At 48.4% G+C, this 115,343-nt stretch carries 87 protein-coding genes, 1 tRNA gene and 1 CRISPR repeat array (2 of these 89 running past the window's edge); of the genes, 42 read left to right on the top strand and 46 right to left on the bottom strand.

Going from position 1 to position 115,343, the window contains the following annotated elements:
• Nucleotides 1-950: the 3' portion of a deoxyribodipyrimidine photo-lyase gene (locus M4J38_RS01855; RefSeq protein WP_251757821.1), read on the top strand. The gene continues 364 nt to the left of window position 1, outside the view; 950 of the gene's 1,314 nt are visible here — the last part of the coding sequence; the start codon falls outside the window, past its left edge; it ends in the stop codon at nucleotides 948-950.
• 4 nt (nucleotides 951-954) lie between these two features.
• Here the strand turns inward: M4J38_RS01855 and M4J38_RS01850 are convergent, their stop codons facing one another.
• Both M4J38_RS01850 and mqnB read right to left on the bottom strand, forming a co-directional pair.
• Complete coding sequence (locus tag M4J38_RS01850; RefSeq protein WP_251757820.1) at nucleotides 955-1,746, bottom strand: 1,4-dihydroxy-6-naphthoate synthase; 792 nt, start codon at nucleotides 1,744-1,746, stop codon at nucleotides 955-957.
• Nucleotides 1,731-2,390: a futalosine hydrolase gene (gene mqnB / locus M4J38_RS01845; RefSeq protein ID WP_251757819.1), complete on the bottom strand. Its 660-nt coding sequence runs from the start codon at nucleotides 2,388-2,390 to the stop codon at nucleotides 1,731-1,733. Before mqnB ends, M4J38_RS01850 begins: the two co-directional genes overlap by 16 nt.
• Before the next feature lie 72 nt (nucleotides 2,391-2,462).
• Between mqnB and M4J38_RS01840 the strand changes: the two genes are divergently transcribed.
• The 4 genes from M4J38_RS01840 (at nucleotide 2,463) to fabD (ending at nucleotide 4,975) form a co-directional block, all read left to right on the top strand.
• Complete coding sequence (locus M4J38_RS01840) at nucleotides 2,463-2,873, top strand: 6-carboxytetrahydropterin synthase (RefSeq protein ID WP_251757818.1); 411 nt, start codon at nucleotides 2,463-2,465, stop codon at nucleotides 2,871-2,873.
• 127 nt (nucleotides 2,874-3,000) lie between these two features.
• Nucleotides 3,001-3,420 (top strand): 6-carboxytetrahydropterin synthase, encoded by a 420-nt coding sequence (locus M4J38_RS01835; protein WP_251757817.1) that lies wholly within the window; start codon nucleotides 3,001-3,003, stop codon nucleotides 3,418-3,420.
• A gap of 20 nt (nucleotides 3,421-3,440) precedes the next feature.
• On the top strand, nucleotides 3,441-4,037 hold the full coding sequence (gene folE, locus M4J38_RS01830) for a GTP cyclohydrolase I FolE (protein ID WP_251757816.1): 597 nt from the start codon (nucleotides 3,441-3,443) through the stop codon (nucleotides 4,035-4,037).
• A gap of 44 nt (nucleotides 4,038-4,081) precedes the next feature.
• A complete protein-coding gene (gene fabD / locus M4J38_RS01825) occupies nucleotides 4,082-4,975 on the top strand; it encodes an ACP S-malonyltransferase (RefSeq protein WP_251757815.1) in 894 nt (297 codons plus the stop codon).
• Here the strand turns inward: fabD and M4J38_RS01820 are convergent.
• From M4J38_RS01820 to M4J38_RS01810, 3 genes are read right to left on the bottom strand one after another with little or no spacing between them, the layout of a single operon-like run.
• On the bottom strand, nucleotides 4,972-5,421 hold the full coding sequence (locus M4J38_RS01820) for a GNAT family N-acetyltransferase (RefSeq protein WP_251757814.1): 450 nt from the start codon (nucleotides 5,419-5,421) through the stop codon (nucleotides 4,972-4,974). The genes fabD and M4J38_RS01820 overlap by 4 nt on opposite strands.
• A gap of 2 nt (nucleotides 5,422-5,423) precedes the next feature.
• Nucleotides 5,424-6,644, bottom strand: a complete 1,221-nt coding sequence (locus M4J38_RS01815; protein ID WP_251757813.1) for a PLP-dependent aspartate aminotransferase family protein — start codon at nucleotides 6,642-6,644, stop codon at nucleotides 5,424-5,426.
• Between the two features lie 34 nt (nucleotides 6,645-6,678).
• Complete coding sequence (locus M4J38_RS01810) at nucleotides 6,679-7,674, bottom strand: beta-ketoacyl-ACP synthase III (RefSeq protein WP_251757812.1); 996 nt, start codon at nucleotides 7,672-7,674, stop codon at nucleotides 6,679-6,681.
• Between the two features lie 64 nt (nucleotides 7,675-7,738).
• Here M4J38_RS01810 and ruvA point away from each other — a divergent pair, with 64 nt between their 5' ends.
• Nucleotides 7,739-8,326 carry a Holliday junction branch migration protein RuvA gene (ruvA, locus tag M4J38_RS01805; RefSeq protein ID WP_251757811.1) on the top strand — a complete coding sequence of 196 codons (588 nt, stop codon included), beginning with the start codon at nucleotides 7,739-7,741 and terminating at the stop codon, nucleotides 8,324-8,326.
• A gap of 109 nt (nucleotides 8,327-8,435) precedes the next feature.
• Nucleotides 8,436-15,521, top strand: a complete 7,086-nt coding sequence (sprA, locus tag M4J38_RS01800; protein WP_251757810.1) for a cell surface protein SprA — start codon at nucleotides 8,436-8,438, stop codon at nucleotides 15,519-15,521.
• Between the two features lie 8 nt (nucleotides 15,522-15,529).
• On the opposite strand, the gene M4J38_RS01795 is transcribed toward sprA, so the two are convergent.
• The 10 genes from M4J38_RS01795 to M4J38_RS01750 form a co-directional block, all read right to left on the bottom strand.
• Nucleotides 15,530-16,288, bottom strand: a complete 759-nt coding sequence (locus tag M4J38_RS01795) for an SDR family NAD(P)-dependent oxidoreductase (protein ID WP_251757809.1) — start codon at nucleotides 16,286-16,288, stop codon at nucleotides 15,530-15,532.
• A gap of 25 nt (nucleotides 16,289-16,313) precedes the next feature.
• Nucleotides 16,314-18,908, bottom strand: coding sequence for a gliding motility-associated C-terminal domain-containing protein (locus M4J38_RS19780; protein ID WP_251757808.1), 2,595 nt, complete (start codon nucleotides 18,906-18,908; stop codon nucleotides 16,314-16,316).
• A gap of 92 nt (nucleotides 18,909-19,000) precedes the next feature.
• Nucleotides 19,001-21,652, bottom strand: a complete 2,652-nt coding sequence (locus tag M4J38_RS01785) for a PKD domain-containing protein (protein WP_251757807.1) — start codon at nucleotides 21,650-21,652, stop codon at nucleotides 19,001-19,003.
• Nucleotides 21,653-21,666: 14 nt separating this feature from the next.
• The gene (locus tag M4J38_RS01780) at nucleotides 21,667-22,479 is read right to left on the bottom strand and encodes an alpha/beta fold hydrolase (RefSeq protein ID WP_251757806.1); all 813 of its coding nucleotides are present in this window, start codon (nucleotides 22,477-22,479) and stop codon (nucleotides 21,667-21,669) included.
• 5 nt (nucleotides 22,480-22,484) lie between these two features.
• Nucleotides 22,485-24,068, bottom strand: coding sequence for an apolipoprotein N-acyltransferase (lnt, locus tag M4J38_RS01775; RefSeq protein ID WP_251757805.1), 1,584 nt, complete (start codon nucleotides 24,066-24,068; stop codon nucleotides 22,485-22,487).
• A gap of 118 nt (nucleotides 24,069-24,186) precedes the next feature.
• The gene (guaB, locus tag M4J38_RS01770) at nucleotides 24,187-25,683 is read right to left on the bottom strand and encodes an IMP dehydrogenase (RefSeq protein WP_251757804.1); all 1,497 of its coding nucleotides are present in this window, start codon (nucleotides 25,681-25,683) and stop codon (nucleotides 24,187-24,189) included.
• 44 nt (nucleotides 25,684-25,727) lie between these two features.
• Nucleotides 25,728-26,837, bottom strand: a complete 1,110-nt coding sequence (gene dprA / locus M4J38_RS01765) for a DNA-processing protein DprA (protein ID WP_251757803.1) — start codon at nucleotides 26,835-26,837, stop codon at nucleotides 25,728-25,730.
• A gap of 90 nt (nucleotides 26,838-26,927) precedes the next feature.
• Nucleotides 26,928-28,850: an OmpA family protein gene (locus M4J38_RS01760; protein WP_251757802.1), complete on the bottom strand. Its 1,923-nt coding sequence runs from the start codon at nucleotides 28,848-28,850 to the stop codon at nucleotides 26,928-26,930.
• Nucleotides 28,851-28,963: 113 nt separating this feature from the next.
• On the bottom strand, nucleotides 28,964-29,584 hold the full coding sequence (locus M4J38_RS01755) for a 7-carboxy-7-deazaguanine synthase QueE (RefSeq protein WP_251757801.1): 621 nt from the start codon (nucleotides 29,582-29,584) through the stop codon (nucleotides 28,964-28,966).
• A gap of 2 nt (nucleotides 29,585-29,586) precedes the next feature.
• Nucleotides 29,587-30,480 (bottom strand): bifunctional 5,10-methylenetetrahydrofolate dehydrogenase/5,10-methenyltetrahydrofolate cyclohydrolase, encoded by an 894-nt coding sequence (locus M4J38_RS01750; protein ID WP_251757800.1) that lies wholly within the window; start codon nucleotides 30,478-30,480, stop codon nucleotides 29,587-29,589.
• Nucleotides 30,481-30,647: 167 nt separating this feature from the next.
• Here M4J38_RS01750 and M4J38_RS01745 point away from each other — a divergent pair, with 167 nt between their 5' ends.
• From M4J38_RS01745 to M4J38_RS01735, 3 genes are read left to right on the top strand one after another with little or no spacing between them, the layout of a single operon-like run.
• The gene (locus M4J38_RS01745; protein ID WP_251757799.1) at nucleotides 30,648-31,451 is read left to right on the top strand and encodes a hypothetical protein; all 804 of its coding nucleotides are present in this window, start codon (nucleotides 30,648-30,650) and stop codon (nucleotides 31,449-31,451) included.
• Entirely contained in the window at nucleotides 31,448-33,475 is a 2,028-nt protein-coding gene (locus M4J38_RS01740) for a helix-hairpin-helix domain-containing protein (RefSeq protein WP_251757798.1), read from the top strand. The genes M4J38_RS01745 and M4J38_RS01740 overlap by 4 nt, the downstream gene beginning before the upstream one ends.
• A 3-nt stretch (nucleotides 33,476-33,478) precedes the next feature.
• Complete coding sequence (locus M4J38_RS01735; RefSeq protein WP_374662827.1) at nucleotides 33,479-33,838, top strand: DUF3467 domain-containing protein; 360 nt, start codon at nucleotides 33,479-33,481, stop codon at nucleotides 33,836-33,838.
• A 344-nt stretch (nucleotides 33,839-34,182) separates the two neighbouring features.
• On the opposite strand, the gene radC is transcribed toward M4J38_RS01735, so the two are convergent.
• Entirely contained in the window at nucleotides 34,183-34,965 is a 783-nt protein-coding gene (gene radC, locus M4J38_RS01730; protein ID WP_251757796.1) for a DNA repair protein RadC, read from the bottom strand.
• Between the two features lie 125 nt (nucleotides 34,966-35,090).
• Here radC and M4J38_RS01725 point away from each other — a divergent pair, with 125 nt between their 5' ends.
• From M4J38_RS01725 to M4J38_RS01690, 8 genes are all read left to right on the top strand, one after another.
• A complete protein-coding gene (locus tag M4J38_RS01725) occupies nucleotides 35,091-35,318 on the top strand; it encodes a hypothetical protein (RefSeq protein WP_251757795.1) in 228 nt (75 codons plus the stop codon).
• Nucleotides 35,319-35,498: 180 nt separating this feature from the next.
• The gene (locus M4J38_RS01720) at nucleotides 35,499-36,449 is read left to right on the top strand and encodes a ribose-phosphate pyrophosphokinase (RefSeq protein WP_251757794.1); all 951 of its coding nucleotides are present in this window, start codon (nucleotides 35,499-35,501) and stop codon (nucleotides 36,447-36,449) included.
• Nucleotides 36,450-36,473: 24 nt separating this feature from the next.
• Nucleotides 36,474-37,052 (top strand): 50S ribosomal protein L25, encoded by a 579-nt coding sequence (locus tag M4J38_RS01715; protein WP_251757793.1) that lies wholly within the window; start codon nucleotides 36,474-36,476, stop codon nucleotides 37,050-37,052.
• A 57-nt stretch (nucleotides 37,053-37,109) separates the two neighbouring features.
• Complete coding sequence (gene pth / locus M4J38_RS01710; protein WP_251757792.1) at nucleotides 37,110-37,688, top strand: aminoacyl-tRNA hydrolase; 579 nt, start codon at nucleotides 37,110-37,112, stop codon at nucleotides 37,686-37,688.
• 147 nt (nucleotides 37,689-37,835) lie between these two features.
• Nucleotides 37,836-38,447 carry a fumarylacetoacetate hydrolase family protein gene (locus tag M4J38_RS01705; RefSeq protein ID WP_251757791.1) on the top strand — a complete coding sequence of 204 codons (612 nt, stop codon included), beginning with the start codon at nucleotides 37,836-37,838 and terminating at the stop codon, nucleotides 38,445-38,447.
• Between the two features lie 83 nt (nucleotides 38,448-38,530).
• A complete protein-coding gene (locus M4J38_RS01700; RefSeq protein WP_251757790.1) occupies nucleotides 38,531-40,576 on the top strand; it encodes a thiamine pyrophosphate-dependent enzyme in 2,046 nt (681 codons plus the stop codon).
• Nucleotides 40,577-40,736: 160 nt separating this feature from the next.
• The gene (locus M4J38_RS01695; protein WP_251757789.1) at nucleotides 40,737-41,402 is read left to right on the top strand and encodes an HTH domain-containing protein; all 666 of its coding nucleotides are present in this window, start codon (nucleotides 40,737-40,739) and stop codon (nucleotides 41,400-41,402) included.
• Between the two features lie 36 nt (nucleotides 41,403-41,438).
• The gene (locus M4J38_RS01690; RefSeq protein ID WP_251757788.1) at nucleotides 41,439-41,612 is read left to right on the top strand and encodes a DUF6728 family protein; all 174 of its coding nucleotides are present in this window, start codon (nucleotides 41,439-41,441) and stop codon (nucleotides 41,610-41,612) included.
• Here the strand turns inward: M4J38_RS01690 and lpxB are convergent.
• From lpxB to surE, 3 genes are read right to left on the bottom strand one after another with little or no spacing between them, the layout of a single operon-like run.
• A complete protein-coding gene (gene lpxB, locus M4J38_RS01685; RefSeq protein ID WP_251757787.1) occupies nucleotides 41,605-42,714 on the bottom strand; it encodes a lipid-A-disaccharide synthase in 1,110 nt (369 codons plus the stop codon). The two genes, M4J38_RS01690 and lpxB, sit on opposite strands and share 8 nt — an antisense overlap.
• Nucleotides 42,715-42,755: 41 nt before the next feature.
• Nucleotides 42,756-43,064, bottom strand: coding sequence for a hypothetical protein (locus tag M4J38_RS01680; RefSeq protein WP_251757786.1), 309 nt, complete (start codon nucleotides 43,062-43,064; stop codon nucleotides 42,756-42,758).
• Nucleotides 43,055-43,849 carry a 5'/3'-nucleotidase SurE gene (gene surE / locus M4J38_RS01675; RefSeq protein ID WP_251757785.1) on the bottom strand — a complete coding sequence of 265 codons (795 nt, stop codon included), beginning with the start codon at nucleotides 43,847-43,849 and terminating at the stop codon, nucleotides 43,055-43,057. The genes M4J38_RS01680 and surE overlap by 10 nt, the downstream gene beginning before the upstream one ends.
• 91 nt (nucleotides 43,850-43,940) lie before the next feature.
• On the opposite strand from surE, the gene M4J38_RS01670 reads away from it, so the two are divergent.
• Entirely contained in the window at nucleotides 43,941-44,690 is a 750-nt protein-coding gene (locus M4J38_RS01670; protein ID WP_251757784.1) for a LexA family transcriptional regulator, read from the top strand.
• 9 nt (nucleotides 44,691-44,699) lie between these two features.
• Here M4J38_RS01670 and M4J38_RS01665 read toward each other — a convergent pair whose 3' ends face one another.
• From M4J38_RS01665 to guaA, 7 genes are all read right to left on the bottom strand, one after another.
• Nucleotides 44,700-45,620 carry a histone deacetylase gene (locus M4J38_RS01665; RefSeq protein ID WP_251757783.1) on the bottom strand — a complete coding sequence of 307 codons (921 nt, stop codon included), beginning with the start codon at nucleotides 45,618-45,620 and terminating at the stop codon, nucleotides 44,700-44,702.
• 5 nt (nucleotides 45,621-45,625) lie between these two features.
• A complete protein-coding gene (gene pdeM, locus M4J38_RS01660; RefSeq protein WP_251757782.1) occupies nucleotides 45,626-46,282 on the bottom strand; it encodes a ligase-associated DNA damage response endonuclease PdeM in 657 nt (218 codons plus the stop codon).
• A gap of 19 nt (nucleotides 46,283-46,301) precedes the next feature.
• The gene (locus M4J38_RS01655; protein WP_251757781.1) at nucleotides 46,302-48,773 is read right to left on the bottom strand and encodes a ligase-associated DNA damage response DEXH box helicase; all 2,472 of its coding nucleotides are present in this window, start codon (nucleotides 48,771-48,773) and stop codon (nucleotides 46,302-46,304) included.
• A 184-nt stretch (nucleotides 48,774-48,957) separates the two neighbouring features.
• Nucleotides 48,958-50,553, bottom strand: coding sequence for an ATP-dependent DNA ligase (locus M4J38_RS01650; RefSeq protein ID WP_251757780.1), 1,596 nt, complete (start codon nucleotides 50,551-50,553; stop codon nucleotides 48,958-48,960).
• 3 nt (nucleotides 50,554-50,556) lie between these two features.
• Nucleotides 50,557-51,564, bottom strand: a complete 1,008-nt coding sequence (locus tag M4J38_RS01645) for a ligase-associated DNA damage response exonuclease (RefSeq protein WP_251757779.1) — start codon at nucleotides 51,562-51,564, stop codon at nucleotides 50,557-50,559.
• 48 nt (nucleotides 51,565-51,612) lie between these two features.
• On the bottom strand, nucleotides 51,613-52,770 hold the full coding sequence (locus tag M4J38_RS01640) for an ABC transporter substrate-binding protein (protein ID WP_251757778.1): 1,158 nt from the start codon (nucleotides 52,768-52,770) through the stop codon (nucleotides 51,613-51,615).
• Between the two features lie 26 nt (nucleotides 52,771-52,796).
• The gene (gene guaA, locus M4J38_RS01635) at nucleotides 52,797-54,332 is read right to left on the bottom strand and encodes a glutamine-hydrolyzing GMP synthase (RefSeq protein ID WP_251757777.1); all 1,536 of its coding nucleotides are present in this window, start codon (nucleotides 54,330-54,332) and stop codon (nucleotides 52,797-52,799) included.
• A gap of 164 nt (nucleotides 54,333-54,496) precedes the next feature.
• Here guaA and M4J38_RS01630 point away from each other — a divergent pair, with 164 nt between their 5' ends.
• The 12 genes from M4J38_RS01630 (at nucleotide 54,497) to M4J38_RS01575 (ending at nucleotide 70,337) form a co-directional block, all read left to right on the top strand.
• Nucleotides 54,497-55,216 carry a head GIN domain-containing protein gene (locus M4J38_RS01630; RefSeq protein WP_251757776.1) on the top strand — a complete coding sequence of 240 codons (720 nt, stop codon included), beginning with the start codon at nucleotides 54,497-54,499 and terminating at the stop codon, nucleotides 55,214-55,216.
• A 115-nt stretch (nucleotides 55,217-55,331) separates the two neighbouring features.
• Nucleotides 55,332-56,306: a tartrate-resistant acid phosphatase type 5 family protein gene (locus tag M4J38_RS01625; protein WP_251757775.1), complete on the top strand. Its 975-nt coding sequence runs from the start codon at nucleotides 55,332-55,334 to the stop codon at nucleotides 56,304-56,306.
• Nucleotides 56,307-56,524: 218 nt separating this feature from the next.
• Nucleotides 56,525-57,352, top strand: coding sequence for a S1 RNA-binding domain-containing protein (locus M4J38_RS01620; protein WP_251757774.1), 828 nt, complete (start codon nucleotides 56,525-56,527; stop codon nucleotides 57,350-57,352).
• Nucleotides 57,353-57,367: 15 nt separating this feature from the next.
• Nucleotides 57,368-58,363, top strand: a complete 996-nt coding sequence (gene mgrA, locus M4J38_RS01615; protein WP_251757773.1) for an L-glyceraldehyde 3-phosphate reductase — start codon at nucleotides 57,368-57,370, stop codon at nucleotides 58,361-58,363.
• A gap of 425 nt (nucleotides 58,364-58,788) precedes the next feature.
• Nucleotides 58,789-59,397: an RNA polymerase sigma factor gene (locus M4J38_RS01610; protein WP_251757772.1), complete on the top strand. Its 609-nt coding sequence runs from the start codon at nucleotides 58,789-58,791 to the stop codon at nucleotides 59,395-59,397.
• Between the two features lie 77 nt (nucleotides 59,398-59,474).
• The gene (locus M4J38_RS01605) at nucleotides 59,475-60,716 is read left to right on the top strand and encodes a FecR family protein (RefSeq protein WP_251757771.1); all 1,242 of its coding nucleotides are present in this window, start codon (nucleotides 59,475-59,477) and stop codon (nucleotides 60,714-60,716) included.
• Nucleotides 60,717-60,971: 255 nt separating this feature from the next.
• Nucleotides 60,972-64,313, top strand: a complete 3,342-nt coding sequence (locus M4J38_RS01600; RefSeq protein ID WP_251757770.1) for a SusC/RagA family TonB-linked outer membrane protein — start codon at nucleotides 60,972-60,974, stop codon at nucleotides 64,311-64,313.
• A 24-nt stretch (nucleotides 64,314-64,337) separates the two neighbouring features.
• Nucleotides 64,338-65,825 (top strand): RagB/SusD family nutrient uptake outer membrane protein, encoded by a 1,488-nt coding sequence (locus M4J38_RS01595; RefSeq protein ID WP_251757769.1) that lies wholly within the window; start codon nucleotides 64,338-64,340, stop codon nucleotides 65,823-65,825.
• Nucleotides 65,826-65,850: 25 nt separating this feature from the next.
• Nucleotides 65,851-66,669: a DUF4843 domain-containing protein gene (locus tag M4J38_RS01590; protein ID WP_251757768.1), complete on the top strand. Its 819-nt coding sequence runs from the start codon at nucleotides 65,851-65,853 to the stop codon at nucleotides 66,667-66,669.
• A gap of 18 nt (nucleotides 66,670-66,687) precedes the next feature.
• The gene (locus M4J38_RS01585; protein ID WP_251757767.1) at nucleotides 66,688-68,145 is read left to right on the top strand and encodes a PKD-like family lipoprotein; all 1,458 of its coding nucleotides are present in this window, start codon (nucleotides 66,688-66,690) and stop codon (nucleotides 68,143-68,145) included.
• A 57-nt stretch (nucleotides 68,146-68,202) separates the two neighbouring features.
• A complete protein-coding gene (locus tag M4J38_RS01580) occupies nucleotides 68,203-69,342 on the top strand; it encodes a TlpA disulfide reductase family protein (protein ID WP_251757766.1) in 1,140 nt (379 codons plus the stop codon).
• Between the two features lie 413 nt (nucleotides 69,343-69,755).
• Nucleotides 69,756-70,337: a nitroreductase gene (locus M4J38_RS01575; RefSeq protein ID WP_251757765.1), complete on the top strand. Its 582-nt coding sequence runs from the start codon at nucleotides 69,756-69,758 to the stop codon at nucleotides 70,335-70,337.
• A gap of 156 nt (nucleotides 70,338-70,493) precedes the next feature.
• On the opposite strand, the gene M4J38_RS01570 is transcribed toward M4J38_RS01575, so the two are convergent.
• From M4J38_RS01570 to M4J38_RS01555, 4 genes are read right to left on the bottom strand one after another with little or no spacing between them, the layout of a single operon-like run.
• Complete coding sequence (locus M4J38_RS01570) at nucleotides 70,494-73,667, bottom strand: efflux RND transporter permease subunit (protein WP_251757764.1); 3,174 nt, start codon at nucleotides 73,665-73,667, stop codon at nucleotides 70,494-70,496.
• Between the two features lie 33 nt (nucleotides 73,668-73,700).
• A complete protein-coding gene (locus M4J38_RS01565; protein ID WP_251757763.1) occupies nucleotides 73,701-74,768 on the bottom strand; it encodes an efflux RND transporter periplasmic adaptor subunit in 1,068 nt (355 codons plus the stop codon).
• A 6-nt stretch (nucleotides 74,769-74,774) separates the two neighbouring features.
• Complete coding sequence (locus M4J38_RS01560) at nucleotides 74,775-76,139, bottom strand: TolC family protein (RefSeq protein ID WP_251757762.1); 1,365 nt, start codon at nucleotides 76,137-76,139, stop codon at nucleotides 74,775-74,777.
• Nucleotides 76,140-76,180: 41 nt separating this feature from the next.
• Nucleotides 76,181-76,810 carry a TetR/AcrR family transcriptional regulator gene (locus M4J38_RS01555; protein WP_251757761.1) on the bottom strand — a complete coding sequence of 210 codons (630 nt, stop codon included), beginning with the start codon at nucleotides 76,808-76,810 and terminating at the stop codon, nucleotides 76,181-76,183.
• Nucleotides 76,811-77,090: 280 nt separating this feature from the next.
• Between M4J38_RS01555 and M4J38_RS01550 the strand changes: the two genes are divergently transcribed.
• Nucleotides 77,091-77,690, top strand: coding sequence for a TetR/AcrR family transcriptional regulator (locus tag M4J38_RS01550; protein ID WP_251757760.1), 600 nt, complete (start codon nucleotides 77,091-77,093; stop codon nucleotides 77,688-77,690).
• A gap of 343 nt (nucleotides 77,691-78,033) precedes the next feature.
• On the opposite strand, the gene M4J38_RS01545 is transcribed toward M4J38_RS01550, so the two are convergent.
• The 3 genes from M4J38_RS01545 to M4J38_RS01535 form a co-directional block, all read right to left on the bottom strand.
• Nucleotides 78,034-81,066 carry a DUF2723 domain-containing protein gene (locus M4J38_RS01545; protein ID WP_251757759.1) on the bottom strand — a complete coding sequence of 1,011 codons (3,033 nt, stop codon included), beginning with the start codon at nucleotides 81,064-81,066 and terminating at the stop codon, nucleotides 78,034-78,036.
• A 213-nt stretch (nucleotides 81,067-81,279) separates the two neighbouring features.
• Nucleotides 81,280-82,104 (bottom strand): S-adenosyl-l-methionine hydroxide adenosyltransferase family protein, encoded by an 825-nt coding sequence (locus M4J38_RS01540; RefSeq protein WP_251757758.1) that lies wholly within the window; start codon nucleotides 82,102-82,104, stop codon nucleotides 81,280-81,282.
• Between the two features lie 18 nt (nucleotides 82,105-82,122).
• Nucleotides 82,123-82,935 (bottom strand): SDR family oxidoreductase, encoded by an 813-nt coding sequence (locus tag M4J38_RS01535; RefSeq protein ID WP_251757757.1) that lies wholly within the window; start codon nucleotides 82,933-82,935, stop codon nucleotides 82,123-82,125.
• Nucleotides 82,936-83,098: 163 nt separating this feature from the next.
• Here M4J38_RS01535 and M4J38_RS01530 point away from each other — a divergent pair.
• Nucleotides 83,099-83,174, top strand: a tRNA-Lys gene (locus M4J38_RS01530).
• Nucleotides 83,175-83,556: 382 nt separating this feature from the next.
• Here M4J38_RS01530 and M4J38_RS01525 read toward each other — a convergent pair.
• The gene (locus M4J38_RS01525; RefSeq protein WP_251757756.1) at nucleotides 83,557-84,408 is read right to left on the bottom strand and encodes a LysR substrate-binding domain-containing protein; all 852 of its coding nucleotides are present in this window, start codon (nucleotides 84,406-84,408) and stop codon (nucleotides 83,557-83,559) included.
• A gap of 95 nt (nucleotides 84,409-84,503) precedes the next feature.
• On the opposite strand from M4J38_RS01525, the gene M4J38_RS01520 reads away from it, so the two are divergent.
• The 6 genes from M4J38_RS01520 to M4J38_RS01495 all read left to right on the top strand — a co-directional run bounded on the left by M4J38_RS01520 (nucleotide 84,504) and on the right by M4J38_RS01495 (nucleotide 91,078).
• A complete protein-coding gene (locus tag M4J38_RS01520; RefSeq protein WP_251757755.1) occupies nucleotides 84,504-85,847 on the top strand; it encodes a proton-conducting transporter membrane subunit in 1,344 nt (447 codons plus the stop codon).
• A 17-nt stretch (nucleotides 85,848-85,864) separates the two neighbouring features.
• On the top strand, nucleotides 85,865-88,087 hold the full coding sequence (locus M4J38_RS01515; protein ID WP_251757754.1) for a DUF2309 domain-containing protein: 2,223 nt from the start codon (nucleotides 85,865-85,867) through the stop codon (nucleotides 88,085-88,087).
• A gap of 108 nt (nucleotides 88,088-88,195) precedes the next feature.
• Entirely contained in the window at nucleotides 88,196-88,513 is a 318-nt protein-coding gene (locus M4J38_RS01510; protein WP_251757753.1) for a hypothetical protein, read from the top strand.
• 260 nt (nucleotides 88,514-88,773) lie between these two features.
• On the top strand, nucleotides 88,774-89,340 hold the full coding sequence (locus M4J38_RS01505) for a Crp/Fnr family transcriptional regulator (protein ID WP_251757752.1): 567 nt from the start codon (nucleotides 88,774-88,776) through the stop codon (nucleotides 89,338-89,340).
• Nucleotides 89,341-89,414: 74 nt separating this feature from the next.
• Entirely contained in the window at nucleotides 89,415-90,155 is a 741-nt protein-coding gene (locus M4J38_RS01500) for an SDR family NAD(P)-dependent oxidoreductase (protein WP_251757751.1), read from the top strand.
• A gap of 308 nt (nucleotides 90,156-90,463) precedes the next feature.
• Nucleotides 90,464-91,078, top strand: coding sequence for a bifunctional 2-polyprenyl-6-hydroxyphenol methylase/3-demethylubiquinol 3-O-methyltransferase UbiG (locus tag M4J38_RS01495; RefSeq protein ID WP_251757750.1), 615 nt, complete (start codon nucleotides 90,464-90,466; stop codon nucleotides 91,076-91,078).
• Between the two features lie 31 nt (nucleotides 91,079-91,109).
• Here M4J38_RS01495 and dinB read toward each other — a convergent pair whose 3' ends face one another.
• Both dinB and M4J38_RS01485 read right to left on the bottom strand, forming a co-directional pair.
• Nucleotides 91,110-92,264, bottom strand: a complete 1,155-nt coding sequence (dinB, locus tag M4J38_RS01490; RefSeq protein WP_251757749.1) for a DNA polymerase IV — start codon at nucleotides 92,262-92,264, stop codon at nucleotides 91,110-91,112.
• A 9-nt stretch (nucleotides 92,265-92,273) separates the two neighbouring features.
• On the bottom strand, nucleotides 92,274-95,234 hold the full coding sequence (locus M4J38_RS01485; protein ID WP_251757748.1) for a DNA polymerase III subunit alpha: 2,961 nt from the start codon (nucleotides 95,232-95,234) through the stop codon (nucleotides 92,274-92,276).
• Between the two features lie 128 nt (nucleotides 95,235-95,362).
• Here M4J38_RS01485 and M4J38_RS01480 point away from each other — a divergent pair, with 128 nt between their 5' ends.
• A complete protein-coding gene (locus M4J38_RS01480; RefSeq protein ID WP_251757747.1) occupies nucleotides 95,363-95,572 on the top strand; it encodes a hypothetical protein in 210 nt (69 codons plus the stop codon).
• 71 nt (nucleotides 95,573-95,643) lie between these two features.
• The gene (locus M4J38_RS01475; protein ID WP_251757746.1) at nucleotides 95,644-96,216 is read left to right on the top strand and encodes a DUF4136 domain-containing protein; all 573 of its coding nucleotides are present in this window, start codon (nucleotides 95,644-95,646) and stop codon (nucleotides 96,214-96,216) included.
• An 81-nt stretch (nucleotides 96,217-96,297) separates the two neighbouring features.
• On the opposite strand, the gene M4J38_RS01470 is transcribed toward M4J38_RS01475, so the two are convergent.
• The 7 genes from M4J38_RS01470 to cas9 all read right to left on the bottom strand — a co-directional run bounded on the left by M4J38_RS01470 (nucleotide 96,298) and on the right by cas9 (nucleotide 109,011).
• Entirely contained in the window at nucleotides 96,298-97,197 is a 900-nt protein-coding gene (locus M4J38_RS01470) for an energy transducer TonB (RefSeq protein WP_251757745.1), read from the bottom strand.
• A 91-nt stretch (nucleotides 97,198-97,288) separates the two neighbouring features.
• Nucleotides 97,289-98,398: a calcium:proton antiporter gene (locus M4J38_RS01465; RefSeq protein ID WP_251757744.1), complete on the bottom strand. Its 1,110-nt coding sequence runs from the start codon at nucleotides 98,396-98,398 to the stop codon at nucleotides 97,289-97,291.
• 67 nt (nucleotides 98,399-98,465) lie between these two features.
• A CRISPR array of direct repeats spans nucleotides 98,466-101,284; the repeat unit is 47 nt; unit sequence GTTGTGATTTGCTTTCAAATTATTATGTACATTAGTTCTTCGACAAC.
• Nucleotides 101,285-101,377: 93 nt separating this feature from the next.
• Nucleotides 101,378-101,683 carry a CRISPR-associated endonuclease Cas2 gene (gene cas2, locus M4J38_RS01460; RefSeq protein WP_251757743.1) on the bottom strand — a complete coding sequence of 102 codons (306 nt, stop codon included), beginning with the start codon at nucleotides 101,681-101,683 and terminating at the stop codon, nucleotides 101,378-101,380.
• A 32-nt stretch (nucleotides 101,684-101,715) separates the two neighbouring features.
• Nucleotides 101,716-102,612 (bottom strand): type II CRISPR-associated endonuclease Cas1, encoded by an 897-nt coding sequence (cas1, locus tag M4J38_RS01455; protein WP_251757742.1) that lies wholly within the window; start codon nucleotides 102,610-102,612, stop codon nucleotides 101,716-101,718.
• 34 nt (nucleotides 102,613-102,646) lie between these two features.
• Nucleotides 102,647-103,735, bottom strand: a complete 1,089-nt coding sequence (locus tag M4J38_RS01450; RefSeq protein ID WP_251757741.1) for a type I restriction endonuclease — start codon at nucleotides 103,733-103,735, stop codon at nucleotides 102,647-102,649.
• Nucleotides 103,736-103,767: 32 nt separating this feature from the next.
• Nucleotides 103,768-104,454, bottom strand: a complete 687-nt coding sequence (nfi, locus tag M4J38_RS01445) for a deoxyribonuclease V (protein WP_251757740.1) — start codon at nucleotides 104,452-104,454, stop codon at nucleotides 103,768-103,770.
• A gap of 279 nt (nucleotides 104,455-104,733) precedes the next feature.
• Nucleotides 104,734-109,011, bottom strand: coding sequence for a type II CRISPR RNA-guided endonuclease Cas9 (gene cas9, locus M4J38_RS01440; RefSeq protein WP_251757739.1), 4,278 nt, complete (start codon nucleotides 109,009-109,011; stop codon nucleotides 104,734-104,736).
• 413 nt (nucleotides 109,012-109,424) lie between these two features.
• On the opposite strand from cas9, the gene M4J38_RS01435 reads away from it, so the two are divergent.
• Nucleotides 109,425-109,973: a dihydrofolate reductase family protein gene (locus M4J38_RS01435; RefSeq protein ID WP_251757738.1), complete on the top strand. Its 549-nt coding sequence runs from the start codon at nucleotides 109,425-109,427 to the stop codon at nucleotides 109,971-109,973.
• On the opposite strand, the gene M4J38_RS01430 is transcribed toward M4J38_RS01435, so the two are convergent.
• The 3 genes from M4J38_RS01430 to M4J38_RS01420 all read right to left on the bottom strand — a co-directional run.
• Nucleotides 109,949-112,201: a helix-turn-helix domain-containing protein gene (locus M4J38_RS01430; RefSeq protein WP_251757737.1), complete on the bottom strand. Its 2,253-nt coding sequence runs from the start codon at nucleotides 112,199-112,201 to the stop codon at nucleotides 109,949-109,951. The genes M4J38_RS01435 and M4J38_RS01430 overlap by 25 nt on opposite strands.
• 128 nt (nucleotides 112,202-112,329) lie before the next feature.
• The gene (locus tag M4J38_RS01425; protein WP_251757736.1) at nucleotides 112,330-114,522 is read right to left on the bottom strand and encodes a glutamine synthetase III; all 2,193 of its coding nucleotides are present in this window, start codon (nucleotides 114,520-114,522) and stop codon (nucleotides 112,330-112,332) included.
• A gap of 173 nt (nucleotides 114,523-114,695) precedes the next feature.
• Nucleotides 114,696-115,343, bottom strand: partial view of a glycosyltransferase gene (locus tag M4J38_RS01420; protein WP_251757735.1) — the 3' portion only. Its footprint extends 252 nt past the window's final position; the window shows 648 of its 900 coding nt (coding positions 253-900); the start codon falls outside the window, past its right edge; it ends in the stop codon at nucleotides 114,696-114,698.

Raw genomic sequence — 115,343 nt, 5'->3', positions numbered from 1 at the left:
TAAATAAGAAGGGTATTAAGTTTAACTCGTTCAAAGACCAGGTGATCGCTGAAAAGGAGGACGTGTTGAAAGACGATGGAAAGCCCTACACCGTATTCACACCCTACAGTAAAAAATGGAAATCGGTTGTCACGGAAGAATGGATGGAAGAAAAGCATACAAAGGCGTTGTTTAAAAACTTTTTCAGGCAGTCCCCTCAACCCATTCCTTCTCTGAAATCGATGGGCTTTGAAGCAACGGAAAAGAATTTTCCTTCAAAAAGTCTTTCAACGGAGCTGCTCAAAAAATACGGAGAGCAACGTGATTTCCCCGGTATCCATGGAACTTCCAGGTTAGGGGTACACTTGCGCTTCGGAACAATAAGCATCCGGGCCCTCGCCAGAAAAGCGGCGGAGCACAGTGAAGTTTACCTGAACGAACTCATCTGGCGCGACTTCTACCACATGATACTCTGGCATTTCCCCCATGTTGGTCGCGGATTGGCTTTCAGAAAAGAATATGATGCCATAAAGTGGCGCAATGATGAAAAGGAATTTGCCGCCTGGACGGAAGGGCGAACAGGCTACCCGATCGTGGATGCTGGTATGCGGGAACTGAATGAAACCGGGTACATGCACAACCGCGTGCGGATGATCGTCGCGAGTTTTCTGACCAAACATTTGCTGATAGACTGGCGTTGGGGCGAAGCGTATTTCGCGGAGAAACTCCTTGATTTCGACCTGGCGGCCAACAATGGCGGCTGGCAATGGGCCGCCGGAAGTGGTTGCGACGCTGCGCCTTATTTCAGGGTATTCAATCCTACCTTGCAAACCCAGAAATTTGATAAGGAGCTGAAGTATGTGCGGAAATGGGTGCCAGAGTTGGATGAACTTTCTTATCCCGCACCAATTGTGAACCATGAAATGGCAAGGAAACGTTGTTTGGAAGTGTATGCGAAAGCGCTGAAATGAAGCCTCACCTCATCGTTCTTCCCATGATCTCAATCGCCCGGTTACCTTCCGTTCCAAGGTCTTCCGTAAAATTATTCACGTACAATTCAATGTGTTGCCGCATCACTTTTTCCTCCATTTCCTGCGCATGCTCTTTCACGTATGGCGATAAGGTTGGATATGATTTCCAGGAGAGCGCCAGGCTTTCCCGGATCATTTTATTGAGCGCTGCATGTATTTCAGGTCCTAAACCTGTCCGGGCTACGATTCCACCCAAAGGAATGGGGGCGCCGGTTTGTTCTTCCCAGTGTGCGCCCAGGTCCATCACCAGGTGCAGTCCTTTTTCCTGGTAGGTGAACCGGTTTTCATGAATGATCACGCCCAACGGGAACGCGCCGGACAGCACTTTTTGTTCAATCTCGGAGAATACCACCGGCGTTTTCTTTTCAGCATAGGGGAACGCGAACCGGAGCAGCATGTGTGCCGTGGTGTGCCATCCGGGAATGGCGATGTCCATTGAAGCGATGCGCTCCTCAATATTGGGGATATGTTCGCGGCTGATGAGCAGGGGGCCTACGCCTTTGCCCAACGCGCTGCCGGCTTGTAACAACGTGTATTCATTTTTTACCGAGAACCAGGCGTTGTAGCTGAGTTTGGTAATATCCAGTTTGCCTTGCAATGCCCATTCATTCAGGGTTTGTACATCTTCGAGCACGGGTTTGAATTGGAATGGGCCCGTATCGATCCCGCCATTGATGAGCGCGTCGAAGATAAAAGTGTCGTTGGGGCAGGGACTGAAGCCTATCGTGAGTTCCATTGCTGAAGTATATTTTCGAGTAAATTGGGAAGCTGGTGGTTGAGCAGGGTAATGGCTTCTTTGAGTTGCCAGTTTTCTTTGTCGCGTTCGCCTACCATATTGGAAATGGTACGCAACTGGATAAAAGGTATACCTGCGGAGAGCGCCGCGAAATGCAATGCTGCTCCCTCCATGGATTCGGTGACGGCCCCGTATTTTTCCCGGAACCAGGCTGTTTTTTCACTGTCTGTACTGATCTCGTTCACCGTAATGCCCTTCACGATGGGGATGTTGTCGGGGAAAGGGCCTTTGTTTTCAAGCCATCCGTTGCGGTAGGGGAAAGCATCGGGCTGAAGTCCCATGTCGGTGAGGTGCCGGTATCCGATGGACTCCTTCACACAGGTGTCGGCCACCAGGTCGTGTGAAACGGCCACCAGGGTGCCCGGCGGATATTGGTCGGAGAAGCTGCCGGCAACGCCGGCCTGTACCAGGAAATCGGGCCTGTTCCGTTCAATTTCCCTTGTAATGCAATGGGTAGCGGCCATAATACCTACCCCCGAAACGAGGGTGGAAATACGGAACTTGCCACGACGGGAAAGATCGGCTATTTTTTCGCCGGAAGCATTGATTTCGAATGAAGTAGAGGCGATCAAACATACATTCATCCTGCTAAGTTCGTTAAATCAACGCAATACATTCACCGGAAATATTACCTTTGCAAAAATTTCGGGAAGGCTATGGTGTATTTGACCCGTGTAGAACATTTTAACGCTGCGCACAAACTTTATAATCCCAGGTGGTCGCCTGAGCAGAATGAAGCTGTGTTCGGCAAATGCGCCAATGCCAACTGGCACGGGCACAACTATGAATTGTACGTTACTTTTAAAGGCGAACCAGACCCTGATACCGGTTTTTTATATGACGTGAAGAAACTGAGCGAACTCATCCGCATCCATGTGATCGAACACCTCGATCACCGGAACCTGAACATGGATGTGCCGTTCATGAAAGATAAGATGTGTTCCACGGAAAACCTGGCCATCGCTATCTGGAACCAGTTGGAAGGACAATTGCCAGCAGGTGTGCAATTGCATTGCATCAAACTTTACGAGACACCCAGGATTTACGTGGAATATTTCGGCCGTTAAACTTTTCGGTCGGAATATTTAAACAAAATCCTACTGATCCTGTTATATTCTCACTTTACCGGTAGCTTGAACGGCAAACTTCCGTTGCAGCGCCGGCTAATGCCGGATTTACGGCTTAAATTCAATTATGGGACATAAAACAGCAGTCTTCAGGAAAGAACATTTTAACGCGGCGCACCGGCTTCATGTGGAAGATTGGTCCGCGGAAAAGAATGCTGAACTGTTTGGCAAATGCAACCTGCCGCACTACCACGGTCACAATTATGAACTGGTGGTGAAAGTAGTGGGTTATCCCGATCCTGTTTCCGGTTATCTCATCGATATGAAAGTATTGTCGGAGCTGGTGCAGCGGGAAGTGCTGGAACATTTCGACCACAAGAACCTCAACCTGGACGTGCCTTTTTTCAAAAACATCAATCCCACCGCGGAAAACATCGCCGTGGTGATCTTTAACCTGCTCCGGCCGCATATTCCCGGAGAGATAGACCTGCAGATACGGTTATACGAAACCGAAAGAAACTTTGTAGAATACCCCGCCAACATATAAATCAACAGAAAACAATTCCGATGGCATACAAAAAAACTGAGCAGTACGATGAAACGGTTACTGCCGGCCTTATGGAAAACTATACCAGCGCGCTTTCCTTACTGGGAGAGGACCCCGACAGGGAAGGTCTTTTAAAGACCCCGGAACGCATGGCCAAAGCAATGCAGTTCCTGACCCAGGGCTACCAGATGAACGCGTACGATATTCTGAACTCCGCCAAGTTCAACGAAGAAGTGAACGAGATGGTAATTGTGAAGGATATTGAACTGTACAGCATGTGCGAGCACCACATGTTGCCTTTTTTCGGTAAAGCGCATATTGCGTATATCCCTAACGGATATATTACAGGGTTGAGCAAACTCGCCCGTGTTGTAGACGTATATGCCCGCCGTTTGCAGGTGCAGGAAAGGCTCACCAACCAGATACTTGATGCCATCAGGGATACCCTTCAACCCCTGGGCGTAGCCGTGGTGATTGAAGCGTCGCATCTTTGCATGATGATGCGCGGCGTACAGAAACAAAACTCCGTTACCACCACTTCCGCTTTCTGGGGCGAATTCGAGAAGAATGAAACCAGGAGTGAGTTCATCCGGCTGATTGGGTCGAAGCTGCATTAGGGTATTCAATAATTGCCTAATTTCGCTGCCCTAATACCTAGTAGATGAACAAACACGCCTATATTTTTCCCGGCCAGGGAGCACAGTTTCCTGGAATGGGAAAAGAATTGTATGAAACGAACCCGCTTGCCAGGGATATCTTTGAGAAAGCCAACGAGATTCTTCGCTTCCGGATTTCCGACATCATGTTCAACGGAAGCGCAGAAGAACTGAAGCAGACGAATGTTACGCAACCCGCTGTTTTCATCCATTCTGTAGCAGCTTACAATTCTCTTACAGATCCGAAGCCGGATATGGTGGCTGGACATTCTTTGGGAGAATTTTCAGCGCTGGTGGCCAACAAAACGCTTTTATTTGAAGACGCGCTCAAACTTGTATCCATCAGAGCCTCTGCTATGCAACAGGCATGTGAACTGACCCCTTCTTCCATGGCCGCTGTATTGGGGATGGAGGACGATAAAGTTGAGATGATCTGCGCAAAAGTGCAGGAAGAGTCCGGCGAAATTGTTGTGCCGGCCAACTATAACTGTCCCGGGCAATTGGTGATCAGTGGTACGATGAAAGGGGTGGAACTGGCGTTGGTGGCTTTGAAAGAAGCAGGCGCACGTAAATCACTGCTGCTGCATGTGAGCGGCGCATTCCATTCTCCATTGATGCAACCAGCCTGGAACGAACTTTCCGGCGCAATTGAGCATACAAAGTTTTCAACACCGATATGTCCTGTTTATCAGAACGTGGTTGCCGCTCCGGTGATGGACCCCAACGAGATTAAAGTAAACCTTGAAAATCAGTTGACCGGGGCCGTTAGGTGGACGCAAAGCGTGGAAGCCATGCTGAAAGATGGCGCGGTTGAATTTACCGAAAGTGGTCCTGGCCGCGTATTACAGGGACTGGTGCACAAAATCAACAAAGACGTTAAAGTAAACAGCGTACACTAGAAAGAGATGGCGCAGTTCACCCACTCGCCATCCAGCTTCGCCCCATATTTTTGATAGAATCGTATGGCAGGTTCGTTCCATTCCAATACCTGCCATACCATTCCACTCAATCCTTTTTCTTTGCCGTCGGCAATCAGGACGTCGAACAACATTTTACCCAACCCTCTTCCGCGCATTTTTTCAGTAACCAACAGGTCTTCGAGGTACAAACGCTGTCCTTTCCAGGTGCTGAACCGGATATAATAGAGCGCAAAGCCTTCCACCTTACCGCCTACTTCGGCTACCCATGCCCACCATACGGGGTTGGGGCCAAACCCGCTTTCTACGAAATGTTCCGGTGAAACAGTTACTTCTTCCGGAGCTTTTTCGTACACCGCGAGTTCATGCACCAGTTCAAGGATGCGGGTACAATCTTCGCGCTGCGCGCGCCTGATGATTACGGACATATTTATTGGAGCGCGTTTGCTATATCGTTGAGAATATCCTCTATGTTTTCAATGCCCACACTCATGCGGATCAGCCCGTCGGTAATGCCGGAAGCGATCCTTAATTCACGCGGAACACCGTAATGTGTCATACTTGCCGGATGGCTCACGAGCGTATCCGTAGTACCCAGCGATACTGCTTTCGTACAGAAGCTGAGTTGGTTGATGAACTTCATGCCACCTTCTAATCCATCTTTCAGTTCGAAACTGAGCATGGGGCCGGGATGACGCATCTGGCGGGAAGCCAGCGCATGGTCAGGGTGATGGGCAAGCCCGGTATAATTTACTTTCGCGATCGCGGGATGTTTATCCAGGAATTCCGCTACGGCCATCGCATTGCTGCAATGCCGGTCCATTCTCAGCTCCAGGGTTTTGATCCCGTTGATCAGCAGGTACGCGTCGAAGGGGTTGGCGTTGCCGCCCAGCAGCCTGTACCATTTGAGTACAGTGGTATTCATCGCCTGGATGTCTTTTCCCACCAATACGCCACCGATGGCCGTACCATGACCGTTCAGGTATTTGGTGGTGGAATGGAAAACATAATCAGCGCCCATCTTAAAAGGCTGTTGCAGATAGGGCGTAGCGAAAGTATTGTCAACCGAAACTTTCACCTGGAAACGTTGCGCCACGGTGCAGATCATTTCAATATCCACGCATTGGAGTGTGGGGTTGGCCGGTGTTTCCAGGTGTATCCAACGGATGTTGGGATCGTTCTTCAGCAATTGTTCCAGTTCATCCGCATTGTCGAGGCGATGCAATAATGTTTCTATACCCATCGGTGGTAACACGCGGTGCAGTAATTCGTGCGTGCCGCCGTAGAGGGAGAAATGAGACAACACTTTATCCCCGGCTTTCAGGTTGGCGAGGAACATGGTGGTCATGGCGGCCTGCCCGCTGGCGTGCAGCAGGGCTTTCAGCTGGATGCGGTCCCCATCTTTATCGGCTATTCCGAATCCCTCCAGAGCACATATCTTTTCTTCCGCTTCGGTAAAGTTTGGATTACCCCAGCGGGTGTAGATGTACCCTGGTTCTTTTCCTTCAAAGCGCAGCATGCCCTGTTCCGCGGAGTCGAACGTAAAAGTGGACGACGCATAAATAGGTGTCAGGTGCGCATTATTGGGATCGGGCTGGTGACCGGCATGGATGGCGGTGGAGCCGAACCCTGAAAGCTGTTGTTTGCTCATGTTCTTATTTGATGATTGAAGGGAAGGCTTATTATTAGTAAGCCCATTTAACCCAGATGGCGCCCCAGGTGAATCCGCCGCCGAAGGCCGCGAGCACCAGGTTATCGCCTTTCTTTAATTGTGATTCCCATTCCCAAAGGCACAGTGGTATGGTGGCCGCTGTCGTGTTGCCGAAGCGTTGGATGTTCAGCATGACCTTATCGTGGGAAAGTCCGATCCTGTCGGCGGTGGCATCGATGATCCTTTTGTTGGCCTGGTGCGGTACCAGCCAGGCGATGTCGTCACCGGTGAGGTTATTGCGTTCCAGGAGTTCATAGCTTACATCGGCCATTCCTTTCACGGCGGCTTTGAAAACAGGCTGACCTTCCTGGTAAGCGTAGTGCATTTTTTTATCCACGGTTTCATGGGAGGCGGGGTTGAGGGATCCACCCGCTTTCATGTGCAGGTGGGGGGCGCCGCCACCGTCGCTGCGCAGAATACTGTCTATGATGCCCGATTCCGGGTCGGTGGAAGGTTCCAGTAACACGGCACCGGCACCGTCTCCGAAAATAATGCAGGTGGCACGATCAGTGTAGTCGATGATGGAACTCATTTTATCAGCGCCCACTACTACAACTTTTTTATACCGTCCGCTTTCGATCAGCGCGGCCCCTACTGAAAGGGAGTAGAGGAACCCACTGCACGCGGCGGCCAGGTCGAATCCCCAGGCGTTCACCGCGCCCAATTTGTGGCAGGCGAGGTTGGCGGTGGAAGGGAAAACCATATCGGGTGTAACTGTCCCCACGATCAGACAGTCAATTTCAGAGGGTTCAATTCCTCTTTTGCGGCACAGTTCCTGCACGGCCGGCACCACCATGTCGGAGGTAGCCTTTCCTTCTCCCTTCAGTATTCTTCTTTCCTCCACACCCGTCCGGGTGCGGATCCATTCATCTGTGGTGTCTACCATCTTCTCCAGGTCGGCGTTCGTAAGTCTGTCTTCCGGAACATAGCCTCCCACCGCTGTAATGGCGGCAGTGATCTTATTCGTCATGAAACGTGGTTTAAGTTTTTTTCAAGAATGGGTGTAAAATTAAGGGAAATCCTATTTTCGCAGTATGATCGCCTTTCTGAAAGGAAAATTTACGGTAAAAACGCCTGCCATTGCGCTGATGGATGTGCACGGCGTAGGATACGAAGTCCACATCAGCCTTCCAACCTATTCCTATATCCAGGATAAGGAGGAAGGTATGCTCCATACCTGGCTCCAGGTCAGGGAAGATGCACATGTATTGTACGGCTTCTATTCCCTCGAAGAAAAACAACTTTTCCTTCACCTCATCAGTGTTTCAGGCGTGGGCGCCGCCACCGCCCGGGTAATGCTCTCTTCGCAGAAGCCGGAAGATATTGTGGCCGCCATTACCCAGAGTAACGTGAAGTGGCTGGAACAGATCAAGGGGATCGGGAAGAAGACCGCGGAGCGGATCATCGTCGAGCTGAAAGACAAACTTGGAAAACACAACACAACTGTTACTAATATTTCATTGCCGGCAGGCAATAGTTTGGAACAGGATGCGTTAAATGCGTTAATCGCGCTGGGCATTGCCCGCGCTACTGCCGAACAGGCCATTAAAAAGGTGCTGAAAGCAGACAATGGAACCGAAAACCTTGAAACCATCATCAAAAAATCCCTGCAAGCTATTTGAACCATTTCTACCCGTTAACACAAAACTAGTTTTGACCAGACGCGCTTTTCAAATACTAACAGCAACTTTGTTGGTTGCCGCAGGGTGGATTTTGTTTCAGCACAGGGCCGTGGCCGCACCACTTAAAGCATTCCAACAACAGGATACCGCCAAAACTGCTGCAGATACGTTGAAGTATCCCCTCCGCGACCGGAGAGGCGATGCTATGACCAATCCGCAACGGAAAGGCTTCGATTTCAGAGATCCCTCCAATATTGAAAGAACGGTAGAATACGACCCCAAAACCAACCAGTATTATATTGTAGAAAAGATCGGGACCCGGTATTACAGGAATCCCATTGCCCTCAGCTTCGATGAATTCCTCCAGTTGAAAGGCAGGATGGATGAAGAAAACTATTTCCGCCAGCGGGCCGCCACGCTTTCCGACCTGAACCGGAAACTGGATAAACCCCAGTTGCAGATGCACGAGAGTTTCTTCAACCGGCTCTTCGGCAATGGCAAGGTGGATATCCGTCCGCAAGGGTATGTAGACATTATGGCCGGCTACCAGGGACAGAACATCAAGAATCCCACGCTGCCCGAACGCGCCCGTAGAAACGGCGGCTTCGATTTTGACCTCAACGCCAACCTCAATGTGATCGGTAACATCGGCGACAAACTTAAACTGCCCATCAGTTACAATACCCAGTCCACTTTCGATTTCGAGAACCAACTGAAACTCGATTACGTGGGCCGCGATGATGAGATCGTGAAACGCTTCGAAGCGGGGAACGTGAACTTCTCTTCCAAAGGAACGCTTATTCCAGGCGCCCAATCCCTGTTCGGGGTGAAAACCCAGATGCAGTTCGGTAAACTTTTTGTGACCGGCGTACTCGCCAACCAGCGCTCGCAACGCAGTTCGCAAACCACGCAGGGCGGAGCCGCCACACAAACTTTCGAGATTAAAGCAGACGAATACGAAGAGAACCGCCACTTCCTGCTAGGTCAGTACTTCAGGAACAACTATAACACCGCCATGAGCAACCTGCCCGTGGTGAACTCTCAGGTGCAGATCCTCCGTATGGAAGTATGGGTCACCAACAGGAACGGCGCTACCACCGACACCCGTGATGTGGTGGGCCTGATGGATATTGGTGAAGCCGACCCTTTTAACGCGAACATCAATTCGCTGACTGCTAATCCATTGCCCGACAACAATGCCAACGATCTTTACAGTAGGCTGGTGCAGGATCCTTCCTCCCGCAGCCCGGCCCTCGTACAAAGTAGGTTGAATGCTTTCGGATTAAGACCCGTGGAAGATTTTGAAAAAACCTTCGCCCGGAAACTCCGCCCCGACGAATATTATTACAATCCGCAAATAGGCTTTATTTCACTGATTCAGCAACTCCGGGAAGATGAAGTGCTCGCGGTGGCTTACCAATACCAATACAATGGCCGTGTAATCACGGTAGGGGAGTTCTCTCAGGATGTGCCACCGGATACCACCAGCACCTTACCCGGAACCTCCAAAGTGTTGTTCCTGAAATTGCTGAAAGCCACCTCCCAACGAACTTATCTTCCGCTCTGGGACCTGATGATGAAGAACGTGTACGCCGTTGGCGCTTACAACCTGCAGCGGGAAGATTTTAAACTGAATATTCTTTACCAGGAACCAAGTTTAGGTGAAAAACGTTTTCTTCCCGAAGGTGATCTCGCCGGTGTGCCCCTGCTTACCGTGCTGAACCTGGACCGGCTCAACAACCAGAACGATCCCCAACCCGATGGGGTGTTCGATTATATTGAAGGGTTTACAGTCGTCACGCAACAAAGCCGCGTGATCTTCCCCCTGCTGGAACCTTTTGGTCGCGACCTGGATTCCATCGCTTTCCGGAACAGTCCGCAGGAACTGAAAGATAAGTATGTCTATTATCCATTGTACGATACCATCAAGTCTATCGCCTCCACGTATGCGAACCTGAACCGTTATGTGATGCGGGGAACGGCAAAAAGCAGCGGAGGAGATGGCTCCGAGATCAGCCTGAACGCGTATAACGTGCCGCCGGGTTCCGTTACGATCACCGCAGGCGGACAATTGCTCGTAGAGAATGTGGACTATGTGATCGACTACAGTCTTGGGACGGTGAAGATTCTCAACCAGAGCATCATCAATTCCAATGTGCCGGTTGACGTGCAGTTCGAGAACAACGCCAGTTTCGGTTTGCAGCAACGGAACTATATGGGATTGCGGCTGGATTACCTGTTCAGCGAAAAATTCACGTTAGGCGCCACGATGGTGCGTTTGGGCGAAAGACCTTTCTTCACCAAAATGCAGATCGGCGAAGACCCTATTAAGAATACCATGTATGGGGTAGACTTCAACTACAAATCTGAAATACCCCGGCTTACCCGCTGGCTGGATAAACTTCCTTTTTACAGCACCAACGCACCTTCCAGCATCAATGCCTACGGAGAGGCCGCTTACCTGAAACCGGGTCACCCCGCGCAGATCGGGAAAGGAGATGCCGGTCTTGTTTATATCGATGATTTTGAAGGAACCCGCAACAGCATCGACCTTCGTTTCCCGCTCATAGGCTGGACCCTCGCTTCCACACCACAAGGCAATCCGCTGTTCCCGGAAGGGGAACTGAGTAATAACCTGGCCAACGGCCAGAACCGTGCCCGCATCGCCTGGTACAATATCGAACCTACTTTGCAGGACCGGCGGGCCATCAACAACCCGTTGCGGGATAATGTGAATGAACTTTCCAAGCCGGAAACCCGTTCGGTAAACAGCCAGGAGATATTCCCCCAGCGAACGCCTGACCTGGGACAGAACCAGTTGGTGACCTTCGATATGGCTTATTACCCCATGGATAAAGGCCCGTATAACTTTGATACCCGACCCGGAAGTCTGGGGCCCGATGGACGCCTTTCCAACCCCCGCGACCGCTGGGGTGGGATCATGCGCGGCCTTGACCAGATCGACTTCGAAACCGGGAACGTGGAATTCATCGAATTCTGGGTACAGGATCCCTATCTCCTTAAACCCGGAGCCTCAGGCGGAAAGCTTTTCTTCAACCTCGGAAATATTTCAGAAGATATTCTACGCGATTCCCGTCGCCAGTTCGAAAATGGACTGAATACGCCCAACATTCCTTCTCCTTCCGATACTTCCACCGTTTGGGGAAAAGTGCCGGCCAACCCGATCCAGGTAACGAACGCGTTCAGCAATGATCCCGCAGACAGGGAATTTCAGGATGTGGGACTGGATGGATTGACCGATGAGGAAGAACGCGTGAAATTCTCCGCCTACCTCGATGCCCTCCGGAGTATTTACGGTCAAAATTCAAGCGTTTACATAGAAGCTTTCAATGACCCGGCCAACGATAACTTCGTCAACTACCGGAACGATATTTACGACAAAAGCAATACGGGTATCCTTGGCCGTTATAGCCGCATCAATAGTCCACAGGGAAACTCACCCATCGCTTCCAGCGGCGACCAGCTTACCACCGCGTTTACGTTGTATCCTGACCAGGAAGACCTGAACAGGGACAATACATTAAACGAACTGGAAGAATATTTTGAATACGGTGTGGACATCCAGCCCAACATGCCCGTGGGTTCCAACTTCATTACCGATAAGCGCCAGGTAAGCGTACGCTTGCAGAATGGCACCACGAGGAATGAAACCTGGTACCAGTTCCGTATTCCCATCGCGGAATACCAGAACAAAGTGGGCAATATCCCCGACTTTAAATCCATCCGTTTTGTAAGGATGTACCTCACCGGTTTTGAAGATACTGTAGTGCTCCGTTTCGCGAAACTGGACCTCGTGCGCAACCAGTGGCGGAAGTTCGCCTACCAGCTGGATACCGCCGGGCGATACATCGACATCGATCCCAATTCCACCACCACACTCAATACACTGGCCGTAAACATTGAAGAGAACGACCGCCGTTCTCCCGTACCGTACCGCATACCGCCCGGCATCGAAAGGATGCAGCAACTCAGTAACAATAACGTGAACCTGTTGCAGAACGAACAGGCCCTGAGTTTACAGATCTGCAACCTGCAGGAAGGCGAAGCGCGTGGCGTTTTCAAAACCATGAATATGGACTTCCGCCAGTATGGAAGGTTGTCTATGTTCACACATGCGGAATCCGTGATCGGACAGTTCCCTGTGGGAGATGGTAAACTGAACGCTGTGATCAGGATCGGAACGGATTTCGTTTCCAACTACTATGAGATCAAAATTCCGTTGGTGATCACACAACCCGGGCAGAGCCTGGATTCACTCGTATGGCCTTCGGCGAATAACCTCGATTTCGATTTGAGCCTGCTCACCAGTCTGAAAGTGGAACGAAATAATGTCGGCAACTCGCTTCAATACTATCGCCGTGTCATCAACGGGAAGAGTTATGCCATTTACGGGAACCCGAACCTGGGCGAAGTGCGCGGTATATTCTTAGGGATCGAAAACCCGGATGATAATGGTACCGCACTTTGTACCGAAGCCTGGTTCAACGAACTGCGCCTTTCGGCCATCGATGAAAAAGGCGGTTACGCCGCTTTGGGCAGGGTAGACATTACGCTGGCCGATCTGGGTACCGTTACCGTTTCCGGGAACGTAAAAAGTCGTGGATTCGGCACATTGGAACAACGCGCCAATGAAAGATCGAGAGAGGACTATTCACAGTTTGATATCGCCACCAATCTTGAGTTGGGCAAATTGCTTCCGCAAAAAGTAGGTGTGTCTATTCCAGTGTATGCGGGCGTTACGCGAACCGTTAGTACGCCGGAATACGATCCTTACGATCTGGATATTACATTTAAAGAAAAGCTCAACAACGCCGCCGCGGCTGATAAGGATTCCATCCGCGATGACGCGATCACGCAAACCACCATTAAGACCGTGAACTTCACGAATGTGAAGAAGCTGAATACTTCCGGAAAGCCTTTGAAGATCTATAGTATCGAGAACCTTGATTTCTCCTATTCTTATACCAAAACGGAAAGCAGCAGTCCGCTCATTCAGAACGATGAGCTCACCCGCCACCGCGGTGGTGTGGGGTATAACTATACGGCGCAACCGAAATACTGGGAGCCTTTCAAAAAGCTGATCCGGTCGCGATCGCCGTGGTTTAACCTGCTGAAAGATTTTAACCTGAATCCCGCACCGTCGCTGCTGGGCTTCCGGGCCGATGTGAACCGCCAGTTCGGTGCGATACGTCCGAGAAATGTTGGCGGCGGCAACTACCAGATTCCGGAGACCTACGATAAATACTTTGTGTTCGACCGCATCTACAACCTGCGCTGGGATATCTCGCGTGCGCTGAATCTTGATTTCTCAGCCACCAACAACGCCCGGATCGACGAACCGGTTGGAAGGATCAATACCAAAGAAAAACAGGATTCCGTAAGAAAGAACTTCCTGAAAGGCGGCAGGAATACGTTGTACCGCCAGAGTGCAAAAGTGGCCTACACGTTGCCTACCAGCAAATTGCCCATTCTGGACTGGACCTCCGTGAAAGTGGGTTACGCCGCGGGCTACAACTGGATCGGCGCCTCAAGGCTGGCGATCGCCCTTGGCAATACCATTGAAAACAGCCAGCAGCGGAACATTACAGGTGAATTTGATTTCACCATGCTGTACAGCAAATCGAAGTTTCTGCGCGCCCTGGAAGGTGAACGCGTGAAACAGGATAAAAAAGCGGGCGATAAAAAAGACAGTACAGCGAATAAGAATACCCGCCGCGATCCCAATCCTCCGGTTGAAATGAGTGGCTTTGTACGCGGTATCGGAAAAGTGCTCACTTCCCTGAAAAGGGTAAGCGTTACCTACGATGAAACGTACAACACCAGGTTACCGGGTTATACCGACAGTACCGAGTTCCTCGGTCAGAACTGGGCCACCATGTCGCCCGGATTCGACTTCATATTCGGAAGGCAACCCGATACTTCCTATATAAATGATTTCGCCCGCAAAGGAAGACTGACCCGTGATCCGAATTTCAACCTGCTGATCCAACAGAGTTTCACGCAGCAATTGAATGTGATCGCACAACTGCAGCCCGTTCGTGACCTTACCATCGACCTGAACCTGAACAAGCAGTTCAATAAGTCATATTCTGAATTGTACAAGGATACCACCGGCTCCAGCGGGTTCTCCCGGTTGAGTCCATATACGGCAGGCGGTTTCAGCATCAGCTATATTTCTTACCAGACATTGTTCACGCCTTTCAAGGTGAATGAAATTTCTGAAACCTTCCGCCAGTTTGAAGCGAACAGGTTAGTCCTCTCTCAGCGACTGGGTGCGAAGAATGGTTACAGTGGCGGACAGGGTGCTGACGGATATTATGAAGGCTATGGGAAATACGCGCAGGATGTACTGATCCCAGCCTTCCTGGCAGCGTATACCAATAAAGATCCGAACAGTGTTGAACTGATAGAGCAATCGAATCCGAACATCAAATCGAACCCTTTCAAAAATATACTGCCCAAGCCGAACTGGACCATTACCTACAATGGACTGTCACGGATAAAGGCGCTGGAAAAAACATTCACCAACGTAACCTTGAAACATGCGTACAACAGCACGCTGAGCATGAACAGTTATACATCAGCGTTACTGTACACGGATCCGCTCGGACTGGGCATGCCCGGCTTTATCGATTCCGTTTCCGGCAACTTCGTACCGTATTTCCTGGTGCCCAACGTGACCATCAGCGAAAGGTTTGAGCCGTTTATTGATGTGGACCTTCAGTTTACTAATCAACTGACTACCCGTTTTGAATACCGCAAAAGCAGAACGCTGAGCCTGAGTTTGATTGATTACCAACTGAGTGAGAATCGTACCACAGAATACACGATTGGCGCGGGCTGGCGCAAAAGAGGTTTCCCGCTTCCGTTCCGCGTGAAACTCCCGGGGCAGAAAGAAGCATCTAAAAAACTGGACAACGATATCAATTTCAGGCTTGACCTCAGCTGGCGCGATGATGCCACCGCGAACAGCAGGCTCGACCTGAACAGCGCGCTTCCTACTTCCGGGCAACGGATCGTTACCATTTCACCATCCATCGATTATGTATTGAACAATCGGGTGAACGTGAAGTTGTTCTTCGATCAGCGGCGCGTGGAACCGAAAGTGTCCACTTCGGCACCCATCACCACAACACGTGCGGGATTACAGGTGCGGGTATCGCTGGCCCAATAGGCCGCGGGTTACTTTTTAAAAGTATGTACTGAATTGGCCTGGGCCGTTGGCGTAACCACCAGGTCGTTGATGCACACATGCGGGGGGAGCGACGTGGTATAGAAAACAATATCGGCGATGTCTTCTCCGCGCAGCGGTTCATACCCTTTGTATACGGCATCGGCCATCGCCTGATCGCCTTTGAATCGGACGAGGGAAAACTCCGTTTCCGCTGCTCCCGGATGAATGGCCGTAACCTTGATGCCATGCTCCAGGAGATCGATGCGCATTCCTTTGGAGATAGCGTCCACCGCATGTTTGGTGGCGCAGTACACATTTCCTTTCTCGTAAACTTCTTTCCCGGCGATGGAACCGATGTTGATGATGTGCCCGGTATTTCCCGCGATCATCAGTGGAATCACGGCCTTGGAGGTATAAAGCAGTCCTTTCAGGTTGGTATCTATCATCGCTTCCCAGTCGTCAAGTGAGGCATCTTCAAAATGGTCCCTTCCGGCAGCCAGTCCTGCGTTGTTGACCAGTACATCAATTTTTTTCCAGGCATCGGGAAGTGTTTCGATGGCGGAAAAACCGGCCGCTTTATCCCGGATGTCATAGCACAATGCCAGTGTTTCCGCCTTGTATTTTTGTTTCAGTTCGGCGCAAAGTTCCTCCAGTCTTTCTTTCCTTCTTCCGATAACAATCAGTTTCCAGCCGTTGGCGGCGAATTTATGGGCGATGGCTTTTCCGAAACCGGCGGTGGCTCCGGTTACAAGTATGGTTTGCTGCATAGTTCAATCTTTCGCCAATAATACGTCATCTTACCAAAACTACCGTTCCCTTCCTGAGCATGGGATTGCCCATATAGTCCGTTCCGGCGGCCATCCAAACGAATCCTTCGGCTGATTGCGGTTTGCCGTTCACCGTTCCGTCCCATCCTTTTGTAGGATCGCTGGTGCCGAACACCTGTTGCCCCCAGCGGTTATAGATACGGAAATAATCGAACTTCATGATGCCCACGGGAATAGCTTTTAAAACATCGTTGTGTCCATCGGCATTAGGCGTGAATGCATTGGGAACGAAGATGTCCGGGCCGGTCTTAAATACTTTCACGTTCAACGTGTCATAAGCGTAACATCCAAAGGGCGTGATCACTTTCAGGGAATAAGAAGCGTCTTCCGTAAGCAGGGCGAGGGGCCGCTGGGAGAAAGGATCGTTTAACCCAATGGGAGGCGTCCATTCATACAGTTCGCCGCCGGAAGCGTTCAACTGAAGGGGCTGATTGGTGACCACCAGCGTATCGTTCCCGGCAAAGGCCATTACCTCTGGCATCACATTCACAATGGTCGTATCCCGGAATGGTTTGGGGCAACCTACAGTGTCCGTAACCGTTAGTACATATGCTGTGGTGACTTTAGGACTTGCCACCGGGTTCATGCTTCGGGTATTCGATAGCGTTGGTAAAGGTGACCAGTTGAAGAATGCGCCTGTGTAGGAGCCGATCAGGATGGCGGAAGAATCCAGGCAGATGGTGTGATCGGGACCTGCATTGGCTTCGGGGTAGGGGATCACGTTCACGTTTACGGAACTGGTGGCAGCACATTTTCCGATGGTGCCTTCAACGGTAAAGGTGGTGGACACAGTTGGTGCTACTTTAGGATTTTTCAAGCGGTTGTTGTTCAGCAAACCTTCCGGTGTCCAGGTAAAACCAAGCGCGTCACCGGATGGGCGTAATGTGATGCTGTCCGTCTGGCAGATAGTCGTATCCCTTCCCGCATCAATCGTAACGAAGGAGCGGGTATCCACGAATACAGAATCAATATTTTCACAACCAGGAACGGTGACCAGGTTCACATAATATTTTGTAGGCACATCAGGACTTACGAGCGGGGAGGGACCGGTAGTTGAACTGATCATGTAGTTCGGGCTCCAGGTGAAAGTGCCGATGCCGCTTGCGTTCAGCTGTAAGGTATCTATGGTGCAAATGAGCGTATCGTTGGTGAGTTGTATTGGCGGCTTCAGCAAAACGTTCACGTTACTCGAAATGGTGTCCCTGCATCCTTTACTGGTGCCTACAATCATGGTTACCAATCGTGTGCCTACGCTGCCATAGGTGTAGGTTGGATTCCGAGTATTGCTGGTGTCTGCCAGAGTACTTATATCTCCGAAATCCCAATGCCTGTAGTTCACGGTGCCGTACCTTGCCGTGGTGGTATCTTCAAAACTGATGGGAACGGTGGCGCAGGATTCAAAGAAGCGGAAACCCGGACGAAAACCCGGATACACCCGAACGGTAGCAGTGGTAACATCGGAGCAATCCTGTCCGGGGTTGGTGGTAAGGGTGATCGTATACGTTCCCGTATCGGGGAAAGTGAAAGTGGGATTCATTTCGTTGGAAACATCCGTGTTGGTGCCGGGCACGCCAAAATCCCATTGCTGCGCATTGATAAGGGGGCTATTGTTCCTGTTACTCGGACTGAAAGTAAAAGATTCGCACAGCTGGTATTCCGGGTAGAGCACGGCATCAGTGGTAAGACAACCGGCCACGGCCACCTGGATATCTTTTCTATTCACATTGATCAGTCTGCCATTGCGGTATTCCGAGGCGCAAACGGTAAGCACATAAATACCGGCATAAGGTGCTGTACCACTCACCAGGCCTGTATTCGGATTGATGCTTACTGTTAAACCCATTGGTGATCCGCCACTGTATCCGGGAGAGTATGGCACACTGTTGTAGGGAGGAGCATCTGGCGTTGTGGGAGAAGGAGAGTTCATGCTTCCGCCCATATATGCCTCACACAATTCATAGGTCACCACATCACCCTGATCCGGATCGGCCGCGCCGAAATCATATTCAAAATAAGAGTTTGCACAGATCAGCACATCATCTTTTCCCGTAAAACGAGCGCTGTTGTTGGCAGGTGCGGTGGGTTCGCTTAAAGAGCCAGGTATCGTGGCGAGATAGGTAACCCCCATGCTGGATGAATTCAGCACATTCTCAATGCCACCTACCCGACAGCAACGCTGGAAAGAAATGGTATAGCCGGCGGTGGAGGCGGGAAGGTTTATTTCTGCTACATAGTAGCCTACTTCATAACACAATTGCGGTGGATTACTGATACAGGGGCTGATGGAACCAAGTGTAACCTGTTCTACGGTTGAGCGATTAACCGATTCTGTTCTCACCAGGCTATTGGTGCCATTGGAGAATACGCCAAACTGCACGGTAAGGTCCAACTGAGCGCCTGAAGAATAGCAGTCTCTGTAAAGTTTGAGTGTTACCCTGTAGTTGTGTCCGTTTCCGGATGATCCGAGGTATTCATAAAACATTTCACCTCCGGTGATATGGCGGGACATCACAGGGTAGCCGGCAGCAAAAAGAAGCACAAAGATCAAGAGTTTTCTCACCGTCCTTTGTTTTTGGGCTGGTTGTCAAAAACGGGGTCAAAGGAACTGGGTTTCTGCTCTGAATTTACAATTTAAATCCGGAAAATAAAATGTTATTTCACCAGTACAGCGGTACCTTTCCGGAACACTTTTTTACCGGTATAATCCACGCCGTCGGCCTGCCAAACAAACGTACCGGTACTTTGTTGTTTCCCGTTTATTTTTCCGTCCCAGCCTGCGGAAGGGGTGGAGGTACTGAAAACGAGCTGCCCCCATCGGTTATAAACGCGGAAGTAATTGAATTGGGCTATACCCACCGGGTATGCGCGGAATATGTCGTTGTGGCCATCGCCATTGGGAGAGAAGGCATTGGGAACGAAAATATCTGGAGCTGTTCGGAACACTTTTACGGACATCGTATCGTAAGCGTAACAACCTTCATTGGTAATTACTTTCACGCTATAAGTCTGATCGGAGGAAATGTTTGCAATGGGGTTGAATATGCGGGTGTTGCTTAATCCCAACGGCGGATCCCATTCATAAATGTCGCCTCCCGTAGCGTTCAGCAGGAGTGGCTGTCCCACAACGATAGCGGTATCATTTCCCGCGAAAGCCGGTACAGGTGGAATCACGGTCACCAATGCTGTATCAGTAACTGGTTTCAGGCACCCTGTAAGGTATTGCGCGGTGAGGTAATATTCGGTGGTGGTGGCCGGGAAAGCCGTTGGCGTAAGGGTATTCGAATTTAGTAATGTTGAAGCCGGACTCCAGGAAAACCTGTCAGCGTTGTGTGTACCCGTTAATAGTACAAGTGAATCGGTACAGATAACATGGTCCTGCCCGGCGTTTACAATGGGATAGGGGAAGCCGAAAACGGTTACCTCATCCGTTGCGGAACATTTCCCGATACTTCCGATTACCTGGTAGGTGGTGATGGCTGCAACCGGCGTAGCTACGGGGTTTTTGACGTTATCCCTGTCGAGCGTGCCTGCCGGGGTCCAGAGAAAATATAGCGCGTCTGTTTCGGGTTTCAGCGTAAGGTCATCTGTGAGACAGATGGTGGTATCGTTTCCCGCATAAAGTGTAACGAAATCTACCACGTTCACTTTTACGGAATCCTGCGCTTTGCAGCCGAGGTAATCCAGGTCCACAATATAGGTGGTGGTTACATCAGGTGAAACCAGCGGCTCCGCCACAGTGAGATCGCTGATCATATAGTTTGGAGACCAGGTGTAGGTGCCCGGGCCATTCATTCTGAGTTGAAGCGTATCAATGCTACAAATCAGAGTATCACGAAAACCAAGTTGAACAACGGGTTTGTCGGGCAATTCAAATGTCTGGTATAAGGTATCGGTACAACCTTTGTCGTTGCCGGAAATGAGCATGACGTTCCTTGTTCCTGATGTACCGTATTTGTAGTCAGGATTTTGCTGGGAAGAAATATCCGTCGTGGTGGAAAGGTCGCCGAAGTCCCATTTCCAGGAGTTTACGGTTCCATGCTGGGAAACGGTCTTATCAATAAACTTTACGGGAACATCCACGCATCCTGCCACAATCTCAAAATCTGTGTTAAAGCCCGGGTAAACGCCTACGGTGGTGGTGGCGGAGTCGGAACAGTCGCCGTTCCTGTTGATGACCAGCTTAACGGTATAATCTCCAGGGGTTGGAAACACGAAGGTGGGCGAGGGGTCGGTGGAGGGCGTTGAGCCGGGTACGCCAAAGTCCCAGTAATAAGTTCGGATAAGCGACGAGTTGGAAAGATTACTGAATGTATACGATAGGCCATCGCAGGTTACAGCATTGATTGGCAGATCAGCGTCGGCGATCTGGCAGGCCGTAACTTTTAATATGAAGTCTTTTCTGTGTGTACTGATCACATTTCCGTTCCTTCTTTCTGTGATACATACATTCACCACAAAATAAGAAACACCGTTTGGACGGATATTTCCGCCCGTTGGGGCTATGCCGGATATGATTCCGGTGGAACCATTGATGGAAACATTACTGCCCAGCGGGCTGGCCCCACTGTAGCCGGCCTGGTAAGAAAGGTTGTTGTATTGCGCGGGCGAAGACGGGGCCGATTCTGTGGCGTTCCCCTTCGTTCCGCTTCCATAAGCGGAACAAAATTCGTAGGTAAGCTCATCTCCATCGGGATCGGTGGCTGAGAAATCGAGGGTAAGGTTGTTGCCCCTGCATACCAGAGAGGCGTCACTCAGGGCGAAAACCGGACTGGAATTCACATCAGTTGCACCAAGCGTACTACTACCCGGAATCCTGGCCACATACGTTGCGCCAGGTGATCCGCTTTCTGAGTTGCCGTTGGCGATGGTATTGCTGATGTTGTCAATTCTGCAGCAGGTCTGGTAGGCAATGGTATAGCCGAACTCATTGCGGGCGAGGTCACGTGTAAAAGTAAAATAACCGACATCGTAACAAACGCGCGGCGCGTTAATGATACAAGGTGAAGGGTTGTCAAGGGAAAGACGATCCATTCTGGTTCTGGAAACGTTTATGGGAACAACGGTACTGTACGCTCCATTGGTAAGGTTTTCAAAAAGGCCTATGATTACGCTTGTAGGCATTGTAGCCACATTAGTACCTCCGGCGTCGCAATCTCTGAAAAGCCGGAGCGTGATTTCGTATCGCAGCGTGCCATTCGCGCCGGGACCGATATATTTATAGAACATTTCACCCCCCGAAATATGGGCGGCGAAACTTATGATACTCAGCAGTGCCAAAACACCGGTTCCAATCAGTTTTTTCATCATCTCTGTTAGAATCACTCCTTATAAACGGCAATTTCCCGCAAAAATTTCTCCAAAATAGCCATGCTCTTTTCTTTTTCTTCAAACATACCCATATGCGCCGACGATTCCAGTATTTCCAGGTAAGCAACTGCCGGAAGATAAGTTTGCGGCAAAGTATCGGCAAACGATACCGCCTGATCCTGTTTCCCGAGGATGAACAGTACCGGCACGGTCGCATTTTTCAGCACTTCGGTTCGCTCCGGCCTCGCGATCATTGATTCGTAATATTGTATCAACGCTGCATCGGTAAACGTTTTTCCGTGATCCATTATCTGCTGAACAGTTTCGGGATGGCGCTCACAGAATTCGGGAGTGAACAGGTTGGGTGTGGACTGTTTAAGAAAAGCGGCTGCTCCGTTGTTTTCGATAAAACGGATGCCTTTCCGCCGGGCTTCCACCTTTTCCTGGCTGTCGGCCAGGGCTGTGGAATGGAACAGGCCGAATCCCGTGAGTTTATCGGGATATTGTTCCGCGAACGCCAATGTGATGTATCCGCCCATACTATGGCCTACCATCGACAAAGCAGTGATCTTTTCATGCGCCACTATCTCGTGTATGGCTCCGGCATAATCATCAATCGAGGAAAGTGATGGATTAAGGGGAGAATGCCCGCTTCCGGGCACATCGGGAAATAGTACGGTGAAATTTTTACTTAATCGCTGAATGGTTTCTTTCCAGATATGATGGTCCTCTCCAAAACCATGTACCAGTATTACCGCGGGGCCCTCACCCGTTTTGCCGTAAAAAACCGGCTGTCCTTTAAATAGTACTTCATTTCTGAACATGGGAATTATTTTAGCGCGTGGTTTTTAATGGTGAAGGTGGCGATAAGTAATACGGCCAGCAAGAGGAGCGCGGCTTTTGAAAGAACGTCTCCGAACCTTGAAAAGAAAGTGAGCGTTTCCGATGGATAAATCTCTTGTTTTATGGCGGAAGACTCATCCCATGGTTGAGGCTGATAAACCTTTCCCAGCGGGTCTATAAAGCACGAAATACCGGTGTTGGCGCTTCTGGCCACCCATCTTCTGTTTTCTATGGCACGCAGCCGCGCATATTGCATGTGTTGTTTATAGCCAGGGGTATTTCCCCACCATCCGTCGTTGGTGATGATCGCGATGATGTTCGCGCCGTTACGGGCATAAGTAGCCATGAATTCACCGTAAACACTTTCGTAGCATATCGAAGGGGCGATCTTAAAGAAGTCATCTTCTTTACCCAAAACAGTTCGTTCCTTCTGACTGCCATAAGTGCCGGCGATGCCACCGAATTCTCCCGCCAGTGAAGCCATAAAACCGAGCCAGGACGGGATCATTTCCACTCCGGGTACCAACCTGGATTTGTGGTACAACTGAATGGAAGTGTCCTGATGTATCAACGCACCGGAATTAAACGCTTCATAATACTGATCGGTTTCCCCCAGCCTGCGGGCACTTAATGTTTTTGGCGCGTCCTTTGGAAGTCTCCTGTACCCGTCGATGCCCGTAAAGAGGTTGACGTCCGGATGCCGTTGCAGGAAATCGTACACCGGATAAAAGAAATAGTTCTGTTTCAGTTCTTCTTCCCATGCCTGCACCGGGATGGCGGTTTCCGGCCATATTACCAGCGCGGTGTTTTCATCGATCTGCGATTCGCTCAACCGGATCAATTGCTGTATCTGCATTTCCTGCGTGCCCGCAAGAAATTTTTCTTCGTAGGGATCAATGTTGGGTTGCACCACTACCACATTGCGGGCGGGCTGCTTTCTGTTACCGGTTCTCCATTGTATGAGCGAAAAGGAAAACAGCAGCGGCAATAGTATTGCGCTTGCCGCAGCGATGGATTTCCTGCGGAATCCTGCTTCGGCGGTAAGCAGCCGGAACAACATCAGGTTCACCAGTAACACCCAGCACGAGCCTCCGCTGGTGCCGGTAATTTCATACCATTGTACCCAGTCTGGTTGTGTAGCGAATACATTTCCAAGGGTCATCCAGGGCCAGCTAAGGCCCCAGTTCTGCAAGTGAAAATACTCCATACTCAGCCAGGCCAGCAACCAGGCATATCCTCCCCAGGTAGCACCCTTTCTTGTTAATACAAAATGGTAGATGAACCAGGGAAAAAGCATCACAAGGGTATTCACCAGTACTGCCGCTACCATGCCTATGCCACTCGCGTTCCATATCCACCAGGTGGTGAGGCCGTTCCATACAGCCATCGCAAGCGCCGTGCACAACATGAATTTGCGCCGTGACGGCGTAGTTGTGCCCAGGTACAATAACGGGACGAATCCAAAAAATACCAGGAAACTAAGGGGAGATACCGGCCAGGCCGCCCATAATAATAGGGCAGCAACCAGTGCAAGACCCCATCCGGGGAAAGTCGAATACTGTTTTTTCATTGCAGGAAAGTGGAAATTAAAGAAATCTGGCGATTGACTGTTCTTTTTCCAGGCTTAAACAAAAGGGAGGATGTATCCATTAAGACGCATCCTCCCTTTGTTTTGTACACCACAACTTTTATTTTCTGCTGTAGTTGGGAGATTCTTTTGTTATTTCCACATCATGGGCGTGGCTTTCGCGCATACCCGCGTTGGTGATTTTAACAAAGGTTGCGTTCTGAAGCGCCTTAATGTCTTTAGAGCCGGTATAGCCCATTCCTGCGCGCAATCCGCCTACGAACTGCGCCACTACTTCGTTCAGGTTACCCTTGTACGCGATGCGTCCTTCGATTCCCTCAGGCACCAGTTTCTTAATGCCGTCTTCCATATCCTGGAAATAACGGTCGCTGCTTCCCTGTTGCATGGCGCCGATTGAACCCATACCCCGGTATTCTTTAAATTTCCTGCCTTCGTAAATAATGGTTTCACCCGGACTTTCTTCGGTGCCTGCGAAAACACTACCCATCATCACCACATTGGCACCTGCGGAAAGCGCTTTCACCATATCTCCGGTATAACGGATACCACCATCCGCGATTACCGGAATGCCTTTTGCTTTCAGGGCCGCCGCCGCTTCCATGATGGCGGTGAGTTGCGGTACGCCGGCTCCGGCCACAATGCGTGTGGTACATATAGAACCTGGTCCAATACCTACTTTAACGGCATCAGCTCCTGCATCCGCAAGTGCTTTCGCGCCCGCGGCTGTGGCGATGTTCCCTGCTATAACCTGTAGTCCTTTAAAGTTTTTCTTCAACGACTTTAACGCGTTGATTACGCCAATATGGTGACCGTGCGCACTATCCAGGCTCACCACATCCACGCCGACTTGTTGTAAAGCCGCGGCGCGGTCGTGAAGGTCTTTGGTAATGCCGAGCGCGGCTCCTACCAATAACCTGCCGTACCCGTCTTTTACAGCATTGGGGTTATTGATGAGTTGAAGGATATCGCGGTAAGTGATCAATCCTATCAGTCGTCCCTGTTTGTTGACAACGGGAAGCTTCTCGATCTTGTATTGACGGAGAATCTGTCCCGCTTTTTTCATGTCTGTACCTTCGGGTGCGGTGATGAGGTTTTCTTTTGTCATCACTTCCTGTACTTTTCTCCGTTTGTCGGTTTCAAAGCGAAGGTCTCTGTTGGTGAGGATACCCACCAGTTTTTCTTTCGCGTCGGTAATGGGAATACCACCGATCTTATTCTCTTTCATCAGCCTTAACGCGTCGGCGATGGTTGCGTCTTCGTGTAATGTAACCGGATCGATGATGAGGCCGCTTTCACTTCTTTTAACTTTTCTTACATGTTCGGCCTGCTTTTCCACGCTCATGTTCTTGTGGAGAATGCCTAAACCACCTTCTCTCGCCAGCGCTATGGCCAGCGTGGCTTCCGTAACGGTATCCATTGCCGCGGAGAGCATGGGGATGTTCAGTGTGATGGATTTTGTGAGTTTACTGCGGATGTCGGCTTCCCGTGGAAGTACTTCAGAAAAACCTGGAGCCAGGAGCACATCATCAAATGTAAGTCCCTCACCAAAGAAGCGGGAGGTGATACTTTTTGCCGTGGAGTTGTTTATTCTTGCCATGTGCAAAGATAGCGTACAGCGTCCCTAGCTTCCAAATGAAATTTTTATGGCCCTCTTAATTTGTATGTTTTTCCGGGTAGCGAAACAACTATCCCTTTCATTTCCAACTGCAAAAGTACCGCCGAGACCTTTCCAGCGCTCATGTTCGCAAAGCCGCCCACCACATCGGCATGCAGGATGCCTTGTTCTTTTAGTATTGTCGTCACGGATAGTTCCTGCTCATCCATTTCGGGGAAAAAACTGGGTTGTACCGGAGTGGCCATTTTTTCCGGGATGTCCCAGGACATGCACCTGATCACATCTTCGGCGGAATGAATCAGTTGCGCCGTTTGCCGTGCTATCAGCATATTGCATCCCCTGCTTTTCTCATCGTGTATTCTTCCCGGAAAGGCGAACACATCACGATGGTACCCCTGGGCCAGTTCGGCTGTAATGATACTGCCGCCTTTTTCCCCGGTTTCCACTACAATTGTGGCGTCTGCCATTCCCGCCACAATCCGGTTCCTGCTCGGGAAATGATGTTTTTCGGGTTGTATGCCCGGACCAAACTCTGTTAATAAGCCACCGCCATTTAATATGCGTTTGGATAGTTCATAATGTTCTGACGGGTAAATCACATCCGGACCACTTGCCATTACAGCAACGGTGGTTAATCCATGCCTTAACGCTTCATGGTGCGCGATGCCATCTATTCCATGCGCCAGTCCGCTGATCACCAGCACCTGGTGACGCGCAAGGTCCTGTACTAATTGTTCTGTTAGTTGCTTACCATAGCGCGTATGGTTGCGTGTTCCGATAATACTGATGGCCCTGGCGGGATTCAGGTCGCATTGGCCACGGAAGTACAATATGGTAGGGGGATCATAACAATGTGTGAGCCTGCGCGGGTAAGCCGGATGGGTAAGGAAAAGAGAACTTATATTTTTTCTTTCCAGGGATTCGATCGTAGCGGACATCTTCCTGAAATCAGTAAACCCCTTGATAATGCCTGCTCTTCTGCGGCCCACACCTTCTGTTCTTTCCAATTCTTTCAGGGATGCCCTGAAAACCTGTTCCGCTGACCCGAACTGCTGGATCAGTAACCTCGCCACCACTTTCCCAATCGCCGGTAAACTGGCCAGGGCCATTTCAAAAACATTCACACACGGATTCATAACGCACATTTATAACCGCAAGCTACAGTATGCGCTGGTCGCCGGCAATAGGTGAAATCACGGTTTTAACGCGTTTTTTCACCTATTGAATTATTTGTCGGCCACCTCAATGATTTCCATTTCCGTTCTTCGGTTGCGTGCCCTTCCAGCTTCCGTATCATTTTCCGCGATGGGTTCAGTATCCCCAAAGCCTTTGTAGCTGAGCCTTTCCTTCGCTACGAACTGATCGGTAAGGTAGAGGTATATCACCCTTGCACGGTTCTCAGAAAGTTTTTGGTTGTCGGCTTTATTGCCGGTATTATCGGTATGCCCGTTGATCCTGATCTTCATGCCGGGGTTCTCTTTCAGAAGTGCAACCAGCTTGTCTAATTCTACTCTGGATTCAGGTTTCAGTTCGTATTTGTTCACATCAAAGAAGATGTTGTTCAGCACCAGTTTCGCATTTTTTTCAAATGGCTGAAGCGGGATATTTCTTGTATAGGCGCTATCGGGATCGTTAGTACTGATGGCGAAATTTTCAGAATAAAACAAATAGCCCTTCCTGTTTACGGAGAAGGCAAAATTCTTTCCAACAGGCAAGGTAGAAAGGTAGTTGCCGTCTTCATCAGTTTGTAATCTGGAAACCACGCGGCCCGAGGTCAGGTCGGTGAGTTCAATGGTGGAGGGCAGGCCAGACTTATTTTTTACATCGAACACCTGGCCCTTGATCCATGTGGTGGCGGCGGGTCTTATGTTTTCCCGTAATTGAAAAGTATAGAGATCCAGTGCGCCATAGCTGTCGCTGCGGTCGCTGGCGTAATAAGCCGTTTTCCCATCCGATGCGATAAACAGGCTTCCTTCATTTTCAATGGTATTGATGGGGTAACCGAGATTTTCAGGTGTACCCCAGGTGCCGTCCGGCTTTCTTCTCGCCAGGAAAAGATCATCTCCGCCATATCCCTGGTGGCCGTTCGACATAAAATACATGGTCTCATTGTCAGCATGTAAAAAAGGACAACTTTCATCTCCGATGGTATTAATGCCGGGACCCAGGTTCTCCGGTTCGCTCCATTGCCCGTTGGCCATGCGTTTGCTCACATAAATATCGCTTCCGCCAAATCCATCGGGCCTTCTTGCGGCAAAATAAAGCGCAGTTTTATCCGGGGAAAGACAGGGTTGCGATTCCCAGAATTCCGTATTGATGTTCCTGCCCATGTTCATCGGTTCACTCCAGCCGTTTTTTGTCCGGATGGAATAGTACAGGTCGCAACTGCCGAATCCAATTTCAAAATTGCATCCGGTAAATACCAGCATTTGCCCGTCTTGTGAAATGTTCTGCGCGCCTTCATTAAGGTTAGTGTTGATGGCTCCGGTTAATCCCTTTGCCGGTCCCCACTTGTTTTCCAGCAGTTCACTTTCGTAAAAATCTTCATTATAATTGTTGATCCGGCGCGTGAATACAAGTTGTTTGCGGTCAACAGTGAGCGATGGAAAATACTCCGCATCTTTCGAATTGATGCCTGCGCCCATATTCACGGGCGAGAACAGGTAATTTTCACCCGGATGCTTTTCCTGATAACTGATCGCGAAGCTGTAGCATTTTTTTCGGTATTCGCCGGCTTTCCTGGACGTTTCATTCAGGTTTGAAATGGTGAGGAATTCATCCACCGCTTTCAGCGCTTTTTCAAAATCGCCTTTTCCCGCCAGATTGATGGAGTAGGGAAGGTTGTATTCCAGGAAATACGCGGCATCCAGCGACCTGGCCTTTTCATAAGACAGCACAGCCTTCTCATATTGCTTGAATTCTCCGTATATGCCTGCCAGTGAAAGATGCGCATCCATATACTTCGGATCGATGCGCAAGGCGTTTTCAAGATGCTTCATCGCTTCTGTTAATCCTTCTTCCGAAGCCTTGCTCATGGCAAGTTCATATTGCTGAACGGCTTTTTTATTGACTTTCTCAGGATTATACTGCGCCACTGCGGCATGCTGTACCAGTAAAATAAACAGCAAGGCGACCAGGATATTTTTCATCGGCTTTTTTTAGAATGAATAGCTTTTATGTGGATAAGCATAATGATCTACTACTAACGAAGCTATTCAAAAAATATTCCGGAAAGGGAGGAAAAATAGCGGTCCTTTAACGCTTAGGGTACGTTAATGTATTTATGGGTCTGCAAAGAAAGTCCCCATTGGGGATTTTCCTTAATGTAATCCACGATAAGCGGGGTCATTTTTTCGGCTTTATCCCATTCCGGCTGAAGATAAAGTTTACAGGATGGGCTCATTTTTTCCGCCCAGTGCTCGGCCCATTCGAAATCCGATTTATGGAATACGACCACTTTCAGTTCATGGGCGAGCGGAAGAATCTCGTCTACTGGGGGCTTGAACTTTTTCGGGGAGAAGCAGATCCAGTCCCATTTCCCGGAGACCGGGCTGGAGCCGGAAGTTTCAATATTGGTTTGAAAACCGGCTTCGTGCAGGGCTTCCGTCAGTTCATCCAGCGGGTGCATGAGTGGTTCTCCGCCTGTAATAACGGCCAACCTGCCAGGGAACTTTGCGGCTTCAGCCACCATCTCACTGATCGGTACCAGAGGATGTTTTGAGGCGTCCCAGCTTTCCTTCACATCACACCAAACGCAGCCCACATCGCAGCCGCCGAGGCGGATGAAATAGGCGGCCTTTCCCTGGTGATAGCCTTCACCCTGCAGGGTGTAAAAGGCTTCCATCAAGGGAAGTTGTGTGGTGATATGAGCAGTAGTGTTCATTATTAGTCTTCTTCTTCCGCTTCGTTTTTCGCGATGCAGGCGTTGTAAGTATTGCGCATCAGGGCGGCGATGGTCATCAGGCCAACACCACCGGGAACCGGAGTGATATAGGATGCTTTGGGGGCCACTTCAGCGAAGGCTACGTCTCCTGCAATGCGGAAACCAGTTTTTTTGGAAGCGTCGGCCACCCGCGTAATACCCACATCAATAATGATGGCGCCATCTTTCACCATATCGGCGGTCAGGAATTCGGGTTTTCCGAGTGCGGCAACGATAATATCCGCGTTCCGGCAAAGTTCCGCGAGGTTCTTCGTATGCGAATGGGTGATCGTTACCGTACAGTTGCCTTGTGGGTGGTTGCTGCTGAGGAGCACGCTCATGGGGCGACCTACGATGTTGCTGCGGCCAATCACCACCGCATGTTTACCTTTGGTATCTATATTATAATGTTCCAGCATCAGCATGATGCCGTAGGGGGTGGCGGGGAGAAAGGTGGGCAGGCCCTGCATCATTTTGCCCGCGCTTTCCGGGTGAAAGCCGTCCACATCTTTGGAAGGATGGATGGTGTTGATCACTTTTTCGTCGGAAATATGGGCGGGAAGGGGAAGTTGAACGAGGATGCCATCCACGTCTTTGTCTTCGTTGAGTTCCCTGATTTTGTCGAGCAGGATGAATTCGTTCACGCTTTCCTCGAAGCGGATCAGGGTTGATTTGAAGCCCAGTTCGGCGCAGTTTTTCACTTTACTGGCCACATAGGTTTCGCTGGCGCCGTTGCTGCCTACCAGAATCGCGGCCAGGTGCGGCGTTTTTTTGCCCTGTGTTACCAGTTGGGCCACTTTGATCTTCAGGTCTTCCTTTATTGCCTGTGAGGCAACTTTTCCATCGAGTAATTGCATGGCGCAAAGTTAGGTGTTTAAACCCTTGAAAGAAAAGAAAAAAACGGTTGTGGCGGCAACCGATGCGGTCTAACTTGCCCTGGTCCGGAAGAAATTGATCCGGGCGGAAGCGGGCTTTTGGAAGCTGCCTTCCGGAGAAATATTTGTGAAACTGAAAAAATGAAGGGATGAAAAAATCTTGGTTGCTGTGGTGGTGTTGCTTTTATTTTTTAGGTGTGGAGGGGCAATCTGTCCGGGTTCAAACGGCTTACTTTGATCCGCCGCAGGGATTGAGGACTCCTGTGTTCGATGTGCGCCAGCTTTTGTTTGAACCCGGACTTGCCGTGCCGGAAAAGGGTTGGGGAGGGGCGCTCGCGCACCATGTTCCGGGGATTGGCGCGGGCATTCATTTCAGTCAAGTGGCCGCCTGCTTCAATACTGGTGACGAGGCGTGGTTTGGAGGTGTTCATGCGGGAGGAAACACTGAATTGAAAAGAGTTGATTTTTTATTGGGTGCTTCAAAGAGCCTGGGAGCGGGCTGGCGGGTCGGTACAACGGCGGGCATGGGAATGCTTCGGGCCATGGGCATGGAAGGTGCGCGATGGCCGCATTACAGTATTGGATTGTGCCGGAAGATTAACCATTCCTGGATATTTACGGCCACGCTGGAAAATCCATGGTCGGTACCTCTAGAATGGCGTCCTCCATTGCTGCTGAGAACAGGATTGCTTTTTGCCCCCGGTAAGTACTTCAATATAAAATGCCTGTTGATTACAGAAGAAGATCAGGCAACCGCAGCTTTTCTTGGCCTTCAGGTGATGCCCGCTGAAAAAGTTTGGGCGAAGGCAGGATGGCTAACGGGGAGCCAGGTTCTTTTTGCAGGCTTTGGACTGTTTTATGGGAACTGTGCTATTGAAGCGGGTGGGAGACTCCATTTTCCAATGGGATTTTCGTCTTCGTTGGCCATACATATTAACAGCAAAAGACTATGAGAAAGGGATTGTTGGGGTTGATGTATTGCCTGATTTCTTTCTTTTGCCCGGCGCAGGAAGCGGAACTGGAGTTAGAGCAACAGCTGGAAGAAGCGGCGATGAACAGTGGGGAAGAAGAGGTGGAGTTCAACTGGCAGGAGCAGCTCCAGGAGCTGGAAAGGCGGGGGATTAACCTGAACAGGGCGGAACGCGAAGAAATGGTGTTGATTCCCTGGCTTTCAGATTGGCAGATATCCCGGTTGCTGACGTATAGGGCTTTATTTGGTCCGATCCTGGGAATATATGAATTGCAGGCCATACCGGGTTGGGATGTGGCGCTGATCAGGAAACTTAAGCCATACCTGCGGTGGGTGCAGGAAGAGGACGTGCCCTGGAAGTTAAGGTGGAAGAAGGGAGAAAGGCGGTTGTCGATGGCGGCTGGCCGTGTCGTGCAACGCGCACGGGGATTTCTTTCGGAAGAAAGCAATCCTCCTGTTTACGCAGGTGCTCCGGAAAAATGGCAGGTAAGGTACAGGTACCAATACAAACGATCGCTGCAATGGGGTGTTACACTGGAGAAGGATGCCGGTGAAATGTTTCTCGCCCGCGGAAAGCTGAACGGGTTTATGTCGGCGCACCTGCAGTTGACGAACTGGAAGGGTATTTCGCAACTGAACCTGGGCGATTTCTCCATAAACATGGGACAGGGTTTAATCCAATGGCAGGGCATGGGGGCGGGACCCGGCGGGAATTCGGCTGCGGTATTCAGACAGGCGCAGCCGATAAAAGCACATACATCAGCCGGAGAACTTCAGTTTTACAGAGGTGTGGCTATGATATATAAAACCGGGAACATTTCATTTACCGGCTATACTGGTTTACGCAGGCTGGGTGCCTCGATTGATGTAACAGGCCCTGGCGCAACGGAAGCATCTGCACTGAATCTGGCCGGAACCTACAGAACAACCACAGAGATGGATAGAAAAGGCAAACTGGAATTGTGGGCAATGGGCGGTATCGTGCAATGGGAACAGAAAAAACTGAAGTTGGCATTGAACTGGGCCGGATGGCATTGGCAGCATCCACTGAAGGATGGTGGTGAACCATACCAGGTGTTGAGAAAAAATACCAGTAACCAACATGCGTTTTCCATATACGTATCGTACGTAGGGAAGGTTGCGTACCTGTTCGGAGAGTGTGCGGCAGATGCCCGGCGAAAGCTGGCATTCACCGGCGGGTTGCTGATGACGCCTTACCGGGCCGTTGAATTGGCGGTAGCTTTGCGTGCGGTCTCATCGGGATATAATGTTTGGAACGGAAGCATATTCGGGGCCTCCTCCAAACCATCAAATGAATTTGGGATGTACACAGGACTGAAATACATATCGCCATTCCGCATGGTGTTGGATGTATGGGGAGATGTGTATTACCACCCCTGGTTGAAATACCGAGTCAGCGCTCCGGGTACGGGTTCCGCTTTCAGGATACAGGTCACCGGTAAGCCGGACAGGAATTCAGAATGGCGGGTCACTTACAGGTTTTCATCCGCAAGTCAGAACAATGGAAGGATGGATGTTCTGATGGAAACACCGGAAGAAAGGCTGGTCAATGGGTTAAAACTGTACTGGTCGGTAGTTCAGGATCGTGAATGGCACTACAGAACAAGGTTTGAATACGTCCATTGGAAAGATAGCGGCAACAAACCCGAAACCGGTAGTTTGTGGCTGGCCGAAACGAGATGGACGCCTCCGGGGAAATCGTACCACCTGGATGGCAGAATACAATATTTTCAAACGGAGAGTTACAATACCCGTATGTACGCGCTTGAGAAAGATATTCCATTTCAGCAGGGTGTTCCCGCTTTTTATGGGAAGGGGTGGAGATATTATCTTATGTTCACTTACAAGTTCAGGAAGTCTTTTCAATGTTGGTTCCGCGTGGCCCATACCAGCAAGCAGGATGTCACGGAAACCGGTTCAGGGTACAATACCATACAGGGAAAAGGCAGGACAGAACTTTCACTACAGTGGCAGATTTTGTTCTGATATATCCCGGTACTTAAATACATTTACAGCCAATTCTTAATCATTATGACACAGCAAAATAACCAGGAGAACCAGATCAATATTGAAATATCGGAGGAGATGGCGGAAGGTGTTTACGTTAACCTCGCGGTGATCACGCATTCCCATGCGGAGTTTGTAGTGGATTTCGTGAACGTGATGCCGGGAACACCTAAGAGTAAAGTGAAATCAAGAATCATTCTCACGCCGCAACACGCCAAGCGGTTAATGAAAGCGCTAACCGATAATGTAAAGCGTTTCGAAACGGTGAACGGTCCCATCCAGGACCTCGAAGAAGTGCAGATGCCCATTAATTTTGGCGGCGGACCTTTTCCCGAGGCTTGATGCACGTTAATTACGGTAGGGAGTTGAAAAATTATGGGAATCATGGCTGTAGTATTCTACCATTGCCTGGTACATTAGAGCCGAAATTGGATCAAAAATCCGAGGTTGGTCTGTTATAAGTTAACGTTGACCTGTTGAAGTTAAGAGTTGCTCTGGCAATGGTGGGTGTAAATTGAAGCAACAACACTTCAGGCAATAACACGCCAAAGGCAGTGTATAAACTCAGAAACCAGGTTAACCGGGTCTTGTGTTCGACTTCCTGATTTGGCCAGGTAATTAAGCTAAGAACCCTTAAGCAAAGAAGCGCAGATACCTTCCACCACAATTGCTATGCGCTCATTCTCCTAAAGTGCCCCGTGCTCAACAAAACTGTAATATCCCCGCTCGCTCACGATGATGTGGTCGATCAGCCTGATGTCGTGGTAGCTCGCCGCTTCCCTGATCCTGAAGGTGAGCTCTTTATCGGCCCCGCTGGGACGCAGGCTTCCGGACGGGTGGTTGTGGTAGAGAATCATGGCCACAGCGTCCGCTTCCAACGCTTTCCGGAGGATGATCCTCGTATCTGCCACGGTAGACGCGATGCCGCCCAGGCTGATGATTTCGAAACCCTTCACCCTGTTCGCCTGGTTCAGGTAGATCACGCCGAATACCTCGTGCTGCTTGTCTTTTAGCTGTGCCCTGAGGTACTTTACCACACCCATACTCGCGTTCAGCATTGGCAGGTCAACAGGAGGGGAGGCTTCCTTCCTGCGGCTGAACTCCAGCGCTGCCAGGATCATAGCGGCTTTGGCTTTGCCTACCCCCTTTATGCGCATCAGCTGCGAAACACTTTTTTTTGACAACTGCGCCAGTTCCCTATTGCTGGTATCCAATATTTCCCTCGACAATTCAATCGCTGATTTTTCTTTCGTGCCGCACCGCAACAACACCGCCAGCAACTCGGAATCACTCAGCGCCGAAGGCCCTTTGCTGACCAGCTTTTCACGGGGTTTATCATCTTCCGCCCACTCACTGATAGGCTTCTTTTTTACCATTTCAGGTTCCTTTTCCACCACCTCTTCTTTCATGCTTCCTCCTTTTGCCCAAAGGTATCCTTTCAGCACCTCTTTGCTAGCCAGTGTTTTCACCTATTCACAATTAAATGTTAAATACTGCAAGGGAAAACTAACGTGTTTTTACGCTTGTACCGGTATATGGGTATGTTATCTTTGAAACATCCAATATTTGTGAAACGAACCCAATATCCAAGACTATGAACCGAAAACCCCGTAGCCCGTTAGGCGCTTTGCATCCCATCCTGTTTTGTGTGGGCATGTATGTTGTAGCACTGTTCTTTTCAGTATTCATCTGTTCCTCCGTGTTTTACGCCCTGAACCAGCCGGAGGAAACCGTTGAAAAAGAACTCGCTAAAGCGAATATGAAGCAAATGCCCACGGTAGCAACCGCATCCACGGCAGTATTGGCTACCGCCATGAAGTAAGCCGGCCTAATTTTTTTGAAGAGGTTGTATCAGCAGGTACAGCCTCTTTTTTTGAAAGCCCTTTATCCACCCGTATTTCAAGCAACCTATCTATCCCGTAAACGCTTATTTTTCATTTTTTTCCGTTAATATTTAGAAAATGCGGAGCCGAAATGTAACTTCGCCCCACATTCTTCTTTTATGCAACCGTCTGCCAAGATTTTTTCAGGTACCGGATCACAGTACCTGGCCGAGAAAATTGCCCAGAAATTCGGCATCCCCCTGGGAAAAGTGACCATTCAGAAATTCAGTGACGGCGAAATCCAGACCGTTTTCCAGGAAAGTATCCGCGGAGATATGGTTTTCCTGGTGCAAAGTACTTTCTCGCCCTCCGACAACCTGATGGAACTGCTCCTCATGATCGACGCCGCCAGAAGGGCCTCCGCCTACAAAGTGATCGCCGTGATACCGTATTATGGTTACGCCCGGCAGGACAGGAAAGATAAACCCCGCGTGGCCATTGGCTCCAAACTTGTGGCCAATATGCTCACCGCCGCCGGCGCCAACCGCGTGGTAACCATGGACCTCCACGCGCCGCAGATTCAGGGGTATTTTGATATCCCCGTAGATCACCTCGACAGCTCCGCTATTTTTATTCCCTATATCGAGCAACTTAAACTGGAAAACCTTACCTTTGCGGCCCCTGACGTGGGTAGCGCCAACAGGATCAGGGAAATCGCCAGTTATTTTGAAGCCGAAATGGTGATCTGCGACAAGCACCGAAAACGGGCCAACGAAATCGCAAGTATGGTGGTGATCGGTGATGTGGCAGGAAGAGATGTGGTGCTGATCGATGATATATGTGATACAGGCGGAACCTTGGCGAAAAGTGCCGGACTGCTGAAGGATAAGGGAGCGAGAAGCGTGAGAGCGCTCTGCACACACCCGGTACTCAGCGGAAAAGCCTACGAAAACATCGAAAACAGTGTGCTGGAAGAATTGGTGGTTTGTGATACCATCCCGCTGAAACAGGAATCGTCCAAAATAAAAGTGTTAAGTGTGGCCGATCTTTTCGCCATCGCCATCCGGAACGCTTTTGAGAACAGAAGCATCAACAGCCTGTTCATTCACAGCCAGCGGAGAAACAGTTGAGGAATCTTTAAACAAACATAAAAAATGAACACAATTACAATCGAAGGACAACTCAGGACCGAGTTTGGCAAAAAAGCCACCCGCCAATACCGCTCTGAGGGACTCGTGCCTGCTGTAATTTACGGGGGTGCAGAAGAAGTGAGCCTTGTTGCTCCTACGCCTGCTTTCAAAAAACTCGTTTATACACCGGATTTCCAAATCGCTGAAATTAAAGCGGGTGGAAAAACTTACAGGTGCATCATGAAAGACCTGCAGTTCGACAAAATCACCGACGAACTGATCCACGTTGATTTCCTGGAACTGGTAGAAGATAAGAAAGTGATCGCTACCCTGCCCCTGAAATACACCGGTTCTTCCGTAGGTGTGAAGGCTGGTGGCCGTCTCGTTACAAAAATGAAGTCCCTGAAAGTGAAGGCTCTTCCCAAAGACCTGGTGGAAAGCATCGAAGTGGACGTTACAGACCTCGATCTGAACGGTAACATCCGCGTGGAAGATGTGAAAGCGCCTGGTATGGAAATCCTGAACTCTCCCCGTATTCCCATCGCTTCCGTGGTAATGACCCGTCAGTTGAAGCAGGAAGAAGCAGCGGCAGGAAAGAAATAACTGAACTTACGTTTGCGAAACCCAGCCGTAAGGCTGGGTTTTTTTATTTTTACCCCCATGGAAAAATTTCTCATCGCCGGTTTAGGGAATATCGGTCAGGAGTATGCGCACACCCGCCACAATATCGGTTTTGATATCGCGGAGGCGCTTGTGCGCAAACACAATGCTTTCTTTCAAACGGAACGCCTGGCCGAAGTAGCCGGTATTTCATTGAAAGGCAGGAAACTCGTGGTGATCAGGCCCACCACTTACATGAACCTGAGTGGAAAGGCCGTGAAATACTGGATGGACAAGGAAAAGATTGAAGTAAATAAGTTGCTGGTACTGGTAGATGACCTGGCGCTGCCACTATCTAAGATCAGGTTGAGGGGCAGCGGAAGCCCCGGTGGGCAGAACGGTTTGAAAGACATCAGCGCCACCCTGGCAACGGACAACTACGCGAAACTCCGGTTCGGTATCGGGAACGATTATCCTAAGGGAAAGCAGGCTGATTTTGTATTGAGCAAATGGAAAGCGCAGGAAATACCCGTTGTGGAGCAGAAAATCAACCGCTGCGTGGAACTCGTGGAGGATTTTGTCTTCCAGGGGCTGGAAAAAACCATGAATTTGTATAATAATCTTGTATTTGAATTATGAATTTAGTTGCCGAATCCATATTTTCGCATGAATAAACCCCTCTGATTGTCAGAATCTTTAATATTCAATATCCCTTCGGGAACCCCTTTCATCCAATGTCTTTTTTATTTACCCAAGTTGATTTTCTAATCATAACCTTATTTGAATATGAAGATATTCTGCGTAGGAAGAAATTATGTGGCTCATGCAAAAGAATTAGGCAATGAGATACCTGACGATCCGATCATTTTTATGAAACCCAAAAGTGCCCTCCTGCAGGCGCACACACCGTTCTATTACCCGGAATTCACGAATGAACTGCATTACGAGTGTGAACTGGTGCTCAGGGTATCCAAGAATGGAAAGTACATCCAGGAAAGATTCGCCAATAAATATTATGACGCGGTAAGCGTTGGGATTGATTTCACCGCAAGGGATATCCAGCAAACCTGCAAGGAGAAAGGATTGCCCTGGGAAATCGCCAAGTCGTGGGATAACTCCGCCGTAATCGGCAAATGGGTACCCGTGGCGAACCTGAAGAATAAGAAGGACATCAATTTCTGTTTGTATAAGAACAAAGAACTCGTGCAGCAAGGTAGCTCCGCTATGATGATGCACAACTTCGATAAGATCGTCGCTTATATTTCAAACTTCTTTTCCGTAAACATCGGCGACCTCATCTTTACCGGTACCCCGGCAGGTGTGGGAGAATGTGTGGTGGGCGACGAACTGGAAGGATTCATGGAAGATGAAAGCATGTTCGAACTGGAAGTAAAATAATTTTCAAAAAGGCCATTCTTCCCGAATGGCTTTTTTATTGCCTGTTATGCGAACAGTTGTTAGTTTTTGTTAGATTTGTCCGTATGAATGTATTGCACGCCTATCGCCTCATGGCCACCGCTCACGCGATGGCCGCTATTTACGAGGCCAATCGTTCCGTTTGTCGTTATGTTCATTCTACCTCAAGAGGGCATGAAGCCATTCAACTGGCCACCGCGTTTCAATTGCTGCCGCAGGACTTTGTGAGCCCGTATTACAGGGATGAGTCACTGCTGCTCGGCATGGGCTTCCGTCCTTATGAGCTTATGCTGCAACTGCTCGCGAAAGCGGACGATCCATTCAGTGGCGGGAGGTGCTACTATGCGCATCCCAGCAGCAATGATGCTTCCAGGCCCTCCATGATCCACCAGAGCAGCGCCACGGGTATGCAGGTGATCCCGTCTACCGGTGTGGCACAGGGGCTGAAGTTCCTGGAACAGCATCTTCATAAATATGAAGGATGGGCTGAAAAGCCAATCGTGGTATGTTCCCTTGGCGACAGCAGCGTTACGGAAGGAGAAGTGAGTGAGGCTTTCCAGTTCGCGGCGTTTCACCAGCTTCCGGTCATCTACCTGGTGCAGGACAATGGATGGGGCATTAGTGTCAGGGGAGAAGAATCCAGGTCAATGAACGCTTGGGAATATGCCGCCGGCTTTAAAGGACTGGAACGAAGAGAAGTGGACGGCAGTGATTTTATAGGTTCCTTTGAAGTGATGCGGGATGTGGTGGCACAGGTGCGGGAAAAAAGAACGCCTGTTCTTGTAAGGGCTACCTGTCCGTTGCTGGGACATCATACCAGCGGCGTCAGAAGAGAATTCTATCGGTCCGCGGAAGACCTACAACAACATGCTTTAACGGATCCTTTCATCTTACTTGAACAACAATTGCTGGAACAGGGTGAAACGCCCGATACGTTAGCGCAGATCAGGAGGGAAGCTGAAGAATTGGTGGCGCATGATTTTGAGTTGGCCAAAGCGGCCCCGGAACCCGATCCTTCCAAAGTGCAGGAGCACGTGTTTGCGCCCGCGGCCATCAGAGAAGAGTCGGGTAACAGGAATGAACAAGCGCAGGAAAAGATACCCATGGTGGATGCCGCGCTTTTCGCGATAAGGGAAATCATGGATGCGGAGCCGGAAAGCCTGTTGTATGGCCAGGATGTGGGGCGAAGACTGGGTGGTGTTTTTCGCGAAGCGGCCACACTTGCTGAGTTGTTCGGCGATCACCGGGTCTTTAATACCGCCATTCAGGAAGCATATATCATCGGCTCAACGGCCGGACTCTCAGCAGTTGGCTTAAAGCCCATCGTGGAGGTGCAGTTCGGCGATTATATTTATCCCGCCATCAACCAGCTCGTTTGTGAGATTGCCAAGTCGTGTTACCTCACCAACGGCAAATATCCCGTTCAAACACTGATACGTGTGCCCGTTGGGGCTTACGGCGGCGGAGGTCCTTACCACAGTGGCTCGGTGGAAACCACGCTGCTTTCTATTAAAGGGATCAAAGTGGTTTACCCTTCCAATGCCGCGGATATGAAAGGTTTGATGAAAGCGGCTTTTTACGAACCCAACCCCGTGGTCATGTTGGAGCACAAGGGATTGTACTGGAGTAAAGTGCCTGGAACCGAAGCGGCTCGCACCCCTGAACCGGCTCCGGATTATGTGGTTCCGCTCGGCAAAGGAAGGGTGGCTTGCAGGGCCCATGAAGACAAAGTACAGGAAGGGCGTTCATGTTGCGTGATCACTTATGGCATGGGGGTGCATTGGGCGATGGAGGCCGCGAAACAATTAGAGGGAGCAGTGGAAGTGATTGATCTCCGGACCTTGTACCCGCTGGATGAACAACTGGTGTACGATACGGTGCGTCGCCACGGGAAATGCCTGGTACTTACCGAAGAACAACAACTCAACTCATTCGCGGAGGCGCTGGCAGGTAGAATAAGTCTGAACTGTTTTAAAAACCTGGATGCGCCGGTACAGGTGCTGGGGGCGTTGAACCTGCCCGCGGTACCCATGAACGTGGCGCTGGAAGCAGCGATGCTGCCGGATGCGGGAAAGGTGCTTGCCCTTTTAAGGACACTGTTAAGTGATTGATTTACCGTTCATCCAAACCAATGTCCGGGTTCAGGAATACCAGGGATTCTTTCAGCATTGAATTTTACGGGTTCAATCTACGAAACTTGCCGTTAGTAATAATTTAACTATCTGTTTCGTGAATATTGGCGGAAGTTTACGGCTATAAAGTATAGCCGCTATGAGAAACAAATTCTTCAAAGGAGCTCACCTGAGCGAAAAGGAGGTGAAGAAGATCCTCGCGTATTTCAGTGAAGATCTTACCGCCACGGAAATTGCTACTATTACAGGAGTCAGCAGGGTAACCATCAACAATTACCTCAAACTGATCCGGGAACAGATTTGCCGCATCAACGATCCGGCCTTCGCGAAAAAGAAGGAACCCGCGCTAATGGCGGGTATGGAAGAAGAAGTGGAAGAAATGGAGGAAGAAAGGGTTCCGTGTTTCTTCAGCGTTTCTTATTCAGACCAACGCGTGAAGGTGCTTCCCCTTGATCAGGAAGGCTGTGAGGCCATGAAAAAACTCAAAAAAGGCGACCTGCTGAATGGTTCTATCGAGTATTTCAGCAAGCACCTCGCGGGTTACCAGGCATTTATCGATCCGGATGGATGGAAGTTGTTGCGCGTGGACCAAAATCTTTTCATGCTGAAGAAAACCCGTGGTTATGTGGATGAACTGGATACTTTCTGGGCACTGGCCAGAACCAGGTTCAGTAAATTCAGGGGCCTGAACAGGACCAGTCTTTATCTCCACCTGAAAGAATCCGAGTTCCGCTACAACCACCGGCACCAGAACCTGTATGAAGTCCTTTGCCAGTTATTACGGATGAATCCGCTGGGGAATTGAGCAGAATACCGGAACTTTGCGGGTAAATGTGTAATTATGGGAATCTGGAGACAGATAGCAGAATACCTTTACCTGAAGAAGCGTGATCCGAACGCGCCCAGAAACCGTTCGATCCGGCTGATGCATGGCATGAACCGGATATCGATCTTAATGTTCCTGGCCGCGGTGATCCTGATCCTGATCAGGCTGATCCGTAACTGGATCAGTTAACGGAAAGATAGGTTACGATGGAACGTGCGGCTTTTTCCGAAGCGTTACCACCTTCACTCAGCAGTGTGGTGAGCGTTGTATAGTCTTCCAGCAAACGCGTACGTTCTGGACCATCTTCCAGGATATTTTTCAGTTCCCGGGTACAGCTTTCAGGGTTCAGTTCATCCTGGATCAGTTCTTTCACCACTTCCTTATCCATAATAAGGTTCACCAGCGAAATGTATTTTACCTTAATCAGCTTTCTTGCGATGTAGTAAGAAAGCTGATTTCCTTTATAGCAAACCACTTCCGGCACATGGAACAGGGCCGTTTCCAAAGTGGCCGTTCCGGATGTAACCAGGGCTGCACGTGATTGCTTCAGCAGCGGGTAAGTCTGGTTCCGTACACTGCTTACATTCGGATACGGTGCCAGCATGGCTGTGTAAAAAGCATCTTCCTGCCCGGGCGCTTTCGCTACAATGAACTGGTGATCAGGAAACTGCCTGGCTACTTCCAGCATGACCGGCAGCTTCTTGAGTATTTCCTGTTTCCTGCTTCCGGGGAGGAGGGCCACAATAGGTTTGTCGGATAACGGCGCATCTTTCGGTTGTACTATGCTGTTATGCACCACTTCTATTAACGGGTGGCCCACATATTCAACTTTATAATCCCATTTCTCATAAAATTCCTGCTCAAAGGGAAGAATTACCAGCATCTTGTCCACGCATTGTTTTATCTTCTTTACCCTGTTTTCTTTCCAGGCCCAAACCTGCGGAGAGATATAATAAATGACCTTAAATCCGTTCTGGTGGGCCCATTCGGCGATGCGGAGATTGAATCCGGGATAGTCTATGAGGATGAGTGCGTCAGGTTGGTACGCCAGCACATCTGCTTTGCATTTATCCAGGTTGCGCAAGATGGTGCGCAGATTCATCAGTACTTCCACGAAGCCCATAAAGGCGAGGTCGCGGTAATGTTTTACGAGATCGGCACCTGCTTCCGCCATCAGGTCGCCACCCCAGGCGCGTACTTCTGCCGCCGGGTCTTCTTTCCGCAATGATCTGATGAGGTTACTGCCATGCAGGTCGCCGGAAGCTTCTCCGGCTATGATATAATACTTCATCTGCCCGCGGAACCTTTTTAGTTGAACGGCTCAGCAATGGCTTAAGCGATCACTTTATAGAGCAGCACAATGATTCCGTACAGCAATGATACTACAAAAATACCTTTGGCCGTTTGGTCACGACGGGTATTGATGTAGATGGTGAACAGGATCACATTCGCCACCAGTGAGATGGTACTGATGCCTGTGAGCAGGGGTTTGTTCATGCCCAGGGCGCGGAGGTATTCTGAAAATCCGAAAGTGGGATAGAAGCGGATGAAATAATATGCCAGGAAGCCCAGCAATGGCGCCAGGAATCCGAGTGCCATGCCAAAGCCCAAATGATCTTTCCTGAAACTGATTACGGCCACGTTTTTTCGAGTTTGGTTTTAAGAACGTAATTCGTGAGGTCAAATTGCACGGGTACCAGACTGATATAGTTATTTTCAAGCGCCCACACATCCGTATCCTTCCCCTTATCAAGGTTTTTGAATTCACCGGTGAGCCAGAAATACTTACGGCCATGCGGGTCGTCGCGTTCCAGGAAATCCTCTTCATATTTGCCATAAGCCTGGCGGCATACGCGAATGCCTTTGATAAGCTGGGCGGGAATAGCCGGAATATTCACGTTCAGGACCATGTGGTTGTCCATCTTCTTTTTGAGCAGTGTTTCCACGATTTCACGCGCGTATTGCCTTGCGCCGCTGAAATCCGCTTCCACACTATAATCCAGCAGGGAGAAACCAATGGAGGGGATGCTTTCAATGGCGGCTTCCACGGCGGCACTCATGGTACCAGAATAGATCACGTTGATGGAGTGGTTCGCGCCATGGTTGATGCCGCTTACGCAGATATCAGGTTTACGGTGAAGTATCTTATCTACGGCGAGTTTCACGCAATCCACCGGTGTTCCGGTACATTGCCATGCTTCCACACCTTCAAACAGTTGAACTTTGGAAAGACGCAGCGGACTCCCGATGGTGATGGCGTGTCCCATGCCTGATTGGGGTTTGTCAGGCGCCACCACCACAATGGTGCCAAGTCCGCGAACGGCTTCCACCAGGTTGCGTATGCCCGGCGCCGTGATGCCGTCGTCGTTCGTTACAAGTATGATGGGCTGTTCTTTCGGGGTCTTCTTCTTTTTAGTAGTGGCCATATTGCTTGGTATCGTAGTGCGCGTAAAGGTACGAGCAAAAAATAATTTGATGTAACTAAAATAATTAGTAATTTGCCCTAAAATTATTAGTATGTCGTTAGCCGGACAAAACCTGAAATACCTCCGCAAGTTACGGGGACTTACACAGGAAGAATTCGCGACGAGGTTGGGGATCAAACGCTCCCTGCTCGGCGCTTATGAAGAAGAAAGGGCAGACCCGCGTTTTGAGGTACTCGAGACCGTGAGTGACCTTTTTAAGGTGAGCCTCGATGAACTGATGCGCAGTGATCTCTCCGAACAGAAAGGGTCGTACCTGGCGAAACGAAGGGCCCAGAAAATGGCCGCTGATAAGAATGAGATCACTTTCGTTCCGGTAAAGGCCGCCGCAGGTTACCTGAACGGGTATGCTGATCCCGAATTTATTGATGAGCTGAATACCTTCACCCTGCCGATGCTGGCCCCCGGGAATTACAGGGCATTCGAGATTGTGGGCGATTCTATGATGCCCACCCCCAGCGGGTCAGTAATCGTAGGAGAGAAAGTGGATGATATGGAGTCGGTGAAGAACAACCAGACGTATATCGTAATATCCAGGACGGAAGGGGTGGTGTACAAAAGGGTGATGAAGAACAACCGGGTGAAGAATAAACTTACATTGGTGAGTGATAATCCTACTTACCAGCCCTATACAGTGAACACTGATGAGGTGCTGGAATTGTGGCAGGCCCAGATGATCCTTTCCAAAGCGAATGTTCAAACGCGGTGGGATGTGAACCAACTGGCAGGATTGGTGTCGAATTTACAGGAGCAGGTGAGTTCGTTGAAAAAGAAACTGAACTAAGGCTCGTTTTTAATCCAGTCCATATACTTCTTTCGCAAGGCGGAACGTATTGCAATGCGCTTCTGTGATGATGCGTACATCGGCTGAATAGCCGCCACCCATCGCTACCACACAGGGCAGTTGGCGTTGTTGAAGAACGGAAAATACATGCCGGTCCCGCTCGCTGCATCCTTTCATGGAAATGTTCAGTTTTCCGAACTTGTCCGTGGAAAGGATATCCACGCCAGATAGGTAAAAACAAAGATCAGGGTGAAATTCACCCAGGATTTTTGCGAGGTTTTCTTTCAGTAATGTAAGATAGGTGTCATCATTGGTGCCGTCTTCCAGGGGAATATCAAGTGTACTTTGTTCTTTCCGGAAGGGGTAATTGTGCGCGCCGTGCATACTGAAAGTGAAGACACGCGGCTCTTCAGCGAAAAGGGCCGCGGTTCCGTTGCCCTGGTGCACATCAAGGTCAATGATCAGGATGCGGGAGGCTTTGTTGGTGTGCAGCATATAGTTGGCGGCTACGGCGAAATCGTTGAGCAGACAAAACCCTTCTCCACGATCGCGGAAGGCATGGTGTGTACCGCCGGCAACGTTCAGGGCGACGCCATTGTTAAAAGCATGTGTGCAACAATCGATCGTGCCCTGGGTTATGACCAGTTCACGTTGGGTGAGCACCGGAGATTGTGGGAACCCGATGGCGCGTTGTTCTTTGGGCGATAAGGTTTGTGTGTGGAGTTTGTGGAGATAGGTTGCATCGTGCGTAAGCAATACCGTTTCATCCGTACAGCATTGTGGGGAAAAAAGATGCCGTGCGGTGATGGTGCCTTCGTATTGTAACTGCCCGGGGATGAGTTCGTACTTAAGCATGGGAAACCTGTGCCCTTCGGGCAACGGATGCGCATAGATTGGATCCCAGGCGATATGAAGTTTTTTATGCGACATCTGCTTTATTGAACTTTAAAAAGTTGTTCCCCGGCAATGGCGAAGATATGATCACCCGCCTGCGGACCCAATGCCACGGCTCCGGTAAATTTACTGTATGCGGGAAGGATAGCGCCTTCATTTCCGAAATAAAAACAGGGTAACCGAAGCTGTTGTTTGCCGCCGCCGTTGAGCAGGACGCCCGGATGGATATGCCCGCTGATCGGGTAAAGTCCATTGTCAGGGGATTGAAAATCCTTACGGTCATGAACAAAGCTGAATGGGCCTATAACGCTGTTGTCACAACAATCAATGGATTGTTCGTGGTACCATGCGCTGTGCAATATATCGTGGTTGCCTTTTACCAGTCGGACACGAAGGCTCGAAATATCTTTTCTCCAGCGGGAGAAAAGTTCCAGTTCTATGTTGGAATGACTGTGAAACATATCACCCGTTACAAGCAGTTCTTCCGGCTGGAAATGCTGGATCAGTGCAAGGAGTCTTTGCAGATCCTCCTTAAAAAGTGAAGCGGGCACCGCTATGCCTGCTTTCCTGAAATGGCCCGTCTTCCCGAGGTGCAGGTCGGATACGATGAGGGTGCGTTGCTCCTCCCAGAAAACCGCCCGCTGCGGCGTGAGCCAGAGGTGTTGTGCTTTGCAAATATGAAGAATCGGCGCCTGCATGGGAGGGCAAAGTTAAGGGCTATTTTTCCAACTGTAACTGCATTTTCCGCACCCTGTCCTCGAGTTTTTCGGAAGTAATGTTCTCGCGCATGCTGTCCACTTTGATGGGGAAACAAAAGGGGGTTAAGCGCTCCGGGAAATTGATCACGATGCGCGACTGGCTGATGCGCTCCAGCATGTTCCGGAGACGGACCTCTTCCATCTGCTGGTCGAATACTTCGCGGTACGCCTGTTTGAGGAGTACATTGTCCGGGTCATATTCATTGAATACGTTGAACAGCAGGGAGGCGGAAGCCTGCAGGTGGCGCGCTTTCTTTTTCTCGCCGGGCATACCCTGAAAAATCAGTCCGCCGATCACGGCGATGTCCCGGAATTTTCGTTTAGCCATCTCCGTGGAGTTGGCGCTACGTTGGATATCGTTCAGCAGGTTATCGGTGCTGAACAGTTCGTACACATTGCTGTCGTCAACGGGAATGGGTTGATCACTTAGGAGCTCAAATCCATAATCGTTCATCGCGAAGGAAAAAGTGATGGGGGTGATCCTGCTGATGCGGTAAGCCAGGATAGCGGCCATGGCTTCATGTACCAGTCTTCCTTCGAAGGGATAAACAAACAGGTGGAACCCGTCTTTGGTTTCAATGTGTTCAATCAATAGCTCGTTGGAAGAAGGTACCGTAGAAAGTTTTGCCTGAAGTGCCATCAGTGGATGCAGGGCCTTCGCTTCTTCCGGAGCAGCTGGCGACAGGGCTTCGTTGAACTGCTTGCGCAAAACCGCGCCCAGGTTGGCGGAAAGCGGCATCCTGCCACCCATCCAACTGGGCACAATACTCTTTGATGCGTTCGATTTTCTTACGAGCACATTCATGTCCTTTATCATCACCAGTTCCAGGTTGCGCCCCGCGAGGGTGAACACGTCGCCGGGCTCCAGGCGGGAGATGAACCATTCTTCGATCACCCCAATATAACCACCGGAAATGAATTTCACTTTCAGCATCGCGTCACTCACAATCGTGCCGATGTGCATCCGGTGACGCATCGCGATCCTGCGACCGGTAATTTTGTACAGGCCGGTTTCATCAATCTCCACCTTTTTGTATTCATCATATTGGTGCAGGGCATTGCCGCCATTGGTGATGAAATGAAGGATTTCTTCCCACTCATGGTCCTGCATGGCCGAGAAACACCAGGTGGACCTGATTTCCGGTAGTAGTTCTCCGGGACGGAACCCTTCCGAAATAGCCAGCGTACAGAGGTATTGAACGAGTACATCAAAACACAGCAGCATCGGTTCCCGGCGCTCAATGAGCGAAGCCCGGGTAGCTTCCTTCAATGCCGCGGCTTCCATCAGTTCCAGCGAATGCGTGGGAAGGAACCATATCTTACTGGGCGCATCGGGTCGGTGACCGCTACGACCCGCACGTTGAAGGAAACGCGCCACACCTTTGGGGGAACCGACCTGTATAACGGTTTCGACTGGCCGAAAATCGACACCCAGGTCAAGGCTCGCGGTACATACCACTGCTTTCAGGGTACCGGTATGGAGTGCTTCTTCCACCCAAATCCGTGTTTCCTGCTCTATACTGCCGTGGTGCAGGGCGATGGCACCGGCAAGTTCTGGCGCAACATCCAGCAGCGCCTGGTACCATCGTTCGCTCATGCCCCTGGTATTGATGAAGATTAGGGTGGTAGTGCTGGATTCGATAATTGGAATTACTTTTTCGACCAGCTTGATGCCGAGGTGACCAGCCCAGGGATATTTTTCGATTTCATCGGGGTAAATACAATGGATTTCAGTTTCCTTTTTAATAGCCGCTTTAATAATTGAGCCATCCCCTTTTAAAGGTGCCAGCAATACATCCTTCGCTTCTTCCAAATTCCCGATGGTGGCGCTGATGCCCCAGATGCGGAGGGGGAGACCTTTGGATTTTTGAAGGTGGTACAACCGCGAGATGGCCAGTTCCACCTGCACGCCGCGTTTGGAGCCCAGTAACTCATGCCATTCATCTACGGCGATGGTGCCCAGGTGCTGAAAGAAGTCCGGGTATTTTTTCTGCGCCAGCAGCAGGTGCAGGCTCTCCGGCGTTGTAATGAGTATTTCAGGGGCTTTTCTCTTCTGCCGCTGTCTTTCCGCTGTATCGGTATCGCCGTTCCGGATGCCTACTTCCCAGGGGATGTTCAGCAACAAAAGGGCTTCCTCCATGGCACGCGCGATATCTTTGGCCAGTGCCCGCAAAGGCGTGATCCACAACAACTGGAGCCCGTTGTTCTTTTTACTTCGGAAATCGGCAGGATGCTTGTCCATAAAAGCCGCTACCGCGCCCAGGAAAACGGAGTAGGTTTTCCCGAAACCGGTTGGCGCGTTTACAAGTCCGCTTTCGTTCCGGCAGATGGCCTCCCAGGTCTGCCGCTGAAATGGAAATGGACGCTTCCCAACGGAAAGCATCCATTCTTCGATGATTTGGACTCCCGTATGTTGTTTGCGTTTTGCCAATCTTGCCTGCGATCCGTTTGAGCAGGATCGCCGGTTAAAGATCGTAAAAAACATGCCACGTATTACACATAGGTGGCATGTGGCTCACATATTGGCACGCGAAAATTATTTTGTGGCCTGTTGCTGATCCAGTAAAACTAACAGCATGGAACATACGGGCAAATACCTATATATGGGTACGTGCTCAGCCATATATTTCCAACAGTTTTTTGAGGTCTTCTAATGTGTTGATCTCTTCCGGCGATTTGTCTTTTCTCCAACGAAGGATGCGGGGGAAACGAAGTGCCACCCCGGATTTGTGCCGGGAGGAAGCGGCGATGCCTTCAAATGCCAGTTCAAAAACCAGTTCCGGTTTAACGGTCCTTACCGGGCCGAATTTTTCCAACGCGTTCTTCTTCACGAAAGCGTCTACCTGCGCAAGTTCTTTGTCGGTGAGTCCCGAGTAGGCCTTGGTAAAACTTACCAGCTTGTCGCCATCTTTCACCGCGAAAGTGTAATCGGTATATAAATTGCTCCTTCTGCCATGTCCTTTCTGCGCGTAAATCAGCACCGCATCAATGGTGAGGGGATCGATCTTCCATTTCCACCAATCGCCGCGTTTTCTCCCGGTTTGGTAAACGGAATCTTTTCTTTTCAGCATCAGTCCTTCAGATTGTTTCTCCCGCGATTTTTCCCGCAGCATAGACAATTCATCCCAACTGAAAAATTCCAGGTGCGGCGACAATTGAAGAAAAGGATGATTGATGGAGCTGATGAGGGAAGTGAGCAATGCCCTTCTTTCCGCCAACGGCGTTGCTCTTTTATCGGCGCCATCCCATTCCAGCAGGTCGTAAGCGATGAAACCAACGGGCGCTTCGGTAAGGTGTTTTTTACTCAATTGTTTACGTCCGATCCTGGTTTGAAGTTTACCGAAAGGCAGTACGCCATTCGCGTTCAGCGCTACGATTTCACCATCCAGTACCGTTCCGTTGGGCAGGTTGAAAGCGAATTCGTTGAATTCCGGGAACTTCTCCGTGAGCAATTCTTCCCCTCTGCTCCACACGAAAAGTTCATTGTCGCGAAGGATAATTTGTCCGCGGATCCCATCCCATTTCCATTCCGCCTGCCATTCATCGGGCATCCCGAGTTCTTCTAAAGATTGCTCCAATGGATAAGCAAGGTAGAACGGGTAAGGCTTAGACTGGTCAGTTGCCGCATCGTCGCCGTGTAACAACTCGATGAAGGTGATGGTGGCGGGATCCCATTTCCCACTGATCTTATGGGCAACGGAAGGTGCGGGCATACCCGTTACGCCCGCGAGGGATTGAATGAGTAATTGTTGGGATACCCCTATTCGAAAGCCGCCGGTGATGAGTTTGTTGAATACGAAGCATTCTTCTTTTGAAAGGGTTTCCCAGGCTGATAATATGTAAATCTTTTTTTGATCTTCCGTAGCTTGTCCAATGGTGGCGAGCGCATTGATGTAGTCGCTTAAAGAAAGGGAAGCCTTATTATTCGTTTTGTTTTCCGGTAACAATAATGCGATCGTTTCAGCCAGGTCGCCTACCGTATGGTAGCATTCTTCAAACAACCAGGGTGGCAGTCCGGTTATTTCCATGCACCAGGTTTTCAATAAAGTTGAATTGATGCTCCTTTTAGGTCTTCTTCCGGTGAAGAGTGCGATCATCCAGACTTTATCCTGGTCGGGCGCTTCCCGGAAATAGTTTTCCATGGCCCGGAGTTTATCGCCCGTTTTGGTACTGGTACCGAGTGTTTGTATGAGTTGAGAGAATCGCTGCATGGGTTAAGTTTGGCTGATGAGTTGTTCTTCCTCCTCTTCTCCGAAACGGGTTTGCACTTCCATTGATCGGATGCCCTGCTCGTTGAGGTACCTGCTGAACGCGGATTGGAAACCATGGGTAACATAAACGGTGGAGGCGTTGGTCGCTTTTACCGCGGTGAGTAACCCTTGCCAGTCGGCATGATCGCTCAATACGAATCCGGCATCTGCATTCCTTCTTCTGCGGTTCCCGCGTACCTGCATCCAGCCACTGCAAATGCCGGTGGCATGCGGGCCGAAACGACGCATCCACGGACTGTCATCAGCGCCTGGTGGTGCAATTACGATGGCTTTTTTCAGACGGGCAGGATCTGTATCTGGCGTTACACGGATCACTTCCGGAAGCTGATGTCCCGCCGCAACCAGCGCCTGGTGCACGTTCCAGACCGCGCCATGCACATACACTTCTCCGGTGATGCTGTGTAAACAGGGCAGGATGCGTTGCGCCTTTCCCAAACTGTAAGCCAGTAAAATGGAACTCAGGTTCTTCTCCAGGTTTTGCTGCACCCAACGCTGCATCCGTTCAAAAATCTGTGCCTCTGGTTCCCATTGGTAGATGGGGAGTCCAAAGGTGGATTCAGTAATAAAATTATGGCACTGTACCGGTTCGAAAGTTCCGCTCAGCCCATCATGCTCCAGTTTATAATCACCGCTCACTACCCATACTTCGCCTTTGTATTCCACCCTGATTTGGGAAGAACCAATAATATGCCCTGCCGGATGTAGAGAAACTTTTACACCGTTCATGATGGTGGTTTCGTTCCATTCCATGGTACTGTAATTACCAGGTCCAAGCCTTAATTCTAGGATGGGTAAACTTGCGCTATGGCACAAATAATATTGTGAGCCCCAGCGGGCGTGGTCGCTGTGTGCATGTGTGATCACGGCATACCGCACAGGTTGCCAGGGATCAATATAGAAATCGCCCTGGGCGCAGTAAATACCTTTTTCCGTGAATTGAAGCAATGGCATGTTGATAGCGTTGTTTTCTATCAACAAGTGGAAGGGGAGAAGGTTGGCTTACCTGGCTGCTGTTACCACGCCATTCATTTTAGATACGAGGTACACTTTTTTGTTCTCGAAATAATCGAGTGTGTCGGTCTGTTTATTCAGCACTGGTTGAACATCGTAATCGGTGAATACGTCGAATTTATCTACCGCAAGGTTAGAACTCACATCGCGTCCGTATTCCAGCAGCAGTCTTCCGTATTTCCAGGCGGCGCCGTAACCCCAGAATACCATATCGCTGGGGCGGGAATAGAACTTGTTCTTATACAACTCAGTGATGGTCACGCTGATCTTATCGGTGCGCGGATTGTATAGCGGTGCCGTATAAACGATTTCCAGGTCCCTGTATTCAGGTTTGTTCAGTTCGCGGTAACCATCCCATGTGGGCATGCCAATGAGTTTGGACCGGTATTCCTTTGTGAGTGGCGCGATGGTGGCAGCCAGTTGCTTGGAAAAAGTCTCGTCCATACTTCCTGCGATACAAACATTCGTAGTATTACTGTCCAGGAAGGGAAGAATATCTTCTGTTGTAAAATCCGCGTCAAGTTCTACGAACTTCGTTTTAACCGGAGTGCCGGTTGCGGTATTGCCTGTTTCGGTATACAAATCCTTCAGCCAGGTATCCTGGGTTGACTTCCTTCTGAAATAAACCACGTTGTGTAAAGCATGTGTTTTTTGAAGGAACTGGTAGATAGTGCGGAAATGCGCGGGCAAAGTGGAATTCAATACCACGAAATAAGGATTGTTCACCACACCCGCATCGTTAGGAAAGCTGGAGGAAATGAACGGTATCTTTCTTTCGAGTGCAACGTTGGCGAGTATGCGTACTTCATCTGCGGATGCCGCACCGATAATCATTTCCACTTCAGGCATTTCGCGGACCTGTGTGGTAAACGGTTTTGATTTCGATTTGGTATCGTACACGAATACTTCCAGCGGAACGCCTTCGAGGTTCATGGAATCTAGGGCCATTTGCACGCCCTGGTAAAATTCCAGTCCGGGTATAATGTAACGGGGGAGCGTGTTCCCATGTTTATACTGAAACCCGTTGTAAGCCGAATCGAGGTATAAAGGAGCGAATACCGCCAGTTTATGCCTGAAAGGGGTTTGCGCCAGAAGTTGAACACTGCAGCACAGCGCCAGTATAAAAAACGGGAAGCGTTTGTTCATCCGTCGGGGTTTATATGAAAAATCGGTTACTCCCACTCAATCGTCGCGGGAGGCTTACTGCTGATATCGTACACCACCCGGTTGATGCCCCTTACGTTGTTGATGATATCGTTCGACATCTGCGCGAGGAACTGGTAGGGGAGATGCGCCCAATCGGCGGTCATGCCATCTACCGAGGTCACGGCGCGCAATGCGATCGTGTATTCGTAAGTTCTTTCATCGCCCATTACGCCCACACTTTTCACAGGGAGGAGGATGGCTCCCGCCTGCCATACTTTATCATACAACTGGTGCTCTTTCAACCCTTTGGTATAGATATGATCAGCTTCCTGCAATAACTGTACCTTTTCTTCCGTCACTTCTCCGAGTATGCGGATCGCGAGACCTGGTCCCGGGAAGGGGTGGCGGTACAAAAGATCGTAGGGGATGCCGAGTTCAAGTCCCACCCTGCGTACTTCGTCTTTAAACAGGAAGCGCAGTGGCTCCACGAGTCCCATTTTCATTGTATCCGGCAGGCCGCCTACATTGTGGTGCGATTTGATGGTAACCGACGGGCCATGAACGGAAACACTTTCAATCACGTCGGGGTAAATGGTGCCTTGTCCAAGCATTTCAACGCCATCCACGTGCTGGGCCTCATCCTGGAACACTTCTATAAATAGTCTGCCGATGGTCTTTCTTTTTTCTTCGGGATCGCTTTTGCCCGCGAGTTCGCCGTAGAATTTTTCCCTTGCGTCCACGCCTTTTACATTGAGACCGAGCTGCGCATAGATATCCAGTACCTGCTGGAATTCATTTTTGCGCAGTACACCGTTGTCTACGAAAATGCCGTACAGGTTGTCGCCTATGGCGCGGTGAATCAATGTGGCGGCCACGGTACTGTCTACTCCGCCGCTCAAAGCCATGATCACTTTTTTGTCGCCGATCTGTTTTTTCAGCGCTTCCACTGTATCGGAGATAAAGTGCGCGGGCGTCCAGTCCTGGGTACATCCGCATGTTTTCACGAGGAAATTGCTGATGATCTTTTTACCTTCCGTGGAGTGGTACACTTCCGGATGGAACTGCAGTCCATATAATGGATTCGTGTCGCTGCCGTTCTTTCTGAAGGCGGCTACGGGAATACTATCTGTGGTGGCGAGTATTTCAAAGCCTTGCGGCAGTTCAAGAATGGAGTCGCCGTGGCTCATCCAAACCTGCGATTCTTCTGAAATGCCCTGTAACAGCGCATCGTCCAGTTCTTTGCGCAGTAATGCGCGGCCATATTCTCTTTTATTTGATTTTTCTACCCTGCCACCGAAGTTCTTCGCCGTAAGCTGGGCGCCGTAGCAGATGCCGAGCACCGGTTTCCGGGCGATCATGCCGGCGATGTCCACCACCGGCGCGTTAGGATCGTTCACGGAGAACGGGGAGCCGGAGAGGATGATGCCTTTCAGGGTGTCATCGAATTCAATGGTATGATGGTAAGGGACGATCTCACAATAAACATTTGCCTCGCGCACAACACGTGCTATCAATTGAGTGTACTGAGATCCGAAATCGAGAATGAGTATTTTTTCCGTCATGGTGGTGCGAAGGTAAAGAAAAAAATCGCTGTCCGTCCGCCAAAAAATCAGTAAAATTGGGTGAAAACCGGCAGCGATAATAGGATTAGTTTTGAAGGATGTTCTTTAAAATGTTTCTGTTTAACTGTTTGGTAATCAGCCTGAAAACAACCTAAAAATAACCCATGAACAAGTATTTTTCCCTGCTGCTGGCAGGTGTTTTTCTACTCGCGTCCTGTCGTTTTTCTTCCCGGGACCGGGTAAACGGAAACAAGGTGTATACCAGTGAAGAGCGTAATGTTGGCGCCTTTACTAAAGTGTCCGTTTACGGCTCCATGAATGTTTATGTATCACAGGAGCCTTATGCTCCTGTAAAAATTGAGGGGGAAGAAAACATTCTTCCATTCGTGGAACTGGTGGAAGATGGAGACGAATTGAAGATTCGTTTCCGGAAGAATACCAATATCACCACGCACAGGGATGTAAAGGTTTACCTGCGGGCGCCGCAATATGATGGGTTCAAAGTATATGGTTCTGGCGATATATTCGGGGAGAACCTGCTTACCAATCCCAACAAATTTGATCTCGGACTAACCGGCTCCGGTAACCTTCGCCTGGAACTGGATGCGCCGGAAGTGGAAGCAAAAACCACCGGCTCCGGCGATATTTACCTGAAAGGAAATACAAGAAGTGTGGATGCGCAAACCACGGGTTCAGGCGATCTCCACCTTGAGGAACTGCGCGCTGAAAATGTAAACGTGCGCTCCCATGGTTCCGGCGACGCCTGGGTGTACGCCAGTGTTAAGCTGGAAGCCAGGTCCCATGGCAGCGGGGATATTTCCTACCGCGGCGAAGCCGCTGTGGAGAGTCGTACCGCAGGAAGCGGGAGTGTGCGCAAGTACTAGGGTTACGCAACATAATAATAACTTCTTTTTTCCATCCGGATGCTTTCCCTTTGCAACCTTAATGTGATTTACAGCCTTTAGCAAGCTGGGTTTTCGAATTAAAAAATATGTACAAATGAGAGTTGCGATCGTTCTTTTTCTGTTCTTTTTTGCACTGCAAACCAATGCGCAGGCCCCGGTGGTGGATGACCTGGGGTACCGTAAGGATTCCATTAAAGGATTGGCGAAACCGTCCAATGCATTGAATTTCCTGGTGCTGGGCGATTGGGGCAGGAACGGCGAAAATTACCAGAAAGAGGTTGCGGAAGGCATGGGGAAAGCAGCGCATGATATCGGCGCGCGGTTCATCATCGCCACAGGCGATAATTTCTATCCGAATGGCGTGGCCAGCACCCGCGACCACCACTGGCTGGTCTCTTTCGAGAACATCTATACCGCGCAATCGCTCCATTTTCCCTGGTACCCGGTATTGGGCAACCACGATTACCTTACCAACGCACAAGCCCAGGTAGACTACTCCGAACTCAGTTCACGCTGGCGCATGACTTCCAGGTACTATACCCACACTTTTAATGTACCCGGACAGCAGAAGCTGAAAGCCAAGTTCATTTTTATCGATACCGATCCCATAGAAAAGCAGATGCGGGGAGAAAAGAATCCTGCCCGCTACCCCGAGGGTGGCGTTGAAAAACAAATGACCTGGCTCAAAGAACAACTGGCCGATACCACCTGCCATTATAAGATCGTGGTGGGGCACCACCCACTCTACACCGGAGGATGGCGCCGCAATACCGATGATACGCGCCGCATGAGGGAACTGCTGGAACCCCTGTTCCTGAAACATAAAGTAAACGCCTACATCGCAGGACACGAGCACCACCTGGAACACACCAAACCTGCGGGCTTCACGCACCACTTCATTTCCGGGGCCGGTTCCGAAGCTCGGGCCGTAGAAAAACACCCGGAAGGCGGTGTTTTCGCCGCAGGCCAACAGGGTTTCGCGGTATTCTCCCTAAGTGAAAAAACAATGACGGTACAGTTTATTAACCATAAGGAAGAGGTGATCTACAAGAACGAAATCAGATGGTAAATTTATTAAATCAATAAAACCGGTGCCACCGACGTGGTTTTCCCCTTAACGGAAGTGATTTTTACTGAAGTCACTTCCGTTTTTTCGAACTTTTAGCACAGTGAAAAAACTTGTGCTGCTGCTGGAGTCAGTAGTTGCATGGGTAATTGATTCAGGTAATGCGCCCCTTCTCCGAAACTCCGTTCATTTGCCTACCTTGCAACCCTGAATTACCATGCATGATTAAAGTTGCAGATTATAATACGCTCACCATCTCCCGCGCACTCGATTTCGGAGTGTACCTCGATGATGGCGCTGAAGGCATTCTTCTCCCCAGGAAATACATCCCGGAAGGAAAAAATATCGGAGATGAGATAAAAGTGTTCATCTACCACGATTCGGAGGACCGGCTCATCGCCACCACTGAAATACCCAAAGCAAAAGTGGGGGAGTTCGCCTACCTCGAAGTGGTTTCCGTTACCCAACAAGGCGCTTTCCTCGATTGGGGCCTCACCAAGGACCTCTTCGTGCCCAAATCCAAACAGATCACCGGAATGCGGGTGGGTGGCCACTATATGGTGTACCTCTATATTGATGAGCAGACCGGGCGCGTGGCAGCAACGGAGAAAGTGGAATATTTTCTTTCTAATGAAGACCTCTCGGTAAAGGTCCATGACTCCGTACAATTACTGGTGCTCAGGAGAACGGATATCGGCTACGTGTGCATCATCAACCACCGGCACACCGGGGTACTGCACCACAACGAAATTTATCGGAACATCAAAGTGGGTGATACTTTCAACGGCTTCATCAAAGCCATCCGGGAAGATAAGATCGACCTCGCCGCGGGCAAAAAAGGAATGGAAAGGGTAGAAGATGAAGCCGGGAAAATCCTCCGTTTGCTGGAAGAAAATAACGGGTACCTCCCGTATTATGATAAGTCTGACCCCGAAGAAATTTATGATTTCTTCGGCATGAGCAAGAAGACATTCAAAATGACCATCGGCACGCTGTACAAACAGCGGAAAATAGAACTCACGCAAACGGGTATCCGTCTTATCCCTTAATTTTAAAAGCAAAAAATGCTTCCTTATACTCCTGCTCCTGAGCGGTATCAGTCCATGCAATACAATCGTTCCGGGAAAAGTGGACTTAAATTGTCCGCGATTTCATTGGGACTATGGCACAATTTCGGCTCAGTGGACGTTTTTGACAACGGCAGGGCCATCGTGCGCAGGGCCTTCGACCGCGGGATCACTCATTTTGACCTGGCAAACAACTATGGCCCCGAACCCGGTTCGGCGGAAGAAAATTTCGGGAAAATCCTGCAGAAAGATTTCACCGGGTACCTTCGCGATGAACTCATTATTTCCACGAAAGCCGGTTATACCATGTGGGACGGGCCCTATGGCGACTGGGGTTCCCGCAAATACCTGTTGTCGAGCCTGGATCAGAGCCTGAAAAGAATGCAGCTCGATTACGTAGACATCTTCTATTCCCATCGCCCCGATCCGGAAACGCCCATCGAAGAAACAATGCAGGCGTTGGATACAGCCGTTCGTCAGGGCAAGGCGCTCTACGCCGGTATTTCCAACTACAAACCCGAACAGGCGGAAAAAGCTTTCACTGTATTAAGGCAATTGGGAACACCCTGCGTGATCCATCAACCCAAATACTCGATGTTCGAAAGATGGGTGGAAGGTGGTTTGCTGGATGTGCTCGAAAAGCATGGGGTAGGCTGTATTCCGTTCTCCCCACTGGCCCAGGGTATGCTCACTGATCGATACCTGAAAGGTGTTCCCGAGGGATCCAGGGCCTCCAAACAACATGGCTTTCTGAAATCGAAAGACATCACGGAAGAAAGATTGAACACCATCCGCGCCCTGAACGAGGTAGCCGCGAACAGAGGTCAATCACTCGCGCAAATGGCCCTGTGGTGGCTGCTGAAAGACAAGCGCATCACTTCGGTACTGATTGGTGCAAGTTCCGTAACGCAACTCGATGCCAACATCGATGCCCTGAACGGCGCCCCCTTTTCCAACGATGAATTACAACTGATTGAAAAAATACTTCAATAACATCCGTTTACATTCCATTAACAATCTGTTTGAAATGTATTGACAATACCGGGCAAACGATCTGCCTACTTTTAGGCCCACATTTAATTTATTAAATGCCTGCTGTTTTGTTTTGAAATGGAGAGGGTGTATCACGGAACGGTACACCCTCCTGTTATTTAAGCCAGTACCCAACGCATCAGGGGAAATTCATAAGAACAATGTTCCAAATGAAGCCAGCCCTGCGTTGCGCCGTTGCGTTGCGAAGTATGAAGCAATCGCGTGAAATTTAATTGCTTCTTTGAAAGAAACAGTCTCTCGCAACGACACTACGACGCAACGTTGGAAAGAAAAAAGTTTGTATGGAAAAGCTCTTTTGTTTGCATTTTCATATTAAAGCAACCGGATTTCCACCGATTGGCTAATTTTACCCGTAAACCCTCATATTGCACAAACAACAGGCATATACGGAAGCTACATTGCTGCAACAACTGTCACAGGGAAGTGAGCAGGCTTTTGCCGAATTGTTCGCTTTGTACAAGCACAGGCTGTTTGGGTTCATGTATAAATTGACCGATTCCGCCGAATTGGCGGAAGATGTGGTACAGGAAGTGTTTTTAAAACTTTGGCAGAACAGGGCCGCTTTGTCTGGCGTGGAAAATGCGGGTGGTTATATTTTCCGGATGGCGCAGAACCAGGCTGTTACCGCGTTTCGTAAAATGGCAAGGGAAACGCTTGTACTGGCGGAACTGAAGGATACGGTGGCGAAGCCAATAGTAAATGCTGAAGATGCGCTGGCCGCGAGGGAACTGGAAACAAAAGTGCGGCAGGTGATTGAATCCCTTCCGCCGCAACAAAAGCTGGTGTATACCCTGAGCCGTGAACATGGGTTGAAATACGATGAGATCGCTGAAAAATTACAGATATCGCCCGGAACCGTTAAAAACCACATGATCCAGGCGCTCCGTACATTAAGAAGCGCATTGTTCAAAGACCCGGGGAATGCCGCGCTGCTGTTGTGTTTCCTGGCTGCCGGAACTTCGTTCGCAAAATAATTGTTATTTTTTTTGAGGATGACTATGCCTCTTCTTCCCGACGATCGTCTTGCTGTATGGTGCAACCATACCAACTTATGCCCGAAGAAAGAATTTATAGGCTCGCAACCCTGTTTTTCCAGGGAACCATCACGGAAGCGGAACATGCTGAACTGGCGGAGTGGATCTCCCGTTCGGAAAATGATGCCGCGCTAACGGCCGTATTGTCCCGTGCCTGGGACGAATACCAACCTGGTGCCGATGTAGTGGAGCTGGCCGCTGACCGACTTCGCCTGCCCGAAATCTTACATGAAAGTTATCCCTTGCAAAACGCTGGGGCAGGCGAAGACGATCAGGCGCCTGTTAAAAACGGGTTCTTCCGGAATTCGTGGTTACGTGTGGCCGCTGTACTCGTGCTGTTTGTTGGCGCGGCCGCCGCTTTTTTCTTCCTTTCCGAAAAAGAGGAGCCTTCGACTAAAATCGCATCCGTGGAAACACCTGTGATTGAACCCGGGGGCAACAAAGCGTTACTTACCCTTGCCGATGGCTCGGTGATTGTGCTGGATTCCGCCAGCAACGGCGACCTCGCCGCACAAGGTGGGGTGAAGATCGTAAAGCAGGATGGTGTGGTTACCTATATTTTTGAGCCCTCACAGGATCTTCCCGCAACTGAAAACCTGCTCAACACTATTTCCACGCCGAGAAAAGGCGAATATCATATTATTTTACCGGATGGCTCCAAAGCCTGGCTGAATGCGGAATCATCCATCACTTTCCCGGTGCAGTTCGCCGCAAATGAAAGAAAGGTGTCGGTTTCAGGAGAAGTTTATTTCGAAGTACGCCCCATCGCTTCCGCGAATGGGAAATTGCCGTTCCTTGTAGACATCAGAACATCCGGCGGAAAAAACGACGCGCAGGTGCAGGTGCTCGGCACGCATTTCAACATCAATGCCTACAATGATGAGGCTTTTGTAAGAACAACCCTTCTTGAGGGCAGCGTTGCCGTGGCCAGGGATGGAAAAAGCACGTTGCTTAAGCCAGGTCAACAGGCAAGGATAGCCGAAGGCGGAAAAGTGGACCTCCAAACAAATGTGGATACAGATGAAGTGATGGCCTGGCGCAAAGGGATGTTCTATTTCAGCAATGCGGATATCCGCACCGTGATGCGCCAGATCGCAAGGTGGTACGATGTGGATGTGGCCTTTGAAGGAAAACTGCCCGATGAAAGATTTGAAGGAACCATACCCCGGCAAACAACTTTGCAGGAGGTGGTGGAAATATTGAAACAGAGTAACCTGCATATAAAACTGGAAGACCGTAAGGCGACAGTATTGCCCTGATCCTATGGTGTTTGTATTTCTATTTATCAACCAAAACAACCAAACAACTGACATGCGCAACACAACACCAACCTGGTCCATTTGACCGCGCTCATAAAAAAAGCCGAAAGCGTTGCAGCGCTTCCGGCCAGAGATGGGCTTTGTACAGCTTCGCAACTGAATTTATTTACCCAACAAGTTAAAAGTATGATTTTTCCCATTCTTCGCAAACTTGTGTCCCAAACACAACAAGCGAGAACCAAAACCATCCTGGTTATGAAATGGACGGCCATTTTTTTATTGGCAGGCTGTTTACAGGTAGCTGCTTCGGGCAATGCGCAGCACATTCAGCTTAAATTCTCTAATGTTGCGCTGAAGACTGTCTTTAAAGACATCAGCAGGCAAACGGGGTATTCTTTCTTCTACAACGCCAAACTGCTCCAGGGTATGGAGAAGGTGGATGTGGACCTGAAGAACGCTACCCTGAAAGAAGCACTGGAAGCGGCTTTGAAGGACCTGCCACTTACATTTTCCATTGTGAACACTACCATAGTAGTAAAGCCTAAGCCAGGTGCTGATGTTGCCGTTACAATGGAGGATGCCGAAATACTTGTTGCAGGAAAGGTGCTGGATGAAACCGGTAAGCCACTGGAAGGTGCCAGCGTCTCTGTAAAGGGTTCCGATAAAGGGACTTCTTCTGCTTCCGACGGGGGCTTCTCCATTACAGTAGAAAAAGGCGCCGAAATAATTGTTACCTACCTCGGGTATGAGCCGTTCCGTTTTACCGCCAGAAAAGAGGGGGTGCAGGTGATCCGCATGAAACTTTCCCAACAGAAAGATACCATGCAGAACGTAGTCGTTACGGGCTACCAGAACATCCGGAAAGATAACTTTACAGGGACCGCTGTTACTGTTTCAGGAGAGGACCTTAAAATGGTGAACCCGCAGAATATGCTGCGCAGTTTGCAGGTGTTTGATCCTTCGTTCCGCGTAGCGGATAATCCGCTTCTTGGGTCTGATCCCAACAGGTTGCCCAATATTACGGTGCGCGGCTCTACAGCCTTGCCGGGTGGAAATACCGATATCATCAGCAGGAATAATCTTGCCGGAGCCGTAAACCTTCCCACCTTCATTTTGGATGGGTATGAAGTAAGTCTTCAGAAAATCTATGACCTCGATATCAACCGGGTACAGTCCATTACTTTGCTGAAAGATGCCGCCGCTACAGCGGTGTATGGCTCCAGAGCCGCGAACGGCGTGGTGGTGATTACCACTAAAGCACCCAAAGCAGGTGCTTTGCAGGTGAATTATAATTACGAACTGAACGTGACAACGCCCGACCTCACCCAATACAATATTCTGGATGCAGAACGTAAACTGGAATACGAAAGATTGGCAGGCGTGTACGATGCGATGAAAAACCAGACCCAGAGCCAGGATCAACTGGACGAATTGTACTATCACAAGAAAGCGCTTGTGGTGGGAGGTGTGAATACGTACTGGCTTTCACAACCCGTTAGAACCACCTTCGGGCAAAAACACTCCCTGTTTCTGGAAGGCGGTGACAAGGCCATCCGTTATGGACTTGAAATGCGCTACCAGACAATGCCAGGGGTGATGAAGGGGTCCACGCGTGACAGGATGAGCACCGGTCTTCATTTGTCGTACAACGTCAACTCTAAATTCCTGTTCAGGAACCAACTCACGGTAACGAACACTGTAGCTAAAGAATCTCCCTTTGGCAACTTCAGGAACTACGCCAGTATGAACCCGTATTATCCTAAAACGGATTCCCTTGGTCGTATCATCCAGGTGGTAGATGAATGGAGCCAGCGCACCAACGCACAGGGTGGCGTAACCATTGTGCCCGTTCTTAATCCGTTGTATGAATCCACACTTGGAAGCTTCGACAAATCCCAATACCTCGAGGTGATCAATGCCCTTACCGCTGAGTGGACGATAGTGCCTGGACTGAAAGCACGAGGTGTGGCCAGTATCAACAAAACCAAAAGCACAGGAGACAGGTTCACTTCTCCTTTCGCCAACGAATTTTACAATTACGGCACCGACAGGCTGGATGAAAGGGGCCGCTACAATTATACGTCCAACGATGAAACCAGCTTCGATGGTAACCTTACCTTAAATTACAACCAGCAGGTTGGGGAGCATTTTTTCAACGCCATGCTGGGTACCAATATGCGTACCTATCTTTCAAGGTACCGCTCCATTGAGGCGATCGGCTTCACCAACGACCGCTTTACCGATCTGGGCTTCGCTGCAGGATATGGTGAAAACGCAAAACCCTACAGCCGTTTGAATCGCGAGAGATTGGGTGGCGCGTTCTTCTCTCTTAACTATTCGCTCAGTAACAAATATCTGCTCGATTTTACATACCGCCAGGACGGTTCTTCCAAATTCGGAAGGAACAATAAAATAGCGCCTTTCGCCGCGATGGGGCTGGGCTGGAACCTGCACAGAGAAGATTTTATGGCCAACAGCGCTTTCAGCAGGCTTAAACTGCGTGTAAGCTCCGGTCTTACAGGCTCCGTTTCTTTTGATCCATACATGTCGCATCCGACCTATACTTACCTCACGGGAAACTGGTACTCTACCGGTATTGGCGCAGTGATCAACAATTACGGCAACAGCGACCTGAGCTGGCAGAAAACCAGAAACTATGACGCTGGCATGGAGATCGGATTCTGGCAGGATCGTATCCTGATCATGCCCAGGTATTATGAGAAAATAACAAGAGGATTACTCGCGGATATTTCCCTGCCACCCTCTTCTGGTTTTTCTTCTTACAAGGACAACGTGGGAGACATGAAGAACGTGGGGGTAGAACTTAGCGTACAGGCCAATGTGTTGCGTGGAAGAAACTACAACGTAACCCTGATGGCCAACATGGTGCGCAATAAGAACACCATCGTTAAAATATCCAACTCACTGAAAGCCTACAACGATAAAGTGGATGATGCGCAAAGCAACAACGAGAACAAGGGTGCCCCATTGCTCAGGTACCAGGAAGGACAGTCGCTAGATGCTATTTACGCTGTGCCATCTTTGGGTATTGACCCTGAACATGGTATGGAAATCTACGTTAAAAGAGATGGAACGCTTACCTATGAATGGAGTTCCAGGGACATTGTTCCGGTAGGAAACAGCGCACCCAAAGGGGAAGGTTTCTTCGGTGTAAACGGCGGATACAAACAATTTACGGTAAATCTGAATTTCTACACAAGGTTTGGCGGTGACCTGTACAACCAGACGCTGGTAGACAGGGTAGAGAACGCTGACCCGCGCTGGAACGTAGATGCAAGGGTGTTCGAAGACAAGTGGAAGCAGCGGGGCGACCATACCTTCTTTAAAAACATCGCAGACCTTGGAAATACCGAAGTGTCGTCAAGGTTTGTTCAAAGAGACAATGTGCTTGAAATGCAATCCATGTATCTTTCTTACGACGTAGCCAGAGAGAAACTCGCGCGTACCCCGGTAAAATCTTTCAGGGCTGCATTCACGATGAACGATGTTTGGAGATGGTCTTCCGTAAAACAGGAAAGAGGTATCGACTATCCCTATGCGAGAAGTTTTACGTTCTCCATCACCGCTGGATTTTAATTGTTCAACCTTCAATTCAATCTGATGAGATCGACTTTAATAAAATATACATGGCTCCTGATGTTGGCGTGCACACTGGGATCCTGCAAAAAATGGCTTGACCTTCAGCCGGAAACGGAAATATCAAAAGATGAACTTTTCAAAACGGAGGCCGGCTTTTTCGAAGCGCTGAATGGCGCTTATACAAAATGTACGGAAGAAGGACTGTATGGCCTGGAGCTTACCATGGGATTTCCTGAAGTGCTCGCGCAAAATTACACTGTGGAGCAGGGCAACGACCCGAAAGGATACCTGCAAACCGCGCAGTATAATTATAAGGATGGGAATTTTATCAACCGGAAAGACAATGCATGGCGCACTTTTTACAACGCCATCGTAAACTCGAATCTGATTATTTCAGAAATAGACGCAAAGAAAAACGTCTTCAATCCAGGTAATTATGAACTGGTGAAAGGAGAAGCTTTCGCTTTGCGCGCGTTCCTTCATTTTGACGTTTTTCGTTTGTTCGGTTCCAACCTGGCCGCTAAAAAAGTGGGCATCCCTTATGTAACGGCGTACTCCAACAAAGTTACGCCCACCGCTTCCGCGGATGAAGTGCTGAACAATATCGTGAAAGACCTGGAGCAGGCGAAAGTATTGCTCAAAGGTGTGGATTCCATTTTGTCGGCGACCTATAAAGTGGGTTATCCTGTAGCCGATGATTCCGCTACCGAAACATCTTCAAAATCACTTTTCCTGCAAAACAGAAGACACCGGCTCAATTACTACGCGGTATGCGGAGAACTGGCACGTGTTTACCTGTACAAAAACGACAAACAAAATGCCTTGCTGAACGCGGAGGAAGTGATCGCTTCCAAAAAGTTTCCCTGGGTGAAAACAGTTGACTTCATTTCCGTAAAGCCCGAAGAAAAGGATGTGATCCTTTACCCGGAACTGATCTTCATGTGGCCCGTACAAGAAAGAACTTCTGCGATCTTTAATTTCTTCCAGACCGGACCCGGAGGTATTCAACTCAAGGAAACTACTTATAAGAGTATTTATGAGTCGGGTTCCGTGGGCGCAGAAGACAACCGCTATAAACACTGGTTCTCTATTTTCGACCAGAATTTCATGCGGATCATGAAGTATGCCCGCAACCCCAATGGAGATGAAGACGATCAGTTTGCCAACAGGTATCCGCAGGTGGTGCCCGCCATCAGGCTGAGCGAAATGTACTACATCGCGGCGGAAGCGTCTTTTGAATCTAACCCCGCGAAAGCACTCGACTACTTCAATACCGTGCGTATGAACAGGGGAATAGGCACAAAACTTAATACGGCTTCTTACGCCACGTTCATGGATGAACTGGTAAAGGAGGCACGCAAAGAGTTTTATGCTGAAGGACAATTGTTTTACCTCTACAAACGCCTTAACAGGTCTATCGTAGGACAATTGGGCAACCAGATCGCGCCTTCTCCCGAAATATTCATTCTGCCCCTTCCTAACGATGAAATCGAATTCGGAGGACGGTAGTCTAACATCATTTAAATCAGGGAATATGAAAAAAATATTGCTCATCATACTAATAGCCACAGTGGTGGCCGCCGGATGTCAGAAAGCGGAAGAACTCAAATATTCCGGAAAGGATAACATCATGCTCGATTTTCAGGGATCCAGCAGAGACAGCATCATTCATACTTTCGCTTATACACCGGGTAAAGGAATCGATACTGTGTACATACCGGTAAGAATATCCGGATCCAGAACAGACTCTTCCGGAGCAGACAGGAAGTTTATCCTGCGTGCGGAAAAGGACTCTTCTACCGCGAAAGAGAACCTTCACTTCAAGCCGCTTGAACCCTATTACACCATAAAGAAAGGAACAGGATTCACGCAGGTGCCCATCATCATTTACAGTAAAGATCCGGAGCTAACCAATAAGTCTGTAACCCTTCATTTCAGGCTTTACGGCAACGAAGACTTCGATGTTAAACTGACCAAACTGGTGTACGGGAAGCTGGTTCTTTCCAACAAGCTCGAACGTCCGAATTGGTGGGGGATGTGGTTCGGGGCCTATTACTCCAGGATCAAACATGAATTTTTCCTTATTGTAACCGGCCTTACTGAACTTTCCACCGATGGCCTGGATGCGCCCAAGAATCTCTATTTCGAAAGTCTCGTGCGTGATTTTATGGCGGATCCTTTTAAATGGGTGAACAAAAATCCTTCGAAAGGATACGTGATTGAAAAAGATGGCGCAACTGAGAATTATGTATTCTACAGCAGTGCTAATCCTGAAAAAAAGATACCGTACAGGAAGAACCTGCAAACTGGTCTGTATTATTTTATTGATGAAGAAGGCAACGAAGTGAAGTAACCAAAACAACTGATTTGTATGAAAAAAATATGCGCTCTTGTATATGCATCAATGGTATGCCTGTTGTTTACAGTATTACCGGGGTGTTATAAAGACAAAGGAAATTACGATTACAATATGCCGGAGGAACCGGTAATTACGGGGTTGGATTCCGTTTACAACGTGTTGGTCGGCGATAGTCTGATTATCGCGCCGAAGATTGAAATAAAATCTGCCTCCAGTCTGAGTTATGAATGGCGCATTGGAACACCCGATCCAAAACTGGAGGATGTGGTGGACTCCGGCAGTGCCATGCGGGTGATTTTCGGACTTCAGGCAGAGAGGTATTATGGAAAACTTACCGTTATCAACAACGATAACGGGATGAAATATTTCAGATACTTCATTGTGTCTGGCCAAACCAATTTCTTTAAGGGAACCACGGTGCTGAGTGTTGAAAATGGTGAAACCCATGTTTCGTTTATTAAAATGGATGGCTCAGTGCAGGCGCGCTTATACGGTGCCGTTAACCCGAATACACCGTTGCCAACAGCGCCTACGCAACTGGTCGCGTTACCCGAAGCGTACAGGCCGGGTACAGTTAAAACCTATTGGGTGTTCGGTAAAAACGGGATAAACACCGGCGTGCGGATAGATGCCAATACTTTCCGTGCGAACCGTGTGCTGAAGGAACATTTTTTTGATGCGCCCGAAACGATAACCGCATCCAATATGTTCGCCTCCTCTTTCGGGGTATTGGTAGGTGTGGTGAATGATAAATTGATCGTGGGTGAGTCCCGGACCTGGGATCAGGCACCAATATTCGGGATGTTCCCACTGCCCGCACCCGGAGACTATACGCTTTCTTCAGAAATGATTTATACTGATGGGATACTTGATGGTTATTTCAGTTTCACCGGATTCGATAAAGTTAAAAAACAATTTGTGCGGCTCGGTATTCCCGGAGACGCCACTTACTATGGTACAGCGTATGATGTATTGGGAACCGCTTTCGATCCGAAAAACCTCGGCACCGATATTTTTAAGATGTTGAAAATAAGGGGCGGTATTGGTTATGCCTACAGCAAAACGGAAACCGGAACATTTGAATACAAGTTCAACGCCCAGTTTAATCCCGGAAATTCAGGAACACAGCAGATCACTTTCAACGCCATGAGAAAAAGGGCGTTTATGCGTCCGGAATTGATCAAACCCAATACATTATGGGCTGCCAATACTTCTGAAATAATCTTTTTCTCCTCGGGCGATCGTATTTACAGGTACAATCCGGAGAACGAAGATTTCAGAGAGCTGACAACCACTTTCAATGGAAAAGAAATTACCATGCTGAAGGTTTCCGGCGCTATCGGTGATACCCTGATCGTTGGCGTGGAAGGAAGTATTTATTACCTGAATGTAGGCGTTGGCGCAAATGGAGAACTGGTTAAAAAAACAGACGGTATTCCAGGGGCTCCTATCGATATTGCCACCCGCTGATAATATGTAACCCATTAACCCTGCGCTCCTTTATTTACTTACCAGCAAAAAATTAAAATGAAGCAACGTTTTTTATTAGTAGCGGCCATTCTCCCGGCTTTCGCCCTGGCGCAGCAAACGAATTTCTCCATCAGCGGAAAGATCGGTAAGCTGAATCCTCCCGCCAAAGTGTATATCGACTATTCCAGCATGGAAGGCGGTGGCGGAACCGATTCGGCCGATGTGGTGAACGGAACTTTTACCATCAAAGGAAAAGTTACCGGTTATGGATATGCGCGGATGGGCCTGGATCATGAGGGGAAAGGAAAACAGCATACCGTGTACATGGGCGATACGCATTACTTTTATTTCGGAGAAGGGGAAAACCTGAAGATCACCTCCAAAGATTCACTGCTGAACGCCAGCTACAAAGGTTCTAAAGTATACGATGCGTACATGGCCTACAACAAGTTTATCGGTGGCTCCATTATGGAACTCACCAAAGCCGTGAATGCCGCGTTCAATGCCGGTACCGAGGCGCAGAAAAAAGATTCTAATTTCCTCAAAATGGTGGACCAGCGGTTCCGTCAGAACCTGAGCAACAGGAACGAAAAACAAATCCTGTTCGCGGAGCAGAATCCTGGTTCCTATTTCAGTGTAGTGGCCCTCTCCGAAGCCGCGGGTGCCAAAATGGACGTGGCACGTATTGAACCGATCTTCAATGCGATCAAAGAGAAATGGCGCAATACCGATGCCGGGAAAGAACTGGTGCAGCGCATGGCCTCCGTTAGCTTAACGGCGGTGGGCTCCGAAGCGCCTGCCTTCACGCAGGCGAATGTGGAAGGAAAGCCCGTTGCCCTGAAAGATTTCAAAGGCAAATACGTGCTGGTGGAATTCTGGGCAAGCTGGTGCGGTCCCTGCCGGGCTGAGAACCCTAACCTGGTGAAACAATATGCGCAGTACAAAGAGAAGGGCTTCGAAATACTAAGCGTTTCCCTCGACAGTGAAAAAGACAAATGGGTGGACGCGATCCAGAAAGACGGGCTGCCCTGGACGCATGTGTCCGATCTGAAAGGCTGGAACAACGCGGTGGGTCGTTTATATGGTGTTCGTGGTGTTCCCGCCAGTTTTCTTGTTGGTCCCGATGGAAAGATCGTAGGGAAGGACCTTCGAGGTGAAAGTCTGAACAAGAAGCTGGAAGAAGTAATGGGCGAATAAATAAGTTTGTTTGGTGCTGTTAAACCTTGTCTTGTAAAGGTGGTATCCTGGTGGATGCCACCTTTTTTTGATGTATTGCTGAACGTCTGGCAGGTGTTTTAATCAATACTTACAAGGTGTTTTTCTTTTTTAGGATATTTCGGCGCTTAAAAACTGTTGAAGTTGTTGGCTGGAGAAGGTTTGAGGTTGGGGGAGGGACTGGTGGGGGGGAAGAACCGGTGCCACCGACGTTGTTTTCCGCCTGCCGGAACCGTGTTCTTCCCCTAATGTCACCCGTTAAAAAACGCTTACCCTGTTGCGACCCGCCTGGGTTATTTATTCAAATGAAAAGTTGCTCCCGCAGAAAGCATCCGTTCCCAATTTCCGCAACTGTTTTTTCCCCCTATCTTTGCCGCCGAAACAAAGAATTTGTGATGAACCAGTCTTTTACAACTTTTGAGCATATTGTCAGAAAGCGCCGTACCACCAAGCCGCCCATGATGAACGGGCAGAAAATCCCCGACGAGCAGGTGAAGGATCTCCTGAAACTGGCCAACTGGGCGCCAACCCATGGCAGAACCGAACCCTGGAGGTTTTATGTATATACCGGTGAATCAATGGCGAAATTCTGCCAGGAACATGCGGATATGTACAAGGCCAATACCCCGGAAGATAAATTCGTGGCCGCCACTTACGAGAACCTGCGCAATATGGGCAGCAAGGCTTCCCACCTGATTATCGCCATCATGAAACGCGGTAACCTGCCCAAAATTCCCGCATGGGAGGAGATGGCCGCCACCTCCGCCGCGGTAGAGCACATACTTCTTGGCGCCACCGCGCTGGGCATCGCTTCCTACTGGGGATCGGGTGGAATGATCACGCACCAGGTAATGAAAGATCATTACCAGTTGGGAGAAGAAGATATGGTACTGGGCGCGGTGTACCTCGGCTACGCCGATGTGGAGATGCCCGCTGTAAGAAATACCTGGATCGAAGAAAAAGCTGTTTGGTTGTAAACTGAAATACTTTCGGTTTCATTCAACAATAAGGCCCGCCTTCCAACGAAAGCGGGCCTTCCCATTCTTAAAACATAGCCATCCTAACCGAGCGAATCCGTTAAAACACGGTACCCGGTGGCACCGCTATAGCGGTGCCACCGGGTACCGTGAAAACTACACTACATGTATCGGTGTAAAACCGTCCTCACTGGCTGTGGGGACATAGTCTTCCACCATCAGCTCTTCAATAGATTTTTTGTTTTTTCTTTTGTTCGCCTTTTCGATCCAGTGGTCGAAGATGGCGTAGATCACTGGTACCACGATGAGTGTCAGGAACAACGAACTGATCAGTCCGCCGATGATCACCCAGGCGAGTCCGTTCTTCCATTCGGCACCGGGACCAGAGGCGATGGCGATGGGCAACATCCCGAACACCATGGCGATGGTGGTCATCAGGATGGGGCGCAAACGCGCGTGGTTGGCCTGTATCAGCGCCTGTTTGGTATTTTCTCCGGCTTTCTTCCGCTGGTTGGCGAAGTCTACGATCATGATCGCGTTCTTACAAACCAGTCCGATCAGCATGATGACGCCCAGGATGGTGAAGATGTTCAGCGAGTTGTTCGTTAAGCCCAGGGCCAGCAGTGCACCGATGAAGGAGAGCGGCACCGAGAAGAGTACCACGAATGGATACACGAAGCTGTCGTACAATGTTACCATTACGAGGTACACCAGCAGTATGGCGGCCAGCAGAGCGATACCGAGTGTGCCGAATCCTTCACTCTGGTTCTCCATATCACCGCTCCAAACATAGTTCACGCCCGTGGGTTTCCTGATCTTTTCAAAAGCGGTCTGCCATTCAGCCGCGATGGTTCCCGTTGGGCGACCAACTGTTTGTCCTTGTACGGTTACGGACGGACTTTTATCCCTTCTTTCCAACTGGCTCGGACCGGATGTTTCCACGATGTTGGCGAACTGTGCGAGCTTCACGGTCATGCCCGCGTCGTTCACGAATTCCAGGTTGCGCACGTCGTCAATATTGGAGCGGTTGAAGCTGTTGTAGCGGATATTGATATCGTATTCATATTCGCCTGCGCGGAACTTTCCATCCGTATTGCCATTGAAGGCGGTTTGCATGGTGGTACCCACTGTTTGCAGGTTCAGGCCCAGGCTCGCCATCTTATCCCGGTCCACCTGTACATTGATCTCGGGGTTACCCGATTCTACGGTGAGTTTGGTTTCTGTGGCGCCTTTTATCTTTTTCAGTTCTTCGTGTGCGGCGTTGGCGAATACCATGGCGCTATCCAGGTCGGAGGCGGTAACCACCAGCGCCAGCGGTGCCTGATCGGCGGTACCCAACATACCTACGGGCGTGGTTTTCACTTTCGCACCTACCAGTATGGGTTCCAGCTCGCGTTTTATTTTTGCCGCGTATACATAGGAGTCATCTGCACGCAATGCTTTGCTTACCAGTTTTACATCGATCTCTGATTTGTACGCTGTACTCTGTGTGGCGCCAAGCCCTTCACTGGTTTGGCCAACAGAAGTAATCAGGTCCACGATCTCGGGTTTCTTTCTTAAATATTCTTCCGCCTTTTGCGTCAACTGGTTGGTCTGTTCTATGGAAGCATCTTTGGGAAGTTCAAGCTGAACAAGGAATTCACCACGGTCACTCTTTGCGAAGAATTCACCGCCAATGTAGCCGCCACCCAGCATGTAAAGGGAGCTGAAGAAAAGCGCCACGATAATGGCGATGGTGATCCTTTTGTGGCCTAGGGACCATTTCAGGATGCCTGTGATCCAGTGGGTGAATTTATCCAGTTGTTTTTCGAAACCGAGAATGATTCTTCCGAAAATTGTTTTACCCGTAAGATGTTCCAGCTTACCGAAGCGGGAAGAGAGCAGGGGAACGATGGTGAAAGAAGAAAGCAATGAAAGCATAGTGGCGATGATCACCGTTACGCAGAACTGCTTGATGATATTGGAAACGAGGCCCGTACTCAAAGCGATGGGCAGGAACACCACCACGATTACGAGGGTGATCGCGGTAACCGTGAAGCCGATCTCTTTGGTGCCGTCCAGCGAAGCGCGTACACGGTTCTTGCCCATTTCCATGTGGCGGTAGATGTTCTCCAGTACCACGATGGCATCGTCCACAAGGATACCGACCACCAGTGAGAGACCCAGCAAACTCATCAGGTTCAGCGTATAACCGAACAGTGCCATCCCGATAAAGGTCGCGATCAGCGAAGCGGGAATAGAAACCATTACGATGACTGCGTTCCTGAAACTATGCAGGAAGAACAACATCACAACGGCCACCAGTACTACGGCGAGTAAGAGATCGTGTACTACCGAATCCGCGGCTTCGAGCGTGAAAACGGTACTGTCGTTGGCGATTTCCAGTTTCAATGCGTTGGAAGCATAATCTTTTTCGAGTACCGCGATCTGTTTTTGAATTTCTTCACTCACGGCCACAGCGTTCGCGTCCGATTGTTTGATGATCTGTATCGCAATGGAATTCTTCTGGTTCACCCTTGAAATCTTCTCCACTTCTTTCAACCCATCCTGCACATCGGCCACATCACCCAGGCGCACCTGGATGCCGTTCCTGGAACTGAGTACCAGGTTGCGTAGTTCATCCACGGATTTGTATTTGCCCGATAAACGGATCAGTATGCTCTGTTCTCTCGTTTGTACGTTACCGGTAGGGAAGTCGAGGTTGGAAGCCAGGATCATCTGTTGCACCAGAGGAACGGAGAGTCCGTAGCCTTTCAGCTTTTCCGCGTCCAGTTCCACCTGTATTTCCCTTTCCTGACCACCAATCAGGTTCACCTGCGCCACGCCGTTTACACGGGAGAGCACGGGACTTACTCTTTTATCGATCAGGTCGAAGAATTTGGATTCATCGAGGTTGGCGGAAGCTGCGAGTGTAACGATGGGCAGGTCGCTCAACGAGAACTTGGTGAGCGAGGGCGGATCCACATCATCGGGCAGGTCCTTTAATATCGCGTTGATCTTCCGTTGCGCATCGTTCAGCGCATAATCGGCGTCAGCATCGCTGTTGAGCTGAATGGTCACAAGCGACACGCTTTCCAGCGATTTGGATTCCAGTTTTTTAATGTTCTCCAATGACGCGACGGCGTCTTCAATTTTTTTGGTTACCGTGTTTTCCACTTCACTCGGAGAGGCCCCCGGATAAATGGTGGAAACGGTAATGGCGTTGGTGTCGAACTTTGGAATCAGTTCGTACCCAAGCGTGGAATAGGCGAGTAGGCCGCCCAGGGTCAGGATCGTAAACAAGACGATCACGATCGACGGGCGTTTGATGGAAATTTCAGCCAGTTTCATGTACTAGAATTTTATATGGAAAAATGTTCCTGCTTATTTGATCACGCTGATGGCGCTTCCATTGGCGAGGTTGATCTGGCCGCTGGTGACCACGAGGTCTCCTTCGTTTAACCCGGACACGATCTCTACTTTGTCGCCCAGTATTCTCCCAGCGGTTACTGTCTTCAGTAGGGCTTTGTTGTTTTCCACCACAAATACCTGGTTGCTGTTCACGCTCCCAACAAATGCAGTACGCGGAACAATGGTAATGGGTGCCTGGTTCGGGAAATCGAAGATGGCCGTGCCATACATACCTGCTTTCAACTGGTTGCCCGCGTTGTTGCTGATTTCTATTTCGATGGGAAAGTTGAGGGCGGCATCGGCTTTGGGCGCGATGAAACTGATCTTACCGGAAAATTCTTTGTCGGGGAAAACGCTGGCTTTCACTTTCACGGGTTTACCCACCTGCAGGTTGGCTACCTGGGCCTCGTTCACGGTAACGTTCAGTTTCAGTTTGGATACATTCACGATATCAAACAGTGGCGTACCGGGGGAAACCACGGAGCCTGGTTCAATATGACGTTTGTTGACGATCCCGGAAATCGTGGCTTTGATGTTCGCGTCTCCGAGATTGATTTTCGATTGCTGCAACTTAGCTTTTGCGTTAGAAAGATTCAGCAGCGCCTGGTCCAGTTGTTGTTGGGTCACACCACCTGTTTTGAACGCGTTTTCGTAACGTTCTTTATCGGTGAGTGCGTTCTGATAAGCAGCTTCAGCGCTTTGCACATCTACTGAAAGTTGGTCCACACGAATAGTGGCCAGTGTTTGCCCGGCTTGTACATAAGCGCCTTCTTTTACGAGTACGTTCACCACACGACCAGCTTTTTCAGCGGAGAAACTGAGTTCCTGGGAAGGAGCGAAGTTGCCGTTGGCGATCACATCGAGGTTGGGCAATTCTTTCGAAACGGTATCTACGCGTACAGCAATTGTGGCGTTGGTTTGGGCCACGACGGCGGTCTTTTCCTCAGCTTCTTTTTTGTTGTTAGAAAGTACAAAGGCGATAGCGCCGATAGAACCGATAATAAGCACGATCACGATAATGATCCTGAAAGCCTTGTTCATATACTGTTAGTTTAAGAGTGTTTTTAAATTGCCCTGGGCTTTGATGAGTTGGATTTCCGCGAGCCTGTAATCGAGCAGTGCGGTGGAATAATTATTTTGTGCGGTGGTGAGGGAGTTTTCTGCGTCCAGCAGGTCGGTCAGTGGCGCCAGTCCCTGGTTGTAGTTGTTGCGCGTGTTCTGGTACACTTCTTCCGCGAGCGCCACGTTCTCTTTCTGGTTGTTGAGGGTGATGATGCTGTTGGTGAGTTGTGTTTTCGCGTTCTGGAAATTGAGGTCGAGGGAAAGTTCAGTGTCTTTGATGTCCGCTCTTAATTTCTGCACGTCAATATCGGCCTGTCTTACGCGCGACCTGGTAGCGAACCCGTTGAAGATGGGTATTTTCAGGTTCAATCCTACGGAAGCGTAATCGAACCAGTTCACACCCTGGGCGCTGCCTTTTCCGATCGGGAATTTGTTGCCAAGCCCCTGGTAGCCATAGTTTCCGTTCAGGGAGAGGGTGGGGTAGTATTCTGCTTTCACGGCTTCCTTCTGAAACAACAGCAGTTGTTCCTGTTTCTTCAACAGTTTATAGTCCGTAAGATTTTTCACATCCGCCGAAGTTTCCGCCAGTGCGATTTGGGGTTGGATCTTTTCCAGTTGGTCCTGCGGGATGTTGATGGGCATGGCAATGTCCATACCCATATAGAATTTAAGTGCGTTCTCCTGGAGTTGCACCGCGTTCAGCAATTGCTGGCGCTGGGCCTGGAGGTTAGAGATGTTTACTTTGGTACGGTCAAGGTCTATCTTTTTGGCCAGCCCATTGTTATATTGGCCTTCGATCACTTCTTTCACGCGGTTGGTGGTGGCGATGGTGCTGTCGATCACCACAAGTTTCTGGCGTTGCACCAATACCTGGTAATAGCTGTTGGCCACCTGTTCAATCACCTGCTCATCGGTGAGTTGCCCTAGGATCAGGTAGTATTCGCGGGTGGTTTTCGCTGCTTTCAGTCCGGTAAAAACGGATTGGTCAAAGATGTTCTGAGTGAGTGTAACGGCTGCGCCGCTGTTCCATTTCTGACCGAATGCCACGAGGACGGTTTCTCCCGGGCGACCCAGAATTTCACCGGGCAATGCACTCAGTTGCAGAAGTGGGTTGTAAGTAAGCGATCCGGAGCCTGAAATGTTGGGTAGGGCCCTGGCCTTTACTTCATCGATTTTATAAGTGCTGTTTTGTTCGTCGAGACGGGCTTTCTTCGCGGCTGCCTTGTTTTGCAACGCGTGGTCAAGCGCTTCTTTCAACGAAAGCTCTTTTGTATCCTGGGCGCTGGCCGATGCCAGTATGCCCGTCATCGCCAAAATGGGAAGCAGGCGACGCATGGTAAAGCGTTTCATTTGAATGGTTGTTTGGTGAATCATCTGTTTGGTATGTATAATTATCGGGCTATGGCCGTCTGGTGCTGTGCGCTGAGTTCCAGCAGTTCGTCTTCCAGCCTGGGTATGGCTGCCGGCGCGATGATACCGTACAGGAAGAGGTACATGGCCTGGCGGAACACTTCATCTTTGGAATAATCGTTCACGAGTTGGGCCGCGTATTCAAAATCAGTTTGCAGGTGCTGCTGCCAGATGCTCATCACCAGTTCCGGGTGCAGGTTGCCCCGGAACACACCTTCGCTGATGCCGTTTTCCAGTACCCTTTTCACTCTGGTAAGCAGTGTTTTTTCCATTTGCAGCTGGAGCTCCATCCACTGGAAGGGGTAGTGTTTCCGGAGATCGGAAAAATAGACGGGAGAGGTTTTCTTGCAGAACTCCACGACTGCGGCAATGTAACCGAGCAGTGTTTTTAAACTGTTCAGGCGTTGCTCGTCCACTTTTTGCATGGCTGCTTCGTATTCGTCGCTTACCTGCAGGGATACCTGTTCTACCAGGTCCTGCCGGGAAGGGAAGAACCGGTACAGCGTTTTCTTGGATACCCCCAGCCTGTTCGCGAGTTCATCCATGGTGAACTGGTGGATGCCTTTCGAGGTGAAAAGCTGGAAGGTGGTTTGTAATATAACTTGTTCCATGAATTTTCGACCAATTTGGTTTATGGGTCAAAAGTAGTTGCAGTTTTCGACTAATCGAAGATTTTGGTCGAAAAGTTTAGTTAAGGAAATGTGAAAGAATGTTGTGGAATAGATTTTCAAAAGAGAGAAAGAATAGTGAATCAATGCAACTAAATCATAATCAATACAATCTGCTATGAAACGGCTGAAACTAAAAAACTGCCCGGCGTTTCTTTGTTTCCGGCCATTGTGCTCCCACTCATTATTGTATTTTTGTATAGATTGTTAAAACCGACTGAATATGGTGAATAGTCAAATTGAGAAGGATCCCATCCGGGAAGATATATTGAATGGTGCGCATACCCTCTTCCAGCGTTTCGGGTTCAAGAAAACCACCATGGAGGATATTGCCCGCCAGATCGGGAAATCGAAAAGCGCACTGTACTATTATTACAAGACCAAAGAAGAGATTTTTGAAGCGGTTGTACTGCGTGATATGGATTGCCAGCGTGAGGTGGCGTTAAACGCGATCGCGGAAGTGGAGTCGGCGAAAGATAAGTTCTGTTTGTTCTTTACAAGCATTCTTCAGGATGTGCGCCGGAAAGCGAATCAGTTTTCGCTTTTCAGAAATGACTTCTTCGAGAACCCGCATCTTATCATCAATATTGCGAAGCAAAGGGAGGAAGAGGTGTCGGAGCTGATCAAGAATCTGTTGATACTGGGAATAAGCAGGGGGGAAGTAAAGATGATGAGTGCCGCTGAAATGGAAGTGTGGGCCAAAATGGTGAACATCACGATGCGGGCGATAGGAAGTAAGCTTTTCCTGGATGAGGCGTTTGATGATATGGAGGAGCATTTGCCGTTTATGGCGGAGGCGATTTTTTGCGGGGTAGGGAAGTGATGTGTCACGCGAAGACGCAAAGGAGCCCTGCTTCGTTCCTCGCAGCCACACAGCTTTGCAACGCATTGCTTTTTTTCACGCGATTGCTTCGTACCTCGCAACGCAAAGTGGCACTGCTTTGTTCCTCGCAGGCGCAAAGAGCGGTTGAGGTTTGGGGGGTTTATGGGGAGTGGGCAGGTTGTTGCTGGGAGGGATAGTTTCTCGCGACGGCGCTACGACGCAACGGGTTTAGGACTGAAGTGATTTTATCTTAGCTGTACATATGTATTTTAAGAAAATTTGATTTCGATAATGCTTTGAATAGGCAGAAAGAAAAGCCCCTCGGTGTGGAGGGGCTTTCTTGTTATTTGGCACTGTCGTTGGTGATCACCTGGCCACCTTCGGGGGAGGGTGGTTTGGTACCGGCGCTGTACTGTTTTTCCAGTTCATTCTGCATCTGCATCAGTTGTTGAGCGAATTGCATTTCGCGCATCAGGCTCATTTGTTTGGATTCAGGTAAAGCAGAATAATAGCGCATCTGCTGCTCCAGGTCCTTGCGGAGGGAAGCGGATACTTTGGCGGAGAGTTCCTTGTTACCAGCTTTCAGCGCGGCTTCGAGGAAGCGCATACTCACGAGGTTGTGCGGGTATCCGCGAACCGTGCTGGGCATACCGTAGGGCATGTTGGATTCCAGCATCAGGGCGTCTCCTTTGTTCAGTATTTTATTGGCTTCTTCCTTCCGGTTCATATCGGCCAGTTGTCCGCCGAGTTCTGCGTAAGCGAGGCGGATGGTGTTGAGGTGGCGACGGTTCTCTTCATCGAAATATACCCCTGGCTTATCGGCGTTGCCGGAAGTGAACTTGTTCAGCAATTTATCCATCATCCATTCCGTGTTCAGGGTGGTATTGTTGGCTACCGGAACGAGCCTGTAGGTAAGGCCATCTTTCCGGAGGTAATTTCCAAAACCCAGTTCACCGTAAGGAGAAGTGAAGTAGATCGGACGGTCCCACTGGTTCGCGGCGATAATAGCCAGTACCGCAAGGTCATTCTTCATCAGCACATTTCTTTCAGCGGGAATTTCAAAACGCATTTCTGCCATTACCGAATCGTTCGCGTTCACGGTGTTGTTGCCCCGCACTTTATTGATATCAACGGGCACTTTAAACTTCCTTACCGGGAAGAAGTTGATGCGTTCACCGCTCTGTAGTGCCACTTTATAAGTAGGATCATCGCTGGCGATCACGTTCTTCAGGAAATCCTTCAGGTCGAAATAGGCATCCTGTGGCACACCTTGTTTGGCGTTGTACACAATATAGTCGCGGTTCCGTCCCTGTATCTGGTCGGCGGAGAAGATCACGTCAATAGGATTGCTGTTGTTCACTTTGTACCGGAGCTGGTTGATGTACCAGTCGATACCCAGCAAACTATTGTTGATCACCCTTACATCCGGACGGATGCCTTCCACTTCCTGGGCGTACCAGAGGGGGTAGGTGTCGTTGTCGCCGAAGGTGAACAGTATAGCGTTGGGGGCACAGCTTTCGAGGTAGTTGCGTGCCAGGTCGCGGGCGAGTTGTTTTTTGCTCCTGTCGTGGTCATCCCATTCCTGGAAGCCCATCAGCACCGGAACGGCGAGCAGACAAACGAGGGCGGAGGCATAACCTGCGGTGGGCAGGGCTATTTTCCTGGAGAGCCATTCGCGGATCTGCAATACGCCAAGACCTATCCACACGGCGAACGCATAGAAAGAGCCCACGTAAGCATAGTCACGCTCACGGGGTTGGTTACCCGCCTGATTGAGGTACACCACGATGGCGAAACCCGTAAAGAAGAATAGCAGCAGGTTCACGAGAAAATCTTCTTTCCTTTTGCTGTAATGGTAGAACAGGCCGAGCAGTCCCAGTATAAAGGGCAGCATGAACAGTTTGTTGTTGGCCTTATTTTCTTTGAGGGCGTCTGGCATTTTGCTCTGATCGCCCAGCATAGCGTTGTCAACAAAGGGAATACCGGTGATCCAGTTACCGTCTCGGGCATTGCCGAATCCCTGGATATCGTTTTGTTTGCCGGAGAAGTTCCACATGAAATAACGCAGGTACATGAAGTTGTTCTGGTAGCTCACGAACCATTTGATGTTATCTGCCATGGTAGGTTTTTCTCCCTGTTCCAGGTTCAGCCAGTCGCGGTAGAAATCCGCATGACCCTGGTCGTTGCTGGCATCCCAAACACGGGGGAAGAACATTTGGTCCTCTTCCGCGTAAACGGGTTTCACATCCTGGCCAATTTCAATGTATTTGTTCTCGCCTTTGGTGTACTTCATGCCTGTTTCTTTGTACTCAACAGGCGATGCGGTGAACACCTGGCCCTTCACCAGCGGAAAATCCCCATATTGTTCACGACCCAGGTAACCAACGAGGGCATTGGGATTGTCCACGTTGAACATGTCCACACCAGGGTTTGCACTGGAACGGATCATGGTTGTGAGGTACGTGGAGTAGCCGAGGAGCATGAAGGTGAAGCACCAGAGACCGAGGTAAAGAAAGTGGCTCTTTCTTTTTTTCGCAATGCGTAAACCTACGGCAACGAGTATGGTCAACAGCACGAAAAAGAAGGTGAAACCGGAGAAGAAAGGCAGACTGAATCCGTTTACGAACCAGATATCGAACTTTCCGGCCAGCTTAATGGAGTACTGAATCACCACTACCTGTACAAGGCCCGTGATCACACATCCGGCCACAAAAGCCAGGAAGGTGCCCCATCCGGTTGGTTTGTATCGCTTGAAATAATACACCATTACAATGGCGGGAATGGTAAGCAGGTTCAGCAGGTGGACACCAATAGAGAGTCCCATCATGAAGAAGATGAAAATGATCCATTTATCGGCATGGGGATCCTCGTCGGCTGCGTGTTCCCATTTCAGGATGGCCCAGAAAACAAGGGCGGTGAAAAAGGAGGAAAGTGCATACACTTCACCTTCCACGGCACTGTACCAGAAGGAATCGCTGAAAGTATACGCCAGCGCACCTACCACACCTGCGCTCATGATCGCGAAAAGGTTGGCACCGGAAAGTTCTTCCTTCCCACGCTGAACGATTTTCCGTGCGAAATGGGTGATGGTCCAGAACAGGAACAATATGGTGAATCCCGAGGCGATGGCGTTCATCATGTTCACGCCTTTGGCGGCGGTGAGCGGGTCATCGCCGAAGAGCACGATGAATATTCTGCCCAGCAGTACGAACAATGGTGCGCCCGGAGGGTGGGGAATCTGGAGTTTAAAGCAACTGCTCACGAATTCTCCGCAGTCCCAGAGGCTGCCGCCCGCTTCCGCGGTGAGAATGTACACCAAACAGGCGATCAGGCAAACGATCCATCCGGTAAGGTTGTTGACACGGTTAAAGTTCATACGTCTGGTTTATATCCAATTTTGAAAAAGATGGACAAATATATAATAATCAGGCATTGGGCGGGCGTGATTTACGAAGTAAGGATTATTTTAACAAGGAGGTCACACCATCGTTTCCCGGCTCCAATACGCGCCAGGGGAGGGCTTCGGCGGGATACTGTGTTTTTTACGGGAGGTTAATCCGTTTTTTTCTTCCGAAAATCCGGTGAAAACCTATTCAAAATAAATCCTGACGGTCTGGTAAAACAGCCTGTTCTGCAAATAGGCGGTATTGCCTGCCTGCTCGGAGAAGCCCTGCAAACCGAACAGTCCGGCGGCGTTCCCCTTGTTGATCGCGATCTCAAGATAATCTGACGCATTAAAAAGCGCCAGTTTTTCACTTTCAGGCACATCGGCATAGGTATGACTGATTCGGTCAATCACTTCATCGCGTTTAAAAACGATCTTGAAGGAGCGGCCCTGACGGGCTGCTTCGAACTGGGGACGGGTGATGTTCACCACCACATTCTCGAAATGATCGATGAAAATGATCTGTCCTTCCAGGAAATTGTTACCGCTTACTGGCCGTATGGGCAGTTTTTCCACGATGTTCACGCGCGGGTCGCCGATGTCTTCCAGTGCGGCCCCGTTGTTGAGTTGCGCGATGGCTTTTCCGATTACGTCGGTGAGGTGCAGGGTATGAGGAGGTATATCCTGGGGAATGGGTATGGCCACCACTTCTTCCGGTTTCTCTTCCAGGATCATGGTGAGCAGGCCATTGTCGGCACAAGCGATGTACTGCTGTTGGTGCAGCGCGAGCAATATATGTCTGGGCGGCGCATCGAACAGGTTTACCAGCACGATATGGTAGCTGCCCTCCGGGAAATTGCGGATGGCGTTCCGGCATACATAAGCGGCCTGGGGGTAATTGAAGGGGGGCAATTCATGCGTGATGTCCACCAGTTGAAAGGCCGGGTTTATCCGCAGCAGCCGTCCTTTGATGGCGCCTGGCAGGTAATCCTGCCTTCCGATGTCCGAGGTAAGGGTGATAATTGCCATCCGTGCCGGGTTGCGGTTTTATTTGGTGAGAACGCCATTTTTAAAATAGAACCTTTTCACCAGTTTGTCGGTAAGTGCCGGGAAGAATTTATTGAGAAAGATGGTTTGTTTACCCTGGAAGGTGAGTACCAGCGTACGTTTTTTCTTCTCCACCGCTTTCAGGATATGCTGTGCGCATTCTTCGGAAGTCATCAGTTGTTTTTCATCGAGCGGACTTTCACCCTGTGTTTCTCCTTTCTGCGTGAGCGCCGCGTTCCTGATATTGGAAGCGGTGAACCCGGGGCATACCCACATTACATGCACGCCTTCGTCCATCAATTCTGTTTTGATGGATTCGAGCCAGCCCTGCAGCGCGAATTTGGAAGCGGAGTAGCCCGATCTTCCCGGAAGCCCCCTGTAACCAGCGATGGAAGACACGCCTACGATGGTTCCTTTTGCCGCGATGAGGTGGGGGAGCGCGTGTTTGGTGGTGTACACCGTTCCGAAGAAGTTGATGTCCATCACTTTTTTGATCACCTCCGCGTCCATGTCTTTCAGCATCGCGCGCATGGAGATGCCTGCGTTGTTGATGAGTATGTCTATTCTTCCGAATACCTTAATGGTGGTTTCGATGAACCTTTTGCAATCTGTTTCCGAAGCCACATCGGCCACCATGGTATGCAGTGGTTTGCCGGCGTAGCTTTTTTCGAGCTGATACAATTTATCGTGGTTCCTTCCGCAGGTGGCCACTTTGGCGCCCAGGGGCAGGAGCAGGTCTATCAGGGCTTTCCCGATACCATCGCTTCCGCCTGTGACAACAACAACTTTATTGGAGAAATAGGATTGCATCATCTGCTTTCGTTAATAAGCCGCAAACTTACCTCAAATGCTGCAAATGATTCATTCTCAAAAAATCAGAAAAAAAATTCTCAAAAAATTTGGGTGCAAATAATTAATTCCTATTTTTGCACTCCCAATTACGGAACAGCACGGTAGCTGAGAAGTAAAAAAGGATGAACTCGTAGCTCAGTTGGTAGAGCAATACACTTTTAATGTATGGGCCCTGGGTTCGAGTCCCAGCGGGTTCACCAGAGAAAAGGTCTTCGAAAGAAGGCCTTTTTTGTTTTGCGGTTCTTCAAGTTAAAAACACAGCGGCGAATTTTTACGGATCATACTGTTTAGCTGTACACTTAATGCCCAGATAGTTTTATGAATTGTTCCTTATCTGTACATCAAACAAGGACTAATTCACATAATAAATACCCTCGTCCAATTTTCTGCTTCATCAAAAGATTCAGGTTTACCAATTCTTCCCAATAGTTTACTGCTGTTCCTCTGCTGACCTGCAGATCATTCATGATGTAGTGAATATTCTCTTTGTAGTGTTACATTCCTTCTGAATTGCGATTACGGTATTGATATTCTTCGCACTGTTACAGCAATGATAATTCAGCCCACTTTTTATGTTTTCCCCTACGGATTCAACCGCTCCACCACAAACTTTTCAAAAGAGTTCACCACCAGGTTTTTATTGTGGTGCTTCAATAACGATATATGCGTATCATCCAGGTTAGGGAGTTGTTTTTTTGCCCGGATAATGTGTAAATCTTCAGGCACCATATTGCGGGGAAGTACGGTAATGCCCATGCCGGCCTTTACGGCGGCAACGGTTCCGGCATAACTATGGCTCGAAAAAACGATGCGCCATTTGCGGTTTATCTTTTCCAGCGCCTGTATCGCCCTCGCCCTGTAAACACAGGGTTGCGGTGAGAGCACCAAAGGCACCTGTTGCGTTTCATCAAAATCAGCGAGGTTTTTATTGCCTACCCATTCCAGCGCTTCCGACCATACATCCATTCCATTGGGAAAATCCTCGGGCTTGCTCATCTTTACGAGCACAAGATCAAATTCTTTTTTCCTGAACCTGGAAAATAGGTTCAGCGTTAAATCACATTCCACATTCAGCATAACGCGGGGATGAAGGGACGCGAATTCGGTAAGCACTTCAGATAAAAAAACGCTGGCGAAATCTTCCGGTAAACCAAACCTTACTTCACCCTGAAGCTCAGGATGTATAAACCGATCCATCGCTTCACGGTTTAACTGCACGATTTTTTTTGCGTAAGTAAGCAGTAACTCACCTTCAGGTGTAAGCGAAAAATGACGGGCTCTTATAAACACAGGTTTTCCTATCATTCCCTCCAGCTTGGCGATTTGCTGGCTCACGGCAGATTGGGTACGCGATACCTTGCCGGCCGCACGGGTAAAGCTTCCGGTTTCCGCCACCGCGATGAAACATTCCAAGGTTAAGGCATCAAATAGCATTATTAGAAAATCTTATTTTAGGTATTAGAATTAGTCGTTTTTCTTATATACAAACATAGGATAGTTTTGCCCCCATCGAAATTAAAATCTTAAAAATGGAGCAAAAAATGACTGGTTTTCCGGCACTGTTTTATGTTGACGCCCTTAGTTTGGTCATCATCGCACTGGTGACTTTTGTAGCACTATCCATCGGATCCTACGCGTCCAGGTACTTGGAAGGAGACAGCAGGCAGCGTTCTTTTTTTGCAAACCTGGTCATGCTGGTAGCCTCGGTTTATCTGATGCTGTGCGCCGATCATTTGCTGTTGTTCCTGGCTTCCTGGGGTACCAGCAACCTGCTGCTTACCCGGCTTATGCTACACAAGCGCCGGTGGGAAGCGGCAAGACAATCTTCTCTACTGGCGGCTAAAAATTTTGGATTAGGGTTCTTTTTCCTGGGAACCGCCGCCCTCATTTTGTATAACGTTACGGGACAAACGTCAATACAATCGATCCTTACTCAATCCATAGGCTCCCAATGGACCATTATAACCGGTTCACTTTTATTACTGGCAGCTATGACGCAATCGGCTTTGTGGCCCTTCCACCGCTGGCTCACCAGTTCACTGAATTCACCTACGCCTGTTTCAGCCATCATGCACGCCGGGCTGGTAAATGGCGGTGGATTTTTGCTGGCGCGCTTCGCTCCCTTATTGGCAGGTGAGGCGGTTTTAATGCCTATCATTTTCGCAACAGGCATCGCCACCGCTTTGCTGGGCACGCTCTGGAAACTGATGCAAAGTGATATCAAACGGATGCTGGCCTGCTCAACAATGGGACAGATGGGGTTCATGATCGTTCAGTGCGGACTTGGTTTGTTTCCCGCAGCCATCGCCCACCTTTGCTGGCACGGACTGTTTAAAGCTTACCTGTTCCTTGCTTCCGGATCAGCCGCGCAGGAAAAAAGACTGGACCTCGACTATCCACCTTCCCTGAAACAATTTTTACCGGCACTGGTCTGTGGCGCATTAGCGGCCGGCACTTTTTCCTTAACGATCGGGGAGCGGATAAGTCTGGCAGATACAACGCTGTTCCTGGTATTGCTTCCTTTGATTGCAGGAACGCAGTTCGCATTGCCTATCCTCCGCGGCCGCCAAAAGCTAAGGCTTCCGTTGGCCATCGTTGCGTCAGCGCTCATTGGTTGCTGTTATGGTTTTAGTGTACACCTTATCGGGCAGGTGCTTGCGCCCCTGAATATAGCCGTTCCTCAGGAACTGAATCCTTTGCACTTCATTGGCGCGGTACTGCTTGTAGCATCATGGCTGGCGATGCTGTTCATCCATCCCGCCAGGTGGAAATCTTATCCCGGCTGGCTCCTCAAAAAATATGTTCAAATGCTCAATGCGAGCCAGCCTCATCCCAAAACAATTACCGCTGAACGCAACAAATATCAGTTCTGAAAATCAAAAACAACATCATGCTACAACAAGAGTTAATGGAAAAACCGGTAAGGATCAGGGCATCGGAAAATGTACATCCCCTTGAAACGGTGATCTTGCGAAGCTGGTCGAAAATCGCGCCTTTCTGGCCGTTGAAAAATCTTATCGCCGTGAACCCGGTTGAAACACTAAGGTTTGAAGATGCATTAAAGGAGGCGAATGTCTATTTTCAGCAAGGGGAAATGCCGGAAGAGATGCAAGGTGTTAACCGTGAAAGTATAAAATGGCTGCAGGTATTTTTCGACCAGGGGCAATCCACCATACAAATGCCACTCCGGAAAGAAGGACTCCTTAAAAGTACCTTATCATTGATCCGTTTTGATGAAAGACTCCATGGTAACGATAAACAAAAGCTATACTGGTTAACGAACCTGCCGGTAACCCCGAAGGCGGTAATCACCGAAACCCTGGCTTATCTTGGAATTGGCACCGCCGGGCAGGAACAGTTTCTGACACTGCTGCTGACTACTTTACCCGGATGGGCTGCCTATATACAATACCGCACGAACTGGGCCGACGGGGAAGATGCAGGATGCGCCCATACGGTTACGCAAGCGGAATACCTCGCTTTCAGGTTGGTACTGACCTGTTTGCTCTGGCCGGAGGCTAAGGCCCTGCTCCAATGGCACCGTCATGCCTTGGATAAAGCAGATGTTACCGGTACTTATCAAACCATTACGCGGAACGAAACCCATTACCGTAACGGCCTGCTTCAACAACTCTCGTGCGCGCCGCCACCAGAAAAGAGCGAACGGCCTGACGCGCAGCTGGTATTTTGTATCGATGTGCGTTCTGAACCTTTCAGACGTGCGCTGGAAGCGCAGGGTAACTATGAAACTTATGGGTTTGCCGGATTCTTCGGCCTGCCCGTATCGGTCGGAAACGCCGTAACCGGTGAGGCCCACGCTTCCTGCCCGGTATTGCTGAAGCCCGCTTACCATATCGAAGAAAAGCCGAACTGTTCCCATGATTCATGCGAGGAAGGACACCATCGGATGCAGGGGTTGAAGAAACTCTACCAATCACTCAAATACACATTCACCGCGCCTTTCAGCCTTGTGGAAGCAATGGGGTTAGCCAGTGGGGTGTCAATGGCAGTCCGGAGCTTTTCTCCCTCAGGCGCGGATTCACTTGCAAAGGTGTTGAAGCAGTCGATTACGCCTTCTTATGCACTGGAGCCCGACATCAACCCGATACCCTTCGCCCAACAGGTGTCGTTCGCGGCGGGTGCGTTAAAGATGATCGGACTTACGGAGCGCTTCGCGCCATTGGTGGTTTTTTGCGGGCATGGAAGTACTACGGAAAACAATGCGCACGCTACTGCTCTTGATTGTGGCGCCTGCGGCGGACGGCATGGCGCTCCCAACGCACGTATCCTCGCGCGCATCCTGAACAATGAAAAGGTGAGAAACGAATTGAGAAATCAGGGTATAGATATCCCCGATGATACAACCTTCCTGGCCGCGGCCCACAATACCACCACCGATCAGGTGGAGCTGTTCGGGGAGCATGCACACAATCAGCGCTCTGAAAAGCTGCGGGCGCTGAAAAAAGACCTTGAAACCGCACGGGCTGAAAACTGTCTTTGGCGCTGTCGGGAAATGGGGGTCAGCACAACGGCGGATCATGCGCGGAAATTTACGGCTTTGCGTGCCAAAGACTGGGCCCAGGTGCGCCCTGAATGGGGACTGGCCAGAAATGCGGCCTTCATAGCCGGACCAAGATGGCTCACAAAAGACGCCAACCTGGAAGGACGTGTTTTCCTGCATGCCTACGATTGGGAAAAAGACGAAAGCGGTGCACTTCTTACCAACATTCTTACTGCACCGGTAGTGGTGGCGCAGTGGATCAACGCGCAGTACCTGTTTTCTACCTTAGACAATGTGGCTTTTGGCGGCGGCAGTAAAATAACCATGAATATAGCGGGTAAGATCGGTGTGATGCAGGGCAATGCAAGCGACCTGATGCATGGGCTTCCGCTGCAGTCCGTTTTTAAATCGGATAAGGAGCCTTATCATGAGCCGGTTCGACTAACCGTACTAGTATACGCGCCTGCATCCAGGATTGAAAACATCGTTAAGGAACATGATATACTGAAGAAACTGTTCGGCAACGGCTGGGTACACCTCGTTTGCCTGGATCCACAAACCAGGGATAAATACCAGCTTACACGAGAATTTTCATGGGAACTCATCGGGTAAGTTGATGCAAGCCGGGCTTTCCACGAATTGCATCGTCAGCATAAGTGTTCGGTGCATTGTTGTGAAAAAACTATACAATAAATCTATTCATCCATAACAATTCAATTCATGAAACAAGAAGAAGTAACCTTGAGCAAACAAAAAGCCGTAAAGTATCCGGATGGTAAGTTCAACCTCCTGAATGGGGTTTTTACAGGAACAGAAGCGAAGGAAATCCTTGTCACCTTATTCAGTGATAAGATACGTTTTCACAGCCTGAATAATTTCAGTCACGAAGAGCGTTTTGGTGAGCCCGATCCCCATGCCTGGGAACGCATACCAGTTTTGAGAAAGACCCTGGAAGAAGTATTGAGCCTGCTGGGTGAAACAGCGGAGGAGCGGAAATTTGAAGTATATGCGGATATAAAAGTTAAGGCGGTGGATTAGCTGATGGGGATGACTGCTGTTTTTCACTAAAAAAGAAGGCGAAAAAACGCATGGGTAAAATATTTTACCATTTGGTAAATTACAGCGCTGTTTTAGTTCCGAATTTTGCGGTGGAGGCTAAAAGTATTATTGGAGGGCCTTTTCATCACAACGGAACTTTCAGCGTGGATGAAACCACAATAGACCTGATGGCCAGGCTGGAAATCAGTCACTGAACCAGCGTTGCGCATTTCAACAAACATACTATCAATGCTGTGTTCATGGAAGAACTGATTCAATACATCCTGAAATTCGGAAATCTCAACAAGCAACAGATTGAACTGGTTACAGAGAAAGGGAAGCCCCTCAGTCTGAAAAAAGACGACTATTTTTCCGAAGCCGGAAAAATTCCCAGACAGGTTGGATTCGTTATAAACGGCGTGATCCGTGGCTGCTACTATAACAATAAGGGTGAAGAAATCACCCGTTGTTTTATCTCGGAAAACAGCCTGGTATGTGATTATGTGAACTTTGAAGGAAACACTAGTTCCGCTGAGTACCTTCAGGCTGTTACAGATTGTGATCTTATTGTTTTCTCCAAAAACGACTGGGAAGAATTGTCGCATATCATCGTAGGCTGGGACAATATTAAAAATAAAATGGTGCAGTTGTGCATGTACCAGAAATCCAGGAAAGGACCCGTAATATCGGAAGATGCCACCACCAGGTATTTAGCGTTCCTTGAAAATTATCCCACCATCATCAATCGGGTTCCATTGGCTTATATCGCTTCCTATCTTGGTGTTACACAACAATCACTGAGCCGGATACGCAAGAACATCCGGTGATTTACTTTTTACCATTTGGTAAATGACGACATTTTTGAATGCTGGAATTTTGTAGTGAATCAAAGAACAATAATATGAAAACAGCATTCATTACAGGAGCAAACAAAGGTATTGGCTTTGAAACCGCAAGGCAACTTTTACAGAAAGGGTTCAGGGTGTTTATCGGAAGCAGGAACCTGGAAAACGGGTTGAAAGCGGTCGATAAATTTAAAGAAGAAGGCTTAACCGATGTGGAGGCCATACCATTAGATGTTACCGACAACCAATCTATTCAAGGCGCCCGTGCTGCAATCGGAAAAAGGATCGATGCATTGGATGTGCTGATTAACAACGCGGGCATAAATGGAGGAACCGCCCCGTACACCGTGCTGGAGGCCAACTCGGACGAATACCTCAATGCGCTTAAAACTAATATTGTTGGGGTGGCGAATGTTACGCAGGCGTTCATGGACCTCTTACGAAATGCCGCGGTACCAAGAATCGTAAATGTAAGCACCAGCGTCGGCTCCCTTTCTTTGCAAAGCAATCCGGAATGGCCCGCTTACAATTTTGCCAAATACGGGGTTTACGCTATATCGAAAGCGGCGTTGAATATGTACACCGTACAATTGGCGTATGAGTTGCGCGACACGGATTTTAAAGTGAATGCCGTTTGTCCGGGCCTTACAAAGACCGACTTTACTTTCTTTAATGGCGGCGAAGTAAGCGTAGCAGCGAACAGGGTGATTAAATACGCATTGATAGACAAAGACGGACCTACAGGTAAATTTTTCAGCGAAGAAACCAATCCTGAAACAGGAGAGATTCCCTGGTAAAACGCATTCATCTGCTATTGAAAAGGAGGTTAACGCACCAACCTCCTTTCATTTGCGTAGCTTAATTTTTATTAACGTAGTTCATCCGCATGCATTTTAGTAGATTTTAAGGCTTTCTGTTCTTTTCAAAATAGATTACCAGTGATGGTTCATTGTTTTATGAACTAAAGAACTTGTCTATCTTCACCTCCATATTTTGAAAGACAATCACCACTATGTACTAACCAAAAAGCAGAAAGAGCTGATAGAATGGTTTGGTGTCCTGAATGATTTTTTGTGAATGAATTTCTTAGAAAAAATAGAATAACATGGCAGAATTTTGGGAAGAAGCGTTTAAAGACAAGCAGGAAATGTGGGGGCTTTCGCCTGCGCAATCGGCTTTGCTGGCCGCTGAAGTGTTTGCTGATAAAGGGTTTAAAAAAGTATTGATTCCAGGAATGGGCTACGGCAGAAACGCGCAGGTTTTCCTTGATAAAGGAATGGAAGTTTCGGGTATTGAAATATCAGAGACCGCCATAGCGTTGGCGCAAAAGCACTATGGCGACAAAATGAAGATTTACCACGGATCTGTAACAGCTATGCCTTTTGACAATGAACGCTATGAAGGTATCTTCAGCCATGCTTTGATTCATCTGCTGGATGAAAAAGACAGAGCCGGGTTTATTAAAAAGTGCTACGATCAGTTGTCTGATAATGGGTGTATGATTTTTACGGCGATATCGAAGAAATCTCCAACGTACGGGCAGGGTACTCTTCTGAGTAAAGATCAATACGAGCAGTTCGGGGGTGTCAGGATATTTTTTTATGATGAGGCTTCCGTTCAGCAGGAGTTTGGCGCATTCGGACTGGCAGAGATCACCGAAGTCGCCGAAAATCATCCGATGTATATGATTACTTGTTTTAAGAAAGGCAACGATACTTAGGCGTTAAACAATAGTCAGCATCGTTCTTCACTTATCTTGCGGAAGCACCCCTTGTGAGATAGTCCACGCCATACTTCATCTTGATTCCATCGATCGCCTGGTATAGCCTGATCATTTCCTGGGTATCATCGAACAGGTTGATCTGGTAGTTGCCCGGTACAAGTTCGGTAAAGCGTACCCCTATGAGCCTTACAAGCAAACGTTTATCGTAGAGTTTATAAAACAATTCCTTCACCCGTTTGATCAGCAGGTGATCCGACGCGGTGAAGGGAATAGCAGATTGCCTTGTAACCGTATCGAAATTGGAGTAGCGTATTTTAACCGTGATACAACCCGTAAGTTTGTTTTGCTCCCTGAGCTGGTGCCCGATGGATTCCGTCATTCGGATGAGTTCAGTTTCCAGGAAGCGCATATCGGTGGTATCGGTATGAAAGGTGTTTTCGGTAGAGATGGATTTTTGTTCCCGGTAGGGAACCACCGGCGTATCATCGATACCGTTCGCTCTTTTCCAGAGTTCCGTGCCGGATTTTCCGAGCAGGTTGTGCAACATTTCGATGGGGATCTGGCTGAGGGTATGTATCGTTTCCACGCCCATCTGTACCAGAAGGCGGGTGGTCTCTTTGCCCACACCGGGAATTTTATTCACCCTGAGCGGCGCCAGGAAGGGTTTCTCGTTTCCCGGAGGTACCTCAAGTTGCCCGTTGGGCTTTATTTCGTTGGTGGCCACTTTGCTGATGAGTTTGTTGCTTGCTAGTCCGTAGGAGATGGAAAGTCCAGACTCCTTGATGATCTGCATCCTCAGTTCATCCGTATATTTTTTGCAGCCGAAGAACTTGTCCATTCCCGTTAGATCAATGTAAAATTCATCGATACTTGCTTTTTCAAAGAGCGGCACTTTCGATGCGATGATGTTGGTGATATCACGCGAGTGCTGGCTATAGCTTTCCATATCGCCTTTGATGATAATGGCTTCGGGGCAGAGTCTTTTAGCCAGCTTCATCGGCATGGCGGAGTGGATACCGAATTTCCGGGTTTCGTAACTGCATGCGGCCACTACGGCCCGGTCGCTGCTTCCGCCTACCAGTACGGGTTTGCCCACGAGTTTGCTGTTCTTTTTGCATTCCACGGCCACAAAAAAAGCATCGAGGTCGAAATGGGCGATATGTCTGTTTTCCTGCAGGAACATACGAAGAACTTACAACGCGGCAACCGCTGTTTTTTTTAAGCCGGCTTTTTCCATGTGCTGCACTTCCAGTACCCAGTTGCCCAGGTCGTTCACTACTTTCCCGGTGATGCGGTAGAAACCTTTACCGTTTATCGGGTATTGGCGCAGGTTGTCGGGAAAGTGTACGGTATCGATCCAGTCGAGTTTGTCATCCATGAAGGTGCCGAAACTCATTCTTTCGTTCTTTATGGTGCTGATGTTCTTTACGGTGATCAGGTAGCCGAGCATGGTGATGGTTTGTCCCGGGTGCTTTTCCATATCGCGTGCGGAAACGAAGTGGGCCGGGTTTTCTTCCGTGAGTGGGAAAGGAGAGTGCAACGGGAACCCGAGCAACTCTACCTGGTCGAAAATATCTTCCAGCGCATCGGTCCGGAAAGCGGGGAGTTGAAAAGTCGTTGGCTCTTCCCTGAATAGCGATTGAGAAGAAGGGATATGGTTCCTGTTCTTTTTTTGCAGAAAATTGGCCTCCCACAACAATTGTTTTTTATTCTTTCCTGTAAACCTGAACGCGTTGAGGCGTATGAGCAAATTCAGTTGCTCCAGCGGCGGGGCCACCCGTTCAATGAAATCCTGCAAATGCAGGAACCTTCCCCACCGACTTCGTTCTTCCAAAATTTTCTCCACCAGTTTCTCTTCCAGCGATTTAACATGAATGAACCCAGTGTACACATCATTCCCGGTGATGCGGGTGTACACATGGCTCTCGTTGATGCAGGGCGGATGTATCGCGGCGCCGGTTTTGTGCAGTTCATAGAAATACAGTTCCCTGGAATAAAAGCCCCCGAAATTGTTGATGACCGCTACCATGAACTCTTTCGGGTAATATGTTTTCAGGTAAAGACTTTGATAACTTTCCACCGCGAAGGATGCAGAGTGTGCTTTGGAGAAGCTGTACCCGCCGAAGGATTCTATCTGCCGCCATATTTCGGCCGTGGCTTCCTCTTCCCGCCCCAGTGCCCGGCAATTGGAAAAGAACTGTGCTTTGATGCGGAGCATCTCTTTGTTCCCGCGGTATTTTCCGCTCATGGCGCGGCGCAATACATCGGCATCGGCCATGTCCATTCCCGCGAAATGGTGTGCTACTTTAATCACATCTTCCTGGTACACCATCACTCCGAATGTGTCTTCCAGCAATTCCTGCATTACGGGATGTTCGTACCGTACCTTATTGCGGTCGTGGAACCGCTCCACATAAGCGCGCATCATGCCGCTGCTGGCGACTCCGGGCCGTATAATGGAGCTGGCTGCCACCAGCGTAAGGTATTCGCTGCAACGTAGTTTCTGTAAGAGTTGCCGCATGCCAGGGCTTTCAATGTAAAAGCATCCTATGGTATGCGCGTTTCTCAGGTTTTTCCTGACTGCCGCATCGCTTTTGAATTTCTCCACATCGTGGATGTTGATGTTCACCTGCCTGTTCTCCCGGATGTATTTCAAGGCGTCTCTGATATGGCCCAGTCCGCGTTGGCTGAGAATGTCCAGCTTGATCAGGTTGATGTCTTCCGCCACGTGCATATCTATCTGCGCGGTAGGAAATCCTTTGGGTGGGAGATCGGTGGTGGCGTACCGGGCGATCGGCGCTTCTGAGATCAGTATGCCGCCCGGATGGATGGAGAGGTGGTTCGGGAAATCCTTCATCAGTTTCGCATATCGTATAATATCCCTTTTAATGGCGTCATCCGGAGGCCCGCCTTCAGACAACTGGTCAATTTCTTCTTTCGGCAATCCGAATACCTTCCCCAGTTCCCTGATTAATGCGCTGGGTTGAAACGTGGCATACATACCAAGCAGGGCAACATAATCCTTTCCATATTTATCAAAAACATAAGCGATGATATCATCCCTGTCGGTCCAGGAAAAATCGATATCAAAATCGGGTGGGGCGGTCCGTTGCGGATTCAGGAACCGTTCAAAATAGAGGTTCAGTTCAATAGGATCCACCTCGGTGATGTACAGGCAATAAGCAACGATGGAATTGGCGCCGCTTCCTCTTCCCACATAATAATAACCTTTGCGCTGCGCGTACCGGATAATGTCCCAGGTAATCATGAAGTACGCGTTGAACCCAAGCTTATTGATGATGGCGAGCTCTTTGTCTACACGTTGTACCGCTTCTTCGTACCTGGTGCTGTTGCCATACCTTTCCCGGCATCCTTCGTGGGCCAGTTTTGCCAGGTGCTGCCGGTCGGCTTCTTTGGTGGGGTTAAAACTCGCCTTTGTTTTATCCGTTCTGAAATCCATTTCCACGGTACAGGCGTTCATTAGTTCATAGGTATTCGTCACCAATCCGGGATAATGTTTGAACAATTCCCGGAGCGTTTCCACGTCAAGAAATGTTTCGTGTTCCCCGGCTATACTATCGGGGGATAACCTGGACAACAACGTATTCTCATCAATGGCCCGTAGCAAACGGTGCATGGCATATTGTTGCGCATTCCTGAAAGTAACGGGTTGACGCACCACGAATTTGTGCCCGTACAGCTCCATGTTTACGCCATACAATCTGGTGAGTTCCGCCGGCTGTACGCCTATGTATTCATTTTTTTCCAGCAGGGCAGGGCTTTTCGCACCGGGTGGATAAACAATGAACCCATCTTCCTTTCTATCAAATACGATATGTGCGCCCGCGTTTTCAGGAAAAAGCCTTTTCTCCTGTAAGTGGGCGGACAGAAACCGGTGTATCGCCTCCAATCCGTCGTTGTTGGCCGCAAGCAACAGGTAGAGGAATTTGTTGCCGTTCCTGATTTCCACGCCGGCTATGGGGCGGATGTTTTTGGCTTTACAAAGCGCCACGAAAGTCCACAGATCGCAGGTACTGTTGATATTCGTCAGCGCCAGGGCATCAACCCCTGCTTCAGCGGCCGCGTCCACAAGTTCCTCAGTCTGAAGGGTTCCGTACCGGAAACTGAACCAGGTTTTACAGTTGATGTACATGAGCTTTGTTATTTTCTTCAGCTAAATTATGGATTACTAAAAAATTTAGCAAAATTATTTTCACCGTTTTTTCACCTATGCGGGTGGCCTGTGTTTTGCAGTTTTACTTCATCACCAAACTGTCAGTTATGGAACCGTTAAAACTTGCGATGCCGTGGCACGATGTAAAAGAGAAGATCAAAGAGAATGATTACCGCATTACTGATGAGGACCTGGTGTATGAACCGGGGCAGGAGGCCGCTTTGTTTGAACGGTTGCGGAAGAAAATGAACCGGAACGATGAGGAGTTGCGGATGTATATCGAAAGCATATCCGCGAATACCACCAAAGCGGGATAGTATTTATTTTTCACTTTTTCTTAGCGTCCGGCGGCACGATTTTGTCGTTTAATACATAAAAAGGAGGCGTTATGAAAACGATAATGAAGTGGTGGGCCGGATACCTGGCGCTCTTCTTCACTATTACAGGCTGTACATCGAAAGTGTACGTGGAAAAAGATGATACCGCGGATTTCGGACGTTACAAAACGTTCGCCTGGGTGGAAAAAGAGGGTCACGGAAAACAAACGATTCAGGAACAGAAAATAAGATCGGCCGTAACCACGGAACTGGAGCGTACGGTAGGCTGGAAGGAATCGAAAAAGAGACCGGATGTATTGTTGAGCTATGATGTGCTGGTAGAAAGATCGGTGCGCCAGAATTCGGACCCGGTGTATTCAAGACCTTTTGTGCGCACGTTCTACAATCCTTATTCACGGCGACTTTTCAACGTGTATTATCCCTCCCGGTTTATGGGCATAGATAACTACGATGTGCCCGTTAAAGAAGGTACCATTACGGTAACCCTTACCGACGCCCGCTCGGAAAAAGCCGTATGGCAGGGATGGACGACGAACGAGGTAAACAACAGGAATCTTACATCTAAAGAAATACAGTCGGCTGTGCGTGCGATTTTCAGGAAGTTCGACGTGGCGAAAAGGTAAAGCAGCCGCTGGTGTTGAGGTGTAATAGCAATGGCGCATTGGAAACGATGCGCCATTGCTATTGTATTATAGTTTCGTTGCTTACTTCGTAATTGCAAAACTGATGGGTTGAACAAGTACCTGAGGCACTTTTTTTCCACGATAGGTCACCGGCTTCCAACGGTTTGATTCGGTTACCACCCTCACTGCTTCTGCTGCAAGTTTTGGATGGATTTCCTTTGGATTTTCCACCATAACATCGGCAATATTTCCGGCCGGAGTAACTACAAAAACCACCCTTGCCGTAGCGCTGGCGCCTTCCGCTCCTTTTGGAATCTTAACGTACTTCAGTGCAAGATCGGCGTTGAGCGTTCGCTGCAAGTATTTGCCCCACCCGCCGGGCAATTCAGCCTTTGTGTAATGCATATTGTATTGGTATTTTGTACGGGGGAACGCAGGCAGAGCGAAGATGCTGTCATCTAAAGGCCGGGGTTCTACCTGTGTGCAGGTGATCGCCTGTTCTGAAAAGATACAAGATACTTTCTGTGAGAGCCATATATCCGGATCGTTGCTGTTTTTATCACAAATAATATCCCGCGCGAAGCAATAATCGTAAGTATAAATCCTTTCTTTAAACGAGGCAGACTCACAATCGTAGCCTGCAATGGTAGAACGTTGTGCTTTTTGTTCGATTTTCTGCTGCTTAGTTGTATCGGGTTCAATGGTGTACAATGTGTCGAAACCTGAAATGATGCGGTAACTGTTCTCTTCGCCAGGGAGGGAATAGGTGGTAAAGTCTCCTGCAACTATCTTTTTTTTCCCGTTCTTAATGTAGATGGTCATGGTGTTTCCGGGGTTCTCCCTTGCAAAATCCGTGGCAGAAACAGCCGCAAGTTTTGAAGTGTGCACCACTTTGTAATGAATGATGCCTTCAAAGGTTTTGGGTTGCGATTGGCCTGCAAGATGAAAGAGAATGGCCAGGGTAAGGAGGACAGGTTTCATGTTTTTGGGCGAAGGTATAAAAAATGAATAGATGGATACGGCAGTAAATACTTGTTTTCTTTTAATTAATTTGAAGCAGTTGAATTCCAGCTTACGGCACGATGGTCGTAAACAAATAAGAAGCGAATATGACCAGCAGCACGATGCCCTGCAAAATATTGGTACGGCCTGAACTGAAGGACAGGCTTACAATAAACAGGGAAAGCATCAGCATCAGTGTGGATTTTGCATCGATCCCCAGTGTTACCGTGAATCCCGTGAAATAGGTAACGATGGCTACCGCTGGAATGGTGAGTCCGATACTGGCGAGGGCTGATCCCAGCGCCAGGTTCAGACTGGTCTGCAGCCTGTTTTTTCTTGCGGCCCTCAGTGCGGCCATGCCTTCCGGAAGAAGGATCACCGCGGCAATGATAATGCCTACCAGACTTTTAGGCGCGCCGATATTTACCACGATATTTTCGATAACTGGAGAGAGTTTTTTAGAAAGCATCACCACCATGGCGAGTGCAAGCAACAATAGCAGCAGGCTCGAAACGGTGGTGGCGTTAGAAGGTGGTGGGGCATGTGTTTCCTCATCCAGGGAAGCGTCGCCTTCGGGCAGGAAATAATCGCGGTGCCGTATCGCCTGCACAAAAACGAATCCCAGGTAAATGACCAGGCAAATAATGGCAACAAAAATCATCTGGCTGTTGGAGTAGAATGGTCCGGCCTTACTAGTTGTATAATTGGGCAACACCAATGTAAGCAACGCGATCGCGGTGATGGCCACCAATGATGCGCTCACTCCCTGTTTCATAAAGACCTGTTCTTTGTACCGGAATCCGCCCACCAGCAGGCATATCCCTATAATGCCGGTAAGAATGATCATGATGGCTGCGAACACGGTGTCTCGTGCCAGGGTAGAACCTTGTATGCCCTCTGTTAACATGATGGAAACGATAAGCGATACTTCTATGATGGTGATGGATAAAGCCAGGATCAATGTGCCGAAGGGTTCACCCACACGATGCGCCACCACTTCGGCGTGGTGTACCGCCGATAACACCACGCTGATGAGTGATATGGCCATTACTGCGGCCCAGAGGCCGGAAAGCGGTTCCGTGCTGGTAAGAAAGATAAGTACGGATATAAGAGGTGCAACAACGGACCAGATGGGAAGATCAATGTTGAATTTTTTATGGAGTAAATTGTTGGTTTGCATATGGTGTTCGTTTGTTGGAGGTTGTAAGATACGGAATTGTGGGGGGAGTACCTGCCCTGATCATTGCGTTGTGATTTGCTTTCAAATTATTATGTACATTAGTTCTTCGACAACTTCGATCCGGTAAACAAGTGCATGACGCAGGTTGTGATTTGCTTTCAAATTATTATGTACATTAGTTCTTCGACAACCTATTCCCGATAACGCTATTTTCAGGTACAGTTGTGATTTGCTTTCAAATTATTATGTACATTAGTTCTTCGACAACTTCGGCAATTCCGTTTTCTTCTCTATGATAGTTGTGATTTGCTTTCAAATTATTATGTACATTAGTTTCTTCGACAACCTGGGTGCAAATCGGCGTAAATATCACAGCGTTGTGATTTGCTTTCAAATTATTATGTACATTAGTTCTTCGACAACAGCGCATTAGCAAACGAAGGCTATGAAGGCGTTGTGATTTGCTTTCAAATTATTATGTACATTAGTTCTTCGACAACAGGTGGCGGAAACCGCTGAACTAGTTCGCAGTTGTGATTTGCTTTCAAATTATTATGTACATTAGTTCTTCGACAACAGACCTCTTGCGTATCGCTCCATAATCTCGGTTGTGATTTGCTTTCAAATTATTATGTACATTAGTTCTTCGACAACAACCCTGCTGATAAGCAGGAAGAGGGAGAAGTTGTGATTTGCTTTCAAATTATTATGTACATTAGTTCTTCGACAACTCACATACATAAGTAGCACCGTCCTTAAGTGTTGTGATTTGCTTTCAAATTATTATGTACATTAGTTCTTCGACAACGAATCATGCCATCATCGAACCAACTTTTCGGTTGTGATTTGCTTTCAAATTATTATGTACATTAGTTCTTCGACAACTACACGACATTTTTACATCGTGGGTAAGGTGTTGTGATTTGCTTTCAAATTATTATGTACATTAGTTCTTCGACAACAAAACACGAAAGCATGAAAGTTAAACTGCTGTTGTGATTTGCTTTCAAATTATTATGTACATTAGTTCTTCGACAACTTTTTTCGTCGCGTTCCGTGATAGAGTAGGGTTGTGATTTGCTTTCAAATTATTATGTACATTAGTTCTTCGACAACACATTATTGCGGACGGAAGTTTCAACATTGTTGTGATTTGCTTTCAAATTATTATGTACATTAGTTCTTCGACAACAGGAAACAGTTCCTACCGTTTCGCCATTAAGTTGTGATTTGCTTTCAAATTATTATGTACATTAGTTCTTCGACAACAATCTTGCAGCGCCAAACGCTGCTCAGTGCGTTGTGATTTGCTTTCAAATTATTATGTACATTAGTTCTTCGACAACAACACTCGGCGGAGACCGCTTAGGCAGCGGGTTGTGATTTGCTTTCAAATTATTATGTACATTAGTTCTTCGACAACCTTCGGCCGCTAACGCAGAAACCGCCTTTCAGTTGTGATTTGCTTTCAAATTATTATGTACATTAGTTCTTCGACAACGCAGCAGAACGTATACTCAAACTTCGTGCGGTTGTGATTTGCTTTCAAATTATTATGTACATTAGTTCTTCGACAACGCTAAACTAGAAAATGTAATCAAAGAACTCGTTGTGATTTGCTTTCAAATTATTATGTACATTAGTTCTTCGACAACGCGCTCAGCGTTGACGCTTCCGGTCGCCTTGTTGTGATTTGCTTTCAAATTATTATGTACATTAGTTCTTCGACAACTCGTGGAAACGGCTTTGGTTCCACGCGTTCGTTGTGATTTGCTTTCAAATTATTATGTACATTAGTTCTTCGACAACCAATGCCGCCTATTATCTTCAGCTGAGTGGTTGTGATTTGCTTTCAAATTATTATGTACATTAGTTCTTCGACAACAAAACGAAGCAACGCTTCAAATCGCGAAGCGTTGTGATTTGCTTTCAAATTATTATGTACATTAGTTCTTCGACAACAAGGGTTGGTGGAGTAAGAAGCGGTGAAGCGTTGTGATTTGCTTTCAAATTATTATGTACATTAGTTCTTCGACAACTTGTTAGGAAACCGTCTTTATTAGCGACCTGTTGTGATTTGCTTTCAAATTATTATGTACATTAGTTCTTCGACAACTTCCGTGAATTCGCCAGGTATAGAAAGAACGTTGTGATTTGCTTTCAAATTATTATGTACATTAGTTCTTCGACAACGGAACACCGGCAACAGTAACACCGGCGACAGTTGTGATTTGCTTTCAAATTATTATGTACATTAGTTCTTCGACAACGCCGGAGAGTGAAATTGAAATAACTGATTGTTGTGATTTGCTTTCAAATTATTATGTACATTAGTTCTTCGACAACGCATCGGCGACGGGGCCAGCATCGGCTACGGTTGTGATTTGCTTTCAAATTATTATGTACATTAGTTCTTCGACAACGCTGAACGGCTCCATATCCTTGATGGTACTGTTGTGATTTGCTTTCAAATTATTATGTACATTAGTTCTTCGACAACACAGGTCGCAAGTACCTGAACTGCTCTTTAGTTGTGATTTGCTTTCAAATTATTATGTACATTAGTTCTTCGACAACATCGAAGCTGATAGGCTTCATTAGGAAGGCGTTGTGATTTGCTTTCAAATTATTATGTACATTAGTTCTTCGACAACGGTTACAAGTGACTTCGTTCTTATTGTTGTGTTGTGATTTGCTTTCAAATTATTATGTACATTAGTTCTTCGACAACTTCGGGGCTATGATAAGTACTTTTCTGACGGGTTGTGATTTGCTTTCAAATTATTATGTACATTAGTTCTTCGACAACCTATACCAGTAAGTGCAGCCATAGCCCACTGTTGTGATTTGCTTTCAAATTATTATGTACATTAGTTCTTCGACAACACAAACGCTCTAACCAGCTAGTCATCAAGAACTTAAACCCCAAATCAGGATTGAAAAAATGAGTTTTTACCCCGTTTTTTCAATCCTGATTCTTTAAAATAACTCCAGCTGCTGCACCGTTTCCGGCCCGTCAACCGCCTCATGACCCCGGAAAATCTCCATCATCCCGAACTGCTTGTCCGTAATGCACATAATGCCCACATGACCTTTTTCAGGAAGAATCTTTTTCACCCGTTTAATATGCACATCGGCATTCTCGCGGCTGCTGCAATGCCGCAGATATATACTGAATTGAAACATCTGGAACCCATCCGCAAGAATGTCTTTCCGAAATTTCGTGGCGATTTTCCGGTCCTTTTTCGTTTCTGTGGGCAGGTCGAAGAACACTAATACCCACATGATCCTGTATGCGTTAAGCCTTTCATACATGGTTATTCCATCACCGGATAGATGATTTTTTTGCTCAAGCCCTCAAAACATTTCGCCAATGAAGCGGTGGTGCGTTGAATGGCCATCAGCATCGGACTTTTTTGCCCGTTAATCTTAACATCCAGCTGCGGGATTTTCAGCAACTCTTTTTTCATAGAAGGCGTCATTTCAAGAAATTTTCCATTCTGCCGGATGATCCCGCATACCACCAGGTCCACGTACGGACGATAAGGCTCCATGATATCGTCTGCCAGGCAATACGCATTATACTGGTTCCGATGATGGATGCCCAGGGTTGGAAGCAGGCCGGACCCCACAAGGCTCCTGGCCACCATCGCCCGTAGTAACGCGTATCCATAATTGAGCAGATTATTGGGGTTCGCGCCATATCGTTCCCTGCGGAATTCCAGGAAATCGGGGAATACATGTTTCCAGTAATACGCCGCCGCCTGACCTTCAAGGTTTTCTGAATCGCCGCTCTTTACTTCTTTTGAAAGGTTGAGTAAAAGCTTGTTTTCGGCTCTTTGGCTCTTCAGTACCATGGCCTGGTTGTATATCTTCTGCGCCACGGTTTGTTGCCACAACTGCTTTTTCAGCGGAACGGACGCGTCAATCTGTACTTTGAATTTCTGGCTTTGCAAATTGTTGCCATCCAGGTTCAGCATCAAACCAACAGGATGATGGGTGTGGTCGCAGGTGATTAATGCTGTATTGTTGGCCAGTAATTTGGAAATCAGTACCTGTGTAATGGTGATTTGGGTGTTGTCCAGGATCAGGATGCCAATGTCTTCAATGGGGACCGGTTGGGTTTCTCCTGAATCGTGCATTTCTATAATCAGTTGTTCATTGGCCGTTTTCAGGTAAGCCGGATTCCCAAAATAAAGCGTGCGTTTAATCATGGGAGTGAATTTTGAATGAAGAATATTGATGCAGCTATTCCTTCACTTCCGCCACCTGTTTTTGTTTGTCGAGTACAGCAACTGTATTCAGCAACTGATCTGCGTATAGGTATATGTCTCCGAGTGTTTTAAGTTCGCATTTGGTTTCTTTTTTCTGTTCATCAAAGAGCCCGATCTGTTTCCGGGTATTCGTGAGGTAAAGGCGGCAGATGCTTTTCCGGTTGTTGTCGTCCAGCAGGATAGCGAAGTAGGAGAGGGCATCCCTGTGGTGCACGCGGTTGCCATCGATTTGCACACGGAGTATTGCCCTTACGATATAGAATGCCTCCAACTCTTCTGCGGTGGTTACAATGCTATCGGTGGATGGTGGTAATTCCGGAGCGGCTTCTGTTTCTTTCTGGCTCTCGGTTTCTTTGGAAAGCGCTGATCTCAGACGGTCGTTGATGAGGTCGTTGATGTATTGCGTAAATGATTTCCGGGTGAAGTTGGTGAACTGGTCCAGTACTTTTGCCGTGATAGTACCGCTGTAGATTTGCCTGGCGAAATGCTTCACAAAATCCGGTCCGGGATTGGCGATTTCATTATGAATGAGTGTTTTCAGTTCATTCGTGTATTTCAATTCATTGGCGGTACTGACGATGTTGTCGAAATCGTAATAGTTTTTGTGAAACTTCTTCAGTTCTTCGATCTGGTTGTCTTTGATGTCGGTAATATCGAAAACGAAGAAAGGCTTTTCGTCCATTTTATTGGCTTCCACGAGATCAGTATAGAAACGGTATTCAATGCCGTTGGTGAGGATGGAAAACTTTGCTTTGGTGGTATGGAAATACCTGAACAACTGGGATGCGTTGTTTACGTTTAAGGGGGCGCCGTTCCATTTACATTCGATCAGGATGATCGGATCGCCATCTTTCAGAATGGCGTAATCAATCTTTTCTCCTTGTTTGATGCCAATGTCGGCCACCAGTTCAGGCGTTACTTCCATTGGATTGAATACATCGTAACCCAACTCGCTGATGAATGGCATGATGAAGGCGTTCTTGGTTGCTTCTTCGGTTTTAATCTGGTCTTTGAGTTTGGAGACTCTTTCCGCGAGCAGTTTGATTTTGTCTTTGAAGTCCATGGTGATAGGGGTTAATGGTATTTAGCGTTGCGTTATAATTGTGAAAAGCCTTCTTTCAATTCGCCTCTTCTGAATTTGTTCACCAGCTCATGGGCGAGGCGGGTAGGTACCGGAATCCTGTATTTTCCGGTACATTGTCGAATGATTTCCAGGCTGTTCTTCATACCGATGCGATGGCCCGGAGAAATGAATACGGGAGCAGTTTTTCCTTTACTTCTGAATGCATAACCGAGTTGTTCATCTTTGTGTAGTATTGGACTGAATGAGCCTTGTTCAGGGTTCGGTTCTTCATACCTTCCGAAAAGAATTTTTTTGGCGCAGCCCATGCTGGGTTGTCCGGTATGTACGCCGAAATGAGCCGCTATGCCCATTCGTCGCGGGTGAGCGATACCGTGCCCATCTACTATCAATACATTAGGTTTAGTGGGCATTTGTTGCCAGGCCTCAGTGAGTGCCGGTACTTCTCTGAAAGCCAGGTAGCCCGGTACATAAGGGAAATGCGTTTCGGCTTTTATAAGGGAATAAGCAATAGGAATCAGGCTGGGAAAAGAAAGCAGGATAATGCCGGCGTAAATGGTGGAACTGTATAAATTCAAGGATATATCCGCTCCGCCGATGGTGGAGATTTTCAAATCCCGTTCAGTGATATCTAGTTTTTCCCTTAGCTCATTTTGAATGAGCGTAGCCTGCGGTATGGTGATATTTGAATAAAGTGCCATTGCGAATGCCTTTTGTTTAGACTATTGCTTCAGGATAACTCCTTTGGAAAGAATAGTTTATTCAAAGTATTTCAAAAAGCAGGCCTCTCTTTCTGAGTATCCATTCATTTTAAATGGATATTCAGAAAAGGCTGCAGGTTGATTTCGCAATAAACGTAGTTTAATTATTGGGGTAGGAAAAACGGTTTTCCGTAAAATGGGGAGGATTTATTAACATCAGTTAAATAGTCGAAATAGTAAGTTTAATCAAAATTTTGTATTACGTACAATGCGGTTGTATTAGTATTCGCCCACTCCAACGATTTGTCCTATATGATTGATTCTTACTTTGACTATATCTTGAATACCTGAAAGACTTAATCGTTTGAATGTAACGTCTTTAAGTTCCTTTTTGGATTCCACAGATGTTTCCAGATGGTGCCTGAACCAATAATCTCCAGTGGTAAGTTTCTGAATCCTAAATAAGTTGGGACTTATGTCCTTATTTTTTTGGGGGTTGAATAAGTCTATTTCTGAGGGGATGAATCCGGTTTTTTCGTTAGGGAATAAGAAGTATTCATTTTGCTTCATTGAGAATAGAAATGTCCAACCCAAAGCTTCATTATATTGCCTGTCAATAACTGGGAGTCCGTTTGAAGAAAGTTGGACGGCATCAAAGAGGGAGACTACACGCTCCTGTAAATTTCCCTCGTGATCTCTGTAGATAGCAACATGATGATTGTTGCCAGTACTTATAAAGTCAACCGGAATTAACTTGCCATCCGAAGATTTAATTTGCCTTCCAAGATGATCCTTTTTGTAGTGAAGGTTGGTAGCGTTTTTAACGCCACTGATCTTCACCCGTTTAATGCTAATTCCTTTCGACTCATTCATCCAGATAGGGTTCTTTTCGAGGTCGCTGAAAGCTTTCTTGGGATCATTATCAAACGCTTTAAGCCGTTCAAAAAGTTTTTTCTTAACCGCTTGGTCCAGTACTTTTTCTATGGACTTTGCATCGCTAAAGTTCCCAGGGTTAATATCTTTCCTGATGGAAAAATCATCTTCCAGCCATGTGAGTTTGATTTTCTCTGGTAATGTTTGCTTTTTTTCACTATCAAGATAAATAGGATTTTTACTGATGGCATTTTTTCCGCCGAAAGCTTTTTTAGGATCGTTTCCGTTCGATACAAGCCTTTCCATTAAAGCTTTACGGTAAATGGAGTTGGTTACCTGGTTAATTATGCTTTCGTCGAACTTAGCGCCTATTTTTTCTTCTTTACTTACGTAGTATCTGTACTTTCCATAAACTGTTTCTTTATGTAGCTGGCCTCTGGGGGTAAGTTCTGTTTTTATCTTATCACCTTTTGCCGTATGGATTTTATTTTTGTTTTTGGTGACAACTTTGTTTTTTGCTTTATGTGATACAAGTACACCTTCAAGGTGTTCCAGGGCCAATTCCCTGAAGTTAGGTATCGGAAGCCTGAATTTTCTTTTACGTCTGCCAAGATCATCAATAATTAATTCAGTTTCTTTATCCTCAATGCCAAGAATGTTATTATGAAGTTTATGCCCTTCGTCTTTTCTTGCATTCAGATAGTTCAGGTATTGTATATGGTTGCGTTTTGTGAATGCGATAACCAAGGCGTCCATTGCATGGTGCCTGTGATCATTCCGCTTACTCCAATCCACGATCCGTTCTTTTTGACCACCATCTTTTTTGTCGATCATCTCAGTAAGTCCTAAAGCCCGGAATTTAGGCATGTTAATTTCCTGCATGATATTTACCAGGCCCCAATCTTCCCGCAGTTTGGCTGTTACTTCGCCTGAGGTTGCTAATACACTTCTTGTAATAGATAAAAGCATGTTTTTAGCCTTTTTAGCGATATACTGGCTTTCTCGTAAATCACGTTCAATAAAGCCTTCTCCTATTTCGCTTTGTCGTTTTTGCAGTTTCTGTAGCTTGGCCTTTGAAATGCCTTCTTCCTTGCTTTTTTTACCCATTTCGAAAAGGGCTGTAATACGGTTTACGAATGCTTCAGCCTCGTCTTCTCCGTATTTGCTCAGAATGAAGTCGTAAGCAGTTTGATTTCCTTTCTCCTGGTTTTCTTTTCTGTATATAACGGTTTTATTGGAAAAGCTATCATCAAATAAACTCATTTGTGGAATAATATGGTCCACATCAATTTCTTTGCTGAATAGTTTTTCTCTGGGAATATAAGTATTCGTGTAAAGGTCTTTGTAACCGTTGTTTTTTAGTTCCTCATAAAGTTTATAACGGATGATATCTTTTCGTGTTGGATTATGGATGAAAAATTCAGATTGAAGAATCTTTATAATTTTCTCATGCCTGATTTTACTTTCATTGATGTTTGTTGTCATTTCTGCGCGCTCAGCAGCATTTTTTTTCAACTCCCGCGCCAGCTCAATGCGTATCTCATCGAAGTGGAAATTTTCTTTGTGGCCGTTGGCTTTTAGTTTTTTATTTTCTTCATCAATGAGCGTGTTAACCACATTTACCATTTGGTTTAATATCTTCTCTACAACAGGGCTACGCAGTTCATTTTTTTTCAGGGGATCTAAGCGTTCTTTTAGTGCTCGATTGGCATTGTCTTCCTTTGTTAGTGAGGCTTCTGAATGGTTGTAGCCGGCAAGTTTGCAAGCTTCGCTGTATTTATTTTCTTTTATGTACGGAATTATTTTCCGGATGGCTTTGCTGCTAAGATTCCCATAATCACTATTTAATGCAACATTTACTAATATTTTGGTGTGTGAAGGTCGAAAACCAAATTTCTCACAAAGCTTTTTCTTTAAGCCAATATCATTATTGCCATACAAAAAGATATCTTCCTGTTCATGCTTTTTCGAGTCATCTTCTATTGAATATAGCAAGTGCCATAATTGATAGGAGGGTTGCTTTTCAAATTCTTTCCCGTTTAGTTCAGCATCAAAATGAAGGATTCCTGTATTTATGCCCATCATCTCAAAGATGGATTCAATCATTGTCAGTATTTCCGATACTGGTTTTTCGATGGTTCCCACTTCAATATTGTCGCTTCCGGCAAGTTTTAGCAAATCTTCATCATACCCTTCCATTTCTAATATTCTGAGATAGGCGTTAAACAACGCCTGATTTGTATGATTGCCTTCAAGTATTCTATAATTAGCATCCCATTCCTTGGGATTGTATCCAATGTATTTGATGGCCTCTGTAGCTTTCAGATTGCCCTTGATGTTCAGTTCGTTAAAAAGAATTTGCTTGGATTCAAGGTCTGGAACGTAAACCTGTTTAGTTGTTTTGTGTGTAAATTGAAGGTTGTTTAATACCTGCCATATCTTAAATTCCTGGAAAAGGGGAGAAGATTTTGGGGCAACTTTTAAACCAATATTCTTCTTTTGTATCCGCCCGTTTTTTTTGATTTCTATTTCCTTGCTCTCAAATTCGCAAAAGCTGACTAATCCTTTTTGCGACTTTAGTTTTCGCTGGTAAAAAATGACAATATCTCTTATTTGTTCTTTAAGTTGTGGGGTCAACAAAGGATAATGCTTTGCCTGAGTTTCCCAAATACGTTCAAATTCATCCATGTAATCCTGCCGGTAAAATACCTGCCCCTTTAATCGGGTATGGGGATTTTTTTGAATTTGCCTGTATAAGTTTTGCCCAACCGTTTCATTGTTGAAATAGAGTTCTTTACTACGGTCACTTATTGCGCCGAGGTAACCGCTGGATTTGTTTAAATCATTGTTGATTTCAGTAATCACGTAAGCAACTTCTTCCTTAGATAATGCGGCTCGAACCGCATTGCTGCGCAGTTCATATGCTTTTACCTTCTTTTCATCTCTAGTTCCTTTAATATCCGCAGTGTTGAACCCATATTTACTCCAGAATGCTGTTGATGTGGCGCGTTGGCCTTTTCCTTCCAGGTGCTTCCTGAAATCGGAGGTTAAAATGTCAGGATGGAACTGTTGTTGAAGTTGCCAGACTTTATTCAACTCTGCCTCCAGGTCTGATCGGTAAAAATCGGGGAGATGTTTTTTACCCTCTTTAAGTAATCTTAAACACAATTGTCCTGGTGTGAGTTGCTCCTCGTATAATATTTTTGCTACGGCCATTCCATCAATAAGTTGCCCCTCGTCAGTATTTTTTGCTTTTCTACTGCTTTTATACCCCCGCTTTTTATTGATGGCTAGCAATACTCTTGCGAATGCTTCGAGTGGTATTTTTTCTGTGGCTGCAGTTGATCTTAAGCCATAAGTGGAATAGGTGGTTGCTTTGCCATCTTCGGCAAGAATGCTATCTGTTGTTATGATTTCGTTTTTTATAAGTACCTCTACCAGATTTTTACGACGAAGTTTGTATCTGCTAAGATTACGACGCATACTCCGTTTAAGGGTTCTATCCGCATTCACTGAAACTGGTTTACCTTTTTCAAAGTTTGTTTGTTCGTCCGTTGATAATGGATTTACACGAACGCCAATCGATTCAATAGATGAACTCGTCTTTTGATCATCTTCTATTATTTTTGCCCATCCAATGGAAGTAGTGCCCAGGTCAAGTCCTAATATATGTTTTATAGACATTTTGTTAAGCAGTTTGCAATGAATATAAATAGGTTTACTATTGAAGATTTACGGATTACCGTAAATGTGTAGGTTTAAAAATAAACTTAGCTGAATATGTATAATATTGGTTTTTGCTTATATTGCAGACGAAGCAAATCACAATAAGGATTATTCCGTTGTGAAAACATTAAGTTGCCCTCGACTTTGACGGGGGCTTTTTTGTTTTATGAATTCTTTTCTTGTGGATGTAAAAGAACCGAACTTTTGGCTGAGCAATTGTATGAAGCATAGTTTAAGGATTTCTTTAGGATTCTTACCTGGGGTTGAATAAATTTAAACATTTTCATTTACTTATCAAGACATCCAAAAATTCCTCCCCCAACTGCCATACCGTTGTCACCCACCATCCTTTTCTTCGCAAAAAAATATCTATGCGCAAACTCATCCTCCAACTCGCCACCTCCCTCGATGGCCTCATAGAAGGCCCCAACGGTGAATTCGACTGGTGCTTCACCGACCAGGACTACGGCATGAACGAATTCCTCCAACAAACCGATACCATCTTCTTCGGAAGAAAAAGCTATGATCTCTTTAAAGCGCATATCCCTTCCAGTGATGCGCAGGAAGAAAGTAGCTTCTGGAACGCTTTTCTTTCCATGAAGCAATACGTGTTCTCCCGTAATCCTCAGCAGGAACAAGGTGTAACGTACATTTCCGATGATATTGTAAATAAGGTGAAACAAATAAAAGCCGAACCAGGAAAAAATATCTGGCTCTATGGCGGAGCATCCATCACCAGTTTGCTCATGAAGGAAGGACTGGTAGACGAACTGATGCTCGCCATGCACCCGATTGTTTTGGGAGCCGGAACGCCACTGTTTAAAGACCTCAACGGGCGCGTAAAGCTACAATTGAAAAAATCCTTTCCTTATGATACGGGCCTGGTTTCCCTGTATTATGAGGTGCTGCCCGTTTCCTGAAGCCGGATATATGCCGCTACGCATTTGATCTCGAAGTAGCTGAAAGAATCATCCAGTTGTTCTTTTACGGCGGATAGGGAAAAGCTCTCCAATGCGCGTATCTTTTCGGCGATGGCGTTGAGTTTTTCCGCTGTTACGATGGTGTTGATATCAATCTCAGAAGTTCCCGCGTAAGCGGCGATATGTCCTTCAATAGTGGTTACGGCAAGCGCTCTTTCTTTGGCGATTTCCGTTATGCTTTTTCCTTCTTTGAATAAGGCCAGACTAATACGTTTGGTCTCGCCTTTGGGCACTTTTACGGGTTTGGGATCAGCAGGGTGGGAGGGCGCTTCCATTGCGGTTTGGGGGAACAACGGACGATGCAGTTTGCTTACTTCTTCCATGATGGCATCCATATCCTTTTCTTCCGCAAGTGATTGCACAATAACATTTACCTGGTTGAGTTGCCGTTGTCGCTTTTCGAATTGAAGCTGTATATCACGCAGCTCATCCAGGTATTTTTTTGTACGGGGTTTGTTCCGCATTTCCGCATAATGAAGTTGTAGCGGCACTAATATTTTTTGCTCCAGTTCCGCATTGAACCAGGTGGTGGCGGCGGTGGCTCTTTCTTTCAAAAGGTGCGGCTCGTTGCCGTTATCCTGCAACAATTGTTGCAACTGCGCGGTAAACCTGGCACCTACTTCCTGCAATTTCATCAGCACTCTGGAGATGTCTAGAAACAGAATATAACCTTTCTCTTTATTCAGGATCACCCGTTTTTCGTAAGCGGCCAGGAATTCACTCACTTCTTCGCGCAGCTTGCTCCAGTCGAATACCTGCAGGATGGATTTTCCGGCGAATGCTTTCTGCGCTGATTCAAGGAGCTCCAGTAAAGCGTTTTGTGCAATGGTTCTCTGGGAGAAGGCGAGTACATGGGGATCGGTACTGATGCTGTTCGCTTCAATGGGCGATTTCAATACGAGTCCTTCCATATTGGTGAGCCGGCTCAGCGCCACATAAACCTGCCCCGGCGCGAAAGAGCGACCGGCATCTATCATGGCTTTCTGGAAAGTAAGTCCCTGACTTTTGTGGATGGTAACGGCCCAGGCGGTACGAATGGGGTATTGGGTGAAAGTGCCCAGTTCGTCTTCCGTAATACGGTCCTTTTCGGCATCGAACTGGTAGCGGATGTTGCGCCAGGTTTCTTTTTCCAGCGTAAGCAGGTCGGGCTCATGGGGGAAACGCACCTGGATATGGTCCTGAACGAGGTCTATCTTTTCGATGAGGCCTATCTTGCCGTTAAAGTAGCGCCGGGCCTCACCTTTATCGTTTTTGATGAACATCACCTGCGCCCCTTGTTTCAGGGCCAGTACCCGGTCGGCGGGGTAGGTGTGTTCGGGGAAATCGCCGGTTACCAGCGCTTCCAGCAAAACGGGTTTGCCGGGCAGTTTATCCAGTTCCTGTTTATTGATGGCATCGGCTTTGAAGTTGTGGGAGGTGAGCGTAATAAAATCATCGCCCGCTACCGGTGTGAATGCCGGTTGGTAATGGTCGCGGAGGAGGTCGTAGTCGCTGGGGGTGCAGCAGTTGTTGCGCACGTTGTTCAGGAGGTCCACGAAGCGCCGGTCCTGCTGCCGGTAAATTTTGTCGAGTTCAATGGAAACGGGGTCGGCTTCGCGGAGCACCAGCGCATCGAAAAAGAAAGGGCTGGCGTATACTTCCCGTAAATGGTTCCAGTCTTCTTCTTTCACTACCGGCGGTAATTGGAAAAGGTCGCCGATGAACAGCATCTGTACCCCGCCGAAGGGCTCCTGCCTTTTGCGGATGTTGCGGAGGATGGCGTCCATCGCGTCCAGCACATCGGCGCGTACCATGGATACTTCATCGATCACCAGTAACTCCGTTTCGCGGATGATGCTTCGTTTGGCGCCGCTGAGTTTCGCTTTGTGAAACAGCTGGTGTTTGTTGTACACGTTGCCGTTTTCTTCTCCCCAGCCATGCGCTTTGTTGTGAATGTAGGTGCCAAAGGGCAGGTTGAAGAAAGAATGGATGGTCATGCCGCCGGCATTCATCGCGGCCACGCCGGTAGGGGCCACGATGGCCATTTTTTTGTAGGCGGTATCCTTCAGGTAACGAAGGAAAGTCGTTTTCCCGGTACCTGCTTTTCCCGTGAGGAAAATATGCCTGGAAGTCTGGTGCACAAACCTGGCCGCCAATTGAAACTGTACATTCGAAGTATCCGTTGCCATGGAGCGGCAAGTTAGCAATATTGTGCATAGGGGAGAATAGGTGTTTTAACGGGTACGCCATCATCCGGCATAAAAAAAGCCCTCCCATCGAAACGGGAAGGCTTCATTTGTTCAAGTCAGTACCATTTTTATCTCAGGAACAACAGTTCGCGGTATTTCGGAAGTGTCCATTCCTTGTCGTCTACCATCAGTTCCAGTTTGTCAACATGGTAGCGGATTACATCGAAGTATTTGCCTTTAACTTCATCGCAATAAGCGATCGCTTTTTCACGGGTATCCGTAAGCGCGTTTGCTTTTTTGCGGGCTTCGATCATTTCCACCACTTTATCGCTGATGATAGCGATGTGAGAGGATATTTTTTCAAGAATGTATTTCTGCGGGCCGTAAGTTCCGGCGTCCAGACCAACTTCTTTCAGGCCTTTTACGTTCTGAAGGAGGGTGTTCTGGTATTTGATAGCGGCGGGGAGGATCAGGCTGGTAGCCATTTCACCCATGATGCGCGCTTCGATCTGTACTTTCTTGATGTATTTTTCCAGTTCAATTTCGTGGCGGGCCTCCAGTTCAGGATGCGTGTAAACGCCATTGCTTTCGAACAGTTTTTTCGCTTTGGGGGAAACCATGGCATCCAGCGCTTTTGGCGTGGTTTTGATGTTTTCCAGGCCACGTTTTTCGGCTTCTTTTTCCCAGTCGTCGCTGTAACCGTCGCCTTCGAACAATACTTTTTCAGAAGCAACGATGTACTCGCGGATCACGTGCATGATGGCGATCTCTTTTTTCTCACCTTTTTCGATCAGGGCATCCACATCCTTTTTGAAGGTTTTCAGTGTTTCAGCCATGATGGTGTTCAGCACGGTCATCGCGTTGGCGCAGTTGGCGGAAGAACCTACGGCGCGGAACTCGAATTTGTTGCCGGTGAATGCGAAAGGAGAAGTACGGTTACGATCGGTGTTGTCGAGCATTACTTCAGGAATGCTGCGGTGCAGGTCGAGTTTCAGGATGGCTTCGTCTTGCTCATCGAATTTATCACCTACTCTTTCTTTGATATCGGCGAGTACTTTGCTCAGGTATTGGCCGGTGAATACGGAGATGATGGCGGGAGGTGCTTCGTTGGCGCCCAGACGGAAATCGTTGGAAGCGGAAGCGATAGAGGCGCGCATCAGGTCGGCATAGTCGTGTACGGCTTTGATGGTGTTCACGAAGAAGGTCAGGAACATCAGGTTGGTCTTCGGTGTTTTACCGGGTGCCAGCAGGTTAACGCCGGTATCGGTAGCCATGGACCAGTTGTTGTGTTTACCGCTACCGTTGATGCCCGCGAAAGGCTTCTCGTGCAGCAGCACGCGGAGGCGGTGGCGGCGGGCAACGCGGTCCAGCACGTCCATCAGCAGGGTGTTATGGTCAACCGCGAGGTTCACTTCTTCGAAGATGGGGGCGCACTCGAACTGAGCGGGGGCCACCTCGTTGTGACGTGTACGCAGGGGAATACCCAGTTTATAGGACTCCTGTTCGAAATCGCGCATGAATGCGTAAGTTCTTTCAGGAATAGAACCGAAGTAGTGGTCTTCCAGTTGCTGGCCTTTTGCGGGGGAGTGTCCGAAAACGGTACGTCCGCTGAGTACCAGGTCAGGACGGGCATTGAACAATGCTTCGTCGATTACGAAGTACTCCTGTTCCCAACCGAGGGTAGGGGTAACTTTGGTTACATTCTTATCGAAATAGTTACAAACTTCAACAGCGGATTTGTTCAGGGCTTCCAGCGCTTTCATCAGGGGCGCTTTGTAGTCCAGTGATTCGCCGGTATAAGAGATGAACACGGTAGGGATACACAGTGTTTTACCGGTACCAATGTCCATGATGAATGCGGGGGAAGATGGATCCCAGGCCGTGTAACCGCGTGCTTCGAAAGTAGCGCGGAGACCGCCGTTGGGGAAAGAAGAGGCGTCAGGTTCCTGCTGGATCAGCGCCGCGCCGTCGAATTCTTCGATAGCGGTACCATCACTTTTCAGGGTGAAGAAGGAATCGTGCTTTTCAGCGGTGGTGCCTGTAAGGGGCTGGAACCAGTGAGTATAGTGAGTTACGCCTTTGGATTCGGCCCATTGACGTAAGCCGGCAGCAATTTGATTGGCCATGTTGCGGTCGATTTTCTTACCGCCTTTAATAGAGGCCACGAGGCTTTTGTAGCCTTCATCGCTCAGGAAGGAGCGTGCTTTTTCCAGGGTGAAAACATTTTCACCGAAAATGGAAGTCACCTTCAGGGAAGGGGGAACCGAAGTCTCGTTGTTGTCAACAGACAGGTAGTTTAGTGCTTGGAATCGTAATGACATTGATACAAATTTTGATATGCAAATCAAAGGCATTTGACAGATAAAACCAATAAAATAACATTCGTTAGGCTGAATTTTTAATAAATTCTATTGTATTGTGGTGATTATGGTGTAGTTGTTCGAAAAAATTCACCAAACCCTTGAATGAATGATTGTATATAAAAATTTTTAATCTAAAATCGTTCTAAAAAGTTTTCTATTCCCGATTGTTTGATCCGTTGCTCCCAGGTGAATGGCCGCATATCTTCCGGGCAGGCATATTTAAAAGTGTTTACAGCTTCCCAGGTCAGGTTCTCCAGATCTGTGTCGAGGTAAAAATAGTTTCCGCCATATTGTTGCTGGAAATCCTGTATCCAGGGATAATTCGTAGTGATGATCCGCCTTTGGCAGGCGGCATATTCCAGGAATTTTGTGGACGTAAGCTGGTTAAATGGAGCCACCGGGGAAATGAAATTGATGGCGAAAGCAGCCTGGAGTATAAGTTCCCGTAGTGTTGCCGGGGAAACGGGCCCTGTAAACCGGATATTGGCGGCATGCCTGTATTTTTCTTGAAGCGCTGCATAATCCCGGCTTACGATCAATAAAGTATGCGTTTTTAATGCAGTTGTAAACCGGTCGAGCAGGAGGGGGATCGCACGGTTTTTCTCCACACTGCCTACATATATAAAGTCATGTAGCGGAGGAACTGCGGGACTTTCCGCGAGCCAGCTTTCGGGGATGCCCATGTCTCTGAAGACAGAAGGTGTTTGTTTTTTGAAGGTAAACGAGCGCTGAACGTATTCATTCTGGAAAATCCGCAGGTCAGGGGTTGTATTAAAACA

Origin of the sequence: Parasegetibacter sp. NRK P23 (genome assembly GCF_023721715.1) — a bacterium.
Classification (GTDB): domain Bacteria; phylum Bacteroidota; class Bacteroidia; order Chitinophagales; family Chitinophagaceae; genus Parasegetibacter.
This window is presented reverse-complemented; position numbering and strand designations above follow the sequence as displayed.

What these genes read in the sequence shown, in the direction of transcription:
- M4J38_RS01850 (WP_251757820.1), bottom strand. Translation starts at nt 1,746, where the DNA reads ATGGAACTCACGATAGGCTTCAGTCCCTGCCCCAACGACACTTTTATC.
- mqnB (WP_251757819.1), bottom strand. Translation starts at nt 2,390, where the DNA reads ATGAATGTATGTTTGATCGCCTCTACTTCATTCGAAATCAATGCTTCC.
- M4J38_RS01840 (WP_251757818.1), top strand. Translation starts at nt 2,463, where the DNA reads ATGGTGTATTTGACCCGTGTAGAACATTTTAACGCTGCGCACAAACTT.
- M4J38_RS01835 (WP_251757817.1), top strand. Translation starts at nt 3,001, where the DNA reads ATGGGACATAAAACAGCAGTCTTCAGGAAAGAACATTTTAACGCGGCG.
- folE (WP_251757816.1), top strand. Translation starts at nt 3,441, where the DNA reads ATGGCATACAAAAAAACTGAGCAGTACGATGAAACGGTTACTGCCGGC.
- fabD (WP_251757815.1), top strand. Translation starts at nt 4,082, where the DNA reads ATGAACAAACACGCCTATATTTTTCCCGGCCAGGGAGCACAGTTTCCT.
- M4J38_RS01820 (WP_251757814.1), bottom strand. Translation starts at nt 5,421, where the DNA reads ATGTCCGTAATCATCAGGCGCGCGCAGCGCGAAGATTGTACCCGCATC.
- M4J38_RS01815 (WP_251757813.1), bottom strand. Translation starts at nt 6,644, where the DNA reads ATGAGCAAACAACAGCTTTCAGGGTTCGGCTCCACCGCCATCCATGCC.
- M4J38_RS01810 (WP_251757812.1), bottom strand. Translation starts at nt 7,674, where the DNA reads ATGACGAATAAGATCACTGCCGCCATTACAGCGGTGGGAGGCTATGTT.
- ruvA (WP_251757811.1), top strand. Translation starts at nt 7,739, where the DNA reads ATGATCGCCTTTCTGAAAGGAAAATTTACGGTAAAAACGCCTGCCATT.
- M4J38_RS01795 (WP_251757809.1), bottom strand. Translation starts at nt 16,288, where the DNA reads ATGCAGCAAACCATACTTGTAACCGGAGCCACCGCCGGTTTCGGAAAA.
- M4J38_RS01785 (WP_251757807.1), bottom strand. Translation starts at nt 21,652, where the DNA reads ATGAAAAAACTGATTGGAACCGGTGTTTTGGCACTGCTGAGTATCATA.
- M4J38_RS01780 (WP_251757806.1), bottom strand. Translation starts at nt 22,479, where the DNA reads ATGTTCAGAAATGAAGTACTATTTAAAGGACAGCCGGTTTTTTACGGC.
- lnt (WP_251757805.1), bottom strand. Translation starts at nt 24,068, where the DNA reads ATGAAAAAACAGTATTCGACTTTCCCCGGATGGGGTCTTGCACTGGTT.
- guaB (WP_251757804.1), bottom strand. Translation starts at nt 25,683, where the DNA reads ATGGCAAGAATAAACAACTCCACGGCAAAAAGTATCACCTCCCGCTTC.
- dprA (WP_251757803.1), bottom strand. Translation starts at nt 26,837, where the DNA reads ATGAATCCGTGTGTGAATGTTTTTGAAATGGCCCTGGCCAGTTTACCG.
- M4J38_RS01760 (WP_251757802.1), bottom strand. Translation starts at nt 28,850, where the DNA reads ATGAAAAATATCCTGGTCGCCTTGCTGTTTATTTTACTGGTACAGCAT.
- M4J38_RS01755 (WP_251757801.1), bottom strand. Translation starts at nt 29,584, where the DNA reads ATGAACACTACTGCTCATATCACCACACAACTTCCCTTGATGGAAGCC.
- M4J38_RS01750 (WP_251757800.1), bottom strand. Translation starts at nt 30,480, where the DNA reads ATGCAATTACTCGATGGAAAAGTTGCCTCACAGGCAATAAAGGAAGAC.
- M4J38_RS01745 (WP_251757799.1), top strand. Translation starts at nt 30,648, where the DNA reads ATGAAAAAATCTTGGTTGCTGTGGTGGTGTTGCTTTTATTTTTTAGGT.
- M4J38_RS01740 (WP_251757798.1), top strand. Translation starts at nt 31,448, where the DNA reads ATGAGAAAGGGATTGTTGGGGTTGATGTATTGCCTGATTTCTTTCTTT.
- M4J38_RS01725 (WP_251757795.1), top strand. Translation starts at nt 35,091, where the DNA reads ATGAACCGAAAACCCCGTAGCCCGTTAGGCGCTTTGCATCCCATCCTG.
- M4J38_RS01720 (WP_251757794.1), top strand. Translation starts at nt 35,499, where the DNA reads ATGCAACCGTCTGCCAAGATTTTTTCAGGTACCGGATCACAGTACCTG.
- M4J38_RS01715 (WP_251757793.1), top strand. Translation starts at nt 36,474, where the DNA reads ATGAACACAATTACAATCGAAGGACAACTCAGGACCGAGTTTGGCAAA.
- pth (WP_251757792.1), top strand. Translation starts at nt 37,110, where the DNA reads ATGGAAAAATTTCTCATCGCCGGTTTAGGGAATATCGGTCAGGAGTAT.
- M4J38_RS01705 (WP_251757791.1), top strand. Translation starts at nt 37,836, where the DNA reads ATGAAGATATTCTGCGTAGGAAGAAATTATGTGGCTCATGCAAAAGAA.
- M4J38_RS01700 (WP_251757790.1), top strand. Translation starts at nt 38,531, where the DNA reads ATGAATGTATTGCACGCCTATCGCCTCATGGCCACCGCTCACGCGATG.
- M4J38_RS01695 (WP_251757789.1), top strand. Translation starts at nt 40,737, where the DNA reads ATGAGAAACAAATTCTTCAAAGGAGCTCACCTGAGCGAAAAGGAGGTG.
- M4J38_RS01690 (WP_251757788.1), top strand. Translation starts at nt 41,439, where the DNA reads ATGGGAATCTGGAGACAGATAGCAGAATACCTTTACCTGAAGAAGCGT.
- lpxB (WP_251757787.1), bottom strand. Translation starts at nt 42,714, where the DNA reads ATGAAGTATTATATCATAGCCGGAGAAGCTTCCGGCGACCTGCATGGC.
- surE (WP_251757785.1), bottom strand. Translation starts at nt 43,849, where the DNA reads ATGGCCACTACTAAAAAGAAGAAGACCCCGAAAGAACAGCCCATCATA.
- M4J38_RS01670 (WP_251757784.1), top strand. Translation starts at nt 43,941, where the DNA reads ATGTCGTTAGCCGGACAAAACCTGAAATACCTCCGCAAGTTACGGGGA.
- M4J38_RS01665 (WP_251757783.1), bottom strand. Translation starts at nt 45,620, where the DNA reads ATGTCGCATAAAAAACTTCATATCGCCTGGGATCCAATCTATGCGCAT.
- pdeM (WP_251757782.1), bottom strand. Translation starts at nt 46,282, where the DNA reads ATGCAGGCGCCGATTCTTCATATTTGCAAAGCACAACACCTCTGGCTC.
- M4J38_RS01650 (WP_251757780.1), bottom strand. Translation starts at nt 50,553, where the DNA reads ATGCAGCGATTCTCTCAACTCATACAAACACTCGGTACCAGTACCAAA.
- M4J38_RS01645 (WP_251757779.1), bottom strand. Translation starts at nt 51,564, where the DNA reads ATGCCATTGCTTCAATTCACGGAAAAAGGTATTTACTGCGCCCAGGGC.
- M4J38_RS01640 (WP_251757778.1), bottom strand. Translation starts at nt 52,770, where the DNA reads ATGAACAAACGCTTCCCGTTTTTTATACTGGCGCTGTGCTGCAGTGTT.
- guaA (WP_251757777.1), bottom strand. Translation starts at nt 54,332, where the DNA reads ATGACGGAAAAAATACTCATTCTCGATTTCGGATCTCAGTACACTCAA.
- M4J38_RS01630 (WP_251757776.1), top strand. Translation starts at nt 54,497, where the DNA reads ATGAACAAGTATTTTTCCCTGCTGCTGGCAGGTGTTTTTCTACTCGCG.
- M4J38_RS01625 (WP_251757775.1), top strand. Translation starts at nt 55,332, where the DNA reads ATGAGAGTTGCGATCGTTCTTTTTCTGTTCTTTTTTGCACTGCAAACC.
- M4J38_RS01620 (WP_251757774.1), top strand. Translation starts at nt 56,525, where the DNA reads ATGATTAAAGTTGCAGATTATAATACGCTCACCATCTCCCGCGCACTC.
- mgrA (WP_251757773.1), top strand. Translation starts at nt 57,368, where the DNA reads ATGCTTCCTTATACTCCTGCTCCTGAGCGGTATCAGTCCATGCAATAC.
- M4J38_RS01605 (WP_251757771.1), top strand. Translation starts at nt 59,475, where the DNA reads ATGCCCGAAGAAAGAATTTATAGGCTCGCAACCCTGTTTTTCCAGGGA.
- M4J38_RS01600 (WP_251757770.1), top strand. Translation starts at nt 60,972, where the DNA reads ATGAAATGGACGGCCATTTTTTTATTGGCAGGCTGTTTACAGGTAGCT.
- M4J38_RS01595 (WP_251757769.1), top strand. Translation starts at nt 64,338, where the DNA reads ATGAGATCGACTTTAATAAAATATACATGGCTCCTGATGTTGGCGTGC.
- M4J38_RS01590 (WP_251757768.1), top strand. Translation starts at nt 65,851, where the DNA reads ATGAAAAAAATATTGCTCATCATACTAATAGCCACAGTGGTGGCCGCC.
- M4J38_RS01585 (WP_251757767.1), top strand. Translation starts at nt 66,688, where the DNA reads ATGAAAAAAATATGCGCTCTTGTATATGCATCAATGGTATGCCTGTTG.
- M4J38_RS01580 (WP_251757766.1), top strand. Translation starts at nt 68,203, where the DNA reads ATGAAGCAACGTTTTTTATTAGTAGCGGCCATTCTCCCGGCTTTCGCC.
- M4J38_RS01575 (WP_251757765.1), top strand. Translation starts at nt 69,756, where the DNA reads ATGAACCAGTCTTTTACAACTTTTGAGCATATTGTCAGAAAGCGCCGT.
- M4J38_RS01570 (WP_251757764.1), bottom strand. Translation starts at nt 73,667, where the DNA reads ATGAAACTGGCTGAAATTTCCATCAAACGCCCGTCGATCGTGATCGTC.
- M4J38_RS01565 (WP_251757763.1), bottom strand. Translation starts at nt 74,768, where the DNA reads ATGAACAAGGCTTTCAGGATCATTATCGTGATCGTGCTTATTATCGGT.
- M4J38_RS01560 (WP_251757762.1), bottom strand. Translation starts at nt 76,139, where the DNA reads ATGAAACGCTTTACCATGCGTCGCCTGCTTCCCATTTTGGCGATGACG.
- M4J38_RS01555 (WP_251757761.1), bottom strand. Translation starts at nt 76,810, where the DNA reads ATGGAACAAGTTATATTACAAACCACCTTCCAGCTTTTCACCTCGAAA.
- M4J38_RS01550 (WP_251757760.1), top strand. Translation starts at nt 77,091, where the DNA reads ATGGTGAATAGTCAAATTGAGAAGGATCCCATCCGGGAAGATATATTG.
- M4J38_RS01545 (WP_251757759.1), bottom strand. Translation starts at nt 81,066, where the DNA reads ATGAACTTTAACCGTGTCAACAACCTTACCGGATGGATCGTTTGCCTG.
- M4J38_RS01540 (WP_251757758.1), bottom strand. Translation starts at nt 82,104, where the DNA reads ATGGCAATTATCACCCTTACCTCGGACATCGGAAGGCAGGATTACCTG.
- M4J38_RS01535 (WP_251757757.1), bottom strand. Translation starts at nt 82,935, where the DNA reads ATGATGCAATCCTATTTCTCCAATAAAGTTGTTGTTGTCACAGGCGGA.
- M4J38_RS01525 (WP_251757756.1), bottom strand. Translation starts at nt 84,408, where the DNA reads ATGCTATTTGATGCCTTAACCTTGGAATGTTTCATCGCGGTGGCGGAA.
- M4J38_RS01520 (WP_251757755.1), top strand. Translation starts at nt 84,504, where the DNA reads ATGGAGCAAAAAATGACTGGTTTTCCGGCACTGTTTTATGTTGACGCC.
- M4J38_RS01515 (WP_251757754.1), top strand. Translation starts at nt 85,865, where the DNA reads ATGCTACAACAAGAGTTAATGGAAAAACCGGTAAGGATCAGGGCATCG.
- M4J38_RS01510 (WP_251757753.1), top strand. Translation starts at nt 88,196, where the DNA reads ATGAAACAAGAAGAAGTAACCTTGAGCAAACAAAAAGCCGTAAAGTAT.
- M4J38_RS01505 (WP_251757752.1), top strand. Translation starts at nt 88,774, where the DNA reads ATGGAAGAACTGATTCAATACATCCTGAAATTCGGAAATCTCAACAAG.
- M4J38_RS01500 (WP_251757751.1), top strand. Translation starts at nt 89,415, where the DNA reads ATGAAAACAGCATTCATTACAGGAGCAAACAAAGGTATTGGCTTTGAA.
- M4J38_RS01495 (WP_251757750.1), top strand. Translation starts at nt 90,464, where the DNA reads ATGGCAGAATTTTGGGAAGAAGCGTTTAAAGACAAGCAGGAAATGTGG.
- dinB (WP_251757749.1), bottom strand. Translation starts at nt 92,264, where the DNA reads ATGTTCCTGCAGGAAAACAGACATATCGCCCATTTCGACCTCGATGCT.
- M4J38_RS01485 (WP_251757748.1), bottom strand. Translation starts at nt 95,234, where the DNA reads ATGTACATCAACTGTAAAACCTGGTTCAGTTTCCGGTACGGAACCCTT.
- M4J38_RS01480 (WP_251757747.1), top strand. Translation starts at nt 95,363, where the DNA reads ATGGAACCGTTAAAACTTGCGATGCCGTGGCACGATGTAAAAGAGAAG.
- M4J38_RS01475 (WP_251757746.1), top strand. Translation starts at nt 95,644, where the DNA reads ATGAAAACGATAATGAAGTGGTGGGCCGGATACCTGGCGCTCTTCTTC.
- M4J38_RS01470 (WP_251757745.1), bottom strand. Translation starts at nt 97,197, where the DNA reads ATGAAACCTGTCCTCCTTACCCTGGCCATTCTCTTTCATCTTGCAGGC.
- M4J38_RS01465 (WP_251757744.1), bottom strand. Translation starts at nt 98,398, where the DNA reads ATGCAAACCAACAATTTACTCCATAAAAAATTCAACATTGATCTTCCC.
- cas2 (WP_251757743.1), bottom strand. Translation starts at nt 101,683, where the DNA reads ATGTGGGTATTAGTGTTCTTCGACCTGCCCACAGAAACGAAAAAGGAC.
- cas1 (WP_251757742.1), bottom strand. Translation starts at nt 102,612, where the DNA reads ATGATTAAACGCACGCTTTATTTTGGGAATCCGGCTTACCTGAAAACG.
- M4J38_RS01450 (WP_251757741.1), bottom strand. Translation starts at nt 103,735, where the DNA reads ATGGACTTCAAAGACAAAATCAAACTGCTCGCGGAAAGAGTCTCCAAA.
- nfi (WP_251757740.1), bottom strand. Translation starts at nt 104,454, where the DNA reads ATGGCACTTTATTCAAATATCACCATACCGCAGGCTACGCTCATTCAA.
- cas9 (WP_251757739.1), bottom strand. Translation starts at nt 109,011, where the DNA reads ATGTCTATAAAACATATATTAGGACTTGACCTGGGCACTACTTCCATT.
- M4J38_RS01435 (WP_251757738.1), top strand. Translation starts at nt 109,425, where the DNA reads ATGCGCAAACTCATCCTCCAACTCGCCACCTCCCTCGATGGCCTCATA.
- M4J38_RS01430 (WP_251757737.1), bottom strand. Translation starts at nt 112,201, where the DNA reads ATGGCAACGGATACTTCGAATGTACAGTTTCAATTGGCGGCCAGGTTT.
- M4J38_RS01425 (WP_251757736.1), bottom strand. Translation starts at nt 114,522, where the DNA reads ATGTCATTACGATTCCAAGCACTAAACTACCTGTCTGTTGACAACAAC.